The sequence below is a fragment of the Pseudoalteromonas luteoviolacea genome (genome assembly GCF_001750165.1).
GTDB lineage: Bacteria > Pseudomonadota > Gammaproteobacteria > Enterobacterales > Alteromonadaceae > Pseudoalteromonas > Pseudoalteromonas luteoviolacea_G.
Genome location: NZ_CP015411.1, coordinates 1 through 115,343, shown reverse-complemented (window position 1 = coordinate 115,343; position 115,343 = coordinate 1). Strand labels below are relative to the sequence as shown.

At 43.6% G+C, this 115,343-nt stretch carries 87 protein-coding genes, 2 tRNA genes and 6 rRNA genes (1 of these 95 running past the window's edge); 32 read left to right on the top strand and 63 right to left on the bottom strand.

The window, feature by feature from the left end; all coding sequences use genetic code 11:
- The 3 genes from fusA to S4054249_RS00450 all read right to left on the bottom strand — a co-directional run.
- Positions 1-1,070 carry the 5' portion of an elongation factor G gene (gene fusA, locus S4054249_RS00460; protein WP_046354275.1) on the bottom strand. Its footprint begins 1,018 nt before the window's first position, so only the first 1,070 of its 2,088 coding nucleotides appear in the window; the start codon lies at positions 1,068-1,070; the stop codon falls past the left edge of the window.
- A gap of 163 nt (positions 1,071-1,233) precedes the next feature.
- Complete coding sequence (locus S4054249_RS00455; protein WP_046354276.1) at positions 1,234-2,022, bottom strand: TIGR00266 family protein; 789 nt, start codon at positions 2,020-2,022, stop codon at positions 1,234-1,236.
- A 118-nt stretch (positions 2,023-2,140) separates the two neighbouring features.
- Positions 2,141-3,442: a GntP family permease gene (locus S4054249_RS00450; RefSeq protein ID WP_046354277.1), complete on the bottom strand. Its 1,302-nt coding sequence runs from the start codon at positions 3,440-3,442 to the stop codon at positions 2,141-2,143.
- A gap of 1,304 nt (positions 3,443-4,746) precedes the next feature.
- Here S4054249_RS00450 and S4054249_RS00445 point away from each other — a divergent pair.
- A complete protein-coding gene (locus S4054249_RS00445) occupies positions 4,747-6,156 on the top strand; it encodes a sensor domain-containing diguanylate cyclase (RefSeq protein ID WP_046354278.1) in 1,410 nt (469 codons plus the stop codon).
- Between the two features lie 4 nt (positions 6,157-6,160).
- Here S4054249_RS00445 and ylqF read toward each other — a convergent pair whose 3' ends face one another.
- A complete protein-coding gene (gene ylqF / locus S4054249_RS00440) occupies positions 6,161-7,105 on the bottom strand; it encodes a ribosome biogenesis GTPase YlqF (protein ID WP_046354279.1) in 945 nt (314 codons plus the stop codon).
- Between the two features lie 103 nt (positions 7,106-7,208).
- Between ylqF and S4054249_RS00435 the strand changes: the two genes are divergently transcribed.
- A complete protein-coding gene (locus S4054249_RS00435) occupies positions 7,209-7,745 on the top strand; it encodes a YaeQ family protein (protein ID WP_046354315.1) in 537 nt (178 codons plus the stop codon).
- A gap of 8 nt (positions 7,746-7,753) precedes the next feature.
- On the top strand, positions 7,754-8,359 hold the full coding sequence (locus S4054249_RS00430) for a lipase family alpha/beta hydrolase (RefSeq protein ID WP_046354280.1): 606 nt from the start codon (positions 7,754-7,756) through the stop codon (positions 8,357-8,359).
- Position 8,360: 1 nt separating this feature from the next.
- Here S4054249_RS00430 and S4054249_RS00425 read toward each other — a convergent pair whose 3' ends face one another.
- Positions 8,361-8,570, bottom strand: a complete 210-nt coding sequence (locus tag S4054249_RS00425; RefSeq protein WP_039611328.1) for a hypothetical protein — start codon at positions 8,568-8,570, stop codon at positions 8,361-8,363.
- A gap of 354 nt (positions 8,571-8,924) precedes the next feature.
- Between S4054249_RS00425 and S4054249_RS00420 the strand changes: the two genes are divergently transcribed.
- A complete protein-coding gene (locus tag S4054249_RS00420) occupies positions 8,925-9,392 on the top strand; it encodes a Dps family protein (protein WP_046354281.1) in 468 nt (155 codons plus the stop codon).
- On the opposite strand, the gene S4054249_RS00415 is transcribed toward S4054249_RS00420, so the two are convergent.
- The 9 genes from S4054249_RS00415 to S4054249_RS00380 form a co-directional block, all read right to left on the bottom strand.
- Positions 9,389-9,790: a hypothetical protein gene (locus S4054249_RS00415; protein ID WP_046354282.1), complete on the bottom strand. Its 402-nt coding sequence runs from the start codon at positions 9,788-9,790 to the stop codon at positions 9,389-9,391. The genes S4054249_RS00420 and S4054249_RS00415 overlap by 4 nt on opposite strands.
- Before the next feature lie 45 nt (positions 9,791-9,835).
- Positions 9,836-11,902, bottom strand: coding sequence for a S9 family peptidase (locus S4054249_RS00410; protein WP_046354283.1), 2,067 nt, complete (start codon positions 11,900-11,902; stop codon positions 9,836-9,838).
- 277 nt (positions 11,903-12,179) lie between these two features.
- Positions 12,180-12,791, bottom strand: a complete 612-nt coding sequence (locus S4054249_RS00405) for a hypothetical protein (RefSeq protein ID WP_155401334.1) — start codon at positions 12,789-12,791, stop codon at positions 12,180-12,182.
- Between the two features lie 90 nt (positions 12,792-12,881).
- Complete coding sequence (locus S4054249_RS26440) at positions 12,882-13,019, bottom strand: hypothetical protein (RefSeq protein ID WP_155401335.1); 138 nt, start codon at positions 13,017-13,019, stop codon at positions 12,882-12,884.
- Between the two features lie 142 nt (positions 13,020-13,161).
- Positions 13,162-16,302: an efflux RND transporter permease subunit gene (locus S4054249_RS00400; RefSeq protein WP_046354285.1), complete on the bottom strand. Its 3,141-nt coding sequence runs from the start codon at positions 16,300-16,302 to the stop codon at positions 13,162-13,164.
- 16 nt (positions 16,303-16,318) lie between these two features.
- A complete protein-coding gene (locus tag S4054249_RS00395; protein WP_046354286.1) occupies positions 16,319-17,485 on the bottom strand; it encodes an efflux RND transporter periplasmic adaptor subunit in 1,167 nt (388 codons plus the stop codon).
- Positions 17,486-17,574: 89 nt separating this feature from the next.
- A complete protein-coding gene (locus tag S4054249_RS00390; protein WP_080928263.1) occupies positions 17,575-19,974 on the bottom strand; it encodes an ABC transporter permease in 2,400 nt (799 codons plus the stop codon).
- A 22-nt stretch (positions 19,975-19,996) separates the two neighbouring features.
- Positions 19,997-20,722: an ABC transporter ATP-binding protein gene (locus S4054249_RS00385; protein ID WP_046354288.1), complete on the bottom strand. Its 726-nt coding sequence runs from the start codon at positions 20,720-20,722 to the stop codon at positions 19,997-19,999.
- An 8-nt stretch (positions 20,723-20,730) separates the two neighbouring features.
- Positions 20,731-21,984 (bottom strand): efflux RND transporter periplasmic adaptor subunit, encoded by a 1,254-nt coding sequence (locus S4054249_RS00380; RefSeq protein WP_080928264.1) that lies wholly within the window; start codon positions 21,982-21,984, stop codon positions 20,731-20,733.
- 635 nt (positions 21,985-22,619) lie between these two features.
- Here S4054249_RS00380 and S4054249_RS00375 point away from each other — a divergent pair.
- Complete coding sequence (locus tag S4054249_RS00375) at positions 22,620-24,431, top strand: PKD domain-containing protein (RefSeq protein WP_046354290.1); 1,812 nt, start codon at positions 22,620-22,622, stop codon at positions 24,429-24,431.
- A 65-nt stretch (positions 24,432-24,496) separates the two neighbouring features.
- Here S4054249_RS00375 and S4054249_RS00370 read toward each other — a convergent pair whose 3' ends face one another.
- From S4054249_RS00370 to S4054249_RS00345, 6 genes are all read right to left on the bottom strand, one after another.
- Positions 24,497-27,328, bottom strand: a complete 2,832-nt coding sequence (locus S4054249_RS00370; RefSeq protein ID WP_046354291.1) for a TolB family protein — start codon at positions 27,326-27,328, stop codon at positions 24,497-24,499.
- A 66-nt stretch (positions 27,329-27,394) separates the two neighbouring features.
- Positions 27,395-27,637: a hypothetical protein gene (locus S4054249_RS00365; protein ID WP_046354292.1), complete on the bottom strand. Its 243-nt coding sequence runs from the start codon at positions 27,635-27,637 to the stop codon at positions 27,395-27,397.
- A 94-nt stretch (positions 27,638-27,731) separates the two neighbouring features.
- Positions 27,732-29,015, bottom strand: coding sequence for a sensor histidine kinase (locus S4054249_RS00360; protein ID WP_046354293.1), 1,284 nt, complete (start codon positions 29,013-29,015; stop codon positions 27,732-27,734).
- Positions 29,005-30,387 carry a sigma-54-dependent transcriptional regulator gene (locus tag S4054249_RS00355; protein ID WP_046354294.1) on the bottom strand — a complete coding sequence of 461 codons (1,383 nt, stop codon included), beginning with the start codon at positions 30,385-30,387 and terminating at the stop codon, positions 29,005-29,007. Before S4054249_RS00355 ends, S4054249_RS00360 begins: the two co-directional genes overlap by 11 nt.
- 60 nt (positions 30,388-30,447) lie before the next feature.
- Positions 30,448-31,299 (bottom strand): D-hexose-6-phosphate mutarotase, encoded by an 852-nt coding sequence (locus S4054249_RS00350; RefSeq protein ID WP_046354295.1) that lies wholly within the window; start codon positions 31,297-31,299, stop codon positions 30,448-30,450.
- A gap of 132 nt (positions 31,300-31,431) precedes the next feature.
- Entirely contained in the window at positions 31,432-33,390 is a 1,959-nt protein-coding gene (locus S4054249_RS00345; RefSeq protein ID WP_046354296.1) for a methyl-accepting chemotaxis protein, read from the bottom strand.
- A gap of 161 nt (positions 33,391-33,551) precedes the next feature.
- Between S4054249_RS00345 and S4054249_RS00340 the strand changes: the two genes are divergently transcribed.
- The 3 genes from S4054249_RS00340 (at position 33,552) to S4054249_RS00330 (ending at position 36,982) form a co-directional block, all read left to right on the top strand.
- Entirely contained in the window at positions 33,552-34,790 is a 1,239-nt protein-coding gene (locus S4054249_RS00340) for a DUF3373 family protein (protein ID WP_046354297.1), read from the top strand.
- Positions 34,791-35,140: 350 nt separating this feature from the next.
- Positions 35,141-36,382: a hypothetical protein gene (locus S4054249_RS00335; RefSeq protein WP_046354298.1), complete on the top strand. Its 1,242-nt coding sequence runs from the start codon at positions 35,141-35,143 to the stop codon at positions 36,380-36,382.
- A gap of 210 nt (positions 36,383-36,592) precedes the next feature.
- Positions 36,593-36,982 (top strand): YbaN family protein, encoded by a 390-nt coding sequence (locus tag S4054249_RS00330; RefSeq protein ID WP_046354299.1) that lies wholly within the window; start codon positions 36,593-36,595, stop codon positions 36,980-36,982.
- 42 nt (positions 36,983-37,024) lie between these two features.
- Here S4054249_RS00330 and S4054249_RS00325 read toward each other — a convergent pair whose 3' ends face one another.
- Positions 37,025-39,265, bottom strand: coding sequence for a TonB-dependent receptor domain-containing protein (locus tag S4054249_RS00325; protein ID WP_046354300.1), 2,241 nt, complete (start codon positions 39,263-39,265; stop codon positions 37,025-37,027).
- A 216-nt stretch (positions 39,266-39,481) separates the two neighbouring features.
- On the opposite strand from S4054249_RS00325, the gene S4054249_RS00320 reads away from it, so the two are divergent.
- The 3 genes from S4054249_RS00320 (at position 39,482) to S4054249_RS00310 (ending at position 41,083) form a co-directional block, all read left to right on the top strand.
- Positions 39,482-39,922, top strand: coding sequence for a DUF4920 domain-containing protein (locus S4054249_RS00320; protein WP_052960834.1), 441 nt, complete (start codon positions 39,482-39,484; stop codon positions 39,920-39,922).
- Between the two features lie 8 nt (positions 39,923-39,930).
- The gene (locus S4054249_RS00315; protein ID WP_046354301.1) at positions 39,931-40,488 is read left to right on the top strand and encodes a PepSY-associated TM helix domain-containing protein; all 558 of its coding nucleotides are present in this window, start codon (positions 39,931-39,933) and stop codon (positions 40,486-40,488) included.
- A gap of 133 nt (positions 40,489-40,621) precedes the next feature.
- Positions 40,622-41,083, top strand: a complete 462-nt coding sequence (locus S4054249_RS00310) for a DUF1842 domain-containing protein (protein WP_080928265.1) — start codon at positions 40,622-40,624, stop codon at positions 41,081-41,083.
- Here S4054249_RS00310 and S4054249_RS00305 read toward each other — a convergent pair.
- The 5 genes from S4054249_RS00305 to S4054249_RS00285 form a co-directional block, all read right to left on the bottom strand.
- The gene (locus S4054249_RS00305; protein ID WP_052960835.1) at positions 41,073-41,492 is read right to left on the bottom strand and encodes a carboxymuconolactone decarboxylase family protein; all 420 of its coding nucleotides are present in this window, start codon (positions 41,490-41,492) and stop codon (positions 41,073-41,075) included. The two genes, S4054249_RS00310 and S4054249_RS00305, sit on opposite strands and share 11 nt — an antisense overlap.
- Before the next feature lie 98 nt (positions 41,493-41,590).
- Positions 41,591-42,082, bottom strand: a complete 492-nt coding sequence (lspA, locus tag S4054249_RS00300; RefSeq protein ID WP_046354303.1) for a signal peptidase II — start codon at positions 42,080-42,082, stop codon at positions 41,591-41,593.
- An 84-nt stretch (positions 42,083-42,166) separates the two neighbouring features.
- Positions 42,167-43,858 (bottom strand): methyl-accepting chemotaxis protein, encoded by a 1,692-nt coding sequence (locus S4054249_RS00295; protein ID WP_230851772.1) that lies wholly within the window; start codon positions 43,856-43,858, stop codon positions 42,167-42,169.
- Positions 43,859-43,899: 41 nt separating this feature from the next.
- The gene (locus tag S4054249_RS00290; RefSeq protein ID WP_046354304.1) at positions 43,900-44,316 is read right to left on the bottom strand and encodes a BLUF domain-containing protein; all 417 of its coding nucleotides are present in this window, start codon (positions 44,314-44,316) and stop codon (positions 43,900-43,902) included.
- An 86-nt stretch (positions 44,317-44,402) separates the two neighbouring features.
- Positions 44,403-46,046: a methyl-accepting chemotaxis protein gene (locus S4054249_RS00285; RefSeq protein WP_046354305.1), complete on the bottom strand. Its 1,644-nt coding sequence runs from the start codon at positions 46,044-46,046 to the stop codon at positions 44,403-44,405.
- A 220-nt stretch (positions 46,047-46,266) separates the two neighbouring features.
- On the opposite strand from S4054249_RS00285, the gene S4054249_RS00280 reads away from it, so the two are divergent.
- Both S4054249_RS00280 and S4054249_RS00275 read left to right on the top strand, forming a co-directional pair.
- Complete coding sequence (locus S4054249_RS00280; protein WP_230851771.1) at positions 46,267-48,387, top strand: TonB-dependent receptor plug domain-containing protein; 2,121 nt, start codon at positions 46,267-46,269, stop codon at positions 48,385-48,387.
- The gene (locus tag S4054249_RS00275) at positions 48,377-48,874 is read left to right on the top strand and encodes a TlpA family protein disulfide reductase (RefSeq protein WP_046354306.1); all 498 of its coding nucleotides are present in this window, start codon (positions 48,377-48,379) and stop codon (positions 48,872-48,874) included. The genes S4054249_RS00280 and S4054249_RS00275 overlap by 11 nt, the downstream gene beginning before the upstream one ends.
- Positions 48,875-48,879: 5 nt before the next feature.
- On the opposite strand, the gene S4054249_RS26435 is transcribed toward S4054249_RS00275, so the two are convergent.
- Entirely contained in the window at positions 48,880-49,050 is a 171-nt protein-coding gene (locus S4054249_RS26435) for a hypothetical protein (RefSeq protein WP_155401336.1), read from the bottom strand.
- A gap of 453 nt (positions 49,051-49,503) precedes the next feature.
- Between S4054249_RS26435 and S4054249_RS00265 the strand changes: the two genes are divergently transcribed.
- The 3 genes from S4054249_RS00265 (at position 49,504) to S4054249_RS00255 (ending at position 52,917) form a co-directional block, all read left to right on the top strand.
- A complete protein-coding gene (locus S4054249_RS00265; RefSeq protein ID WP_046354308.1) occupies positions 49,504-51,039 on the top strand; it encodes a hybrid sensor histidine kinase/response regulator in 1,536 nt (511 codons plus the stop codon).
- A gap of 11 nt (positions 51,040-51,050) precedes the next feature.
- A complete protein-coding gene (locus S4054249_RS00260) occupies positions 51,051-51,818 on the top strand; it encodes a substrate-binding periplasmic protein (RefSeq protein ID WP_046354309.1) in 768 nt (255 codons plus the stop codon).
- A 229-nt stretch (positions 51,819-52,047) separates the two neighbouring features.
- On the top strand, positions 52,048-52,917 hold the full coding sequence (locus S4054249_RS00255; RefSeq protein ID WP_046354310.1) for a DUF417 family protein: 870 nt from the start codon (positions 52,048-52,050) through the stop codon (positions 52,915-52,917).
- Here the strand turns inward: S4054249_RS00255 and S4054249_RS00250 are convergent.
- On the bottom strand, positions 52,880-54,493 hold the full coding sequence (locus S4054249_RS00250) for a CHASE domain-containing protein (protein WP_069949040.1): 1,614 nt from the start codon (positions 54,491-54,493) through the stop codon (positions 52,880-52,882). The two genes, S4054249_RS00255 and S4054249_RS00250, sit on opposite strands and share 38 nt — an antisense overlap.
- Positions 54,494-54,716: 223 nt before the next feature.
- Here S4054249_RS00250 and S4054249_RS00245 point away from each other — a divergent pair, with 223 nt between their 5' ends.
- Positions 54,717-56,114 carry a DEAD/DEAH box helicase gene (locus S4054249_RS00245; RefSeq protein ID WP_046354312.1) on the top strand — a complete coding sequence of 466 codons (1,398 nt, stop codon included), beginning with the start codon at positions 54,717-54,719 and terminating at the stop codon, positions 56,112-56,114.
- Positions 56,115-56,638: 524 nt separating this feature from the next.
- Here S4054249_RS00245 and S4054249_RS00240 read toward each other — a convergent pair.
- From S4054249_RS00240 to S4054249_RS00210, 7 genes are all read right to left on the bottom strand, one after another.
- On the bottom strand, positions 56,639-57,115 hold the full coding sequence (locus S4054249_RS00240; RefSeq protein ID WP_069953164.1) for a hypothetical protein: 477 nt from the start codon (positions 57,113-57,115) through the stop codon (positions 56,639-56,641).
- 630 nt (positions 57,116-57,745) lie between these two features.
- Positions 57,746-59,857 (bottom strand): transcriptional regulator, encoded by a 2,112-nt coding sequence (locus tag S4054249_RS00235; RefSeq protein WP_052960817.1) that lies wholly within the window; start codon positions 59,855-59,857, stop codon positions 57,746-57,748.
- Positions 59,858-60,308: 451 nt separating this feature from the next.
- Positions 60,309-61,151 (bottom strand): alpha/beta hydrolase, encoded by an 843-nt coding sequence (locus S4054249_RS00230; protein ID WP_046354118.1) that lies wholly within the window; start codon positions 61,149-61,151, stop codon positions 60,309-60,311.
- A 5-nt stretch (positions 61,152-61,156) separates the two neighbouring features.
- Positions 61,157-62,470, bottom strand: coding sequence for a M23 family metallopeptidase (locus tag S4054249_RS00225; RefSeq protein WP_052960818.1), 1,314 nt, complete (start codon positions 62,468-62,470; stop codon positions 61,157-61,159).
- Positions 62,471-62,472: 2 nt separating this feature from the next.
- Entirely contained in the window at positions 62,473-63,816 is a 1,344-nt protein-coding gene (locus S4054249_RS00220) for a M23/M56 family metallopeptidase (RefSeq protein ID WP_046354119.1), read from the bottom strand.
- Positions 63,817-63,826: 10 nt separating this feature from the next.
- A complete protein-coding gene (locus tag S4054249_RS00215) occupies positions 63,827-64,204 on the bottom strand; it encodes a BlaI/MecI/CopY family transcriptional regulator (protein WP_331245642.1) in 378 nt (125 codons plus the stop codon).
- Positions 64,205-64,303: 99 nt separating this feature from the next.
- Entirely contained in the window at positions 64,304-65,146 is an 843-nt protein-coding gene (locus S4054249_RS00210; RefSeq protein ID WP_052960819.1) for a LytTR family DNA-binding domain-containing protein, read from the bottom strand.
- A gap of 159 nt (positions 65,147-65,305) precedes the next feature.
- Between S4054249_RS00210 and S4054249_RS00205 the strand changes: the two genes are divergently transcribed.
- Both S4054249_RS00205 and S4054249_RS00200 read left to right on the top strand, forming a co-directional pair.
- Entirely contained in the window at positions 65,306-65,716 is a 411-nt protein-coding gene (locus S4054249_RS00205; RefSeq protein WP_046354120.1) for a DUF2141 domain-containing protein, read from the top strand.
- A gap of 11 nt (positions 65,717-65,727) precedes the next feature.
- Positions 65,728-67,257, top strand: a complete 1,530-nt coding sequence (locus S4054249_RS00200; RefSeq protein ID WP_046354121.1) for a carotenoid oxygenase family protein — start codon at positions 65,728-65,730, stop codon at positions 67,255-67,257.
- A gap of 409 nt (positions 67,258-67,666) precedes the next feature.
- Here S4054249_RS00200 and rrf (S4054249_RS00195) read toward each other — a convergent pair.
- The 5 genes from rrf (S4054249_RS00195) to S4054249_RS00175 form a co-directional block, all read right to left on the bottom strand.
- Positions 67,667-67,781: ribosomal RNA gene (gene rrf, locus S4054249_RS00195) — 5S ribosomal RNA — on the bottom strand.
- A gap of 117 nt (positions 67,782-67,898) precedes the next feature.
- Positions 67,899-70,780: ribosomal RNA gene (locus tag S4054249_RS00190) — 23S ribosomal RNA — on the bottom strand.
- A gap of 412 nt (positions 70,781-71,192) precedes the next feature.
- Positions 71,193-71,268, bottom strand: a tRNA-Ala gene (locus S4054249_RS00185).
- A 112-nt stretch (positions 71,269-71,380) separates the two neighbouring features.
- Positions 71,381-71,457: transfer RNA gene (locus tag S4054249_RS00180), tRNA-Ile, on the bottom strand.
- Between the two features lie 75 nt (positions 71,458-71,532).
- A 16S ribosomal RNA gene (locus S4054249_RS00175) occupies positions 71,533-73,065 on the bottom strand.
- Between the two features lie 1,017 nt (positions 73,066-74,082).
- Between S4054249_RS00175 and S4054249_RS25765 the strand changes: the two genes are divergently transcribed.
- Positions 74,083-74,310: a transposase gene (locus tag S4054249_RS25765; RefSeq protein WP_080928485.1), complete on the top strand. Its 228-nt coding sequence runs from the start codon at positions 74,083-74,085 to the stop codon at positions 74,308-74,310.
- A 599-nt stretch (positions 74,311-74,909) separates the two neighbouring features.
- On the opposite strand, the gene rrf (S4054249_RS00165) is transcribed toward S4054249_RS25765, so the two are convergent.
- The 3 genes from rrf (S4054249_RS00165) to S4054249_RS00155 all read right to left on the bottom strand — a co-directional run bounded on the left by rrf (S4054249_RS00165) (position 74,910) and on the right by S4054249_RS00155 (position 79,954).
- A 5S ribosomal RNA gene (rrf, locus tag S4054249_RS00165) occupies positions 74,910-75,024 on the bottom strand.
- A 117-nt stretch (positions 75,025-75,141) separates the two neighbouring features.
- Positions 75,142-78,023, bottom strand: a 23S ribosomal RNA gene (locus tag S4054249_RS00160).
- A gap of 398 nt (positions 78,024-78,421) precedes the next feature.
- A 16S ribosomal RNA gene (locus S4054249_RS00155) occupies positions 78,422-79,954 on the bottom strand.
- The 16S, 23S and 5S rRNA genes sit together here with 2 tRNA genes alongside, the layout of an rRNA operon.
- A gap of 538 nt (positions 79,955-80,492) precedes the next feature.
- On the opposite strand from S4054249_RS00155, the gene S4054249_RS00150 reads away from it, so the two are divergent.
- On the top strand, positions 80,493-81,026 hold the full coding sequence (locus S4054249_RS00150) for a gamma carbonic anhydrase family protein (RefSeq protein ID WP_187301395.1): 534 nt from the start codon (positions 80,493-80,495) through the stop codon (positions 81,024-81,026).
- On the opposite strand, the gene S4054249_RS00145 is transcribed toward S4054249_RS00150, so the two are convergent.
- Together S4054249_RS00145 and aroE are read right to left on the bottom strand one after the other, a co-directional pair.
- The gene (locus S4054249_RS00145) at positions 81,012-81,251 is read right to left on the bottom strand and encodes a DUF1488 domain-containing protein (protein ID WP_039611114.1); all 240 of its coding nucleotides are present in this window, start codon (positions 81,249-81,251) and stop codon (positions 81,012-81,014) included. The genes S4054249_RS00150 and S4054249_RS00145 overlap by 15 nt on opposite strands.
- A gap of 2 nt (positions 81,252-81,253) precedes the next feature.
- Positions 81,254-82,063: a shikimate dehydrogenase gene (aroE, locus tag S4054249_RS00140; protein ID WP_046357235.1), complete on the bottom strand. Its 810-nt coding sequence runs from the start codon at positions 82,061-82,063 to the stop codon at positions 81,254-81,256.
- Positions 82,064-82,089: 26 nt separating this feature from the next.
- On the opposite strand from aroE, the gene S4054249_RS00135 reads away from it, so the two are divergent.
- Together S4054249_RS00135 and S4054249_RS00130 are read left to right on the top strand one after the other, a co-directional pair.
- Positions 82,090-82,551, top strand: a complete 462-nt coding sequence (locus S4054249_RS00135; RefSeq protein ID WP_046357234.1) for a group II truncated hemoglobin — start codon at positions 82,090-82,092, stop codon at positions 82,549-82,551.
- Between the two features lie 103 nt (positions 82,552-82,654).
- The gene (locus tag S4054249_RS00130) at positions 82,655-84,262 is read left to right on the top strand and encodes a methyl-accepting chemotaxis protein (protein WP_046357233.1); all 1,608 of its coding nucleotides are present in this window, start codon (positions 82,655-82,657) and stop codon (positions 84,260-84,262) included.
- A gap of 61 nt (positions 84,263-84,323) precedes the next feature.
- Here S4054249_RS00130 and hemF read toward each other — a convergent pair whose 3' ends face one another.
- The 6 genes from hemF to S4054249_RS00100 form a co-directional block, all read right to left on the bottom strand.
- Positions 84,324-85,250 carry an oxygen-dependent coproporphyrinogen oxidase gene (gene hemF, locus S4054249_RS00125; RefSeq protein ID WP_046357232.1) on the bottom strand — a complete coding sequence of 309 codons (927 nt, stop codon included), beginning with the start codon at positions 85,248-85,250 and terminating at the stop codon, positions 84,324-84,326.
- Between the two features lie 4 nt (positions 85,251-85,254).
- Positions 85,255-85,830 (bottom strand): Sua5/YciO/YrdC/YwlC family protein, encoded by a 576-nt coding sequence (locus tag S4054249_RS00120; protein WP_046357231.1) that lies wholly within the window; start codon positions 85,828-85,830, stop codon positions 85,255-85,257.
- Entirely contained in the window at positions 85,817-86,395 is a 579-nt protein-coding gene (locus S4054249_RS00115) for a DNA topoisomerase family protein (protein ID WP_046357230.1), read from the bottom strand. The genes S4054249_RS00120 and S4054249_RS00115 overlap by 14 nt, the downstream gene beginning before the upstream one ends.
- A 169-nt stretch (positions 86,396-86,564) precedes the next feature.
- Positions 86,565-87,038, bottom strand: coding sequence for a DUF494 family protein (locus S4054249_RS00110; RefSeq protein ID WP_046357229.1), 474 nt, complete (start codon positions 87,036-87,038; stop codon positions 86,565-86,567).
- A gap of 2 nt (positions 87,039-87,040) precedes the next feature.
- Positions 87,041-88,120, bottom strand: a complete 1,080-nt coding sequence (dprA, locus tag S4054249_RS00105; RefSeq protein WP_046357228.1) for a DNA-processing protein DprA — start codon at positions 88,118-88,120, stop codon at positions 87,041-87,043.
- Positions 88,121-88,144: 24 nt separating this feature from the next.
- Entirely contained in the window at positions 88,145-89,257 is a 1,113-nt protein-coding gene (locus tag S4054249_RS00100) for a LysM peptidoglycan-binding domain-containing protein (protein ID WP_046357227.1), read from the bottom strand.
- 116 nt (positions 89,258-89,373) lie between these two features.
- On the opposite strand from S4054249_RS00100, the gene def reads away from it, so the two are divergent.
- From def to trkA, 4 genes are read left to right on the top strand one after another with little or no spacing between them, the layout of a single operon-like run.
- Positions 89,374-89,883 carry a peptide deformylase gene (def, locus tag S4054249_RS00095; protein ID WP_039611123.1) on the top strand — a complete coding sequence of 170 codons (510 nt, stop codon included), beginning with the start codon at positions 89,374-89,376 and terminating at the stop codon, positions 89,881-89,883.
- Between the two features lie 29 nt (positions 89,884-89,912).
- Positions 89,913-90,857 (top strand): methionyl-tRNA formyltransferase, encoded by a 945-nt coding sequence (gene fmt / locus S4054249_RS00090; RefSeq protein WP_046357226.1) that lies wholly within the window; start codon positions 89,913-89,915, stop codon positions 90,855-90,857.
- On the top strand, positions 90,857-92,140 hold the full coding sequence (gene rsmB / locus S4054249_RS00085) for a 16S rRNA (cytosine(967)-C(5))-methyltransferase RsmB (protein ID WP_046357225.1): 1,284 nt from the start codon (positions 90,857-90,859) through the stop codon (positions 92,138-92,140). The genes fmt and rsmB overlap by 1 nt, the downstream gene beginning before the upstream one ends.
- Before the next feature lie 18 nt (positions 92,141-92,158).
- Complete coding sequence (gene trkA / locus S4054249_RS00080; RefSeq protein ID WP_039611126.1) at positions 92,159-93,535, top strand: Trk system potassium transporter TrkA; 1,377 nt, start codon at positions 92,159-92,161, stop codon at positions 93,533-93,535.
- Positions 93,536-93,577: 42 nt separating this feature from the next.
- Here the strand turns inward: trkA and S4054249_RS00075 are convergent, their stop codons facing one another.
- From S4054249_RS00075 to S4054249_RS00055, 5 genes are all read right to left on the bottom strand, one after another.
- Complete coding sequence (locus tag S4054249_RS00075) at positions 93,578-94,255, bottom strand: flagellar brake domain-containing protein (RefSeq protein ID WP_046357224.1); 678 nt, start codon at positions 94,253-94,255, stop codon at positions 93,578-93,580.
- 242 nt (positions 94,256-94,497) lie between these two features.
- On the bottom strand, positions 94,498-95,949 hold the full coding sequence (locus S4054249_RS00070; protein WP_046357223.1) for a TrkH family potassium uptake protein: 1,452 nt from the start codon (positions 95,947-95,949) through the stop codon (positions 94,498-94,500).
- Between the two features lie 83 nt (positions 95,950-96,032).
- The gene (locus tag S4054249_RS00065; protein WP_046357222.1) at positions 96,033-96,647 is read right to left on the bottom strand and encodes a YigZ family protein; all 615 of its coding nucleotides are present in this window, start codon (positions 96,645-96,647) and stop codon (positions 96,033-96,035) included.
- Positions 96,648-96,736: 89 nt separating this feature from the next.
- A complete protein-coding gene (gene pepQ, locus S4054249_RS00060; protein WP_046357221.1) occupies positions 96,737-98,059 on the bottom strand; it encodes a Xaa-Pro dipeptidase in 1,323 nt (440 codons plus the stop codon).
- A gap of 105 nt (positions 98,060-98,164) precedes the next feature.
- Positions 98,165-100,033 carry a transglycosylase SLT domain-containing protein gene (locus S4054249_RS00055; protein WP_046357220.1) on the bottom strand — a complete coding sequence of 623 codons (1,869 nt, stop codon included), beginning with the start codon at positions 100,031-100,033 and terminating at the stop codon, positions 98,165-98,167.
- A gap of 384 nt (positions 100,034-100,417) precedes the next feature.
- Here S4054249_RS00055 and fadB point away from each other — a divergent pair, with 384 nt between their 5' ends.
- The 5 genes from fadB (at position 100,418) to S4054249_RS26425 (ending at position 105,501) form a co-directional block, all read left to right on the top strand.
- Positions 100,418-102,580, top strand: a complete 2,163-nt coding sequence (gene fadB, locus S4054249_RS00050) for a fatty acid oxidation complex subunit alpha FadB (protein ID WP_046357219.1) — start codon at positions 100,418-100,420, stop codon at positions 102,578-102,580.
- A 1-nt stretch (position 102,581) separates the two neighbouring features.
- Positions 102,582-103,748 carry an acetyl-CoA C-acyltransferase FadA gene (gene fadA, locus S4054249_RS00045; RefSeq protein WP_046357218.1) on the top strand — a complete coding sequence of 389 codons (1,167 nt, stop codon included), beginning with the start codon at positions 102,582-102,584 and terminating at the stop codon, positions 103,746-103,748.
- A 178-nt stretch (positions 103,749-103,926) separates the two neighbouring features.
- Complete coding sequence (gene tusA, locus S4054249_RS00040) at positions 103,927-104,166, top strand: sulfurtransferase TusA (RefSeq protein WP_046357217.1); 240 nt, start codon at positions 103,927-103,929, stop codon at positions 104,164-104,166.
- 187 nt (positions 104,167-104,353) lie between these two features.
- Positions 104,354-104,530, top strand: coding sequence for a hypothetical protein (locus S4054249_RS26430; protein ID WP_155401400.1), 177 nt, complete (start codon positions 104,354-104,356; stop codon positions 104,528-104,530).
- Positions 104,531-105,360: 830 nt separating this feature from the next.
- Positions 105,361-105,501 carry a hypothetical protein gene (locus S4054249_RS26425; RefSeq protein ID WP_155401399.1) on the top strand — a complete coding sequence of 47 codons (141 nt, stop codon included), beginning with the start codon at positions 105,361-105,363 and terminating at the stop codon, positions 105,499-105,501.
- A gap of 115 nt (positions 105,502-105,616) precedes the next feature.
- On the opposite strand, the gene S4054249_RS00035 is transcribed toward S4054249_RS26425, so the two are convergent.
- The 7 genes from S4054249_RS00035 to dnaA all read right to left on the bottom strand — a co-directional run bounded on the left by S4054249_RS00035 (position 105,617) and on the right by dnaA (position 115,343).
- Complete coding sequence (locus tag S4054249_RS00035) at positions 105,617-106,069, bottom strand: hypothetical protein (RefSeq protein WP_230851770.1); 453 nt, start codon at positions 106,067-106,069, stop codon at positions 105,617-105,619.
- Positions 106,070-106,134: 65 nt separating this feature from the next.
- Positions 106,135-108,204, bottom strand: coding sequence for a glycine--tRNA ligase subunit beta (gene glyS, locus S4054249_RS00030; RefSeq protein WP_046357216.1), 2,070 nt, complete (start codon positions 108,202-108,204; stop codon positions 106,135-106,137).
- Positions 108,205-108,206: 2 nt separating this feature from the next.
- On the bottom strand, positions 108,207-109,106 hold the full coding sequence (glyQ, locus tag S4054249_RS00025) for a glycine--tRNA ligase subunit alpha (RefSeq protein WP_039611136.1): 900 nt from the start codon (positions 109,104-109,106) through the stop codon (positions 108,207-108,209).
- A gap of 184 nt (positions 109,107-109,290) precedes the next feature.
- Entirely contained in the window at positions 109,291-111,708 is a 2,418-nt protein-coding gene (gene gyrB / locus S4054249_RS00020) for a DNA topoisomerase (ATP-hydrolyzing) subunit B (RefSeq protein ID WP_046357215.1), read from the bottom strand.
- Between the two features lie 12 nt (positions 111,709-111,720).
- Positions 111,721-112,809 carry a DNA replication/repair protein RecF gene (gene recF / locus S4054249_RS00015; RefSeq protein ID WP_046357214.1) on the bottom strand — a complete coding sequence of 363 codons (1,089 nt, stop codon included), beginning with the start codon at positions 112,807-112,809 and terminating at the stop codon, positions 111,721-111,723.
- A 10-nt stretch (positions 112,810-112,819) separates the two neighbouring features.
- On the bottom strand, positions 112,820-113,923 hold the full coding sequence (gene dnaN / locus S4054249_RS00010; RefSeq protein ID WP_046357213.1) for a DNA polymerase III subunit beta: 1,104 nt from the start codon (positions 113,921-113,923) through the stop codon (positions 112,820-112,822).
- A 10-nt stretch (positions 113,924-113,933) separates the two neighbouring features.
- Complete coding sequence (dnaA, locus tag S4054249_RS00005) at positions 113,934-115,343, bottom strand: chromosomal replication initiator protein DnaA (RefSeq protein ID WP_046357212.1); 1,410 nt, start codon at positions 115,341-115,343, stop codon at positions 113,934-113,936.

Here is a 115,343-nt window from a genome sequence, read left to right as displayed (position 1 = left end):
TGCATCTCAACCATACGGCCGATACGCTCAGTTTTACCAGTTGCAGAGTTAAGGATCGTGTCACCTTTCTTCATGCGACCTGCGTAGATACGGATGAACGTAAGTGCACCGAAACGGTCGTCCATGATTTTGAACGCAAGCGCTTTAAGTGGCTCTTCTGCGTCAACTGTCGCAACGTCACCAGTAGGCTCACCAGTTTCAGGATCAGTTAGAGGCTGAGGGTCAACTTCAGTTGGAGACGGTAGGTAATCAACAACTGCGTCTAGTACTAGCTGCATACCTTTGTTTTTGAATGCAGAACCACAGAAAGTTGGGAAGAAAGCAAGGTCACGTGTACCTTTACGGATACAAGCTTTGATTTGCTCTAGTGAAGGAGTTTCACCTTCCATGTATGCTTCCATTAGGTCGTCGTCTTGCTCAACAGCAGACTCAACTAGCATCTCATGGTACTCTTCAACTTTCTCAACCATGTCAGCTGGAACGTCAGTGATTTCGTAGTTTTCTGGAAGGCCAGTCTCGTCCCAGATGTATGCTTTTTTCGTTAGTACGTCAACAACACCTGTGAACTGATCTTCGATACCGATAGGAAGAGTCATAACTAGTGGGTTTGCGCCAAGTACTTTCTCTACTTGACCTACTACGCGGTAGAAGTCAGCACCCATACGGTCTAGTTTGTTTACGAAGATACAACGTGCAACTTCTGATTCGTTAGCATAACGCCAGTTAGTTTCTGACTGAGGCTCAACACCACCAGAACCACAGAATACACCGATACCGCCGTCAAGAACTTTAAGTGAACGGTATACTTCAACTGTGAAGTCAACGTGTCCAGGAGTATCGATAACGTTTAAACGGTGGCCTTTCCACTCACAAGTAACAGCTGCTGACTGGATAGTAATACCACGCTCTGCTTCCTGTTCCATGAAGTCAGTAGTTGACTCACCATCGTGTACTTCACCAGTTTTGTGAATCTTACCAGTAAGCTTAAGAATACGCTCAGTGGTCGTAGTTTTACCCGCATCAACGTGCGCGAAAATACCAATGTTTCTGTATTTCGATAAATCTGCCATTGTTTTACTCTATTTAAAGTAGAAAAATTATTCGGCGGGAGTATATCACCTCTTTAGGCGAACATCATCCTTGAAGTCGATTAAAATGCAGCCAATTTGCAATTAAAACGCATTCGCTGTGATATTGCATTGTTGAACTGCATTAAATAAGCCATTTTTAGCCTTAATCACCATCAATGATATCGCCAACACTGCCTAATACAGAGCCTTCGCCCTGCCTGCTACCGCCCTGTTTTGGTGCATGTTCAAGGACACGATCAGCTAATCTAGAGAATGGCAAGCTTTGGATCCACACCGTACCATGGCCTTTTAACGTCGCTAAAAAGAGCCCTTCACCGCCAAAAAACATACTTTTCAGGCCTTTCACTCGCTCAATATCAAATTCAATGCCTTCGCTGAACCCAACCACACAGCCGGTATCGACGCGCAGTGTTTCACCATTCAGTTGCTTTTCAACCACAGTGCCACCTGCATGGGCAAATGCCATTCCATCGCCCTGTAGATGCTCTAATATGAACCCTTCTCCACCAAAAAATCCCGCGCCGAGTTTGCGCTGAAAGGCAATATCCACTTTGGTGCCCAGTGCAGCACATAAAAATGAATCTTTCTGTAAATAAACAGATTGGCCTAATGTCGCCATATCCAACGCTAAAATAGAACCCGGAAAAGGTGCTGCAAATGCCACGCGCTTTTTACCCATGCCTTCATTGGTGAAGTGCGTCATAAACAACGACTCGCCACTAATTAAACGCTTGCCTGCGCTGAATAATTTGCCCATAAAGCCTTGTTCTACATCAGAACCGTCACCCATTTTTGCTTCAAAACTAATGCCGTCCTGCATATAGTTCATCGCGCCCGCTTCTGCGATAACCGTTTCATTGGGATCCAGTTCAATTTCAACCATCTGCATAGATTCGCCAATGATTTCGTAGTCAATTTCATGACAATGCATATTTTATTCTCCTTTTATGTGCCCAAACTGCCGTGCCTTCACAGCCCTATTTGTCTGTCAAAGTTAGTACAACGCAATGAATTTTGCATGACAACTGCGCATCCATTGATAACATCGATTAAAACCAAATAAATAACCCCAAGATCAAAGCAACTCCTAATAAAGGAACACATACCGTCAATACTGCCAATGGCCAATATGCATCATGATGTTTCTCGCCACAAATAGCCCGCACCGTTGTCACGACATAACCATTGTGTGGCAAGGTGTCCAATGCACCCGAACTAATAGCAACAACACGATGCAGCTGGTTTTCATCGACACCCAAATCTAAGTAATGAGGCGCAACCAAAGGCAATGCAATCGCTTGCCCACCAGAAGCAGACCCCGTTAATGCGGCAATGACACTCACCGCAATTGCAGCGCCAAGCAGCTCATTACCAGGGATAGAGGTCATTAAAGCCACAGCCTCTTGAAACGCTGGCGTGCCTTTTGCGACGGCACCAAAGCCGACGACCGCAGCTGTATTGCCAATAGCCACCAATGCCCCTGTTGTGCCGAGATTAATGGCCTGAGATAAACTTTTAAAGTACTTAAAATTAATGATAAAAATAGATATGACGCCACCGAGCAAGGCAACAATTAACGCACTTTGCTGAAGCTGTTCATGTAATAGGAATGACAAACTCAGCACCACGAGTAACGGCAACAGGCCTGTAATTGGGTGGGGTAAATGCCGTTTATCCTCGATAGGGTCGCCCACTCTCGCTTCAAATGACTCGCCATTATCGATGGCCTTTTTAATCATTTTAACAAGGAAAAAGTAGCCCAAAACAGCCATAAATACGGCGACAATCAAGCTTTCTTGCCACGCCGCATAAGGAGAGGTACCCAAGTATTTTATCGGGATCCAGTTTTGTATTTCAGGGGAGCCCGCCGAGGTCATGGTAAATGTCACAGAACCAAAAGCCAGTACCGCAGGGATAAAACGCCGAGGCAGATTTGCATCCTTAAATAAACTCAGCGCCATTGGATAAACGGAAAATGCCACAATAAAGACACTCACCCCACCATAAGTCAGTAAAGCGCAGGCCAATACAATGGCAAATACAGCATGTTTCATCCCTATTTTGTCGGTAATGTATCGCGCTATGGCATCGGCAGCGCCCGTATCTTCCATAAATTTACCAAACAATGACCCCAACAAAAACATAAAGAACCAAGCTTGGATAAAGCCACTGAATCCGGACATATAAATTGAAACAAAGTTACTGTCATTGATGCCATTAAATATCGCAATATCGCTGCTAAGTGCGACCAATAATGCACATAATGGCGCAGCAATAAATAGATTCATACCCCGTAAAGTCAGCCAAATCAATGCTGCCAATGCACCGATCAACCCCAATGTACTGACCATTTAACCACCTCTTTTGTTATTTTTATGTAACTGTTATACGCCGAAAAGATCAGGAAATAAAGTGCCTTAGCGCACTCAAAAATAGGGGCTAAGCAATGCCTCAGTTTACCTATGGAGTAAACACCATTAAATTAAATGAGAATTATTTGCAAATAAGTATTGACACTGAATCAAATGTTATTGATAATCAATCTCAACAAAGTAAGTGACGGTTTATTTTGTTGAAGTACTCTAATTTTGTTTCTCGACCCTGAAACACGTTGAGCGAACGTTACACGCTAGGTAATAACGTGTTGTTTTACGCCCCTAAAACAACTTGTAAAAGCCGACTATTTTACTTGCTACATTGCTCATATCAGTGACGGTAGATATGAACACAAAAGCCCGCTCGACCCGCGGGCTTTTCTATTTCTACTGCCCGCCAGTTGCTCACTTATCAAGTTGAAGATTGTCAAAAAGTCTAAACACATTCACACTTACAAATTACGCCCGCATGCAAATGAGAATTATTTTCAAAAAAGTATTGACATAGATCAAAACACAATTGATAATCAATCTCAACAAGTCGAGTAGACGGCTCAACTTGTTAAGTACGCTAAATTGTTTCAAGACCCTGAAACACGTGATGCACACGTAAAAATGCAAGGTTGCATGTGCTTTATCTTAACGCCCCTTAAATAAAGCACACTCAACCCACTTACTATTTTACTTGCTACATTGCTCATATCGGTGACGGTAGATATGATCAAAAAAGGCCCGCAATTGCGGGCTTTTTTATTGCTTTAATCCCACCCTAGCTATTCAAATTTTGAACCGTATTCCGAAAAAATGTCACCTGTGTAACCTGAGCCTATAAGCTCGAAATATTGGTGACATAAATGCGTGTAAATTCTCTTAACACTCTCCACTAAAACTAAATGAGAATTATTTTCAAATAAGTGTTGACACCAATCTAAATCTAACTGATAATCAATCTCAACAAAGACGGATTAACTCACTTTGTTGACGTACTCAGATTTTGTTTCTCGACCCAGAAACACGTGTGGCGCACGCAAACAGCTTCTGGTTGTCAGTGATGAACATTAACGCCCCTTAACGCGATTCACTAACAACCAACTTACTATTTTACTTGCTACATTGCTCATATCGGTGACGGTAGATATGAACCTAAAAGGCCCTTACAGGGCCTTTTTTATTGCCTCCAAAACATTGCGCCTCAGACATTAATTGTAATCTCGTGTAATAGTCTGCTCCTATCCCTACTGATAAAATTTTGTACCTGTTTACTCTAAGCTCACCGTGCAATGACAAAAACACGTTACCGCTACAACTTCATCTTAACGGTACTTCTTTTAACCGGCTTCATTTTTACCAGTTGGTTTAGCTTAATCATTGCTAAGCAATCTTTATTTCGCGGCATTGAAAATGACGCACTGCCACTAACTAGCCACTTAATTCATACTGATCTGCAAAAGCAGCTCCAAGCGCCTATCATTATTTCTTCTCAGATGGCCAATAATACGTTTTTACATCATTGGCTGACTGCTCCACAAAAAGACACAACATTCTTATTTGAATATCTAAGACAGACACGCAGAGATTTTGATGCGGTAACCAGTTTTCTCGCTACCAGTCATGATAAAACCTATTATCGCTATGATGGCAGTACCACCACGCTGAGCCATCAGGACACTTGGTACCAAGACACCATGGACAACGACGCGCTTTATACGCTCAATGTGGACTTGGACCCAAGAGATGATCATCAAGCGACCATCTTTGTAAATCATAAAATAATCGTAAACAATCAAGTGCAAGGAGTCACCGGCGTAGGCATTAAACTGGCTCATTTGAAACGCCTTATTGATAAGTACCAACATACTTACGACCGTAAAGTCTACTTTATTGATCATAAAGGTCGCTTGTTGTTTTATAACGATTCTACGTTTGCGGACTACTCATTGAGTGACAAATTTGGTCATCACGGCACGAGATTACTTGACAACCAAACCTATAAATTACGCTTAGAACAAGACGATAAAACACTATTTATCAACTCTCGCTATTTAGACCACTTTGGTTGGTACCTCATTGTTGAGCAATCGCTTGCTCAAGATAACTCGATATCAGAAAGCCTGTACATTAATTTGCTAATGGGTGTTGTGATCACTGGCGTCATCTTATTTAGCGCTCAGCTCACCTTTAACCACTATCAAAAGCGACTCGAAAAGATGGCGACATTTGATAAACTAACGAATACCTACAATCGACAAGCATTTGAGCCAAGGTTGCAATCTGAGCTACAAAAAGCACGCAACCAATTCAAGCCACTGGTTATGATGATGCTAGATATAGACCACTTTAAACAAGTCAATGACAAACACGGCCATCTAGTCGGTGATAAAGTACTCAAGCATGTTGCACATATTTGCAAATCAGTCGTCAAAAATCACGGTTCAGTATGTCGCTGGGGTGGTGAAGAGTTTGTGATTTTGCTTCCCAAAACAGAGCTCAATCAAGGTCATGAACTGGCAGAGCAGATCCACCAAGCGCTCAATGCCAGTAAGTGTGAAGTCAAAGTCACAGCCAGTATTGGTATTGCACAATATCATATTGATGAATCTGAGGATGGATTGTTGAAGCGCACAGACGCTGCTTTGTACAGCGCCAAAAGCACTGGGCGCAATCGCTCAGTGCTTGCAAAAGCCGCTTAATGAATTAGCGACGATTCTTTCGTGCGCGAGCACGGCGTTGACGTTTTTCTTCTTCGCGGGCAGCCTTTTTCGCTTCTGCGGCAGCACGGATCTCGGCAACCATCTGCTCTTCTTCTTCACGCATTTGCGGTGTTTCCATCGTCACATGACCAAGCACCGCATCGCGTAACTCGTTGATGAGGATCTCTGACATTTTATGGGTATCAACCTGATTACCACCGCGAATACAGCCTCGTTTGCGCCCAGCCATTTCAATAAATGTCCAATCACAATCTGGCAACTCATCAATTTTATAACGACTTTTCAGTAGCTCAGGGTAAGCCTTCAACAAATATTCAGCGGTATAACTCGCCACTTCTTCATAGTTAATGGCTGTATCCCGGATAGCCCCCGTCGCGGCTAGACGGTAGCCCGAGTTTTCATTTTCCACTTTTGGCCACAACATACCCGGTGTGTCATACAGCATGATCCCGTCTTCTAAACGAATGCGTTGCTGCGCCTTGGTCACCGCTGGCTCATTGCCTGTCTTAGCGACAATGCGGCCAGCCAGTATATTGATAAGTGTTGATTTGCCAACATTTGGAATGCCCATGATCATGGCTTTTAACTGCTTATCTTGCCCTACTTTGTGCGGCGCTAACTTTTTACACAGCGCATTAATGCGATGTACTTCAGCCGCTTTATCATGACCAAATGATAAGGTTTTTACCCCATCCTCTTGCTCAAAATACGCCATCCAAGCTTTGGTCATCTCGGGATCTGCTAAGTCCGCTTTGTTTAAGATTTTGATGACCGGCTTGTCACCGCGTAATTGCGCGACCATTGGGTTTTCACTGCTATACGGAATACGCGCATCAAGTACTTCAATAATGACATCCATCTGCGGCATGATCTCTTTGATCTCATTGCGCGCCTTATTCATATGTCCAGGAAACCATTGGATGGCCATAAAAATCTCTCCAAAACTAAAATCTGTGACTATTTTAACGTAAAACGCACCAGATAGATAAATCTTGATATACTGGGCCTTTAAAAACTCTCAGCATAATAACATGGCCCTAAAATCTACAATTCTAAAAGCACATCTCAATATCAGTGATATGGATAGGCATGTCTATACCGATAAGTCACTCACTTTGGCGCAGCACCCATCAGAGAATGAACAGCGATTGATGGTACGTCTACTTGCTTATATCTTGCAATACACTGAAGAGCTGAGCTTTACTAAAGGGCTATGTGTGGATGATGAGCCCGCTGCGTGGCAAAAAAACCTGACCGATGACATTGAGCTGTGGGTTGATGTTGGTTTACCGGATGAAAAGCGCCTGAAAAAAGCCGCAGTGCGTTCACAACAAGTGGTTTTGTACACGTATGGTGAAAACACCCAAGAGATTTGGTGGAAAAAGAATCAATCTGCTGCCAATCAATATGATAATTTAAGCGTTTACAGCCTACCTTATTCGGCCACTTCACAAATGGTGGAGCTATTTGCACGTTCAATGGATTTGACAGCGACCATCCAAGATGGCGAAATATGGCTCAGTGACTCACAGCACAGTGTGCAAATTGTGCCAACCCAGCTTAAATAAGGAAGCGTATGAATATAAAGCGGATTGTCGTCCTTCACGGACTATATATGTCAGGGTTTGTGATGCAGCCGCTTTGTACTCGGTTAGAAAAAACCGGCTGTGAAATCCTCAATTTAAGCTACAACACCTTGGCCCCCGACAGACAATCTATCTTCAAACAAATAGATGCATTTATCGCGGATAAACCAACTGCATTTGTGTGTCATTCTATGGGGGGGTTGGTCGCCAGAGATTATCTCACCCACGCCTCAGCACAGAGCCAGTATGTTGAAAAAGTCATTACTCTTGGTACACCACACAAAGGCAGTGCCATCGCAAAACATATGCATGAGAAAGGGTTTGATCGCTTATTAAAAAATAGTGTGGAATATTTACTGAGCGAGACCAATACATGGCCTTTTAATGCACGTTTATATAGCATTGCAGGCGACTTACCGATTGGGTTGATGCCATTATTGCAAAAAGGCAGCCGCTCAGACGGCACAGTGTTGCTCGATGAGACAAAACTAAAGGGCATGGCCGAGCATAAAGTGTTTCACCGCAGCCATACCACCTTAATTTATTCGCGTAGCGTGATGGACTACATCATTGACGTGATCAGTCGCGATAAGTAGATTATTTATCTGCCTTTTGCGCGACTTTATATGCGACCAAAGCAATGATCCCGGTTATTAAAGGCACTGGTGCCGCCAGATACCCAAAACTGTCCGAATTTGCATAGCTAGCTCCCGCTAAATGTCCCACTAGCCCGACCACAAAAGCCACCAGCGCAATGACAACAACGGTAATTTCACCTTTATGCTGTGATTCTGTTTTACCTTTCATAGAGCTCTCCTTAAAAATGAGCGCCCTAGAAATGGCCTAAAAAAATAAAACAGGGCGCTTTGCCTTTTTATTATGGCCTTGTTGGCGGTATAAAAATTGACCTAAATCAAGCTGAAAAACCGCTTTATACATACACCTATTCACATTTGCGATGGATCAACAAAGCGCTGACTTTTTAGTCAAAGTGGCAAGCTTTAAGCAAGTACTAACAACTTTTTCGATGGCTATAATCGCTTTTAGTCGTTGGCCTTTCCCGCCTCCATCCGCCACACTGTACAACATACAAAGTCACACAGTGACAAGCATTTAAACACGCCGCATCTACTGCGGAAAAACATCATAAGGTAGCGAACAATGACAAATAGCATAGGGTTAGACAAACAGAAAAGTGAGCAACTGGTTGCAGCATTAAACGTACTTTTAAGTAGCTACCAGATCCAATATATGAATGCGCGCAGCTTCCACTGGAACATCAAAGGTAGAGAGTTTTTTGAACTACACGTTAAATTTGAAGAAATCTACAATCAGCTATTGCTCAAAGTGGACGAGTTAGCAGAGCGTATCTTAACCATTGAAGGCATTCCTCTACACGCCTTTAGTGATTACCTAAACGCCAGTGAAATTGCCGAAGCGAAAGATATTCAAAATGGTCCTGAGGCAGTCGCTACACTGCTTGCTGGCTTCACTCAGCTGATCAAGTCGCAACGTACCATATTGGCACAAGCTGCCGATGCCGAGGACGAAGGCACTGCGTCTTTAATGGGGGATTACATCACCGAGCAAGAAAAGTTAGTCTGGATGCTCAAGGCTTATTTAGGTTAAACCAACCAAGGAGCTGCTCCTCGGTAGCTCGGATGTTGGCTGAGATACGCTGCCACATCAAGGTACAACTGTACCTTGATGTCACTGCCTGTCCATAACTCACAAATGAATTTACGGGTTAAGGCATCAATACCAATGTAATCAATTTCACGGTAACCACGCTGCTCCATGTCTTTACAATATGCTTTGAGTGCTGCAATGCTATCTGCAGTGGTCATTTCAAATTCACTGAGATTAACCACTGCACAGCGCAATTGGCCAGGCTGATAGTCTTGCCAACGCTTACGCGCTTCTTGCACCAATGCAGTGACGCCCTCACTATTAAATGCACCCACTAAGTTTACAAAAACGGTTGGTGGCGCGATGTCTATTTGCCACTGTCCGCGCACTGAAAACATACCGCTCTCCTAAAATCAAATGAGCGATGTAAATCGCCCAGTCAGTTAGTCAGCCTGTTGTGGTAACACAGAGATAAAAAAGGCCATCTCCAGCGCTTTTTCATGTAAGCTCTTAAATCTGCCTGACGCACCACCGTGTCCAGAATCCATGTCGGTTTTAAACATTAGCACATTGTCGTCAGTTTTAAGTGCTCTGAGCTTAGCAACCCACTTCATCGGCTCCCAATATTGTACTTGTGAGTCATGTAAACCTGTGGTCACCAATGTATTAGGATAGCCCTTAGCCGCTAAATTGTCATAAGGCGAATAGGACAAAATGCTCTCATAATCAGCCAAATGATTTGGATTACCCCACTCATCATACTCATTGGTTGTTAAAGGAATAGATTCATCCAACATCGTGGTCAGCACATCTAAAAATGGCACATGACACCCAATGCCTAAATACAGCTCAGGCGCTTGGTTCATCACAGCCCCCATTAAGAGACCACCCGCACTACCACCGGATGCAAAGATTTTATCCGCCGCGCCGTATTGTTGATCGACTAATGCACGGGTCACATCTACAAAGTCGTTGAAACTATTCTCTTTATGGGCTTTCTTACCGTTTTCGTACCAGTGACGGCCCAGCATCTCCGAACCCCGAATATGCGCGATAACATAAACAAACCCTCTGTCCAACAAGCTCAAGGTCGAGCTGGAAAAAGTGGGATCAACCGTATAACCATAAGCCCCATAGCCATATTGCAATAACGGATTGGTCCCATCTTTATTGAATAATGACTTTCGATAAACAACAGAGACAGGGACTTTCTCGCCATCACGAGCAGTGATGTGTAAGCGCTCAGAAGCATAGTCTTGAGGCTGGAAATCCCCCAGTACTTTAACTTGCTTTTTCAATGTTTTTTGGCCGGTAGCCAAATCACATTCGTAGACACTACTTGGTGTTGTCAAACTTGAATAGGTAATGCGTACAGAGGTTGATTCTGGCTCTGGGTTATAGCCAACCCCTGCAAAATAACATGCATCATCAAAGCCTAGCTGGTAACTTTCACCTGCATAATCATGAATGACAAAACGAATTTGTCCCATTTCACGCTCTGTGATCACAAAGTGCGAGTCAAACAACTCAAGTCCTTCTAGCAAAACATGTTCACGGTGCGCGATGATCTCTTCCCACTGGCTAGGGTCATTAACAACATCTAATCCAGCTCGCACCATGCGAAAGTTTTTAGCATCACTATTAGTTAATAAATAATAATACTCGCCAAACTTATCAAGACCATATTCATGCCCTTCTTGACGCGCTAATAAACGCTTAAAATCGCCCATAGGCTGATCCGCATCTAAACAAAGTACATCACTTGTCTCAGTCGCAGATAAATAAATGTAGATCTGGCTTTCATCTCGGCTTTTACCAAGACCCATATAATATTGGCGATCCTGCTCTTCATATACCAAGACATCGTCACTTTGCGATGTACCAAGCACATGTCGGTATACTTGGAATCCTAGCAAGGTTTGCAAATCTTTTTTAACATAAAAGACGGTGCGATTATCGTTCGCCCAAACCACTTCACCTTCGGTTTCAACCAAACAATCCTCGAGCATTTGGCCGGTATTCAAATCTTTAAACTTGATCGTGTAAATACGACGACCATCTGTATCCTCACTGTATGCAAGGAGGTTATCATCTGGACTGACGGCTAAATCCGCTAGCTCATAAAACTCAAATGCTTTGGCTAACTCATTCACGTCCAACAACAGCTGTTTATCATCCATTGCTTCATTCAATGCACGATAATGACGACCATATTCTTCATCACCGCTGACCTCATTGGTATACCAATAGCGACCATCTTTAACTGGTACTGAAGAGTCATCTTTGACAATACGCCCTTTCATTTCTTCAAATAACGTTTCCTGCAGCGCTTTATGTGGTTGCATAAGTGCTTCACAGTAATCATTTTCTGCTTTTAAATGGGCTAATACTTCGTCATTTTGACGCTTATCATCACGCATCCAGTAATAGTTATCTGTCCTTTGATGCCCATGTATTTCCATCACATGAGGTACTTTTTTTGCCACTGGCGGTGTAAGCGCTTTGGTCATATAGTTGTTCCTGATTTGTTATTGTTCATCCAGTCTAACATAGCTCTAGGTGAGGTACAGCTTTGTGCCATTACTTGCGCAGGTAGATAACCATGGCATCGCACACACACGTTATTTCGATGAATTTTTAAGATTGATACAGAATAAGACGAACTTGCAAAGTGTTACTTTATAACTTTAAGAGTCAAAACGGAATAGGCGCTAAGCTTGCGCAACAAAAACAAAAAAGCCCAGCACAGGGCTGGGCATTTAATCATTAGCAAGTCAGTCTCAAAGCTCACTGATTAAAGTAGCAAGTTAACCGTTTTACCTTCCAATCACCTGAGCCTGTATAAGTTGGTATACATTTAAATTCAAGCGCGTTCATGTAATCTTCTACACTGCGCTCCCTGTGGCGATATTCAGGGTTATTTCCACCCACGCCCGACCCATCACCGATCGGGATTGAGACAAGTATTTTGCCTTCCATAAGCTCTTCAAAAACCACATCTGGTTGAGAGTCACAACCATATTTCGCAACTTTGCACACGGCCAAAGGTCTTCTTTTTCCATCAATTAGTGCTGTAAAAACCATATACATACTTAGGCTATTATTTTTCGTTGCACTTTTGCCTTTTAAATAATCAGCAACGACGCCCACTACCGTTGAACCCGCTTCAGTCATCATAGAATTGGCAAATATTTCGCCTTTAGTCGGTGTATTAATAGTCTGTCTTTGCAGTCTATAACCACTTCTAAGCACATTTTCACTCACTGTGCTTTGTTCGGTAAAAGGCTCAATCACGTGTGAAATACAATCTGCACCTGGCGCAATACAAGAGTCAAGTGGCACATAAACATACTTATAAAAGCGACCGTACTTTAGCGCCGTCACAAAGTCATCCATCATATTTGCTTGAATTGAATCCGATGCACAACGTGTGTAATTTTGACCACAAACAGCTGAAAATACGACACGATGAACTTCTGAATGAGTTGTTTAACTTTGAAAATTAACCATGACTTCAACGCCTTGTGAGTCGAAGTATATCGCTTTTGAATCAATTGCGTGTGCATTGCCGATGAAGCATACAAAGACCTTCATGACCATGTAAAATTTAAATAATATCGATTTCAAGATTATCTCCTTATCAATAGAAATCCCCAAAATATTACCACAAGAAAACACAAGGCGAATCTTTTTCAACCAAAATGGGAACAAAATTCACACACAAACAAAAAGCCCAGCACAAGGCTGGGCTTTAATAGGTGATACAAATTTAGACAACTGACTGGTGAGAGTCTTTCTTGAAACTTTTTCTCAACTTACCAAGTTTCGGGAAAGTTTGTTGAATATCCACCAGAATAATGTACAAACAAGGCACAAGTATCAAGGTGATCAAGGTTGCAAACAATACCGCAAAACCAAGTGAAATCGCCATTGGGATAACAAATTTAGCTTGTAAGCTGGTCTCAAAGATAATCGGGGTGACACCCGCAAACGTCGTAATCGATGTCAATGTAATTGCTCTAAAGCGTGCGCAGCCCGCTTCGATTACCGCATCTTTGAGCCTAACCCCTTCTTTACGTACTTGGTTGACATAATCGGTCATCACCAAAGAGTCATTGATAACGACGCCAGCTGCGGCAATTAAACCAAAGGTCGACATCATGCTCATGTCTAAGCCATTTAACCAGTGCCCCCACACAGCACCTATCAAGCTAAATGGGATAACAGACATAATAATCAGCGGCTGTGAATAACTTTTCAGTGGCACTGCCAGCAAGATGTACACAATCATCATACCCGCAGCAAAGAACATGATCTGTTCATTGGCTTGCGCTTGCGTTTCTTCAATCGAGCCCCCAAGCTCAGTTTTCACGTCTGGGAACTGCTCAAACAACTTAGGCAGCAGGTTTTCTTTAATGTTGTCTACAACAGCTGAGGGTTCAATTACCTGCTCATCAATGCTGCCATACACATAGACAGTACGGTAGCCACCTTCACGACGGATATAACTCACACCAGGCTTCTCTGTAAACTCCACCACATCACCCAGTACCACTTCACGACCATCCGGTGTTTTGATCAGTGCATATTTCAGCGACGCCACCGCTTCTCTATCCAGTTTTGGATAACGCACCATCACACGTATTTCCTCACCATCACGGATCAGACGCTGCGCCTCACCACCATAGAAACTATCACCGATTTGATTCGCCACATCAGCCAAGTTCAAGCCTAAGTCGTAAGCAACCGGCTTCAGCGACAGCTGCACTTCTTTACTCGGCGGGTCTATGGTTGAACTGATATCAAACAAGCCTTTTTCTTGTTGTAACATAGAAATAAAATGTCTACCCGCAGCATTGAGCGTATCAATATCTGGTCCATAAATCAGATAGCCAAACTCACCATCGCCATTGCCTGGGTCATTGACATCATCAATGACAAGTAACGATTTAACACCGGGAATTGTTGGCATGGCTTCACGCCAACGACGGGACAATTCAAAAGCATCAAATGGACGTATATCTTCATCAACCAGCACGGCGAGCACATTACCTTCACTGCGGCCTTCATTCCATACCAAGATGTCTTTTACCATCTTTTGACCATGCTCGCGCTCAATGTCTTTATCCACGCTCAGCATCATACTTTCGATTTGCTGCAGTGCCGCCATCGTTTGCTCATCAGACACATTATCATTGAGCATGACTTTCACTTGAGGGAAGTCATGTGGCACTTTCGGTAACGGGATAAAACGCACTTGATTCGAGGTGATCAAAGACATACTGACAAGGAATATGGCAATAAAACCAAAGAATACCGCCCAGCGCCATTCCACCGCTTTTTCAACAAAATTACGATAAGGTCCATTCACAAATGCAAAGAAGTGCTTGTTAAACTTAGCACGTCGGCTGTTTTCACGCAGCGGCTTAAATTTAGTATGGCCTATGTGTGCCGGTAATATCCATTTTGACTCAATTAAGCTGAATATCAAACACAGTATCACCACGATGGAAATCGATTTGAAGAAAGCACCTTGCGGCCCACTGGACATGATCATCGGGGCAAATACCGCCATGGTTGTCAACACGCCAAACGTGGCGGGAGTCGCAACGCGTTTAGCACCACGCACAACACTGTCAACACTTGGACCACTGCGTTCAACTTCTGTGTAGGCAGCCTCCCCTATGACGATGGCATCATCAACCACAATCCCCAGTACCATAATGAATGCGAATAAGGACACAATGTTAATGCTCACACCAAATGCTGGCATCAGCATAATGGCGCCTAGGAAACATACAGGTAAACCAACCATCACCCATAGAGCCAGCTTAAAGCGCAAGAAAATAGACAACATGATGGCCACTAACAGCGCACCTTGCAGCATGTTCTTTTTCATCATTTCAAGACGTGCATCGAGGTAGTAAGTCATGTCAACGATAGGTGTAAGTGATACGCCTGCCGGCAGTGTTTTGTTCTTTTCCTCAATATAGGCGTGGACGGTTTTAGCAACAGGGATCATGTTTTGGTCTTTGGTTGCTTTTACTGATAAAAACGCTGCATTGATGCCGTTTTGTTTAAAGTAAAACTCCCCCTCAACAAACTCATCTTTGATCACCGCAATATCTTGTAAATACACCTTCGCGCCGTTATCACCCACTTTTACTGGAATACGCTTAAATTCATCGCCACGATATTTTTGATTTTCAACACGTACTGAAATAATACCGGCATCCGTACGAACTTCACCAGCAGACATATTCGCTGAATAACGACGAATTGCATTGCTCACATCATTAATTGTAAGACCATATCGACGTAACGTGTCAGGGTCAATTTCAATGGCAATTTCATACGCTGGTGTACTGCGCTCAACCAGCGATACATTGGAAAGCTGTAACAGTTCATCTTCAACTTCTTTGGCTAGCGGTTTAAGATCCTTTAATGGAATATCCGCCGCCAACGCCATTTGGATCACGTCTTGGCGAAATTCGACTTGCTGAACTCGAATAGGCTCCATGGCCGCTGGAAAGGTTGCAATCCCATCGACTCGTGTTCGTACCTTTTCAACCACCTCACTTAAATCGGCACTGGTGTCTATTTCTAGCTGCACACTGCCGCTACCGCGCCGTGCTCGATAAACCCCTTTGTCGATTTCTGTTACATCCTTCAAAGACTCTTCTATCTTTATAAGGATGCTTTCTTCGATCTCCTGCGGCGAGGCACCGGGATAACTTGCATTAATGCTGACAAAGTTTAGCTCTATACTGGGAAACATTTGTCGCTGAATCGTTAAATAGCTCACAACGCCCATGATTAAGATAAATATCATCATCAAGTTTGCAGCGACGGGGTTATTCGCAAAATAGGCAATTAGCCCTTTTTGGGAAGTTCTTATTTGCTCACTCATAGTTCATTCCCTGCTGTTACAGCTTTTCCACGTTGTCAGACTCTGTATCCGTTTCTTTCGAGCCTGCAACTTTAACAGCCATACCACGCTGAGGATATTCAGGTAGTGTCACAACGACTTTGTCATTGTTAGACAGCCCTTCGCCCACTAAGTAATACGTCCCTTCTTCACGGATCACTTGCACAGGACGCGGCTCTAATTGTGCTTCTTCATTCAATAACCAAACAGTTTGGTTATTCACTAATTCTTGTGGAAGACGATAGATTTGACGTAACGTCTTACCCTTAAACTGAACCTGTACGTAAGTACCAAATTTCACTTTCGGCTTACTGCTCGTCAAGCCGTATGGATCTTCAATACGCACCACTAAACTGCTCATACGTGTTTGCTGATCAACGACACCAAGATCGCGGTGAATATAGGCTTCACGAGTAAAGCCGTTAACCCCTTTTTGCGTCAAGGTCGCTTTCACACCCGACACTTGCTCAGGTAAAAAGATTGAGTCAAACCCCGCAATCGGGATCACCACTTCAGCTTGTTCAATGTTGTTTAATTGCGCCACCGGACTACCCGTGCTCACAAATTGACCCAAGCCCACGTCTCTCGATACGATTAACGCATTAAAAGGAGCAACGACATCACAATTATCTAAGTCACGCTGCGCTCTTTTTAAAGCCGCTTTTGCTGATTTAACTGCAGCGTGTGCACTCATCAGCTGAGGTTTTCGCAAGAATAAATCGGTGTGTTTTTTGTTAGGAAAGCGCTTTGCTTCGTCCGCAGCGACATCTGCCAGCGCTTGTTCTTCAATTAGCTTGGCCTGCGCACTTGATAGTGACGCTTCAGCCTGCAATACCGCCGCTTCATAGTTGTCTTTTTCAATGCGTAGTAACACGTCTCCTTTACTCACCACCCCACCAGTAACAAACTTAGGGTGCCAGTATTCAATTTCACCAGAAACTTGCACCGATAGCATCGTTTGATCAAGTGGTCTCACCTCACCATAGCTATTGATTACCACCTGATGATCTTGCGCTTCAAGCGCTTCGACTTCTACAATGGGACGCGTGTCTACGACATCAGAATCATCATCGTTTTTGGCTACGGCATTTATGCCCATAAACCCAATGATACCTATGCCCAACGCGGCGAAGGGCAATATCCATTTCAGTATTCTTGCTTGCATGACTGTACCTATTGATAATTTCCTAGCGCTATAGTAACAAGATTTACCCTCCCAAGGGTGTGACATTTGTAAGAATCTGTTACAACCTCTCAATATTTTTTCAACTGCCCTCTAAGATGATAAAAATCTATAGTAAACAAGGTAATAAATACGATAAAAGCCGAAAAAACAAAACTGTAAAACAAAGCCGACGTCACCATAGGCAATATGCTCGCCAGTCCAAGCGTTACACATGTTGCAATCAATAACGCGATGAGAAAATGTACCAAACGTGCGCGCATTTGCTCTAATATTAACTGCCAACGTGTTGCACCGACTTGCTGTTTTATCAACAATACTGGTTGCTGAATGAAGGCCAAATTGGCCAATAAACCATAGAGTCCAACCAGCACTTGTAAGATCATTAAAAAGCTTAGTCCAATTCCACTGTAAAAGCTCAGTACGGCCGATTGGTTAAGATTGGACAAATGGCGCGCCAAGTCATGAACCTCTCTAATACTTTGTGTATTCACACGCTGCTGCAGTGCCTGTGTCAACTCATACTTCGTCATAGATTGATTTGGCATGAACTTAACCACCATGTTCCCCTCAAAAAAATCATGTGGATAATATACAGTTGCAGGTGCGCCATGAGTATAACTGTAGATGTCTTCTACAATGCCCAGCAACTTCATTGGCTGCTCACCACGACCATATAAGTTATTCCCAATATCATTGGCATTCACGCCTAATAGCTTGGCAGCTGCCTGATTAATGATGACCGATTGACGTGTGTCAGTTTCTATATGAGTAAAAGCTTTACCCGCCACAAACTGTAACCCGAGTAATGAAAAATATCCCTCTCCGACTAGCTGTGAATGCATTGTCACCTGTTTTCTTATATCGGGGTATTTACTGATTTGTGCCAAGTAGCTTGTATCTAACGGATTGAGACTGGTGAGCGCAACTGCCGATATTTTAGGATGCGCTAATAAAGCTTGTACATTTGATAAATACATCTGTTTACGTGCCGCAACGGCCGCTTCGTTCCTGTCCCATGACATCTGATGGCGCACAATAAACATGGTATCTTGTGGCTCAATACCTGAGGAGGTGGTTATCTTAGAACCAAAGTAATTGGCTGACCATATACCAATACACAGCACAACCAGTCCAATACAAAGCTGCGTCACCAACGTCCCAACACTCAGCCAGTGCGGAAGTTGCTTAGCCTGACCTTTACCTGCCGCCTGTAAACTTTGATATAAACTATCAAAAGATAATTGTTTAAAGCCAAAGCCAGCAAAACACCATGCCAGTAACAGTGAGAACCCCATCACTAATGCATAATGGAAAGCATTCAATTGCAACCAATCGATATGCGCAATGGATTTTTGACCGAAATGCGCAATCGCCAGTACGCCAATCTCGGCAAGGGCGATGGCACATATTGCGGCCACTGAGAATATCACCCCCAACTGCCAATAGTGTGCAGTGCGCAATGTCGCCAACGGTGCTCCAAGCGTGGCTTTAAGAACTAACTGTGCGTGCTGTGTTTTAATCTCTAGCAAATAAAACATCAATAAATTAATCAAGGTAATACATAGAAATGCCACAGCACACAGCAACAGCCAAATACTTGATGCTTGCAACCTACCTTTGAGCTTCTGCTCTAAGGGAATATAGTCAAAGCGCAACTGGTTATTCACGGCATTACCATTAGCAACTAACCCAGCACGAAACTCAGTATTCAAATGTCCTGTGATATCAGCCGTCACAGCCGGACGGTTCAATTGCTCGACAGTACGACCAACCACAAAAGTGTTGTAGCGCACCGAAATATGCTCAAGTGCCATTGCTTGACCATCGATGACATGATTAAAAGCAACATAAACATCAGTGTCGCGATTTGGTAAATATAACTGGGGCTCTGTTTTCGAGCATGCGACAACCCCAACCACTTGAAAAGTTTGTTGGTCCAATTGCAAACTGTACACTGAGTTGCCACTTTGCCTGAGCACTTGTGGCATATGACGCTTCGCAAAGCACTCGCTGATAACCGCCTCGTGACGGACTGTACCATCTGACTGAGGCGCCTCAAAGTAACGGCCTTGTATGAGAGATTGCCCGAATAAAGTGAAGAACTCAGGCTTCGTATACGTTACGTTGAGCTTAGGTTGTCTCACATGATCCCTATACAGTGCGTCACCATAATAAACGGGGGCAGCCAGAGATAAAGCTGAGTCATGCGTCGCAATGTACTGGGCCGCGACATTTGATAGCGCATTATCCATCACACGATTTCCTGTATGATCAACCATGCTGCCACGTAACCACACGAGTTGTTCATCATTGGCATAGGGCAAAGGTGCATAGGCATGCCACACAAGCACACTCACGATTGCACCACCAGCCAAAGCACAGGCCAATAATCCTACAAATATGACGGTAAATCTTACTTTACTCAATAACTCAACAATAGCACTGATGTTTTCCTTCCACATCATCATAATCACCTAATTAGATCCACGGTTATAAAGGCCCATAAAGAGAAGTTGGCGTAGATGATGGCCTATTTATCATTGTGAGTAATTCACCATCGAATAACTGCACACGACGCGACGCCATATCTGCATAACGCGGGTCGTGGGTCACCATACATATCGTTGTGCCTTGTTGGTGTAGGTCATTGATCAACCTCATAACAGCATCGCCGCTTTTAGAGTCCAAGTTGCCAGTCGCTTCATCCACAAGCAAAATGCTTGGCTGAGTAACCAGAGCTCTGGCAATGGCAACCCGTTGCTGCTGTCCACCCGATAACTGACTCGGATGATGCTCACTACGATGGGACAAGCCCACTTGCTCTAAACATAACTGCACCCGATGCCGAGCCTCTTTGACTGTTACCTTAGGAGTGCGATAACGCAGTGGCAAAGCGACATTGTCATAAACAGACAGTGAATCAACCAAATTAAAAGACTGAAAAATAAAACCTATATGCATATTTCTCAGCTTAGCGGCTTGATCAAACGTTAAATTGTCTACTTGCTGGCCTGCTAATAAATAACGCCCCGATGTGGCAGGCTCCAATAATCCCATCAGAGATAATAATGTAGATTTACCACACCCTGACGGGCCGGATATAGAGACAAACTCACCTTGCTCTATTGTCATTGAAATATTTCTTAATGCATGCGTTTGAAAATCAGCCGTGGTGAACACTTTACCAACCTCTTGCATTTCAATAATGTTCTGCATGTTTGCTCCTAATGAATAACCACAACCTGTTTGTTTCGTGCATAATCGCTAAGGTCAGAAATAACCACCGCGTCACCTGCTTTTAAGCCTCTTATTATCTCGCTATATTGACCACTTTGACGACCTAATTGCACAGGCACCCGCTCAGTCTGGCCATTGTTATCAACTCGATACAAAAAGAGAGTCTGTTCGCCAGATCCAGTGAGCGGCGTGCGAACATAATGAGTATTGTCTATGGTATCGGTAATAATTGATGCGGTAACACTCTGCTTTGGCCGTAGATCCATATCACCAAGCGCCGGTAAACTGACTTCTACGTTGACACTATGGTTAATCACAACAGGATCGATACGTATCACTTCCCCCTGCAAAACCTCCTGACCTGCAAATACATTCACGGCTTGCCCAACTTTTACAAGCCCGACTTGTGACTGGCTGACCTGCAGCTGTGCGACTAAAGCTCGTCTATCTCCAATCGTCGCGACATGGGCCCCAGCTAAAATACGTGCGCCTAGCTCAAGAGGGAGTGACTCAAGCACCCCATAATCCGATGCACTCACCTCAAGCTGCTCAATTTTAGTGTGCATCGCATCCAACTCTTGCTCAGTTAAAGTCACACGCTTTTTCATCACAGTCAGCGCACTTTGGTGTAATTGCTGTAACTGGGCAGTGCGGGTTTTTGCATGGTTTATCTGGCCGGTTAAACTTTCCACTTGAGCCTGTGTTTCAAAAAAGGATAACTCAGAAATAATCCCCTGATTAGCCAACTCTTTTTGTGCTTGATGACGAAAAGACAATGTGGCCAATTGACCTTCAAGATCACTGATTATCGAGCGTTCAACCAGTACTTCACGCTGCTGTCTCAAATTTAACTGGAGCAATTCGGCTTGCGCTTCTGCCAAACTTTGTTTGATGCGCTTATATTCCAACTCTAAATCAACATTCTCTAGGCGTAATATTGTCGCTCCGGGTTCAATGGTACTACCAAGCTTGTAATGAATGTCTTTCACAACCCCTGCGCTGACTGATGTAATGATCTGTTGTTGCGCACTGGCTAATGTGCCAAAAGCATCAACTTGGATCGTTAAAGTGCCTTTTTTAACATGTTCAATCATCACTGCATGTCTTTCTAAATACACTGGCTTTTCGGTAATAAAGAACCAATATATCAAAGCTATGCCTGCGATAAATAGCAACATCCATAACCATTTATGACGTTTCGGCCCGAAAGTAGAAGTATTCTGCGGTACGCTTATATCCATGTATGTCTTCTTATCATTAAACTGTCTCTACTGAGATACTCACTGTGTTACTTGTATTGCGAAAAACATACCAGAATAAAAAACACTATTTATCATGTAGTTAAAACAATTACGTCTGTCATATTGACCAGAAACGCACACATACCGTTTCGATTCCGGAATCGACATATGGCTATTTATACTATGATGAAATGCTGACCATAAGACTGGCTCATGGGTAAAAAGTCACAATGATTACACACTGGTCAGTGTCCAGATCTGTTGCTCTAAGCTGATTAATTGAAATTTATAGGCTCAAAGCCATGGACCGCTAGGTATACGCCATAAAAACATAAAAAAGCCATATAAGTCATATCATTAAATAACATGGCAGCGCCCAATTCAGTTTGTATTGGTACACATGAAGCTTGCTAATACAACGCTTGAAAATCTAGTGTGGGTGGCGGGTCATCACAATATAGATACAGTTCTGTTATGCCTATTTATTTGAAATTACAGTAAACCCTAATTGAAAGACCCAAAAATAAACACAATAAAAATATTTAATTATCATTTCCTTTACAATTGCGAATTATAAGATTACCTTGTTTGTTGTTGTTTAAATATTACTCAACACAAACTAACAAGGAACATAAATGAAAACTCGTTATCTATTATCTGCACTAGGACTGGCTTCTGCGAGCTGTTTTGCACAAACAACCGCGCTTACTGAAGCGCAAATGATGCAATACACCAGCAAAGCCAGTATGGCTACGATTGGTAAACGCGCCGAGTTAAACTTGGTGATCCAGCCTCAAGCAATGTCAACAATGACAGCTGACAGTGTCACGCAAACCATCAACCAAACAGTTACTCACCCGAACGCAAGCTACATCAAGCTACACTTTAAAAATATTAATTTAGCTGGCGGTGGTAAATTAGTAGTGCGTTCAGAAGATGGCAGCGAACGCTATGAATACACTGAAAACAACATGCGCGCAGCGACCTTGAGTCAAACCGACGACGGCGTCACCAGCTTCTCTGCCATGTCTATTTCTGCCGAAACGGCAGTGGTAGAGTACACACCTGGCAGCCAAGTAACAACAACTCACAATGCCATCATCGACTACTACGACCATGGCACAGAAAATGAACCACAACTTACACCTGCAACGGACATCGGTATTAGCTCAACCTGCGGCGCAATGGAAAGAAAAGATGTGCAATGCTGGGCTAATAGTCACCCAACAGAGTTTGAACGCAGCCGTCCTGTAGCACGCTTACTTATGAATGGTAGCGGACTATGTACAGGTTGGCGTGTTGGTCCAGATAACCGTATGTTTACTAACAACCATTGTGTTGAGAGTGCATCAGAGCTAAGCAATACGGAAGTGTGGTTTAACTATCAGCATACGTCATGTAATGGTTCAGTCAAAGAGACTGTAGTTAAAGTCACTGGTAAAGATTTCCTCTCCACAGACTATACGCTAGATTATACCTTGTTCACTATCAACGACTTTGCTAAAGCACAGCCATTCGGCTACTTTGGCTTGGATGTTCGTGACGCAACGCAAGGTGAGCGTATCTATATCCCGCAGCACGGCTCAGGCAATCCAAAAGAATTATCTATTGAGTCGGATCGCGACACAGATGGGTTATGTTCAGTCAACAACGCAAACGCCAATGGACGTGGTACTGGTACTGACTTAGGTTACTATTGTGACACCATTGGTGGCTCATCTGGCTCACCAGTACTTGCAGCAGCAACTAACAAAGTGATCGCATTACATCACCTTGGTGGCTGCCACAACAAAGGGGCTAAAGTCAGTCTGATCTGGCCAAAAGTCGCCAGTCACTTCAACAACCAAATTCCTGACGGTGATAACAATAGTGATCCTATGCCAGTCGCTCAGTTCACTGCTGACTGCACAGCATTAAGCTGTACCTTTGATGGCAGCGCGTCAAGTTCACCTAATGGCGCAATTAGCCAATATGAATGGAGCTACGGTGATGCATCGAGCAATGGCTTTGGTGCCAACGTCACGCATGACTATACAGCATATGGCCAGTACACTGTGTCACTAACCGTCACGGATACAACAGGCGCATCAGCTACAACGACTAAACAAGTACAGTTGACAGACCCAAGTACAGATCCAGCCAAATTGATTAATGGCGTTGCAAAAGAAGGGTTAAGTGGCGATAGATTAGCAACTGCATTTTATTATTTAGACTTACCAGCAGGTGCTTCCAATGTACAAGTGAGCATTTCTGGTGGCTCAGGGGACGCTGACTTATATGTCAGAAAAGGCAGCAAACCAACGACGTCTACTTATGACTGTCGCCCATATAGATGGGGTAACAATGAGTCTTGTAACATCACAAGTGGTGCTGGCAAGCACTGGGTTATGCTTCGAGGTTACAGCGCGTACGCAAATGTGAAGCTTGTGGCAACTTATACCGAATAAAATTATATCAAACCAACCAATTACACAAGGCGAGTATCTACTCGCCTTTTTATTTAACACACAGCTTACCAAGGGTGCCATAGCCCCAGCCAGGCGCGCCACTCGGTGTGATGTTGCTCGGCAGATAAACGCGAAATACCAATATCAAAACGCATATTTGAAATCCCTGCGGGGGCATATTTGGCTGCGCTACCTAAGACACGTTGACTAAGTGCAACCTGCCATTTTACACCCCAACTTTTAACAGCCCGTTCGCTATCAAGATTGTGCTGTGCAAAATATAAACGCGGTCTCCCTTCACGCCAACTGGTCGCAAATTCATACCCTAAATAGTGATTGCCGGAGTCAAACCAAAACGGTAGATCAGCAATATGCTGCTGGCTAGCACCTACATCGGTATACAGGCTATTGGTCGCAAACCCGCCTATGCTAAATGTGTGATGCGGTCGATAACGGTTTGTCACATTGAGATAAAACGGCCAGTCCCAAAGTGTTGCTGCCGTATTCAGTGTCATCTCGTGACCTGTATTATCACCCCACACTTTAGCACCATCTAACGCAAGGTTAAGGGCAAATGGCTGCTGATTATGATGAAAAGACACCGTATTTCCTAACCAGTAACTGTATGCTGTATCTTGGTATTGACGATGTTCTATGTAATTGCCGACATAAGGACGCCAGCGCCACTTTTGCCATTGAAATGCCAAGGACATATCCACCGTATTTGACCACAGATCATGCTCACCTTGCACCTCAGATACCACACTCTGTGCTGTTGCATCAAACGTATGCAACTTAAACTGATTGCGCAGTGTCATGTCACCACGTCGATATGCAAAATCAAAATAACCACCTTGCAGCACATCATCAAACAATGATGTACTCACGCCCACTTGCCAACTTTTTTGCTTGAGTACATCAGCACCCGCAATAGCAAAGCTCACCACTTGCGTACTCGCTGAGGCACCTTGTACTGAAAACGCCAATGACCAGTCCTGCGGCGTAGATACATATTGTTGTGCCAACCAAGGTGATGACAAGGCGGGTGTCGGCTCAGTGTTTTTAAACTGCGTTGCAACGACGGAGTGAGGTTTTTTCAAAGTCATTTGTTGTGTTTTAAGCACATCAATATCAGGTAAAGCACTCAATTTTGAACCATAGGGTGTGCTTTCTACAAACCACAACTGCGCATTAAACTCACCGGCGAGCTCCTCAACAACGTGCCCACTTAAACTCAGTTGCGCCAATTGTTCGCGCTTTAAGTCATAGTGATAAATACCTAAAGCACCTTGGACCCCTGCAATAAAATACAACCCTGTCCCTTCCTTATTCCAACGTGGCGAAGTCACATATTGGGCTTTATCCGGTAAAGGGATGGCCATATGACTGGCATTCAATGCCTCCAACTCAGCAACATATAATCGCCACAGACCTGCTTGATTCGTTTTCAAATAGGCCAATTGCGACCCATTTGGGCTGATCACTGGATAATCATAAACTGTACTTAGCGTTCGCGATGACAATGGCGTCATATGTTGGTCTTGTAATGAAAACTGTATTAGCTGCGAGTAACCATGCTCGACACGTTCAGCAATAACCGTTAAATCGTCCAATAGAGCGTAACGGCGTATTCCAAAGCTATTAGATACAGACTTCACCTCATCGGCCTCAACCTGCCACTCAAATAGCGCATTTTCCCAACCATATGGTACTTTTTGTCGTCCGACAAAATAAATGGTGTCTTCATCCCGCCACTGTGGGTGGTAAATCCCAGAAAAATTGACAGATGCTAAAGACGCGAGCTTTTCATGCACAAATGAGTCAGGTCGTTTGTCCGGTATGTCACTTGGATCAGCCTTTATTATCGCAGCTTGGCGCTGCTCAAATTGGCTAATAGCTTGATGATTTATTTCACTTTTATATACAGTTAATGTCACTTTCCCTGCTTGACTTGACTCAACCACCAGAAATTTTCGCTGCTCAGGAGAAAACTGCATATCGCGCGCAGCAAAACCAAATTGCATCACTTCTTGACTCACAGCCGGCGTACTTTGGGGTGCCGCTGCCATGGCTTGATAGGTGTATTGGGCAATGAAACGGCGATATAGCTGCATCGCTGGTTTACCAAAGGCACCTTGAAATGCGATGTCGAAATCACGCCCTTCGACTGCATTAACGCGCGTCCAAACCGCATCGAGAGTCGCTTCACCATACTCGTGTTCTAGCCAAGCAAGAAAGCGCGCGCCAAGTAGATATGCCATAGCACTAGCTCGATAGCTGCCATCCCCATCACTGAGCGCATGATAAGGCAATAAAGCGCCTTGACGAGCATATTCACGCAATAACGCTTCACTATAGTTATCATACAAACGTCCCTTGCCTGTCAGCTTAGACTCTTGCAGTGTGGCATACCCTTCTGCTACCCACCTCGGCAAAACAGCACTTGCCAAATCGTAGCTGTCACTGAAATCTCGAAGCCGCTGCTTCAGACCATGACGACTTGGTTGTGACAGATGTACGAGGTGAATATACTCATGTAAAACCAATAACTTCAGCCAGCTAGGGCTATGAGCAATTGCAGTATCAGATTGCGGTGGCGTAGTATACAAAGCCATAAAAGGGCTGTCCGAACTTGGCAGCGCAAAGCCATTAGGTAGATTATAGGGATCGATGACAATGGCATCGACCACCACATCCAATGCTCGGTTTTGCTCTTCCAGAACACGCTGCCTGACCGCTTCAAGCTCAATGGCTGCTGCGCTCGCCCAAGCATGGTATTGTGGTAGATAATGCACCCGAAAATGCGGACTGTGAATAGACTGCCAGCTCTGTGCTTGCGCCAATTTAGGTACACAACACACAAGCAGTATTAAAACAATGAATATCCTACTGCACATCAAAAATCCTTGGTACAACCCTACTATTTAGTAGACCTTATGCCAATTTTAGGCATCAAGGAAGGATTAATCGTTGCGTGTCATCGCACCCAGTGAAGTAAATAAGGTTAAAATCGCGCCGACAACAATAAATGCGACCATAGAAAATAATGCGCTGAGTCCCAAAGTAAATTTTGCTGTCGCCATAGCAGCTGCAACTGCCCAAACACTCACGCGGCTCAGCCAACGTTTAGTATGAATAGGTAATTGGATATGCTTTATGGCAAACGTCATAACAAGAAAAGCGATAAACGGATATAACACCAACACAATACACTCCTCAGTCAAGTCAAATTCAGCAACGTCCCATTAGACTGTCACTGACTCTTTATAGGTGTTAATTATATGGTAATGATAATTATTATCAACTAGGTAGGGTGATTTTTACTTCTGCGCCCTGTAAACCATTGCTTACTATCATACTGCCGTCATGCTGCTCAACAATACGTCGACTGAGTGTCAAGCCGATCCCTTGACCCGCCTGTTTAGTCGAATAAAACGGTGTCATCACATTGTCTAAATTTGCAAATCCACCGCCTTGATCTGCGATAGTTATTACCACATGCCCCGCTTGATAATGTGCACCGAGGTTAATTACTTTTCCTTTTGGCGTATGGCTCAAATTTGCTTCAGCAGCATTTTTCAATAAGTTAATTAACACTTGTTCCAACAGCTGAGGGTCGCACAAACACTCACTGACCCTGCACTCTAGCTGTATAGTCTGATCATCATACATTTCCCCTATCAACGCTTTGACAGATATCAATAAGTCAAGGAGTTCTACTCTGTGGCAGTAGAGCTCTAGGGGTTTGGACAACTCACTAAATCGGGCGACAAATTGCTGTAAATGCTGACACCTTTGCTCAATAACACACAGTGCATGTTCATCTCTTGGTGCACTCACTTTACTTTGTAGTGTCTGGGCCAACGAACTCACTGGTGTCAGCGTATTATGGATCTCATGACTGATAACACGAATTAATTGCTGCCACGCAGCCAGTTCTTGATGACGAAGTGCACGACGAATGTCTGTCGCAATAACCAAGCTATACCGCTTGCCTTGCTCGAAAAACTCACTGCTCGCCAATGACCATTGTGTATTTAAAAGATGATCAGAGAATTGCCACTGCCCTCCGGCTTCAATCAGGCCTAATGTTTCAGCTTCGCGGCCCCGCTCTCCTTGCCATGGTCTTTGATAAATTAAACTAAATGCTGGGTTCGCATAATTGAGTTTACTGCCCTCATCAAACACCCAGATGGGGCTAGATAGCTTATCTATCAACTGATAAATAATCAACATATGACTGTTATACAGCGACTTTTGTTGATGCATCCCCTCACTCAAGGTCACCAATTCACGCTCAAAACGTGCAATGTGGCCATCTTGGAAGTGGGGCGTTATTTGAAAAGTGAAGTCTGCCTGCTGCATGGCTTCGAGTTGAATGCTGGCACGTTTGAAAATACCAACTAAACGAGACAACATGTGATGCGAGGCCCATTGCAACCCGATAAATAATACAATGGCAATGAGTACAACCAACCAAATAGACACTGACAATGCCAAGCCAATAACAACACATAACGCACTGATCACACCATTGAGCAGCCACAGGTATAGTTTAAGCGTGCGCTCAAAGTTACGCGTCATGCTTTAAGCCATATTTATCTAATCGACGATACAAAGAAGATTTTGTGAGGCCCAGCTTTTGTGCAGCTAGACTTATCACACCTCCCTCTTGTGTCATTACATCCATAATCATACGTTTTTCCATCTCAGCCAACGTCCCCGTTGTTTCAGATAATGTATTCGGTGTCGCATCGTCAGGTATGGATGGCCTCGCTAATCTTAACTGGCAATCTTGTAACTCAATTTGACTGCCTTCGCTCATCAATAATGCACGCTCCATCACATGACTAAGCTCGCGAATATTACCCGGCCATGGGTACGTTTGTAACGTACGGATCACTTTATCATCCATCGACTTGGTCGCCATCCCATAACGCGTTGCATGCTTAGCAAGTAAATAGGATGCTAAAGGGATAATATCAGCTTGGCGCTCGCGCAAAGGTGGCAGCTCAAACACAAAAGTATTCATACGATAAAATAAATCTTGTCGAAAAGTGCCCTGTGCCACACACGCTGGCAGATCGGCATTAGTCGCACAAATTAACCGAATATCACTGCGTATAGTTTTACTGCTACCTAACACCTCATACTCTCCAGTTTCTAATACACGCAACAGCTTCGCCTGTAGCGGCATAGAGAGAGTGGCAATTTCATCCATAAACAGCGTACCGCCTGAAGCCATAGTGAAGCGACCTTCTCGACTTTGCTTGGCATCTGTGAAAGCACCTTTCACATGACCAAACAGCTCACTTTCAAATAATGATTCAGATAGTGCCCCCATATTTACGCTCACTAGAGGCCCTGTAGCTCGCGAAGAGTGTTGATGTAACCACGATACTAAGTGGCTTTTGCCCACTCCACTTTCGCCGCACAATAAAATAGCGGCGTTTGATTGTGCGAGCCGTGATAGCTTGCGCTCCAGCGTCTGCATAGACGCAGATTGCCAAACAAACTCAATATCTGTTTCCAGCTCTGGTTGCAGTGTTTGGTTTAACTGAGTTTGTTGTTTTTTTTGTAAGGCGAGTTGCTGCTGAATTGAAACCAGTAATGCGGCATTTTGCCATGGCTTTTCGATAAAATCGCTGGCACCAAGTTGTAGTGCTTTAACTGCCAGTTTAACGCTACCCCATCCTGTTATACATAACACAGCTGGCGCCCCCTGCTGTGCTTGCAACCAAGTTAAAAAGTCTAAGCCCTCTTGCCCGGAGGTGGTGTCTCTCGCAAAGTTCATATCAAGTAAAATGATATCGAAAGATGTGACACTCAGTAGCTGCTTTGCCGTACTGGGGGAGTCAGCTTCAATAACTTCAAAGCCTTGGTCTTCCAAAAAGTAAGCAGCGCTCAATCGTACTTCGACATTATCGTCAACAATCAAAATGCGGGGCAAAGGCATAGGTGTATCCTAACAGTATTTTTCCGTTAGGATACGATAAATCAAGGCAGGAGGAAAAGCTTAACGCCAGCGGATAGTCGTTGCCAATGTATGACTTTGGCCTGGCTCCACAGTCGCAATATCTTCAAGCACATTAGCGGCTTCTAAGCACAACATGCCTAAGTACTCTTCATTTTGGAAATTACTCAAACGTTTTGATTTTTCAATCCACGGATTCCACAGCACACATGATGATGAGTTTTCGCGGCCAACCTCAATGATACCCTCCGGTGTATGAATGCTTTGTACCGGTGCTGCCTGCGTATAAACCATGTCCGTTTCACGCGCAAAACTCACCTTTTCTGATTGCTCAAATGGGCCCTCGCCAAATTCGATGTATTTGGCACCTTGCAACCCATCAACCGTCGTGTTTTTAATGTCTGAAGTAGGAAAATATGTATGAAGCGCTTGTGTCAGTGAGAACGGGGCTTCGCCCAAGTTGGTGTTCGTCAATCTAACCTCTAGCTGCTCGGTCAAAATGAACTCAACTTCCAGTTTAGATTCATGTGGCCAAAATTGTTTGTCTACTTGCATCATAGGCAATGACAGCGAAATACGCACAGCGTCTGGGGTTTCAGTCACCCGCTCAGCACGCCAAACAATTTTTCGTGCAAAACCGTGTGCTGGCCAATCTGCATTTTCATGCACACCAAACCATGGCCAACAAATGGGGATCCCACCGCGTACCGATTTACCTTCTTGATAATCTTCATCCGCCGATACCCACATTAGGTCACTTTTACCTGTTGGGATAAACTCTGTAATTTGCGCGCCTTGCAGAAAAATTTTCGCCTGACATAGAGGACTCTTCACATCAAAATACTCAAGTCCAGTGTCTGTTCTTGCTAATTTAACTGAGTCGGAAAATTCCATGCTCCACCTTTAATTTTAGTTCAACTGCCCTTACATTACCGAGCCGTCTGCACAGAGTAAACCTGATTTGCACAGTATGAATGATCTTCAACAAATTAGTTCAAAATAACAGCACCTTAGAGTTTTCATAGGCTAAACTTTAAACTTGCCAACCAACTCTGTCAGCTGCTTAGACAAACCGGTCATTTTATCTCCGTTGTCACAGGTATCGCTGGCTATCATAGAGACACTGTCAGCCGCATTTTTAATTTCAACCACATTACGATTGATATCTTCAGCCACATGTTGCTGCTCTTCTGCAGCCGTTGCGATTTGCGTATTAAGATCACTGATATTCTGAATCGACTGAGTAATTTCAATAAATTGATTCTGCGCAGAGTGAGTAAGCTCTACGGTTTTCTCCGTTCTTTCTAGACTATTGGTCATATCTGTAGATACGCCCTCAGTCATCTTACGCAACTTATCTAATTGAGATGCTATTTCTTCCGTCGACTCCGATGTGCGCTGCGACAAAGCACGCACTTCATCTGCAACAACAGCAAAACCACGACCATGCTCCCCAGCCCGAGCGGCCTCTATCGCCGCATTCAGTGCCAGTAAATTAGTTTGCTCAGCAATGCCGCGGATAACACTCAAAATTGACATGATATTTTCACTCTCACTGTCGAGCTTAGTGATGTCAGAAGTCGCCCGATTGATGACACCAGACAACTCAGCAACGCTGTCTACCGTCTCGGTGATCACCGTTTGACCTAGCTCAGAGGCTTGCTGAGTTTGAGCCGCAAGCTCCGCAGCATTCGCACAACTTGATGCCACTTCATTGGCTGTGGCGGCCATTTCATTGATGGCTGTTGCCGCCATCTCCAACGATTGCTGTTGCGCACTGGTGGAGCCTGTCAACTCATCCGCCTGCCCTGCCGTAGTCAATGCCGTATGATTCACCTGCTGCGCACAGTGATTAATCTGCTGCACCAGCTGCGCTATTAAGTGTAAGAACTGATTAAAGCTCTCAGCAAGCTTACCCGTTTCATCTTTGGTGGTGACTTCCAACCGTTGAGTCAAGTCACCTCCGCCTTGAGAAATGGCGGTCAAACCATCACTGACATTGACAATTGGGCCGGACAGCAATTTCGCGATATAAGATGCCATAACAATAAAAATAGCCACCAAAACGCAGCTGATCACCAACACTGTGAGCTTCATTTGATTGGCTTTGCTCATGACCTCTTGCTGCTCCACAAAGGCGATAAATTTCCAACCAAGGGTCTTAGATGTATAAATGTTGGAGAAAAAATCAACACCATCTATGGTAATTTCAAACAGGCCGTCTGGACTGCGATTCAACTCTGTGTACAAACCATTTTCAACTTCATCAATGTGCTTAAAAGTGTATTCTGGATGTTTGGCATTGACCAAAATAGTGCCACTGGCTTCTTCCAGCATTAAATAGCCTGTTTCGCCCAAGCGAATGCTCTTGATGATATCTGTTAGCCCTTTGAGCGACACATCCATGCCTTGTACACCAATAAATTGTCCGCCCGATTTTACTGCTTTAGTAGTGGAAATAATCGCCGTATCATCTGGCTCCCAGTAATAGGCATCTGTCAAACCTGTTTGACCATTCTTTTCTTTTCCGGTTTTATACCAAGGGCGTACGCGCGGATCATAATTCGCACTGACCTGACCTTTAGGCCATTGAATATAGCCACCTTCAGAGTTGCCGAAGTAAATGTAGGAAATACCAGGATGGGAGGTACCAAATTGCTGATACAACTCAAACATGCGCTGCTCCACCTCTGTCCCTGAGTCCGGCGTCATTTGCTCGGCAGTGCTGTTATCTATGTAAACTGACACCTGACTGCGCCCATTGAGCACATCTGGATGATTGGCCAAATAGGTCACATTTTTCGCTACCTCCTCGAAAAACATACTGATGCCATTATCGATTTGCTGTGCTTCTCGACTGCTCATTTCAACAAATTTATCTACCGCAAGCTGTCTTGTTTGAGTAATGATAATGACCGCGATAATTAATAGTGGCACCACAATAGCGGCGATGAATGCAAGGCGTAGTTTTTGTGAGATTGTCATAGCGAAACTTCCTGTGGGCATTCAAAAAATATAGTTCTAGATCTTCAACTATACAAAAAGATTGAAAAATTTCTTCCATCAACCGAGGGTTGTTGATGGACAGCCACAAATACTCAGCTACGCTTTATGACAGATACGCCTGCTTCTAAGGATAAACCCCTATGCCGCGCACAGAACGCAAATACCTTGGCGCCACCCTGTTGTTTTTAACCTTATCTTCACCCGCTTTTGCAAATGACGCTGAGCTTGCCGAGTTAAAACAGCAACTCCAAAAATTACAGAAGAAAATAGAGAAGCTGGAAGCTGAGCAAAAACGTAAAACCAAAGTCGACAAATCAGCCCCCAGCATTAAAGTGGGTGGAGCGGTCAGAACCACCCTCAGTCACACATCCTATGATGATGATAATAAAAACCGCGGTGGGGATTTTGAACTCGATGTATTTAGGCTAAATTTTTCCGGCAATATCGGTGGTTTTGGTTTAAATGCCGAGTGGCGTTACTTTGACTATATGACCGCGGTAAAGTATGCGTACTTATATTACGATTTTGCCAAAGACTGGCAAGCACAAGTCGGCATGACCAAAGTGCCGTTTGGCAATTGGCCATATAATTCTCACAGCTGGTTTTTTGGTACTACTTATTATGTTGGGTTAGAAGACGACCACGACATGGGCATTTTATTTAAGCGCAAACTGGCAGACAATTGGCAGCTCGATTTAGGTTTTTTTAAAAATGATGAATTGGGCGGCGTAGACGGTTACGTTGAATCACGTAGCGATCGTTACTCATATGACATTGTTGGTGCGCGTCCTCAAGCAGAAGGCATTTATGATGACCCTACTCAACCGTTGGGTGAATACAATACGTTCTCTGGTCGCTATGGCTATCATTTCAAGCACAAGGGCGGTACAACCGAGTTCGGCGTTTCAGGTTTAATGGGCGATCTGCACAATGGCATTGAAAAAGCGGGCGAGTACCAAGCATGGGCTGTGCATTTGAATGCCAATATTGGCAAATGGAATGTACAGCTACAGCATGGTGAATATGATTATGATATCGCGGGCATAGATAGAATCGCCGTTGGCGCATATGCTTTTTATGACTCAATCGCAGCACAAGCAACCCTGTCTAACTTTAATGTTGCCTATAACATGAAGGTCAAATTAGGACCCATCAATGCGCTACAATTTTATAATGATTTTGGCATCATTTACGATAAATCAGATAACAGCAACGATACATGGATGAACGTAACGGGTGTCTCTATGTCAGCAGGTGCATTTTTCTCCTATTTAGATTTTGTCAATGCGAAAAATCAACCTTTCGTTGGTGGCTCCATTGCTGGCGACAGTGATGATACACAAAGACGCTTCAATCTCAATTTTGGCTACTACTTTTAAAACCGCCTCTTTAAATACGGCCAAATAATGGTATTTGGCCGAAAAAAGTAATAAAAGTAGAATTTTTTTATAGAAAAAAGTATGTCTCAGGCACTGTTGACCATTTATTTACAGCCAAAAAACTAAATCACTGATTATAAAAAACAATCATGTAATCCCACCCAGATATAAACTGACTTTTGACTAACAAAATGTACGCACTCTTCTGACAAAACTCATTCCTTTTCACCACAGCGATACAAACCAATTACAAACCATAAAAAATTGCAATTTTCCCTAATTTGCACACATAAATATTGTGCGTTAGTCTTGCGCCTTTGTTAATTTTCACCCCTTGGATATTCTAATCAATGTCAAGAAGTACTCGACAGGCATTAGCCTTAAGTGCCGCACTTTTAGCGACTACGCCACACGTTTTTTCAGCCGATAATGAGCTTAGCGAGTTGAAACAACAGCTCGAAAAATTAGAGCAAAAAATTCAACAATTAGAAGCTAAACAAACCACTGGAAATGTTGAGGAAGACAACGCAGAGTCAGGTATTAAAGTCGGTGGTGCGATACGTGTAAACTACTCCACAAACTCATACGATGAAGACACTAAAAACCGAGGTGGAGACTTAGATTTTGACGTATTTCGCTTTAACTTCTCTGGTGAAATTGCTGATATTGGCCTAAATGCCGAGATCCGCTTTTTTGATTATATGACTGCGGTTAAATACGCCTACCTTGATTACGACATCACATCACAATGGCAAGCACAGTTAGGTTTAACGCAAGTGCCTTTTGGTAATGACCCATATAACTCACATAGCTTTTTCATGAGTCCAAATTATTACCTTGGGCTGGAAGACGATTATGACATGGGCTTGGTGATGCGCAGAAAAGTGGCTGATAACTGGCAGCTAGACCTAGGCTTTTTCAAAAATGATGAGCTCGGTGGCATCGATGGCTATGTTGAAGACCGCAAAGACCGATATTCTATCGACATCGTTGGTATTCGCGCCGATGACGAAGGTATTTACGATGAACCCATCTCTAAACTTGGAGAGCACAATACGTTTGTTGCGCGTTATGCGTATCACGTAGATCATCATTCAGGCTCTACCGCGATTGGCGTATCTGCATTATCTGGTGGTCTGCATGATGGCAACTACAGCGCAGGGGATTATCACGCATGGGCGTTCCATATCAACAGTAATATTGGTAACTGGAACCTGCAATTCCAGCACAGCCAATACGATTATCAAATCGATGCCAGTCAGCGTATCGCCATCGCAGCCAATGCCACTTACGACACTATGCCAGCACAAGCAACATCAACCAGTGCGAATGTTGCTTATAACTTATCGGTAAACTACGGCCCAATCACGCACCTGCAACTGTACAATGATTTTGGCACCATCTATAACAAATCGGATGATTCTGCTAATTCGTGGATGAACGTCACTGGCGTGGCAGTCACAGCCGGCCCTATCTTTTCATACATTGATTTAGTGCACGCAAAGAACCAACCGTTTGTTGGAGGCACACTATCAGGGCAAAGTGATGATGTAGAGCGACGCTTTAATATCAACATCGGTTACTACTTCTAATTTCACATCAAAGGCCATGAAAATACACACTATTTTCATGGTCTTTCCACATTAACTCTCCCCTTATTTTGCATAATTTACTGTATTTTTCGTCTATAATGGAAAAGCATCTGCTGTTAAAATACCGTCTGTGCACTCACATATCATTACCAATCACACTTGCGTAGTCGCTAATTAAGCGACACTGGCAAAAAGGAGAAACAGCTCATTATGAAAAAGCTTTTTAATCGCTGTTTCTGGCTTCATGCTGCTGGGATTATTTTTGTTGGTCTTGGTTTTATTGGTATGGCGCTCCCCGTGATGCCCACCACTATTTTTTTCATTTTGGCATTGGCATGCTTCTCTCGCTCTTCGCCTAAGTTTGAACACTGGCTGCTTACCCACCCCAAATTTGGCCCTTCACTGGTTGCTTGGCGAGAATATCAAGTGGTACCACCTAAAGGGAAATGGGGCGCAGGACTAGGCATGTTAATTGGATATATTATTTTGTGCTTCACTGCAGCACCTTGGTACGTACTGGTATTGGTCGCGGTGATTGAAATTGCAGTACTGGCTTATGTAGTCACTCGCCCCTCTCACCCTCCCGCGAGCACAAACTAACGCAATCTGATCAGGCTCACCTAAAGTAAGCCTGCCATTCATCTAAAAAGTATAACTAAGCGTCAATTTATAGTTTCTACCCAATTCACTCGGATCGCTCGCTTCACCAGCTGGCGCTCTCACATAACGCTCATCGGTGACATTATCAATGCCTACACGTACCACTAAATCAGATAAACTGCCAGAGCCCTGATATTTGGTTGTCAAATTATAAACTTGGTATGATCCAGTACCATAACCTCGCTCAAGATAGTCTTCTGTTAAGCGAGTTTGAGCACGGTACGCCAGCATCTGTACACCAATATCAACATTCTCCAACACTGAGTACTGTAGATTTAAATTGAGCTTATCCGCAGGGGCTTCAGAGTAGGGCTGTTTATTGGTTTCAATTGTCCCTAAAAAGAAATTAGGCACGCCATAAGCATCCATATCAATGGCTGAGTATCCAAGATAACCGCTTAATTTACCCAATTCATAATGCATTTCGACTTCCCATCCACGGCTCACTAATTTACCGATGTTTTTGGCACTATAGTCCCGATGGGTTGCAACAGGTATACCATTGGCAGGCTCAGGTCCAGGTGCACCGGGCTGCTTTACCCCTTGCGTATCCAGGTAATACATAAATGGTACATTATCGATAAAGTTTTTGATATTGTTATCGAAATAAAGGGCCTTGAGCTCAAACTTATCTCCCCAGCTCATCTCATCTAGAAAGATGCCAAATCCGCCTTCTAGGTTTTCAGACTCCTCTGGTTTTAGATCAGGTTGAGGTTCGTTGTAGCAAAACTTGCCACCAATATGGCAACGCCATTCACGCTTTTTATACAGCTCTTGAACACTGGGGGCACGAAATGCTTCAGCGTATTTAATATACAAGTTAAAGTAGTCAGTGACTTTAAGTGTCACTCCCAGCTCACTCGATAGCGCATCATCATCATGGTCATCATATTGGGTATACACATCACTACTGCGCTTATAGCCATCATAACGCAGACCCGCTGTTATCAATATATCGTCATCTACCAAAGATACTTGGTCGATCACCGATAAAGAAATATTGTGGGCATCACTTTCACCGTATTCAGATGTTCTGACCTGATTTTCATCAAACTCAGACTGATCAAACTGTTCAAAATCATAGTTCAATTCAACGGCAATCTGATGGTCAAATGATACACTTAAGTCAAACAAGTTAGCCAATCGGACACCATAGCGTTTGGTATTACCAAATTTACTTCCGGAAAAATCGATTTGTTGCCCGCGACGAACGATATAGCCTAGGGTATAGTCATCATAAGACTTATCTGAATACACCAATTGCGCATCAAAATCGATATAAGGGTTATCTGGCTGATACACATAAGTAGATGCAATCTCTAAATAATCATTACTGAAATTTTTTGACAGTGTCGGATACATCAAGCCCAAACGTGCACTTAAGTTATAGGGCTGATCATTGGAGCGCGTTTTAGACCAGTCAATCTTACTTTGTATGCTATGAACTTTGTCGATAAACCAAGTGTTTTTTAATGCGATATTTTGTCGCTCTGAATCATTTTTTATTTTATCTAGCTTTGCAGCATCCGCGATTGGCTGCTCCTCACTGTCTAGCCCTGTGCTCCCTACGACATCAATATCAGAATACCGAACGGTACTGAGGTGTAATACCGTATCCATATCTTCAGATAGTGCAAACAAGGAACCCGTTAATTGCGTGCTATCGCCATTGCTTTGATGCGTTGCAGTGACATGAGAGCCAAACCCATAGTCACCGTTTAAATAATCACTGGCATCTTTGGTCGTTAAACGAATACTTCCCCCAACCGCGCCCGAGCCCACCGTTAGCGAGTCAGCACCACGTAATACTTGAACTTGCTTTAATTGACTTGGGTCAACGCCTAAACTATTGATCGAAGTAAGGTTACTACCACCATCAGATTCCATTTTTCGCTTAACATTATCCACAGAGATATGGATCCGTTCACCATAAAGGCCACGGATACTGGGCTGTGCCGCCAAAGGTGCCGCACTACCTGTTAATTCAACCCCTGGGATCTCACGTAGTATTTGCGTCAACTCTGCTTGTTGACGACGGGCCATGGCCTCACTATCCAAAACCGTCACAGATCCTGCTGCATCTTTGTTAATCACTGACAATTTATGTCCGTGGACTTCTATTACATCTTCAATATTGCTGGGCTTCACGGCGTTCGCAAACACCTCCGCAGTGCCTAACGCACACAATAAACCCAAAGAAAGCGCCGAGCGTGTAAATTTCATGTCCTTATACACCTTAAATGATAATAATAATGAATCGCATTTGAAATGCGCGGGTAGAATAATTAAACTAAGCGCTTAAAGCAATAACCAAATAACTAAAAGTTATAAATAAATCGGTACTATTTACCTAGGAAAATAGCGTGAGCAATATTCCAACGCCGTCAATTTTGTCGTAACGTATTGTTCTAACGAATACATTCACACTAAGGAAAAGATATGAAAACAATTGTGACTCCCATATTGATGATCGGCGCGTTGGTGTTGAGCCAAACAACAATTGCTAAAACGTACAATGGTGGTGCTGATATGAGCAAGTTGCTCCCCATATCAACACTCTTAAATAACGCACAAAAATACACGACTGAACCTGTGACGATTAAGGGAACTGTGACACGTGTATGCCAAAAACGCGGTTGTTGGATGCAATTGGCCAGTGACAAAAAGTTTCAGACTTTACGCGTCAAAGTGCGTGATGGCGATATGGTTTTTCCCATGACTGCGCAGGGAAAAACCGCATTTGCTACTGGCACGTTAAAAATACATCCCCTCACTCTGGAACAAACTAATCAACGACGTAAAGCACAAAAGTTAGAGCCTGTAGATACCGCACAAGTATTGCATCTTTTTGCGCCAGTCGCTGTGACCATTAAAGACTAAATAACACCATGTCTTGGTTTAAACTCAATCGCAGCCTGCATAGAGACATCGGCTATTTTTGTATTGGCATGACCTTGGTGTTTGCTATTTCAGGCATTGCGCTCAACCATATTCATCAGTTTAATTCTAATTATCAGGTTACCCGCACCAGCCATACAATAACGCTCTCTGGATTAGATATAGAAACCGACCACTTTGAGGCAACACTGCTAGCGACACTGCAGTTAGAAGATAAAGTAAAAGCGCGCTTCTGGCAGGACCAAACAACTTACAAGTTGTTTTTAGAGGAGGATACAACGCTCTACTTATATCCCGAACAAAATGAAGTGTTAGTTGAGCAAGTGGAACCACGGTTTTTACTGCGACAACTTAACTTTCTCCATCTCAATGAAGCCCGTGCAGCATGGATGTGGTTTTCTGATTTTTATGCCATATTACTCATTTATTTAGCCGTGTCTGCGTTGTTCATGGTCAAAGGAAAGCGCGGCGTTTTAGGCCCAAGAGGACTGTTGGTCTTGGCTGGCTTTGCTGCACCAGCAGCTTTTATTATATTTTACTCACACTAAGTAAGTAATCACATACAAAATTCATATCTGTAATGCACTGTAATGGCAAGCTGGCATAGAGTGACTAAATTGAAAGCACACTACTGCAAAATCTACAGTAGTGTGCTTGAACTTTCGCTCGGTAAACACAGGTATGCAAATGACACAATGTGGTATCAACGGATTATTTCTCATTAATTACTTAATTGGCCTCGAAACGCATAAGCCCCAATGCGAAGTGTCACTGCTGGTTTATACACCTGACAAAACTCTATCAGGACGCGCAAAAATGTTTTTCTCTCAGTACAGCGATAGTGCACTTATGTTTCATCTTAATGGTGAATTTCATTACCGATACATCTCTGGGACCAAACATATTGCCGTCAACCTATTAGGTCAGCACGCTCACGCAAGTTCACACCACCAAAACGCAGCCTATCACTACTTGAAACTGGATCTACTGCTCAATCCACATTGGCACACAGGGTACGCAGAGTTGTATTATCGAGATCTTTGCGAGGGTACTTGGGAACATACAAAACAGTTGAACGTAACACAAACACACAACAACCGTATTTCCGAGCTATCACAGCTTGCCTTGCAAGTTAAAAATTAAACCCGATGGCAATACGGTTCCAGTTATTAATCTGTAACGCCAAGCCTATCACAGCTAATTGCTGTGCTTTATTTAATGGTCGTTGCGACTTCGCCTCCATTTCAAACGGCAAAGACTTAGTGACGGCGGTGGTTAGCTGTAAGGCAGCCTGATCAAAAGGGGTAAGTAAAGACAGCTCTGATCCAGTCAGCGCTGCATTCATTTGCTCAAACACTTCGTCTGCAACGCTATTTTTCAAAGCCTCTGCATGCATTCGTTGGCAATACTGGCAGCCATTGATTTGCGATACATAAAGGCGAATTAAATGCACGGTGGCGTCAGGGATAAGCAACTCACCAGACTCACCCAAGGTCGCCAATGCAGATGGTATAAATGGATAATGTGTAAAAAGTTCGTTTTGAGATACCATAAATTGCTCCTGTTTATTTGATATGCAGGAGTTTACGCCTATTAAACACAGTAAAATTGGATATTTACGACATACTCACACCCATAGTTATACATACCTTATTTATGCTGTGCCGACTGAAAAGGCGTACACGCAATGATCATGATAGCCCCTAGCAAAATAACGATATCAGCAACATTAAATACCCCAGTACGCACAGTACCGATCCCAAGGTTAATAAAATCAATCACTGCGCCTTGATTAAAAATACGATCGAGTAAGTTCCCCAAGCCACCAGCAAATATCAAAGTAAGGGAGGTAAGCTGGAGTTTTGATAAATCGTGACTTTTAATCATATAGCCCAGCAAAGCCAACAATAAAAAACCAATGACCCCAACAAATAATACCAACCGCTGAATAGGTGATAACTCTGCACCCAAAGATAAAAACACGCCTAGGTTTTCGGTATACCCTATACGCACTATATCCCCTAAATAGCTGGTCATTTGCCATGCCACTAAACTATCGCTTGCCCACCATTTTGTGCCCTGATCTAGTATCAAGCAAATAAGGCATACCAATAAAATATGCCCCGTCTTGTTGTCATTCATTGTCTTGCTCCCGCGCTGCGAATTCTCACTATAAAAAGCAGTTAGTGAACATAAAATGACAACTCGATAAAATATCCTAACCAACTAGGTCACAAAACGATTAAAGTTGGTGTGTAAATCAATAATACGTTTGGCAATATTATGATTTGCATCTGCGGTTTCACTCGCTCCTTGCGCAGTCTCCTTCGCTAGATCATTAATATTATTTATATTTTTATCAATATCTACAGCAACCATTGACTGCTCTTCGGTTGCGGTGGCGATTTGTGCATTTAAGTCGTTAATTTGCTCTATCGATTCAGACGCTTCATCGAGCATTTGTTGCGTTTTCTCACTTTTTTCATAGCAGTTATAGGCACTTGCTTTGCCTTTTTCCATACTGCTCACCACTTTGTTTGCTTCAGTTTTTAAGCGATCTAACAAGTCTTGAATGTCTGCTGTCGATGACTGAGTGCGCGTGGCAAGCGTGCGTACTTCATCAGCAACTACTGCAAACCCTCGTCCACTTTCACCTGCCCTTGCCGCTTCAATGGCGGCATTCAGTGCCAACAAATTCGTTTGCTCAGAGATACTTTGAATCGCTTCCAGTACTGAGCTGATATTGTTGGTCTCTTCCACCAGTTCGCCAATTTCATCCGATGCGAGGTTAAGCTCTGAGACTAAGTTTTCTATAATTTGATTGGTTTGCGTTGCGATGCTTTTTCCTGAGTTCACTTTTTCGCGCACCTTTGCTGTGGCCTCAGCCGCGTGCGCCGTGCTTTTTGACATATCTTGGGTAGTCGTGGTCATTTCATACACAGCCGAAGCCACCATCTCCGTTTGATTCTTCTGCTCTGTTACACTTTGCTCTGTTTGACGCATCACATTCATAGCCAATTCTGAAGAGCTGCCTAAACTTTTTACCACGTCATTAGTGCTTTGAATGGTAGCACGCAGCCCAGAGACAAATTTATTGAACTCTTTAGCCATTGTACCCGTTTCATCCTTTGCAGATTCATCCAACATCACGGTTAAATCACCATCACCACTGGCGATCGATTTGAGCCTGACAATCAATTTTTCGATAGGCTGCGTGATAGAACGACCAATAAACAGTGCTACGATGATAGCAATCACCACAGCCACTATCGCAGTCACGGAGATAAGCTTGATTGCTAAAATTTCATCATGCTCAGCTTGGCGCGTTGCTTTTTGTGTGAACGCTTGAACATCAGCAAGGAGGGCAATTAATTCGCCTTTTAATTGATCCTCCTCCTGTTCAATGAGCTTCACTTGCGACATCAACTCAATGAGTGGTTTTTGTGATAACTGCCCCAAAAGCGTATTAATATCAAGGCGTGCCTGTGCATAATGCTTGCTTATCACATCCAGCTCTTGCTGCACCTGCTTGAACTTTTTCGCCGCTTCTTGAGAATGCGCCAGAGTAATAGCTTCTGTCGCGAAAGCTCGAGTGTCTTTAATTTCTTTACCCACTTTATCCACAGATGTAATGAGTTTTTGCTCAAGCTGACGCACTTTAGTATCGTAATCAACGTGGCCACTATCAGACAGTGATTTATACAGCAGCATCCGTTCAAGTAAGATAGCCTGTTCCAATTGATGCTCTGTGATTTGGGTAAGAAAATTATTGAGTGGAATATCCTCTTCCGCAATATCAATCAACTCATAGCCTATTTTGGCCATTTGCACCAATGCGATGGTACTCACTAACAGTAGCATCACCAGCTGAATACCACTCATTAAATAGATCCGGTGTGCAATCTTTAGTTGATTCATAATCAACACCTTCTGGTTTAGTTATTGCAATTTCAGCTATCTCAACACTGTCTAAAATAGTGCAAAAGCTGAATAGAAAATTCTGGGTTCTGTTTTAAATAGTCAAAACCATCTGCTTGATTCAAAAACTCCGACAACCCTTCTTGCTCCACGATGTCGCATGTGTCTAATCGCTTAAACCCCATTTGCCACTGTGCAAACATGCGTTTTTCTACCGTTTGCTCATGTAACTTATTGATCCTTTCATGACGGGGGTCTTGGCAAATACATGAATATAAATCCTGAACAGCATGCACTTCACCTTCAAGCAGTTGGATAAACGTACCTTTACCATCGTATAAAAGAAGCCCCGTGATCCCATTCATGGTGTTCCGAGCTCTAAAGCTCGTCATCATTTTTAACAGTTCAGACTCATCCAATCGATTTTTAGCCTTACTGATATATACCAGTTGAAACATTGTCGTTTGCTTCTCCACCCTTTATGCAAATATGATCGATAAATAAAACAGCCCTTCCCCGTTCAACGCACATCATACTGTCGATGCTAACGCACTTTAAAAAAGCTAATTGCGCTGCGCATACCTGCGGACAATGCATCTAGCTTTTGCGTCGCATCTCGATTGGTTTCTGTGACTTCAATTGCGTTATCTGACATCGAAGCAATCGAATTCATCGCCTCAGACACCTCAGAAATTGCCCCCACTTGATCTGCACTGGCTTGTACGACCTCTCTCACCCGCTGCAACGAGTCGCTGGCTTGGGCATCAATGCTTTGCAGTAGCTCTGTTGCTTCTTGAATAAGCGCTTTACCATTTTCTACTTGAGGCTGAGTTTGCTCCATAGCCTCTACGGAAGCCGAAGTCTCTTTTTGAATTTCGCCAATCATGGCTTCTATTTGTGCTGTCGCTTCGCCTGTACGCTTCGCAAGCTGCCTCACCTCGTCAGCTACGACGGCAAAGCCACGCCCAGACTCACCTGCACGAGCTGCTTCAATCGCCGCATTCAATGCCAGTAAGTTGGTTTGCTCTGATATGCCACTAATGACATTGGCAATCCCACCGATTTGCTCAGTATTGGCCTCTAACTTTTTAATCTGTGCGACTGTGCCATTGACTGTCTCAGCAATACGTACAATTTCTGCAGCGCTGGCGGCAATGGCATCGCGACCTTTATCGGCAAACTCAACCGTAGACTCAGAGTTCTCCTCGGTTCTGGCTGTTAGTTCACTGACATGATCAATACTGCTGCGTAGGTGATCCAATCGCACCACAGTCTGCTGTGTTAAAGAAGCCTGTTGCTGTGCTGCTGCATAAATATCATCTGAGCCTGATGACACCACCTTCGCTTGCTCAGCCAAATCAGTCGATCCTCCCACTATCTTGGAGACAATTTCAGTGAGCTGTAATTTCATATCAAATAATTTGGACAACATGCTATTGGGATAATCAGTGGACACACTCTGCGTGAGATCCCCTTGTGAAATGGCTGACAAAGCCTTTTCAGCTTGGCGCACTTCCCCGCCAAGGGCTTCACGAATGCTCTTCGCAATCATCAATCCTATAAAGACGCTTACCGCAATAGCCAGCAAGGTTGCGCCTACCATAAACTGACCAAACCCACCCGCGACCGCTCGCGCCTCAGGTGTAGCAATTTGGTTTGCTTCTTCTTGATAGTCGATGAATTCATTGATCCGCGCCAGCCAGGTCATAAAAGCAGGTCGAGCTTGTGTAAGCACCGCCTCATCAACGTTTTCGCCAGCCCGCTTTTTCTCAATAATCGTTGCCACCAAAGGCCGTGTGGTGACTTTAATGTCTTCAATACTTTTTAAAATACGTCTTTCATTATCATTAAACGGCACACCTTTGGATTTCATTTGTGCCATGCTGTTTTCAGCTTCAATGTAAAAGCGCTCTAATTCAGCAATCTCACCTTCAAACTGGCGCAGCTCACTGTCAGAACGCGCGATCGCCACATCCCGAATAGCAATCGCTGTGTCGTGCACACTGCCTCTAAAGTTAATCGCATATCGTTGCTTCACCGAATTGACATCCGTCATTTGAGCCAAGGTGTCATCTATAAAGTTAACGTCTTTAATGCCTATCCCTGTTAATATGATCATCAAACACAAAATAGCGCCGTACCCGACAGAAAGTCGCTGTCGTATCGTTAATCCCGCTAAAAAGTTCATTTATTCACCTTTTTGTCACTTCCGCTTAGTAAATTTAGGGCCTAATTTAGTCCTGCGCCAATTTCAGCCCTGTAAAAGATTAGCTTTTATTTGTTTTTACTGAGAAATAGACCCTATCAGGCGCTTTCTGGTTACAAGGATAAAAAATAAATTATTACTTGCACTCGAGGTACATAAACACTTAATATTAATGATAATCATTATCATACAAATAAACATCGTGAATTATCTAACTCCTTCATTAGTAACTAGTCTGCTTTTTAGCTCTGCGGGCGCATTCGCAACTACTTCAACTTCAGATAAAACAGCGCTTGAACATATTGAAGTGCAAGGTGTGCAATCTCGGCTGCAAGCGCGTGGAATTTTAAAAGACAGTATCGCAAGAACAGAGCTGATAGATGCCGAGCAATTAAAAAATATGCAGGCTGCCAACTTAACAGAAGCGATAGATAAAGCACTTGGGATCCGCGTCTCCAATGAATGCTCAATGTGTGGCGCGAAACGCATCATGATCAACGGAATGAAAGGGGAACACACCAATGTATTGATCGACGGCGTACCCATGCACACCATGTTATCTGGGTTTTATGGTATGGATAGCATTGCAACATCTGGCATTGGCACCATAGAAATTGCGCGCGGTGCAGGAGCATCCTTGACCGCGCCCGAAGCCATAGGCGGGACTGTCAATTTAGTGTCACAAAAGCCAACTAAAAATGCTGCTGAACTAGACATGGCGATGGGAAATCATGGATATAGAAAAATATCCATGCTCGCTATGGGCGTCAGTGAAGATGAACACAGCAGTATCAGTGCCATTGCGCAACAAGACAGTCGTGATCAATTTGACGGCGACCACAATGGCGTCAGTGAATCACCTCTGTTAGACAATCAATCCATTGCTATCACTCTTACCCATGATTTATCACTCGATACGACTATCAAAGCGCGCTATGGCCGCAGTAACTCTGAAGTATTTGGCGGCCCTCTACTGGGCGATACTACCAGCTCAATAGCCGAGACATTGGCCAGTGTAAGTCGAGGAGAAGCTGAGCATTTGTTCGTTGATAACCAAGTCGATGGTCGTTATGTCGGTCATCCTTGGGAAACGGCAGAGTGGGTCGATACACAAAGAGAAGAGTGGTTAGTGTCACTGCTACACAGTGTGAATGACAAGCTCACTGTCGATATCAGTTATGCCAATGTTGATCATATTCAAGATTCTTTCTATGAAAGCATTGATTACTTTGCGCAAGATGACATGCAATTTATCAGTGCCAAACTCTATTATGCACTGAATGACCAACACCTTATCACCTTGGGTGTGGACCATCGTGATGAGCAAATGCGCAGTCACAGCGCAGCTCTGGCTGACAATCTACTCTATATGTCTGACAGCTTTGATTACACCGTATCAGGTTTGTATATTCAGGAAACCTATACCCCATCCATTGATTTTGAACTGGCCTTGGCAGTACGCTTCGATCGCATCACCGCAGATTTTATCGCTAATCGAGTAACTGATAACGAAATAGATGAAACCTTGGTGTCTCCTCGCCTTGACATGCGCTGGTTTCACCACGAAAACTGGACATCACGGTTCTCTGTAGGCCAAGGCTACCGTGCACCCTTGTCTTTTTTCGAGAGCGATCATGGGATATTAGATGCTGAAAAAGGTTACCTAGTCGATGTGCATGATGTCGAACGCTCTGTCGGATACAACTATTCACTTAACCACAGTGCGGACAAACTCAATGCCACTTTATCACTGGCCTATACGCAAATCGACAACCTTGCCACGCTGTATCACAACGAAACTGGTACGCCTGTACTAGGCCAATTATCTGAACAAGCTGATGTGTTGGCTTGGGATCTTGCCTTAAACTATCAACTAATAGAGCAACTTCAGCTTGGTGCCAGTATTGAGACTTACAGATACAATAATGAATTTAAGTCCTCCTTGGGCATAGCGCCCACTGAAAAGCGCGCCAGTATCAATCTAGAATTTGTGCAAGCGGAATGGACAGTCACTGCGAATTACCTATTTATACCTAGCCGAGACTTGAGTGATTATGGCTATGAGGGTTTCAATGATATGCAGGCACAACAACCTAAAGCCACCGAAGTCTCTAGTTATGGGCTCTTAGATTTTAAAGTCACCTATAAACTGACCAGTGATATTAAGCTATATGCAGGTATGAACAATGCGCTAGATTATAATCAGGCGGCTGATGAAGAGTCTCCATTGTTGTTTGACAACGAAGGCGGGTATGACGTCACCTATATTTATGCACCTCTAAGAGGCAGACAAGCATACCTTGGCTTTGACTATGACTTTTAAACCAGCCTCAATACTTTGGTTTTTACTTGCAGCGCCTTTTGGCGCTGCGGCAATAAGCCCTTTCTACCAATTAAAGCTCACACCTATCACAGCAAATGCGCCAAGCGACTTATCCGCCTACCGAGGTCAAGTACTCATAGTCATGCTCGTACAACCGGATTGCAGCTGGTGTAAAAAACAACACAAACTACTTACACGCCTCGCGGAACAACAACCGAACCCTTGCCAAGATCTGGCCGTAATGATGATGGCAACAGGAGGCGGCAGACATACTCTAAAAAGAGCGATGAATCGCTATCAAAGTCACTTCCCCATCACCACCTTGCCCAATAAGTTGGCGCAGTCATTGACCGTAAAAAGCGCACCGCAGCTGTTTATATTAGATAGTGAGGGAGCATTAGTAACTTATCATATTGGCTTTATGCCGGAACATGCTTTACGAAGTGCTTTGAATGGGTTGATGACAAAAGCGCACTGTGAGGCGTAGCTGGGTTAGTTCGCTTTACCCAGCCAGTTTAAAAAGCCTTTTGCATCGGCAGTGTTGGCAAAGTCGATATAACTTAGGCCTGATTGATGCTTTACTGCCATACGACATTTATGCATAGAAATTGATTGGACCGGTAACGTGATCGCCACCTGCTGTCCTTGGTATAAGTAAGACATAATAAAACGCTCATTTTTAATATTTAATATCTCTACGTGCACAAAGCACAAAGAGATTTATTTACATGATGCCTTATTAAGGTCTGCTGAATAGTGCCCACACACAGTGGCAACATTTATAACCATGTAATGACATGGTCGTACAATTGATAATTTCAAGACAGACGCATTAAGGCGCTAACTTTAAAACTATGACTGACTGGATCAAGGTAAGACATATTACTGCTTATTTTTTCGAGTTTCATAAGCAAGTTGGTCAGCATACTTTAATTATAGAAACTGTACAAGAGAAAAATTAAACTTATATGTCAATTTTGCATAATTAACTTTGCAATAGACAGTGTCCATGCAAAATTCAACTAAGTTGACCTCTATGCTGTACAGAAAACCTGCACTCATATTTGTAATGACTATACTTAAGACTGCTACCAGCCTAATTTTGGAGGACACTTTGTGCACAGACTGGAACAGGAACTGTACGCGAAGCTAAAAGAACATCCTGAGATATTCGACTTTGTGATTGAATCATCTTTAGATGGACTATGGTATTGGGACCTTGAGAACCCAGATCAAGAATGGATGAGTCCAAAGTTATGGCAAACACTGGGTTATGATCCAAATAATAAAAAACACGAAGTCAGCGAGTGGCATAAGATCATCAACCAAGACGACCTTAAGCTAGCCCTTGATAACTTCGAAAAGCATAAAGCTGATCCAAGCCACCCATATGACCAAGTTGTACGCTATACCCATGCAACTGGCAAAACAATCTGGATACGTTGCAAAGGACTGATCCTAAGAAATGATGATGGCCATCCTGAGAGAATGATAGGCTCACATATTGATATCACTGAATTCAAAGAAAGTGAGCGGCGTGCCATAGAAGCCCTCGAGGCCAGAGAGCAATTTTTTGCTCGGATGTCTCATGAAATCCGCACCCCACTATTCGGTATCCTCGGCATTGCAGGTACCCTAAAAAATGCGGTTGGCAATGAAAAAATAGCACAAGATATCAGTACAATACTGAGCTGTGGCGAGCAGCTACAATCATTGCTCAACGACATTCTCACTCTAGCAAAACTCGATGCTGAAAAGCTCTCCACCAGCATCGAAAAAGTTGCTTTAGATAATGTGTTCAGCCACATCCACGAGCTGTATGATGCTGCAGCCACAGAAAAAGAGCTCGACCTCAATGTCGATACTCACAATATTAAACACGTCTATGTGAAAACCGATAAAGTACGGCTGACACAAGTGCTTAGTAACTTAGTCAGTAATGCCATCAAATATACAAAAACAGGGTCAGTGACCGTTAAAGCACTATTGCAAAACCAAACATGCACCCTCTCTGTCATCGATACCGGGGTAGGTATTAAAGATGTCGACGCGATTTTTCAAGCTTATACGCAAGAAGATAACTCTTACGAAGGCATGGTCAGCGGCAGCGGATTAGGGCTAGAAGTCGTTTCACAACTGTGTGAATTACTCGACTACCAACTTAAGTTCGAATCAGAGCTTGGGGTCGGGACACAAGTTTCTATTTCTATGCCTGCAGATAAAATAAAGCCGCAAAGTGAAGAGCCTGAATCTGTAGCGCCAAAGCTGAACATCCCCACAATCGATCGCGTTTTAGTGGTGGATGATAATGCACTGAATTTGGTGATCACCAATAAAATGCTCAATACCTTTTGCAGCACAATAGAACAAGCATCTGACGGCTATGAAGCACTGCAAGTGATTAATAGCTCACCTCCATTTGATTTGATCCTGCTAGATATCAACATGCCTAAAATGAATGGCTATGAGGTGCTGGCCTTGCTCACTACCATGTCAATGTCTGAGTCTACCCGCATCATTATGCTCTCAGCCGATGCTTATGAAGCAACCCAGCAAAAATGCCTTGAACTTGGGGCGGATGGGTACCTAACCAAGCCATTTACTCAACAAGAGTTGATCGAAGCACTCTCATCCACTAATACTGAGACATAACTTTTTCGCCTATGCAGCCACTTAAGTATTTACTATTTGCCCTTGTGATCTCAACCCTGACCTACTTTTTAGGCAGTCACTCAGCTCGAGCACAAACCCTGACAATTACCATTGGTGAATACCCACCTTACTCGGGTAAAAACTTGATTGAACAAGGGCTTGTACCACAGATCATACGTAAAGCATTTGCAGAAAAAGATATTCAGATAAAGTTTGTCTTCATGCCTTGGGCACGCAGCTTTAAAGAGTCTGAAAAAATAAACTATGACGCGTCCGCTTTTTGGTTTTGCACAGAGAAAAGGCAACAAGACTATTTTTGTAGTACCGCATTATATGAGGAAACAGCGGTGTTTTTTTACAATAAAAGTAACCCTGTGCCACCTTGGCGTACCTTACAAGAATTAGATAAATACCGCATAGGTGCGACGCGAGGTTATAGTTATACTCAAGAGTTTTGGCAATTGGCGAAAACAGGCTCACTAGATATCAACGTCATGACCCGAGATGAACAAAACTTATCTATGCTCATCAAAGGCAGAATTGATCTCTTTCCGATGGGCTTACTTCCTGCTAGGTACCTATTAGACCAAAAGTATCCGCAGGAAAAACATCAACTCAGCTACCATACGACACCTTTAATGACCGGCACGCTACATCTGTTATTTCCAAAAAACAAAGAGGACTCAATCGCGCTACTCAAGGTCTTTAATGATGGCATGCAAAAGATCATGCACAGTGGTGAATATCAAGCTATCTTGTCCAAAAGTCAGAGTCGCTAGCATATGTATACGACGGCAGCCACAACTCCCCTTCGCTAGATTACAACCAAAGGTACCTAAAATTCAGCCTCACAATGCGCACAGTACACAGTAACCCACAGATAAAAAATAACTTTTTAAGAAAAAAGGCATAATTAACAATCAAATTCATGAAGCAATATCATGTGATTTGAAATATATAGTTAAGCTGTGCGGTCTATAGAGGTAATTATTTTTATTGGAAATTCAAATGCAACATAAAATACTGATAAATTTGGTGACCGGATTATTGGCATTTAGCCTTTTTGTTTTCGGGTTATCCATGATGCTGGGTGGCAATGATCGATATGTACACACAATACTGCAGTTTTATGCCCTTGATACCGCCATATCACAAATGCTTGCAGCTCAACTACTCGGCGGGGTAATTGTCATTATTAGCGCGTTATTGGTTTATCAGCAACCAACATCAAAAAAAGCGGCTCTAATCGGTGTTAGCACCTTTGCAACGCTCTTTTTAATCACTTTATTGGGAGAGGCTCGCTGGATAAATTCGTTAGGTGGCTTTCCGGTGATCGGTTCTGGGCAAGGCATCATTAAGTACTTTGCGTTGTTGCCCATTGTGATGTATCTATTTTTGCGTGATAAATTCACGGCATATCAGCATCAATGGCTCAATTTTTTCCCTGTTGCGCTGGTATTGATATGGATAGGCAGTATGAAATTCTTCGAGTTTGAAGCCAAGGGCATCGAAATGCTGTTAATTCACTCACCTCTGATGTCATGGATGTATGACCTACTGTCTCTGCAAATGGCGTCAAATTTAATTGGCATATACGACTTATTCTTTGCTGGCCTTTTAGCATTCGCAATTGCGCATCAAAGTTTACTTTTACTCAGAGCAGCTGTTTTTGGGTGTGGTGCCGTATTTATCGTCACGCAAACTTTTTTATTTACAACACCAGACGCGCTCAGCGCAACCACACTATTGACGGGAACAGGGCAGTTTATTATTAAAGATATTTGGTTTATCTGTAACTTATTAATAATCACTTGGCTTATGCATAACCAGCAATCTAATCCTAATCAGCCACACTCGTCGGTACCTGCGGCTGTTTAACTTTTACCAAATCTATGACATGTGCACAGTTGCGGCCAGCTTCTTTGGCCGCATACATTGCTCTGTCCGCATGATTCAGCAATATCTCTTCACTTTCATGTGTTTCTGGACGCATCACAGCTCCCCCGACACTCACTGACACAAACTTAGATACTTGTGAACCTTCATGATGAATTCTCAATTCCTGAACAGTTGAAAGACAATGTTCACAAAACAAATCTATATGCTCTGTATCCGGCAGAATAAATACAAACTCCTCCCCCCCGATACGCGCAAACACGTCGCAAGAGCGTTTTGCTAAATCGTTTAATGCTTGTGCTACACGATGAAGGCACTCATCCCCCATAACATGCCCATATCGATCGTTATACTCTTTAAAATAATCTATATCCACGACTAACAAACTGATAGGGCTAGCAATGCGCACAGCACGGCGCCACTCCTTTTGCAACTGCAAATCAAAATAGCGACGATTTGAAACCTGAGTTAACCCATCTACTTGAGTTAAAACCAGTAAGCGCTCATTGGCTTTATCCAATTCATGTGTTTTTGCTCTTACGGCTTGTGCGATGGCAACCTGTTTACGATAAAGTAAGCGAACATAAAGCAAGGTGAGTATTGTAGACAAAACGCCAATGATTAATACAATCAAAGGCATCGAAGAAGTGCGACTTTGAATAAACTGCGCTGTCGGTACCGCACTGATCCGCCAATCTCTACCCCAAACCTCAACCCAAATCGATTGCGGCGAAAATGACGAAGTCATATTGCCATGGCGATGTAATACATGCACGGTCGAAGGATCAGTCATATCTTCAATTAAAAATTCAATATCTCCTTCATTTTTCCCCAACTTTGATAGCATGATAAGCGCTTGCACTTTAAATACACCGACCACAAAACCAAGAATATGCTCTCTTTTTTCCAGCACAGTCACTGGCTGATCTTGATACACTGGGCGCATAGCTAAAAATGCATTTTGCTCTTTTGGGTCTTGAACAAGTTTAATGCTCGAAGTGGCTAATGGTAAAGCTAAGTCTCTTGATGCCTGAATGATTGATTGCCGACGAGTGTCGGACAGAAGGTCAAAGCCAAGTGCAATTTCATTGCCATATATTGGTTCTACAAACTGGACAGGGTAGTACTCTTTTCGTTCAGCAGCTCTTTTCATCACCCCAGAGGGCTGACGCTCTGTGATAGAAAAGTGCGTATAATTTCTAAGGCCTTGTTGCTCGAATTGCGCTCTGTCTGAGTGGAATACTCTTGGCGCCCACTCTAAAGCTTGGATCCCTACATGCGTGGTGAGTAACTTTGCGGACACTTTTCTAAAAAGTGGTTTGTTTGCTGATGGCTGTGTTTCAAATAATATGGCTAAACTATGCAATGTTGCCAAACGGCTCAATACACTTTGTTTGAATGAATCAACACGCAATACATATTCACTTCTAAACTCTTGCGATATTAAACGTTGCTGATCAAAGTGCAGCACGTATGCCGATACCAAAGTAAAACCAAACCCAAATATGACCACCAGCCCCTGTAGCAACTTAGCATAATGACGATGAGTTAAATCCATATTTGCGCCCCGCATCCCTGACTCAACAAAGTATAGATAAGCCAGTTAAAATCGCTACATTTAAAATAAAGATTTATCATGACACGTCGCTAAGCGTAAGCACAATTCATTCGGCAGATACTCGCATCTCTGCTATTATCGCTAACTTGCGGTACCACTATCGCTCACCATAAGATTAAAGCAAAGGCCGAGCTGTATTTTGGCCAAACAGAAGAGAACTTGCATGAATTTTTCCCAACTTGGGCTATCTCAAGTACTGTTAGATACACTCCAATCTAAAGGTTATCAATCACCTACACCAATACAACAGCAAGCGATCCCCGCAGTACTTGCTGGCGAGGATGTGATGGCGGCGGCGCAAACAGGTACAGGTAAAACAGCGGCGTTTACCTTGCCGCTCATCGAACAGCTACTAACCACCCAACAACCTCACGCCAATCAAGCTCGAGTTTTAGTCTTAGCGCCTACACGGGAACTGGCGATACAAATATCTGAAAGCGTCGAAACATACAGCAAAGGTACCCGTCTTCGTAGCACAGTTGTATATGGTGGAGTGAAAATAAACCCACAAATGATGCGCCTGAGAAAAGGGGTCGATATCTTAATCGCCACACCAGGTCGTTTACTCGATTTATATCAGCAAAATGCCGTTAAATTTAATGAGCTCAGCGCTTTAGTTTTAGATGAAGCCGACCGTATGCTCGACATGGGCTTTATTCATGACCTAAAGAAAATAATTAGCCTATTGCCACATAAACGCCAAAACCTACTTTTTTCTGCGACTTTCTCAGATCCAATTAGAGCACTGGCAAAAACGTTGTTTTCAGCACCTGTCGAGATTTCTGTTGCCGCCGAAAATACCGCAGCTAAATCAGTCATTCAAAGTGCATATGCACTGGATAAACCACAAAAAAATAAGCTGCTTAGTCATTTAATTTTAAATAAAAAATGGCAACAAGTACTGGTTTTTTGTCGAACCAAACATGGGGCAAATCGACTGGTTACTTATTTAGAGAAAAACCATATCAGTGCAGCAGCAATACATGGCAATAAATCTCAAGGGGCGAGAGTTAAAGCGCTTAATGGCTTCAAAAATGGCGAAATAAATGTGTTAGTTGCAACTGACATCGTGGCTCGCGGCCTTGATATTAGTGAGCTGCCCTATGTTGTAAATTATGATCTGCCCAATACCTATGAAGATTATGTTCATCGTATTGGACGAACTGGCCGAGCAGGAAGCGAAGGCATAGCCGTATCATTTGTAACCGCAGCAGATGCCGATGACCTCTATGGTATCGAGCGCTTTATCGGTGCATTGATCCCTCGAGCAGAAGAACCTGGTTTTATCGCACAAAACCCAGTTCCAGAGAAGGAACTCGATACACGTCCATTGAAACCGAAAAAACCGAAAAAGCCAAAAAAGAAAAAACCTGCTCCAGAGGAATCCGGGAAAACGGCTAATACTTCTAAAAAACCTGTGTCAACGGCAAACAAGAGCCAAACGAGGAATAGAAAGCCACAACAAAATAAAAAGCAGGGTCACCAAAATAACGCCATCTCTAAAGAGAGTAAGCGCACCTCAACACAAAGAAACCGCCCAAAAAATAAAACCAATCAATAATGCCTATCTATATACGCTGAGTGAATGCTCAGCGTTTTCATCAGGAGCTAGCATACAACACGATAAGCTGTCTGCCTTAGCAACAACAATGAAAAAACCAGGACTCTGCGTCCTCAATTATTGTTTGTGCCTACGTGATATTAATGATGCTCATCATCCATCAAACATGAGGGGGGGATCAGAACTTAAGAAAGTTTGGCATAAATGCATTGCCACAACAGGGCTTATTGCTGGAAAAAGAATAAAAGCCAGTACCGCGCTCCTTGCGGTCATATGACAACGACCCATTACAGTCTCTTTTGCATATGTGGCAACCTTCCTTGAAATTAGCAAACATCCCCAGATTCAACTCTCAGTAACACCAATTTAAACTTGGCCTTACTACTTTTCCCCTACATGGGAGGGAAATATACTTTTCTCGTATTTATAGCTGGCTTATTCTTTTATTTATATTCACTTACGAGGAATTCGTGCATCCTAGCTGACTCACTGCATCCTAGCTGACTCACTGCATCCTAGCTGACTCACTGCATCCTGGCTGATTCCTGCATCCTGGCTGATTCCTGCATCCTGGCTGATTCCTGCATCCTGGCTGATTCCTGCATCCTGGCTGATTCCTGCATCCTGGCTGATTCCTGCATCCTGGCTGATTCCTGCATCCTGGCTGATTCCTGCATCCTGGCTGATTCCTGCATCCTGGCTGATTCCTGCATCCTGGCTGATTCCTGCATCCTGGCTGATTCCTGCATCCTGGCTGATTCCTGCATCCTGGCTGATTCCTGCATCCTGGCTGATTCCTGCATCCTGGCTGATTCCTGCATCCTGGCTGATTCCTGCATCCTGGCTGATTCCTGCATCCTGGCTGATTCCTGCATCCTGGCTGATTCCTGCATCCTGGCTGATTCCTGCATCCTGGCTGATTCCTGCATCCTGGCTGATTCCTGCATCCTGGCTGATTCCTGCATCCTGGCTGATTCCTGCATCCTGGCTGATTCCTGCATCCTGGCTGATTCCTGCATCCTGGCTGACTCACTGCGTCCTAGCTGATTACTAACTCAATCTGACTCACACAAAACTCCATCAAATCCATCTAGGTCTAGCGATTCATCCTCCAAATTACTTTTGCGTCCATACAAAAAATGGAGGTGAATCACACTACCAAGTGCCCACTCCTTGCTGCGGCTCTCAAGTTATAAAAATGTGTATCAAACACCAACAACTAAATGATTACTTTTTTATAACTTAAAAAGTAAGCAATAGAATCAATAATTTAAAAAATTAAAAATACAAAAAATTTAAATGTAGAGTTTTATACAAAAACATTGGCGCTGTAAATTAAGGCATTTTTTGCGTGGGGGGCATTGTATATATCGGGTTCAGTGCAAACTTAAAGCTGAAGTGATTATGACTGAACCCAAATGGAGCTTATGGAGTGTGACTATCTACTGCTTTTCTCAGGGTCCGATGGGTCATAGCAGTCTCGAAATACACTACAATATTCAGGCTCCGACGGACTAGTTGCATATATAGGTACAGACATTAGCGCGAGAAGCACAGCTAAGCTAAGAAGTTTATTAATTTTCATTATTTTTCTCATATTTTTATGTGTTTATGGGTAAGAAGTAAGAGCATTATTTAAAGTACAGCTGCTGTATTGCAGAGTCATTTATTTGCACTGATAAATATACGATGTGGCTACCTTGTGGATTTACAGAGATCCTTGGGTACAAACTAAAAAACATATCCTCAATCACGGTGTGTTCCCGAGTTTCCAAATCAATGTGATGTACATAGCTCTTTAAATAGTCAAAATCAGACCATATGATGCCATTTTGCTTTACATGCCATCGAGCAATTGACTCAAAGTTAATGGGATAGCCTAGCGGCTCAATGATCTCTAGATCAGGGGTTAAAAGGTATAAGTCTCCATCATCGTTTGCTGCAACAAAGCCATTTTTGGTGGGCCTGATAGACTTAAAATTACGCAAAAACACTTCTTTGGTAGCGCTTTCAATATCATACTTCTGAATTTCCCACTCACCACCAACCTTTACACCAAACAATACAGATTTATCATTTTGATAAAACACACCATCACTTGATGAACTCGAATCAGCCGTAAAGTACTCTAACCGTCTATTTTTCAGGGATAATATCGCGAGACGGTGTTTTTCTTTTACTAATAATTGCTCATTAGTGCTCGCAACAGCCAATAGTTCTAATATATCTTTCGTCTCAAAATACGTGGTGAGTTGGTCATTTTTAATATTAAAATGGCCCACATGATTCACATCATTTTTTCTAAACCTAACCCATCTCATTTTGTCATCGGTGGGATCGAACATCATAGAAGTCACTTCAGGCAGAGTATTGATCACCCTACTTACCTCGCTCGTATTCGTCAGAGCACGCTCAATGTACAACCGATCGGCACGTTCTTTAGATCTTCGTATCGCTACAACATCACCAACTTGAGAAGCAGCTATGTCCCATATTAATGAGCCTGGATTATCACGCACCTGTTTACTTTCACCAGTCCTAGCATTGATTATATGAAGCCCATCATTATCTAGCAGCAGTATGTTATTGTTACTGAGCCATACAGCGCGCACAGCCAACCCATTTTTAGTACTCAACACTTTATCTAACTGCGTGTCGAAATCATGTACAACAAGAGATGACTTCCCAGATTGTAGTAGTAATTTTATTAACTTGGTTTTGTCTGGAGAAACGCTACTGGTGATAATATGTTCATCACTATTTGTCGGAGTGAAAAGCCTCGTCAACTCAAGAGATTCAAGATCTAATGCGTAAAGCATCATGGCAGATCCGGCATCATACCGAATTTTTATTAACACTTCAGATTGCGTCCTGCCAACTATGGCATCACTAACCCAGTATTTATCCTTGAGCAATGTCACCATTGCACTTTCAGGCTCAGATACTGTCAGTGGCAATAGCTTTAATGATGAGGCACCTAAGACTAAATCGCTAAATACCAGCACCTTATCATTCTGTGCGAAGCTGGGAAAACGTGCATTGGTGGCTTTGGTTGTTAGTTTGCGAGTAGTCCCTTCTTGCTTATCGAAAATATAAACTTGATGCGATTCATTCTCGGCGTGTCGACCTGTGAAAGCAACAAATCGACCATCCGATGACAAGGCTATCTCTTTTTTTTCACCATTAAATTCGGTGAGCGACTCTTCACCCGTAAATTGAGAACCATCATTTAAATTAATATTTAAACTGAGTAGGCAAATTATGAAAAGTATAAACGCGCCCGCTCCCCACCTAATCATACTATGCCGTTTTTTGTGTAAGAACTTTACTTCGGGTTTTGTCGTTTCTAATGATTCACTGTGTTGAACGGGGGGATCTACAGGATCGGCTGCTGCTGGATTTGTCGTTGAGCAATCGATAATATTGCTATCACAAACGAGTTTATAACCTCGCTTTGCAACTGACTTGATGTATTTAGGGTTATTTAAATCATCATCTTTTAAGATTACGCGTAGTTTTTTTACCGTGCCTCTCACAGCTGTGTCAGTTACAACACGATCTGTCCAAACTTGTGAATGTAATTCTTCGACTGTTACATAGCGGCCACGACAATCATGGAGATATAATAATAACTCCATAACTTTAGGTTCTATCGAGATTTCTTCACCGTCGAAAAAGAGCAAACCTTGCCCTAAATCAATCACAAAATCACCCAGTGAAGCTTTAATACTATCCTTTTGCAACCAACTATTCCCAACTAAAGTTTTACGTACAAGATGGATTAAAAACCAGCACCAATAATGCTAAATATGTAAATATTTATAAAAACTACGGCCTAGTTAGTGTATCAAGGAAATCCTTGATAATTCAACCTAAACAATGCATCCTCAAGTTGAAAATCTCTTTATAAATATATAGTTATATTAATAGTCATTTATACTAGCAAACCAAAAACATATAAATTAGTACTTAATAAACATTCACTTAAGATATTTTTTAGTGAGTGATACGCATTAAAATTATAAAATTTCAAAATAGATTTTTATTGACACTTTTTCACAATCCAACCTTAACTAAATCATCACTTCGTGTGATTACAACTAAATTACATGCAAAAAAAAGGGACAATACAGAGAGGATGATGAGAAAATAAAGCGCTCATTATCTTGAGCGCTATCTACTACGACACTATCTTTATTTGCCGTAAATATCTATCAACCCTTCAGTGAGCAGTAAAGCAAATACGCTAAAGTGGGAGGCATTTGAGATAACTTTGTAGCCATAGTCAAAATTTTGATACTGACGCTTATCTAATATATCAACAAACGCTTTTAGATCTGTAACCATCGCTCCCTCATTACCACCTATATAATAGCGAGCGATTGCAGGTAGAGACTCATTATGTTCTGCATAGTGTCTTTCCATTTCAAATATAACTCGATTGTCATACCAAAAGGATGGGCTGCCTAATATATAGGATTCAAATAAGCTAGGTTGATGTAAAAGAATATAGGTGCCTAGCAACCCGCCATATGAATGACCGACAAACGTTTTCCGAGATTCATCGACACGAAATGAGCGAATTATCAAAGGGAGTACTTGCTTATCTATAAACTTCACATAGCGATTAGCCTGTCCAGATACTTGTTGAGCCTCCTTAGAGTGCCCACCCGTTTCATCAGGTGCAAACGTAGGAGTATAATCACGGGTCCTGCTTAACAGAGGATTTGTACCCTGCGAATATGAAATACCTACGACAATCACTTCTTCAATATCGCGACCTTCAATTAAATGCAAAATCCCACTCGCTGTGGCTATGGAATAACTCGTATCATTGATTAACACAAGTGGATAAGTGCGCTTTGATTTGTTATAGCCCTTTGGTAGTCGTACATACAGTTCATAATTTTGTAGATTAAATTTGGATGTAATTTTTAGTGTTTGAGTATTGTGAATAGTAAACCGATCGCTTGCATAAGCTTGTGTTAACAATATTGACGATATAAAACTCAGAACAACAAATAACCACTTATACATTCTTGCTAATTCTCCTTTAGAACATGATTTAAAGCTAATTTAGATTGGTACGAGATCGTGCTACTTTTTAATTGCGCTTCAACACGTGCCACAGTTTGTAAAAACGCCGTCAAGTTAGGACCTGAGAGTGGCTCCGAATCAAAATTAGATGTGTTAAGCGTTAATGGGTTAATAGCACGGCCATTTTTATGTAATTCATAATGTAAGTGAGGTGCCTGTGATAATCCTGTGCTACCAAGGTAACCAATGACATCTCCTTGGCTAACCAGTTGGCCTGATTTAATACCTTTAGCAAAACTTTGCAAATGGGCATATAAGGATCGATAACCATTGGCGTGCTCAATCAACACTCGATTGCCAAAACTTCCGCCCCAATTTGCTTTGATCACTTTCCCATCACCTGCCGCAAAAATGGGAGTACCAACCGCAGCACCAAAATCTAACCCTTTATGAAGTCTTGTATATCCTAATATTGGGTGTTTTCTATGGCCAAATCTTGATGAAAGCCGAGCTCCATTCAGTGGTGTTTTTAATAAGAAGTTCTGCACCGAGCGGCCATCTGCATAATAAAATTGGCCTTGAGACTGCAGGTCCTCTTCATAGTAATATAGAACATGTTCGCGACCCGACACCGTCAGCTTTATAAACGCAACGTCATGATTGGCACTTTTTTTCGATAGTGGGTTTAACTCATGCAATTCAGTGGATTGATAAAGTACTTCAAATACATCCGTATCTTGAAGTGCTCTTTGAAAGTCCACTCGATGAGACAGCACAGTAATGGCTTTTTGAATAACTTCTACCTCTACTCCCACATCAACCGCACTGCTATATAAACTGCGACCGACAATGCCTTTGACATGCTTATTTACCAATTCAGTTTCTAAAGTAGATTCAGTTATCTTCCAACGGCCTTCCTCTAAAGTCGCCGTAACAATCGTAGCGAAGCGCACACCGATTGAAAGTGCGACGAGTGCCCCTCGCTCATCTTGTGTCACTTGAATAGCTTTTCCTGTCGCCAGCTTATTCAGATCCAACCAAGGTTTCATATTGTGCACTAGCGCTACTCCCTGAGCAGCACTTACTCCAAAACGACGCAATACCCCGAGCAAACTCTCTCCCGCAGCTAGTTTTATCGTTTCGCGTGCCGTTTGCGCAGGCTCATGTTGCACAACCTCATTTGGTCTGGTGTGCACCTCTTCGACGACTACTCGCTGTGGATCTCCAACGCGTTCTGACACAGTCTCACTTACTTTTTCTGAGGTGCAAGCCCCCCCTACAACTAAGGCTGCAGTAATCAATATGCTATTTTTTATCATAGTTATTTTAGTTCTAGAATAGCCAACGGATTTATCCGCTGCTCCTGATGTAACAGTTCGAAGTGTAAATGTGCTCCAGTCACACGCCCCGTAGCGCCTAAAGTACCTAACGGACTTCCAGCTTTGACCTGCACGCCTTGTTCAACTGTGATCGTATCTAAGTGTGCGTATAAGCTTTGGTAACCATTTTTATGTTGTACAAGGACGACATTGCCTAAATTAGCAGATAGAGTAGTCGCATCTGCAATAACAACAATACCACTAGAGACCGCTTTGACTGGTGTACCAACAGGCGCAACTAAATCAATACCACCATGGGACTTGGAATGTCGAAACTCAGAGATATGACCATAATAAGAGCTGATCCGAAAATCAGTAAGCGGGTTCTGCCACTGCTCAGTTGCTGAGTATAATGCTGGCGCCGCTTTTATATTTACAATGCCCAATACAATCGAAACAAATAATAAAGTCGCAATGAGGTATACAGGCTTATTCGTTTGTGGCTGAATGATCTCCTGAAGCCTCAGTTTGTAGTCCTCTAAACTCAACGCGTCTGAAGAAAAGTTTGCGGTACTAGGCACCGTATTAGCAGCAATTGAACGCTTTAATACCGCCATCAGGGTTGTTGCATAGTGCTTTTTATTTATGTCATAACCCCTGAGCGTTTTCAAATCACAACGTAATTCCATGGCATGAATAAAGCCTTTTTCCATCTGCTTAATAAATGGGTTAAACCAAAATACACACCCTAATATGCTCCAAATTAATAGTGCAATGTGATCTTTATGCTGTATGTGCGTCACTTCATGGCACACTAAAGTATTCTGTTGTTCAGCGCTGAGCTGCGAAAAATAGCTCGGCAGCACAATTTTGCTATTACTCAGCCCAAATACAAAAGGAGAGCAGGTTATGGGTATTTGTACACAAGGTACCTTTGACATTGAATGTGCAAATGGCTCTGACGTAATTAATAAGCGCCGCATACTCAACCAACTCCTACAAAGGCCGTTTAGCCTTAGCATAGCTATAACCAAATAAACAGCAAAAATAATGTAAAGCAGCACATCAACGGAAAGCGGTATATTTTGCACAGACAACTGGCCAACCTGATGCTGTTTTTGTTCAATGTACCCACCAAATTCAAGCAGCACTTTTGGCACTTTTCCAATCTCAGAGCTTGAGCCCACTGGTAAAATAGGCAATACAGATAACCCCAATATCACCCACCATATTGTCGGTGTAGCTGGGTATTTTACGACTATATACTTACCAATATTAAGCAATAAACAGCTCGTCAATAGCCACAAAGCTAACATCATGAGCGGGCTGATTAGTGACCAATCCATGTTATTGTACCTATTCCTTATCTTGCTTATTCAGCTCTTCAAGTAATGACTCGAGTTCATCTAGTTCATCTTCTTGAATTAAACGACTGTCTGCAAACATTGCGACTGGCAACGGCCCATCCAATTCAAAAACTGACTTCGCAAACTCTTGTGCACACGCCGCCAGCGTTGGCATTTTATCTACTTCAGCAGTGAATATTTTTTTATTGCCTTGCTCGCCCACACTCAGTAAGCCTTTGTCAGCCATGCGCTCAAGCGTCTTTCGAGTAGACGAATAACTCCATGCAAATTCAGCTTCAATAGCATCATGGATCTCTCTGGCAGATCTCGGCTCTTTTTGCCAAAGCAATTTTAATATAACTAACTCTGTGTTATTTGGTTTCAACATATACCCCTCCTGTGACATATGTCGCACTTTAACACGCAACAAGGTGCGACACAAGTCGCACCTTGTTCGAAAAAGGAGTTTAATTGTCAGAACAGTCTGTTAAGATATATTGAGTTTATCTTTTGTTTGACTCAGAAATGTTTGTGAAACTGGGACTTCCAGGCCATTACTCATTAGTAAAATAAGCCGACGCCCTTCGCGCTTTGTTGCAGCCACTGCATTGGTAGAGACCCACCAAGAGCGGTGAGTCTGAAAACCGGGGTAACCATCCAATTGCTTAAGTGCATCTTTAAACCGCATTAAAAGCATATGACCCCCTTTGTCTGTGTGTACTTGCAGGTAATGATCATCCATTTGTAAACAGATGAGCTCCCCGCGTTTTTCAATAGGCAATTTGCTTATAAAGTCCATCAACATTTTCTGCTGTAATATCGTCGTTTCTGGTTGATCTAACTCTAAACGCTGTTGCTGATAAGTGATAACAGCGTTTTGCGCCACCACATAAGTCTTTGTCACGCTAATTAAGGTGATCACCCCACCGATAAACAAACAAGCCATAGTAGAAAAAGGAACTTTATCCCAATAATCTGATGACAATGAAAAAAACAGGTTAATGATAAATGGTGTGATAAGCCCCATAATTAAACTGGCACATAAAATTGACACCACCAAAGAGAGAACATTCTTCGCCTTCAAATTAGGTGCGATACTCGACAGCGCCGCTCTACCCAAAGTCAATGCAGGAGCATAAACCAGGTAACCACACATACAAATGGTTACCCAAAAGCCCAATGCATACACAAAACTTATGTTATCCATCCCAAAGGGTTTTAAAAAAGCCAGAAAGCATGCGAATAACAAAACAATAGTGCTATCAGAAGCAATATTACGAATTGTCCACCTTGAGCTTTCATCATGATTTTTATAGTTATTTTTTTTCATTTCACGATTCGCCAAAAAAGTATCTACTGAATAAGTCTAATCTACGAAGTACCTGCCTCATCCACGAAACTCATATTGTTCGCGGATAAAATCCATTCTATCGTTTTTATCAATCAGCGCAAATAAACACAGATAAAACAGATAGATAAGGAAGGATATATGAAGCCTCTAATCTCAACACTGGCACTATTGTGCACACCAGTCATGGCCAACCATCTCGAATTACAAATCAATAATGTCAGCAATGAATCAGGAAAAGTGTATATAGAATTGTTTAAAGGTGCACAGAACTATAAATCAGGTAAAAGTTATATCCAAAATATCATTCCTGCTAAAGCAGGTACGATAAAGACTAATTTCTCAGGCATAGAAAGTGGGGAGTACGTCATTCGTTTCTTTCATGACGGTAATGGTAATGCACAATTAGATACGAACTTCTTTGGTATTCCAACAGAAGGGGTTGGCTTTTCAAATAACGCAACTATGCAATTTGGACCACCAAAGTATCAAGACATGGCCATTACCATCAACAATGGCAACAACCTAGAAATCACCAGTATCAGCTACTAAGGGAGCACATTATGGACCGTCGGCAATTACTTAAAGGCATGCTTGCAGCTCCGATTGCACATGCGGCTATCTCAGCCCCTAGTCTCGCTGCTATGCAAGGCAGTGTATCTCACTTTGACCCGCTAAAGGTAAATAAGCAACGCTTTCTAGCTGCATTGGAGAAATATCCAGACTTAATAGGTGTACGTGGTACTGACTCTGACTTTTCACCTAATCAACTGAAAATAGAGGGCCAATTGCCAAAAGATCTGACAGGCTGCTTTTATCGAAACGGTCCAGCTCGGCACCAAAGAGCAGAGCAAAGGTATACCCACTTATTTGAAGGTGATGGCATGATCCATCAGTTTCAATTTGCAGAAGGAAAAGTACATCACCAAGGTAAGTTTACACAAACCAGTAAGTTTATAACTGAAGAGAAAGCCGGAAAATTTTTATTTTCTGGCCCCGATAGTAAACTGCCGAACAGCCTTGCAATCAACAACCCGGACTCAATTAATACAGCCAATACAAATGTGCTGCCAGTTAACGGGGAATTATGGGCGCTGTGGGAAGCCGGTTCAGCAACTGCAATTGATGGGAGCACACTGCAAACTAAAGGACTTATTAACCTCGGTGAAGGCACGCAGCATCAAAACAGTTTGAAAGGCTTGCCCTTCTCAGCGCACCCGAAAGTGGAGGCGGATGGTACGATATGGAATTTTGGCTATGCACTAAGTGGTCATATAGTTTTATACCAGCTCAATAGCCAGGGCAAACTGGAAAATGTAGGAATGGTAAATAGCGGGTTTACTGGAGGAATGGTGCATGACTTCTTAATTACTGAAAAGCATATTCTCCTTTTATTACCTTCACTAAAAAGAGATAGAACGATAGCAGGACAATTTTCATCTATTCAATTTGCACCAAAGCAGGCAATGGAAGTGCTCCTTATCAGTAAAAGTACTTTGAAGGTCGTAAAACAATATAGCTTGGATCCTGGGTTTGTTTTTCATTTTGGCAATGCATGGGAAGATAGCAATGGCAACATCTCATTTGATGCAAGCTTATATCCTAATGGGGATGTGCTGAATCAAATGACCTCGATGATGCAAGGAGAACGTAATATACCGATATCACCTGCAAAGACAGTCGTATTTAGCTTATTACGAAATGGCAAAGTGAGCTCATACACCATCGATGGCATCAGTGAATTTCCTCGTATATATAATGCATTAACCGGTAAAAGGAATCGTGATTTATTTACTTTGTCATCCATAGAAAGCGACGTTTGGAGCGACAGCGTTAGGAGAATCAATTTGGACAATGATAGTCTGGATATTTTCACTTACGGTAAGGACTATCTAGTAGAAGAGCATGTATTAGTGAATACTAAAGGAAATACCAAAGGTGATTATTTAATAGGTACTGCGCTACATATTCCAACAAAACGTACTTGCCTAAATATATTCAACGCACAAAACCTATCAGCTGGACCAGTTTGCAGGGCTTGGTTACCCTACGCTATTCCGTTAGGGTTTCATGGAAACTTCTTAGCAAGTTGATTAACAAGCAAAAGGTTAGGACAGCGAACACAGTGAGTACGCTCTTTTTGCGCAAGGTGATTATCGTGCGAAAGGTTTATGACACAGCGCGCAGCGCTGCCATTCTTTTCGCGCAAGGTGAAATGAACCATTTTAACCGCTGCTGAGAAACTGAATTTCAAAGGAGTAAAGGGTTAAAGCGGTGAAGGTTGCTCCCTTCACCTTACGCTATCGTATAAAAGGTTAGCGACAGCGAACGAAGTGAGTACGCTCTTTTTGCGCAAGGTGATTATCGTGCAAAAGGTTAGCGACAGCGAACGCAGTGAGAGCGCTCTTTTTGCGCAAGGTGAAATAAGCCGTTTTAGCTGTTGACGAGGGACTTAAACGCAAAAAACCCGCTGCATTTCTGCAACGGGTTTCTTTAATTGGGCCCTGGCAATGTCCTACTTTCACATGGGAAACCCCACACTATCATCGGCGCTATTTCGTTTCACTACTGAGTTCGGCATGGGGTCAGGTGGTTCCAAAATGCTATGTTTACCAGGAAATTCTGTGTGCAAGATGTTTAAAACACCTTACTAAAATCTGGAAGCGTAATTAAATTCTTATCGTCTACTTTCTATTCTTAACTTCTAACAAGCTTAAAACCACTTTGGCGTTGTATGGTTAAGCCTCACGGGTAATTAGTACGAGTTAGCTCAATGCCTCACAGCACTTCCACATCTCGCCTATCAACGTTGTAGTCTTCAACGGCCCTTCAGTTAACTCTAAGTTAAAGTGAGAACTCATCTCGAGGCTCGCTTCCCGCTTAGATGCTTTCAGCGGTTATCGATTCCGAACGTAGCTACCGGGCAATGCTATTGGCATAACAACCCGAACACCAGCGGTTCGTCCACTCCGGTCCTCTCGTACTAGGAGCAGCCCCTCTCAATTCTCAAACGCCCACGGCAGATAGGGACCGAACTGTCTCACGACGTTCTAAACCCAGCTCGCGTACCACTTTAAATGGCGAACAGCCATACCCTTGGGACCGACTTCAGCCCCAGGATGTGATGAGCCGACATCGAGGTGCCAAACACCGCCGTCGATATGAACTCTTGGGCGGTATCAGCCTGTTATCCCCGGAGTACCTTTTATCCGTTGAGCGATGGCCCTTCCATTCAGAACCACCGGATCACTATGACCTACTTTCGTACCTGCTCGACGTGTCTGTCTCGCAGTTAAGCTGGCTTCTACCATTACACTAACCGTACGATGTCCGACCGTACTTAGCCAACCTTCGTGCTCCTCCGTTACTCTTTGGGAGGAGACCGCCCCAGTCAAACTACCCACCAGGCACTGTCCTCAATCCCGATTAGGGACCTAAGTTAGAACATCAACACTACAAGGGTGGTATTTCAAGGTCGGCTCCACACAATCTAGCGACTGTGCTTCAAAGCCTCCCACCTATCCTACACATGTAGGGTCAATGTTCAGTGCCAAGCTGTAGTAAAGGTTCACGGGGTCTTTCCGTCTAGCCGCGGGTACACAGCATCTTCACTGCGATTTCAATTTCACTGAGTCTCGGGTGGAGACAGCGTGGCCATGGTTACACCATTCGTGCAGGTCGGAACTTACCCGACAAGGAATTTCGCTACCTTAGGACCGTTATAGTTACGGCCGCCGTTTACCGGGGCTTCGATCAAGAGCTTCGACAAAAGTCTAACCCCATCAATTAACCTTCCGGCACCGGGCAGGTGTCACACCGTATACGTCATCTTACGATTTTGCACAGTGCTGTGTTTTTAATAAACAGTCCCAGCCACCTGGTCACTGCGGCTCTCGTTTGCTTATGGAGCAAGTCCTTCACAAACAAGAGCGTACCTTCTCCCGAAGTTACGGTACAATTTTGCCTAGTTCCTTCACCCGAGTTCTCTCAAGCGCCTTAGTATTCTCTACCTGACCACCTGTGTCGGTTTAGGGTACGATTCGATATAAACTGAAGCTTAGAGGCTTTTCCTGGAAGTAGGGCATCAACAACTTCACCACCGTAGTGGCTCGTCTCGACTCTCAGCCTTAGCGACCCGGATTTTCCTAAGTCACCAGCCTACAGCCTTTCACATGGACAACCAACGCCATGCTTGCCTAGCCTGCTCCGTCCCCCCATCGCATTTATACCAAGTACGGGAATATTAACCCGTTTCCCATCGACTACGCTCTTCAGCCTCGCCTTAGGGGTCGACTCACCCTACCCTGATTAACATGGGATAGGAACCCTTGGTCTTCCGGCGTGCGGGTTTTTCACCCGCATTATCGTTACTCATGTCAGCATTCGCACTTCTGATATGTCCAGCATGCCTCCCGGCACACCTTCAGCCACTTACAGAACGCTCCCCTACCCCGCGAACAAAGTTCGCAGCCGTAGCTTCGGTGGTATGTTTAGCCCCGTTACATCTTCCGCGCAGGCCGACTCGACTAGTGAGCTATTACGCTTTCTTTAAAGGATGGCTGCTTCTAAGCCAACCTCCTAGCTGTTTTAGCCTTCCCACATCGTTTCCCACTTAACATACACTTTGGGACCTTAGCTGACGGTCTGGGTTGTTTCCCTCTCCACGATGGACGTTAGCACCCACCGTGTGTCTCCCGGATATTACTTTACGGTATTCGGAGTTTGCAAAGGGTTGGTAAGTCGGGATGACCCCCTAGCCTTAACAGTGCTCTACCCCCGTAAGTATTCGTCCGAGGCTCTACCTAAATAGATTTCGGGGAGAACCAGCTATCTCCCGGTTTGATTAGCCTTTCACTCCTAGCCACAGGTCATCCCCTAACTTTTCAACGTTAGTGGGTTCGGTCCTCCAGTCAGTGTTACCTGACCTTCAACCTGCCCATGGCTAGATCACCGGGTTTCGGGTCTATACCCTGCAACTTAAGCGCCCAGTTAAGACTCGCTTTCGCTACGGCTCCCCTAAATGGTTAACCTTGCTACAGAATATAAGTCGCTGACCCATTATACAAAAGGTACGCAGTCACCCTCGAGGGGCTCCTACTGCTTGTACGTACACGGTTTCAGGTTCTATTTCACTCCCCTCACAGGGGTTCTTTTCGCCTTTCCCTCACGGTACTGGTTCACTATCGGTCAGTTGGGAGTATTTAGCCTTGGAGGATGGTCCCCCCATATTCAGTCAAAGTTTCACGTGCTCCGACCTACTCGATTTCACTTCAGATAAATTTTCGTGTACGGGACTGTCACCCTGTGTCGTCCAACTTTCCAGAAGGTTCCACTAATTACACTGAAGCTTAAGGGCTAATCCGATTTCGCTCGCCGCTACTTTCGGAATCTCGGTTGATTTCTTTTCCTCGGGGTACTTAGATGTTTCAGTTCTCCCGGTTTGCCTCTTACAGCTATGTATTCACTGTAAGATACCGCTGTGCGGTGGGTTTCCCCATTCGGAAATCTAAGTCTCAAGTGCCTCTTACTGGCTTGACTTAGCTTATCGCAAGTTAGTACGTCCTTCATCGCCTCCAACTGCCAAGGCATCCACCGTGTACGCTTAGTCACTTAACCATACAACCCAAAGTAGTTTCGTCGTTCTTTATCCTGAATGCTTCATTGCCATCAGATATTGCTTGGTCACATAGACGAGCTATGCTCCCGGCGACAATATCTTCGGCGGCTTCGCCTCAGAATAAATAACTTTGAACCTACGGCATATTTCAGCCAGTTGTAAGTCAAAGACAGTTTTAACTTCGCCAGAAGTTAAGTAATACTAAAGTAGACGCTAATTAATCAACTAAATGATTAATCGGCATTTTCTTTCGAAAACTCTGAATAACAATTGCTTGTTATTCGAGAATTTAATTATCAGCTTTCCAAATTTTTAAAGAGCAAGAGAATAACTTCTCAGAGTTAAAAACTCTCAGTTTATTTAAACTGAAAACTAAGTAAGAGTGTTTATCTTTAAGAAGTGGTAGTAAAGTGGTGGAGCTAAGCAGGATCGAACTGCTGACCTCCTGCGTGCAAGGCAGGCGCTCTCCCAGCTGAGCTATAGCCCCACATTACTAGGAATACATTGTTTGTTTACACTTCTTTTTGAGGCAAGGCTTTAAGCGAGGACGTTTAGTGTTTTCTAAACGACGAGCTTAAAAACGCAGCATCGGAAAGAAGTGGTGGGTCTGAGTAGACTTGAACTACCGACCTCACGCTTATCAGGCGTGCGCTCTAACCAGCTGAGCTACAGACCCAAACAATGTTGTGTTCTCTAATTCTAATCAACAATCATCTGTGTGGACACTTCGAACAAATCTGTTCTAAATCGTTAAGGAGGTGATCCAGCCCCAGGTTCCCCTAGGGCTACCTTGTTACGACTTCACCCCAGTCATGAATCACTCCGTGGTAAGCGCCCCCCCGAAGGTTAAGCTACCTACTTCTGGAGCAACCCACTCCCATGGTGTGACGGGCGGTGTGTACAAGGCCCGGGAACGTATTCACCGCGGCATTCTGATCCGCGATTACTAGCGATTCCGACTTCATGGAGTCGAGTTGCAGACTCCAATCCGGACTACGACAGACTTTAAGTGATTCGCTTACTTTCGCAAGTTCGCAGCACTCTGTATCTGCCATTGTAGCACGTGTGTAGCCCTACACGTAAGGGCCATGATGACTTGACGTCGTCCCCACCTTCCTCCGGTTTATCACCGGCAGTCTCCTTAGAGTTCCCGACCGAATCGCTGGCAACTAAGGATAGGGGTTGCGCTCGTTGCGGGACTTAACCCAACATCTCACAACACGAGCTGACGACAGCCATGCAGCACCTGTATCAGAGCTCCCGAAGGCACCAAACCATCTCTGGTAAGTTCTCTGTATGTCAAGTGTAGGTAAGGTTCTTCGCGTTGCATCGAATTAAACCACATGCTCCACCGCTTGTGCGGGCCCCCGTCAATTCATTTGAGTTTTAACCTTGCGGCCGTACTCCCCAGGCGGTCTACTTAATGCGTTAGCTTTGGAAAAGTTGTCCGAAGACCCCAGCTCCTAGTAGACATCGTTTACGGCGTGGACTACCAGGGTATCTAATCCTGTTTGCTCCCCACGCTTTCGTACATGAGCGTCAGTGTTGACCCAGGTGGCTGCCTTCGCCATCGGTATTCCTTCAGATCTCTACGCATTTCACCGCTACACCTGAAATTCTACCACCCTCTATCACACTCTAGTTTGCCAGTTCGAAATGCAGTTCCCAGGTTGAGCCCGGGGCTTTCACATCTCGCTTAACAAACCGCCTGCGTACGCTTTACGCCCAGTAATTCCGATTAACGCTCGCACCCTCCGTATTACCGCGGCTGCTGGCACGGAGTTAGCCGGTGCTTCTTCTGTAAGTAACGTCACAGCTAGCAGGTATTAACTACTAACCTTTCCTCCTTACTGAAAGTGCTTTACAACCCGAAGGCCTTCTTCACACACGCGGCATGGCTGCATCAGGCTTGCGCCCATTGTGCAATATTCCCCACTGCTGCCTCCCGTAGGAGTCTGGACCGTGTCTCAGTTCCAGTGTGGCTGATCATCCTCTCAAACCAGCTAGGGATCGTCGCCTTGGTAAGCCATTACCTTACCAACTAGCTAATCCCACTTGGGCCGATCATAAGGCGAGAGCCGAAGCCCCCTTTGGTCCGTAGACATTATGCGGTATTAGCCATCGTTTCCAATGGTTGTCCCCCACCTTACGGCACGTTCCCAAGCATTACTCACCCGTCCGCCGCTCGTCATCTTCTAGCAAGCTAGAAATGTTACCGCTCGACTTGCATGTGTTAGGCCTGCCGCCAGCGTTCAATCTGAGCCATGATCAAACTCTTCAATTAAAAGTTTTTTGGTACCAAGTACCTGACTCAATGAATACTGATTGATAATTTCTTATAAAAGAAATAAATCGAATTGACTGTTATAGTCACTCAGTAAAATTGAGATTCTAATTCTTTTGCTCCTGAATCAAGAGCTGTTAGAACTCAATCTGTACGAGTGCCCACACAGATGATTGCTTCATATTTTTAAAGAACAGTGTAACTAACCCTTGGTTAGTTACCGCAGCGTTGCTGCGAAGTGGAGCGCCATATTAACCGCTTCACTTTTAAAGTCAACTAGAAAATTTAATTTATTTTTAATTAAGCTTTCAGTTTGGCTTTAACCTTTACTTTGGTTTGCGTTTTCTCTCGCAGCCCGCCGTGTCAGTGGATGCGCATTATAGGGGACTAAGATAATTGTGCAAGTATTTTTTAAAGAAAACTTATAAAAAAATTGCATTCGTTTAAATCCCAATCAAAACAGCCTGTTTTTGTATAATAAGTAATCCAATTATACTCTTTTTCAAAGAATAGGTATTAAGTCTATTTAGCTATAGAGAACCGATACATTTTTGCAAGTACTGCAACAGAGGTAAAATTAGCAAAGTATAGGTCGCATGAACTCCATGTGATTGTGCTCGGTCTTGCAAAAAATATCATTCAAGTCACAAAGGCCTCTAAACATAGCAAAGTTGTTTTTAATACAGCACAATTCCCATCCAAAGTGTACCAAATGATTGCTAACTTCCCTCCTAGCATATGGGTATGGAGGAATACCCCTTAAGCATGTTAAGCCCTATATAAGCAAACAAAAAACAGATGCCAATGATGCTATCGGAATTTCGATTGCTGCCATGTAACTTTTCTCTGGTAAAAAATATCGAGCAGCAGATTCTTCAAACGCTCATTGTAAGTTGTAAATCTTTAGATAAACAGCCTGCACAGCTAGGTAATCATATTAGGAGCTTATTTCATGATTACTCGCTCTAAGAAAGCATTGAAAGAGGCTTTGACTAAAAACTATGATTTACCAAAGTTATGATTTCACTTAATGAAGTTGATGCTTTAGGTGCAGCTGGGCTAATTGCCAGTTTGAGTCAAACGAAGCATTTTAAAAATGGCCGATGTGCCTCAGTATATTTAGGCGTTACCCCAAAACAATTTAGCAGTGGTGGTAAAACCGTGATGCTGGGGATTGATAAATGTACTGCACATAAACAGCTAAAGTCCTGTTTATTTTTGGGGGGCGCTGTCATACATTTCTAATCTACCGGAAAAGCCCAAGGCTTTGAAAGAGCAATGGCTCTTGAGGTTAGTTGCTCGTTCTGGTGTAAAGCGAGCTTGTATTGCGCAGGTGAATAAAAATATCAGAACTGCTTGGGCAATGTTAAAACAAGGTACGAATGACCAACCCGTTATGATTTAAAAAATATCTTAAAAAAAGTTCGACAACAATGTAATTAAAACGGTAAGACCAACCTTCTGAAAACCTGTTTCAACTTGAAGTGGTAATACACTAACGAAACGTTTAGGGAAGAAGGTGCGCCGCATAAATTAAAGGTTAGAGAGTAGCGCTCTCAAAAGAAACCTCATATACGCAAGCATCTTTAATTTTAAAAAACATGTTGTCAATCAAGTGGAGTCCATATACCAGTTCAGGACGACATAGTGAAAAAGGTGAATGACAACGAACGAAGTGAGAGCGCTCTTTTTGCGCAAGGTGATTATCGTGCAAAAGGTTAGCGACAGCGAACGCAGTGAGAGCGCTCTTGTTGCGCAAGGTGAAATAAGCCGTTTTAGCTGTTGACGAGGGACTTAAACGCAAAAAACCCGCTACATTTCTGCAACGGGTTTCTTTAATTGGGCCCTGGCAATGTCCTACTTTCACATGGGAAACCCCACACTATCATCGGCGCTATTTCGTTTCACTACTGAGTTCGGCATGGGGTCAGGTGGTTCCAAAATGCTATGTTTACCAGGAAATTCTGTGTGCAAGATGTTTAAAACACCTTACTAAAATCTGGAAGCGTAATTAAATTCTTATCGTCTACTTTCTATTCTTAACTTCTAACAAGCTTAAAACCACTTTGGCGTTGTATGGTTAAGCCTCACGGGTAATTAGTACGAGTTAGCTCAATGCCTCACAGCACTTCCACATCTCGCCTATCAACGTTGTAGTCTTCAACGGCCCTTCAGTTAACTCTAAGTTAAAGTGAGAACTCATCTCGAGGCTCGCTTCCCGCTTAGATGCTTTCAGCGGTTATCGATTCCGAACGTAGCTACCGGGCAATGCTATTGGCATAACAACCCGAACACCAGCGGTTCGTCCACTCCGGTCCTCTCGTACTAGGAGCAGCCCCTCTCAATTCTCAAACGCCCACGGCAGATAGGGACCGAACTGTCTCACGACGTTCTAAACCCAGCTCGCGTACCACTTTAAATGGCGAACAGCCATACCCTTGGGACCGACTTCAGCCCCAGGATGTGATGAGCCGACATCGAGGTGCCAAACACCGCCGTCGATATGAACTCTTGGGCGGTATCAGCCTGTTATCCCCGGAGTACCTTTTATCCGTTGAGCGATGGCCCTTCCATTCAGAACCACCGGATCACTATGACCTACTTTCGTACCTGCTCGACGTGTCTGTCTCGCAGTTAAGCTGGCTTCTACCATTACACTAACCGTACGATGTCCGACCGTACTTAGCCAACCTTCGTGCTCCTCCGTTACTCTTTGGGAGGAGACCGCCCCAGTCAAACTACCCACCAGGCACTGTCCTCAATCCCGATTAGGGACCTAAGTTAGAACATCAACACTACAAGGGTGGTATTTCAAGGTCGGCTCCACACAATCTAGCGACTGTGCTTCAAAGCCTCCCACCTATCCTACACATGTAGGGTCAATGTTCAGTGCCAAGCTGTAGTAAAGGTTCACGGGGTCTTTCCGTCTAGCCGCGGGTACACAGCATCTTCACTGCGATTTCAATTTCACTGAGTCTCGGGTGGAGACAGCGTGGCCATGGTTACACCATTCGTGCAGGTCGGAACTTACCCGACAAGGAATTTCGCTACCTTAGGACCGTTATAGTTACGGCCGCCGTTTACCGGGGCTTCGATCAAGAGCTTCGACAAAAGTCTAACCCCATCAATTAACCTTCCGGCACCGGGCAGGTGTCACACCGTATACGTCATCTTACGATTTTGCACAGTGCTGTGTTTTTAATAAACAGTCCCAGCCACCTGGTCACTGCGGCTCTCGTTTGCTTATGGAGCAAGTCCTTCACAAACAAGAGCGTACCTTCTCCCGAAGTTACGGTACAATTTTGCCTAGTTCCTTCACCCGAGTTCTCTCAAGCGCCTTAGTATTCTCTACCTGACCACCTGTGTCGGTTTAGGGTACGATTCGATATAAACTGAAGCTTAGAGGCTTTTCCTGGAAGTAGGGCATCAACAACTTCACCACCGTAGTGGCTCGTCTCGACTCTCAGCCTTAGCGACCCGGATTTTCCTAAGTCACCAGCCTACAGCCTTTCACATGGACAACCAACGCCATGCTTGCCTAGCCTGCTCCGTCCCCCCATCGCATTTATACCAAGTACGGGAATATTAACCCGTTTCCCATCGACTACGCTCTTCAGCCTCGCCTTAGGGGTCGACTCACCCTACCCTGATTAACATGGGATAGGAACCCTTGGTCTTCCGGCGTGCGGGTTTTTCACCCGCATTATCGTTACTCATGTCAGCATTCGCACTTCTGATACGTCCAGCAAACCTTACAGTTCACCTTCAGCCGCTTACAGAACGCTCCCCTACCCCGCATACAAAGTATGCAGCCGTAGCTTCGGTGGTATGTTTAGCCCCGTTACATCTTCCGCGCAGGCCGACTCGACTAGTGAGCTATTACGCTTTCTTTAAAGGATGGCTGCTTCTAAGCCAACCTCCTAGCTGTTTTAGCCTTCCCACATCGTTTCCCACTTAACATACACTTTGGGACCTTAGCTGACGGTCTGGGTTGTTTCCCTCTCCACGATGGACGTTAGCACCCACCGTGTGTCTCCCGGATATTACTTTACGGTATTCGGAGTTTGCAAAGGGTTGGTAAGTCGGGATGACCCCCTAGCCTTAACAGTGCTCTACCCCCGTAAGTATTCGTCCGAGGCTCTACCTAAATAGATTTCGGGGAGAACCAGCTATCTCCCGGTTTGATTAGCCTTTCACTCCTAGCCACAGGTCATCCCCTAACTTTTCAACGTTAGTGGGTTCGGTCCTCCAGTCAGTGTTACCTGACCTTCAACCTGCCCATGGCTAGATCACCGGGTTTCGGGTCTATACCCTGCAACTTAAGCGCCCAGTTAAGACTCGCTTTCGCTACGGCTCCCCTAAATGGTTAACCTTGCTACAGAATATAAGTCGCTGACCCATTATACAAAAGGTACGCAGTCACCCTCGAGGGGCTCCTACTGCTTGTACGTACACGGTTTCAGGTTCTATTTCACTCCCCTCACAGGGGTTCTTTTCGCCTTTCCCTCACGGTACTGGTTCACTATCGGTCAGTTGGGAGTATTTAGCCTTGGAGGATGGTCCCCCCATATTCAGTCAAAGTTTCACGTGCTCCGACCTACTCGATTTCACTTCAGATAAATTTTCGTGTACGGGACTGTCACCCTGTGTCGTCCAACTTTCCAGAAGGTTCCACTAATTACACTGAAGCTTAAGGGCTAATCCGATTTCGCTCGCCGCTACTTTCGGAATCTCGGTTGATTTCTTTTCCTCGGGGTACTTAGATGTTTCAGTTCTCCCGGTTTGCCTCTTACAGCTATGTATTCACTGTAAGATACCGCTGTGCGGTGGGTTTCCCCATTCGGAAATCTAAGTCTCAAGTGCCTCTTACTGGCTTGACTTAGCTTATCGCAAGTTAGTACGTCCTTCATCGCCTCCAACTGCCAAGGCATCCACCGTGTACGCTTAGTCACTTAACCATACAACCCAAAATGGTTTTACTTGGTCTTTGTCATTTATTCTGCCTTGCTTTCATAATTTACTTGGTCACATAGCACGCTATGCTCCCTTCGATAAATTACTCGGCGGCGTTGCCTAAATAACAAATCCTCGTCGTAAAATAGTGCATTACTACACTAGTTGTACGCTAAAGACAGTTTTAACTTCGCCAGAAGTTAAGTAATACTAAAGTAGACGCTAATTAATCAATTAAATGATTAATCGGCATTTTCTTTCGAAAACTCTGAATAACAATTACTTGTTATTCGAGAATTTAATTATCAGCTTTCCAAATTTTTAAAGAGCAATATTAATTAGCTTTAAAAGCTAACTAACAATCATCTGTGTGGACACTTCGAACAAATTTGTTCTAAATCGTTAAGGAGGTGATCCAGCCCCAGGTTCCCCTAGGGCTACCTTGTTACGACTTCACCCCAGTCATGAATCACTCCGTGGTAAGCGCCCCCCCGAAGGTTAAGCTACCTACTTCTGGAGCAACCCACTCCCATGGTGTGACGGGCGGTGTGTACAAGGCCCGGGAACGTATTCACCGCGGCATTCTGATCCGCGATTACTAGCGATTCCGACTTCATGGAGTCGAGTTGCAGACTCCAATCCGGACTACGACAGACTTTAAGTGATTCGCTTACTTTCGCAAGTTCGCAGCACTCTGTATCTGCCATTGTAGCACGTGTGTAGCCCTACACGTAAGGGCCATGATGACTTGACGTCGTCCCCACCTTCCTCCGGTTTATCACCGGCAGTCTCCTTAGAGTTCCCGACCGAATCGCTGGCAACTAAGGATAGGGGTTGCGCTCGTTGCGGGACTTAACCCAACATCTCACAACACGAGCTGACGACAGCCATGCAGCACCTGTATCAGAGTTCCCGAAGGCACCAAACCATCTCTGGTAAGTTCTCTGTATGTCAAGTGTAGGTAAGGTTCTTCGCGTTGCATCGAATTAAACCACATGCTCCACCGCTTGTGCGGGCCCCCGTCAATTCATTTGAGTTTTAACCTTGCGGCCGTACTCCCCAGGCGGTCTACTTAATGCGTTAGCTTTGGAAAAGTTGTCCGAAGACCCCAGCTCCTAGTAGACATCGTTTACGGCGTGGACTACCAGGGTATCTAATCCTGTTTGCTCCCCACGCTTTCGTACATGAGCGTCAGTGTTGACCCAGGTGGCTGCCTTCGCCATCGGTATTCCTTCAGATCTCTACGCATTTCACCGCTACACCTGAAATTCTACCACCCTCTATCACACTCTAGTTTGCCAGTTCGAAATGCAGTTCCCAGGTTGAGCCCGGGGCTTTCACATCTCGCTTAACAAACCGCCTGCGTACGCTTTACGCCCAGTAATTCCGATTAACGCTCGCACCCTCCGTATTACCGCGGCTGCTGGCACGGAGTTAGCCGGTGCTTCTTCTGTAAGTAACGTCACAGCTAGCAGGTATTAACTACTAACCTTTCCTCCTTACTGAAAGTGCTTTACAACCCGAAGGCCTTCTTCACACACGCGGCATGGCTGCATCAGGCTTGCGCCCATTGTGCAATATTCCCCACTGCTGCCTCCCGTAGGAGTCTGGACCGTGTCTCAGTTCCAGTGTGGCTGATCATCCTCTCAAACCAGCTAGGGATCGTCGCCTTGGTAAGCCATTACCTTACCAACTAGCTAATCCCACTTGGGCCGATCATAAGGCGAGAGCCGAAGCCCCCTTTGGTCCGTAGACATTATGCGGTATTAGCCATCGTTTCCAATGGTTGTCCCCCACCTTACGGCACGTTCCCAAGCATTACTCACCCGTCCGCCGCTCGTCATCTTCTAGCAAGCTAGAAATGTTACCGCTCGACTTGCATGTGTTAGGCCTGCCGCCAGCGTTCAATCTGAGCCATGATCAAACTCTTCAATTAAAAGTTTTTGAAACCGAAGTTTCGTGCTCAATGAATTCTGTATAAATTGACTATATAGTCACTCATAAGAAATTGAGACTCTAATTCTTTTGCTCCTGAATCAAGAGCTGTTAGAACTCAATCTGTACGAGTGCCCACACAGATGATTGCTTCATATTTTTAAAGAACAGTGTAACTAACTCTTGGTTAGTTACCGCAGCGTTGCTGCGAAGTGGAGCGCCATATTAACCGCTTCACTTTTAAAGTCAACTAGAAAATTTAATTTTTTAATTAAGCTTTCAGTTTGGCTTTACCCTGCACTTTGCTTCTTGCTTTTCAGCATGTTGCTCCGTGTCAGTGGGTGCGCATTATAGGGAGCTGAGGAAATTGTGCAAGCACTTTTTAAAGAAAACTTATAAAAACACATCTCTCGTGCAATTTTTGAACTAAACACACTAAAAATGTATATTAAGTATTCGTTTGTAGGTTTTTATCCCCCCTGTAGAGATTTAAATCATTAAACTCTACACTAGTGCTATCTTCTTTTTAGAGCCTTAAAATCATGTTAAGAACGTATAAAGGTATCGCCCCTAAGTTATCAGAAGGGGTATATGTAGATGAAAGCGCAGTTTTGGTTGGCGATATTAGTATTGGCAAGCATAGCAGTGTGTGGCCATTAGTGGCCGCACGTGGCGATGTCAATTATATTACCATTGGTGAACGCACCAATGTTCAAGATGGCAGCGTTTTACATTTAACACGTAAAAGTCAAACAAACCCTGAAGGTTACCCTTTGATCATCGGTGATGATGTGACTGTTGGCCATAAAGTTATGCTGCACGGCTGTAAACTAGGTAATCGCATCTTGGTCGGTATGGGTGCGATTGTCATGGACAATGTCACCGTTGAAGATGATGTCATTATTGGTGGCGGTGCGCTAGTCCCTCCTAATAAAACACTGGAATCTGGCTATTTATATGTTGGCAGTCCCGTCAAGCAAGCTCGCAAGTTAACAAACCAAGAGCTCGCTTTTTTAAAAGTCTCCGCGCAAAATTACGTAGAGCTTAAAGATGAGTATTTAGAGGAAAGTTAACTCTATTTCACCTGATGCCGAATAGCTTTCATCTTCTATGAGCTCTTCGGCTTGCATTTCATAATCAAACTGATGATTTCTAAAATGCACCAATGGTTCTTCTAACGTTGCAGGTACCGCAATCACACATGGCACTATCATGCCAGAAACCATGGCAGTAAAAACTAATCGACTAAGTGCAGCGTCAAAGTGAATATCATCATTAAATAAGACCGCTTGATTCATTATTATTTTACCCTTTCCAATACCGCTTCAATATTTGGAGATTTACCTCGCCACACAGTGTACGCTTCAGCAGCTTGCCCAACTAACATACCAATACCGTCAATCAGCTGACAATTTGAATTGTGTGTCGCTATCCAGTTTAAAAAACTCGTCTGCGTATCGCTATAAAACATATCGTAGCCCCAGCTTGTCTGAGCCACAACATTACTTGCAATATTCGGTATGTCACCGGTGACGCTCGAGGATGTCGAATTTATCACACCTGTGTAAGGTAAATGTGGGATTTCATTGAGTGCCACAGCTGTGACTTCACCATAAGGGGCAAACAGCTTCGCCAGTTGTTGAGCTTTTGACACCGTACGATTTGCTACTACGATGTATTTAACGCCAGCCTGTAATAATGGGTATATACACCCTCTTGCTGCACCACCAGCGCCCAAGAGCAAAATGACAGCATCTTGTAATTGCACTTGATGTCTCAGTAAATCAGATACTAGGCCAGCACCATCAGTATTATCACCTAATACTGTTCCATCATCTTGCCGCTTTAATGTATTAACAGCGCCAGCCAATTTTGCCCGCTCAGTTAACAGATCAGCATAATTAAATGCTTCTTCCTTGAACGGTAAAGTGACATTCGCTCCAAGTCCGCCATCTGCAAAGAACGCATTGATACTACTGACAAAGCCATCTACCGGCGCCAATATAGCGGTATAGTCAATCTGCTCATTAAGTTCAGATGCAAATTGCGCATGAATCTCTGGCGATTTAGAATGCTTTATCGGGTTACCAAAAACCGCGTATTTATCCATTTTTAGCCTAACAATAGTGATAGTGAATGAAGCAGTTAATAAAACGTATCTTTAATAAAGATGCAAGTGAAGATCCTAAGACATCGCAAAATCATCATGCACCTAACCCCGAACGCACGCCCTATGAATTAATTGGCGGAGACAAAGGAGCGCTCGCTTTAGCTAATCGCTTTTATGATGTCATGGAGAGTGACCCCTATGCCAAACCACTTTACGATATGCATCCGCTGCCTCTTGATAGGATCCGACAGGTATTTTTTGAATTCTTGTCTGGTTGGTTGGGCGGACCTGACTTATTTGTCGAAAAGTATGGCCATCCGCGCCTCAGAATGCGCCACATGCCGTTTACTATCAACCAAGACCTACGTGACCAATGGATGTATTGCATGGATAAAGCATTAGATGCAGAGATTGATAACCCACTACTGCGTGAGGGCTTAAGAAAGTCGCTTGCACAATTAGCAACACACATGATTAACCAAGACTAGCGTGCTATTTGTAATTTAACATTAGCGAAGTCACTTTTGCGCTGAGTCAAATAGTACGGGTTTATTCACACGCATAATGGATGCTTAATTTCTTTTAGGTGCGATGCGTGTGAAGTCTATTCAACATAAAATATATGCCCTGCTTGCTATTACTGGTGTGTTGGTACTCATAGCCAGTATCCTAAGCAATAGTAGTCAGCAAAAAAACCTCGCCGAGCAAACTGTCGAAACCAATATTCGGTTGCTGGCCGATAATTACTTCGATTCTATCAATACTATGATGCTCACCGGCACTATGTCTAATCGGCATATTCTCGGGGAAAAGCTCCGTAACCATGACAATATTGAAGATGCTCACATCGTGCGTGGAGAGCAAGTCAATAAGCTTTATGGCCAAGGAAATCCAAACGAATATCCACAAACGGATGCTGAGCATGCAGCCCTCAAAGGTGAAGAACTATTAGTCATCGAGCAAAGCGGTGATAAACGGGTAATGACTTACCTAAAGCCCATGGTTGCCAGTGCTGATTACAAAGGCACAAATTGCTTAGGTTGCCATCAAGCGCTAGAAGGTGACGTGTTAGGTGCGGTCAAAATCAGCTACTCTCTGAGCGATATTGATAATACTGTCGATACAAATACCGTTTTTAGTACTGCACTGCTAAGTACTATCTTTGCCACTGCATTCATCATTTTAGGTATCTTGTTCCGCAAATTGTTTATCGTTCGCCTAAAGCGGCTTGGCAAAACCATGCGCCTTGCTACCTCAAACCAAGATTTAAGTTTACGTATCGATGATGACATCGACGATGAGCTAGGTCGACTTGCTACTAACTTCAACAAAATGATGGCTGCCTTTAAAGAGAGCATTGCCGAAGTGTCCCGTTCATCAAAAATTTTGATCCATTCAGCAGAGCATATATACACCGCAGCTGAAACCACGGAAGAAGCGATACAAGCACAAAAACAAGGAACAGATTCGGTCGCCGCAGCAATCAATCAACTGGAAAGCTCATCGAGTGAAGTAAAAAACACCACCCACTTTGCCTCTGAAAAGTCAGACAGTAGTAATCACCTTGCTGAGCAAAGCATGTCGATTGCCCACACCACAGAGCAAAGCATCAACCAATTAGCCGATGATATTCGAGATGCTGCTAATCAAGTCAGCCAATTGCAAACACAAACATTGGCCGTTGGCAAAGTGCTAGAGGTGATAAGCAGTATCGCAGAGCAAACGAATTTGCTCGCGCTGAACGCTGCTATAGAAGCCGCACGCGCAGGAGAAGCTGGCAGAGGGTTTGCAGTGGTTGCCGATGAAGTGAGAACTCTGGCAACCCGTACTCATGACTCAACCGATGAGATACGCCGCACCATAGATAAGTTACAACAAGAAGCACAGCAGACCGTCGGCGCAATGACGGCTTCCTGCGCAGAGGCAGATGATCGCGCACAGCAAGTGCAACAGGTTGCTCAAGCGCTAAAGGATATTTCATCTCAAATGCATGAGATCAATGCGCTCAATGTGCAAATCGCCGATGCCACGGAGCAACAAAATCAGGCTGCTGAAGAGATAAACCAAAGTGTTGTCGCCATTCGGGATAATGCCGAACAATCTTTGGAAGATGCCCATGGTAGTAAACGAGTCAGTGAAGAACTACTCGAGTTAGCCCGCTCTTTGGACGAACAAGTGCGAGGATTCAAATTAGACTAACCTTCAAAAAAGGAGCATCACGCTCCTTTTTTAATACTCAATCTTTAATAGCTCAACTAATTTATGAGAGCGAGTCTATATTCAACCAATCTTGTGGTTTTAAATAATGTTCATATAACTTAGTTTCGTTTGACCCCGCCTCTGGGGTGAAATCATATTCCCATCTTGCTAAGGGCGGCATTGACATCAAGATGGACTCCGTACGACCACCACTTTGCAAGCCAAATAATGTGCCTCTGTCCCAAACTAAGTTAAATTCAACATAGCGCCCACGACGGTAGAGCTGAAATTCGCGCTCTTGCTCAGTCACAGGGGAAGCCTTTCTGCGTTCCATGATGGGAATATAAGCGGGTAAAAAACCTTCACCAACAGCTTTCATAAAGGCAAAACTCTTATCAAAGCCCCACTCGTTCAGATCATCAAAAAACAAGCCACCCACACCTCGGGTTTCATCTCGATGCTTTAAGTAAAAATAATCATCACACCACTTTTTATAACGCGGGTACACGTCATCACCAAATGGGTCACATAGGTCTTTTGCAACTTGATGCCAGTGCTTAACATCTTCCAAATGCGGATAAAACGGCGTTAAATCAAAACCACCACCAAACCACCAAATCGGTTCTTCACCTTCTTTTTCAGCAATGAAAAAACGCACATTCGCATGACTGGTGGGTATATGTGGGTTTTTTGGGTGAATAACCAAAGAAACGCCACAGGCATGGAAGCTTCGCCCTGCTAATTCAGGTCGATGCGCTGTAGCAGATGCAGGCATAGACGCGCCAAAAACATGAGAGTAATTTACCCCACCTTGTTCAATGACGTCTCCCCCTCTAAGTACTCGTGTTCGACCACCACCGCCTTCTACACGCTCCCACTTATCTTCCACAAATTTGCCGCTGCCGTCAGCTTTTTCTAGACCAGCACAAATAGCATCTTGCAGTTGCAACAAGAATTCCTTGACCGTTTCTAAGTTCACTTTGCTCACGCGCTTAGCTCCTAAATACTTTACCTGTCATAGCATCACGAATTTGACTCGGTGCAGTACGGCCGCCGAGCGCTCCCTCTTGATAAAAGCCAACACGTTCATTAAACATAGCTTTTGCTTCATCTATGGTCATTGCAGGTTCTTCACCACTAAAGTTTGCACTGGTAGATACAAGCGGTTTTCCAAAATCCTGACACAATTGCTTAACGACGGGGTGATCGGTCACACGAACAGCAATGCTTGTATGTTCACCCGTTAGCCATTTAGGTGTCGTCGATTTAGCAGGCAGAACCCACGTGACAGGCCCTGGCCAAGCAGAAAAAATCTCTGCACGTTTATCCATCGGAATTTTTGCATCATCGACATATGCTAAACATTGAGCAAAATTATCAGCAATTAGGATAAGGCCTTTTTCAATAGGACGCTCCTTTAATGCTAACAGTTTATGCACTGCACTTTCGCTATCCGGATCACACCCCAAACCAAAAATGGCCTCGGTGGGATAACAGATCAGCTCACCTTGCTGCAATGCTTCAATCGCCGACTGCGGCTTAGCTGTTTGATTTTCATTGTGACTCATAGGGATCCTCAATCATATGCTGACAAGCTTTTTGCGGGCATTGTAACATAGCTTTTCCAGCCCGCTTTTTTTGCACCATTACAGGCCAATCACATTGCTCACACTGATGTGCGACGGGATACTGGTTCAAACTATATTTGCATTTAGGATAAGCATCACACGCATAAAAAAACTTGCCGTACTTGTTCTGTCTTTTCTGTAAATGCCCTTTATTGCACTTAGGGCACTGAGGAAGCGAATCAGCTTGTTCCTCTTCTTCATGCACAATGAAGTCACATTCTGGGTAACCTGTACACCCAATAAACATGCCGTATCGACCATTCCTGATCACCAATGCTCGACCACACTCTGGACAAGGTGCATCATCTAGCACTTTGATTTCGTTACTCTCATGATGAGCAAACGCACGCATATAATCGCATGTTGGGTAATTGGCACAACCGAGAAATGCCCCATTTTTGGAGTGTTTGACCACCAGCTCTGAACCACATTTAGGACAGATCTCATACTCTTTCTCTAATGCATGTTTGTCTGCATTAAAAAGAGAGTGATCAATTTTACTCATTTTTCTTACCTTCACTGTGCATGCTTTGCGCTATTTTACTGCGTGTATCAATATAAGGACAATAAAATTACACTTATATTAGTCGCTATGAGCACATTTGACAGATTTAAAAAGCTGGGGACATGAATTTGCAACGGCACTTTGATAGTTCAAATATGCCGTAAACAGTTTAGTGTAGTAACCCTGATGGTTGCTCGAAGATTAAGTCTTCCATTTGTGCATAAGCATGCTCTTTTCCAGGTACGTTAAATAGCACCATTAAAATCACCCATTTTAAATCATCTAAACAGATAGATGATTTTTCGAGTGCCAACATACGGTCAACGACCATTTCTCTGGTCGTACTATCAACTACGCCTATTTGCTCAACAAACATTAAAAAACCACGGCATTCTACATCGAGCACTCGGCATTCTTCAGTCGTATAGATGCGTATCGCTGAGTCTGGCTTTGCGTTTAGGTAAGGAAATTCGTCACTGTGTTGAAGATCTGCTAATTGCTCCAACCAATCGAGCGCTTTATAAATCTCAGCTTGGTCAAAGCCCGCACCGACAAGTTCGTCTGTTAATTGATTTTGCTCTACGAAGATATCCGCTTCGCTGTGAATATAATTTTCAAATAAATACATCAGGATATCAAACATGTTTAACCCCTCGCTAATTTGATGTAGCCGTTTAATACACGTTCTACTTTGTCTTCAAGCTCTAAGTCCAATAATCTCGCAAGTACTTGCTCTACTGGCCACTGGGTCCTCTGCGCTAAGGTATCGACGTCAGTTACCTCATAGCCGAGATTTTGCAAAATGGGGCAAGTCTCCTGTTTTTTCTCACTTTCTATAATATATAGACTGTTTTCGGGTAAAAAGCTCACCTCTTCGATAATATCGCTGACATTTTCAGTCAGCTTCGCACCTTGCTTTATTAAAAAGTGACACCCTTCAGATAAACTATGACGAATTGAGCCTGGGATCGCAAATACCTCCTTATTTTGCTCAATGGCATATCGCGCAGTAACCAATGAACCGCTTTTAATCTCGGCTTCAACCAATAGCACGCCCAAAGAAAGCCCTGATATGATTCGATTGCGTCTGGGGAAATTAGTTCCGTGAGGCTTTGTCCCAGGTAAAAACTCGCTAACAATAAGTCCGTGCTCGACAATACGCCAATACAACTCATCGTGACGCTTAGGATAAATAACATCTGCACCAGTACCCAGTACCGCAATCGTTTTATGAGTGCTGTTTAGTGCCCCGTTATGTGCCGCACCATCTATACCTCTTGCCATACCGGAAGTGATAACAAAATGAGCGTCGCCTAATTGTTTTGCAAAGTCATAGCTAATGTCCATACCCATACGCGATGCACTTCGGCTGCCAACAATGGCAATTTGCTTCTGATGCAATAAAGCACTGTCTCCGCGACAAAACAGTAACCATGGCGGGCTGCAAATATGCGTCAATGAATCTGGATAGTGGGTATCGAAGTAATGAATGATTTGAATATTTAATGCCGCACATTGCGCTAAAATACGATCGACTTTAAACCAATCGATACGATGTATTTGCTGCGCCACATTTTCATTTAGCCCTAACTGGCAAAGTGCTGATTTAGAAAGTGAAAAAATATCAGACACATTGATTTTGTATGTGAGCGCGGTAATAGTACTCACACCAATACCATGGCACAAATATAAGGCCACCGCATCTCTCAATGATAAATGTTCCATGCTCCCTCCTTGAGCAATATCGATTTAATTGGTTACGCTGTCTCCCACCTGAATAGGCTGTGTTGTCTTCATCACCATTGCATAACTTATATTGTCATAGACTTTAAATAGCATTAGTTCGCCCACTTTTTCGCTGGGCATATGCCAAACAGTGCTGTCCTCACTGTTTTCCTCACCAAACCAAGACCCAATGTCCCCAATTAATTTATCAAGGCTACTCGAGTCTTCGAGGTACTTAGGCGTGCCATTACGTTCAACCACAGTCGGAGACTGGCGCAAAATATCTAATACGCTTCCCTCAACCAATTGCTGTTCACTGCCAACATTAAGTACCACGACCGATAAAGGGCCAAATTCACTATGTTTATTGCTGCTGGCGATAATTGCACCTTCGACAGGTTGACTGGGCTTACTCATTTTAAAAGTAGCTTTAAGATCCTGCCCTTGAGGAAGTGGCATCAGAAAGTCGCCCGCTTTTATCTCGCGCTTAACTGCCTCAACTTTTACCGTGCTGGGTATCCCATCCTCAATATTCCCTGACTTTAAAGCCCGAGCTGTGCCAACTAAAACGGTTTCATAAGCCAAAGTGCGCGATCCATCTTTGTATGCATCGCCCTGACGGTAAATGCCATAATTACCGCCTTGTAACAAATTACCCTTCACATACAATAAATGACCGGTAATGCTCATTTTAAAGTTTTTATCAGAGCCAAGTACAATTGGGAATTCCGCCAAATCATCTTTATCAAGCGCTTGGTCATAGCTTAAATACGGCTCTAAAACAGATAAAGGAAGCGTTGGTATTGCAGTGCCCTTCTCTGCAATGATACGCACATGCGGGGATAGTTTTCTTACCCCCTTATCAATTATTAATATCGGATTACCATTTTCGTCCAAACCCAAAGATAAAATATCACCGGGGTAAATCAAATGCGGATTATCAATTTGTGGATTTTTCTGCCATAACTGACGCCACTTCCATGGGCTACGTAAATATAAACTCGAAATGTCCCACAGCGTGTCGCCTTTTTTCACTACATAGCGCTTAGGTGCGTCTGATTTAACCGTTAATGTGTCGGCAATAGCAGGGGAAACCGCGGCGGCGGCCATGATCAAGGCTGCAATTTGAGATTTCATTCCGAATTCCTTGAGTTATTTTTAGATATTATCCACCAAAACCTGTTAAAGGGGAACGTGAATGGCTAAAATAAGACCATACATTACCCCATTTATAACGACTGTAAAAGGTATCTATGGCAAAGTTAGAAGTGCTTAAATTTCCCGATGAGCGTTTGCGTACAGTGGCAAAGCCTGTGGAAGAAGTAAATGATGAAATCCGTCAAATCGTTAAAGACATGCTAGAAACCATGTATGACGAAAACGGTGTTGGTTTAGCTGCAACGCAAGTTGATATTCATCAGCGCATTGTCGTCATTGATGTGTCAGAAGAGCGCAACGAGCCATACGTTTTAATAAACCCAGAAATCATCTCATCAGAAGGCACTATGGTTTGCGAGGAAGGCTGTTTATCAGTGCCTTACTCTTATGCAAAAGTAGATCGCGCGGAAAAAGTCACCGTAAAGGCACTTAACGAACATGGTGAAGAGTACCAATTCGATGCACAAGAACTGCTGTCTAATTGCGTGCAACATGAGCTAGACCACCTTGCTGGCAAGCTGTTTATTGATTACTTGTCGCCACTAAAGCGCCAACGCATCAAGAAGAAAATTGAAAAAGAAGCACGCCTAGCGGCAAAAGCATAATCAAATTTATTTAATTGGATAATTTATTCGTGAGTAACCCTTTGCGTATAGTATTTGCGGGCACGCCAGATTTTGCTGCACGCCACCTTCAAGCATTGCTCGACTCCCATCATGACGTGGTCGCAGTGTACAGCACACCAGACAAACCAGCTGGTCGCGGAAAAAAACTAAAAGCCAGTGAAGTGAAAACACTTGCTTTAGAACATGACCTGCCAGTTATCCAGCCAGCCTCCTTAAAAAGCGACGAAGCGGCTCAACAACTGGCTGCGTTAAATGCTGATGTGATGGTCGTGGTTGCCTATGGGCTTTTACTACCAAAAGCCATATTGGAGACGCCTAAACTTGGCTGCCTTAACGTGCACGGTTCAATCTTACCTCGTTGGCGTGGCGCAGCCCCCATTCAACGTGCTATTTGGGCTGGAGATAAAGAAACCGGCGTGACCATCATGCAAATGGATGAAGGCTTGGATACAGGTGATATGCTACATATCGCCACGTGCCCGATAGACGCTCACGAAACCAGTGCAAGTCTATATGCCAAGCTTGCTGAGTTGGGGCCCTCGGCCTTGGTAGAGACTTTAGACGCGCTTGGTGCAGGAAATATCACGCCAGAAGTTCAGGATGACGCATCTTCGAACTATGCTAAAAAGTTGTCTAAACAAGAAGCCGATATCGACTGGACAATGGACGCAGAACAAATTGAGCGCAATATCAGAGCATTCAACCCCTGGCCAATGTGCTTTACGCAGATGCAATCGCAGACAGTAAAAATTTGGCAGGCAAGCGTCATCGATCAACAAGGCGAAGCTGGCACCGTGCTCAGCGCAGATAAGCAAGGCATTGTCGTTGCTTGTGGCACCCATGCTTTACAAATTACCCAACTTCAACCTCAAGGCAAAAAGCCAATGTCGGCTCAAGACTTTTTAAATGGCCGTGCTGAGTGGGTTACACCAGGTAATAAGGTAGGTGCCTAATGGCCAATGTACGCGCACTAGCAGCACAAACGCTATTTCAAGTGGTCGATAAAGGACAATCGCTCACAGCACAGCTACCTTATGCAAGCCAAAAACTGCCACCTAAGGACCGCGCACTATTACAACAAATGTGTTATGGCGTTTTGCGCTATTTGCCCAGTCTTGAAAATTATTGCCAGCAATTACTAGAGCAACCGCTGCGAGGAAAACGCCGCGTATTCCAGTTTTTGCTCTATGTCGGTATTTATCAGCTTCAGCATATGCGCGTACCCGCTCATGCAGCTGTCGCCGAAACGGTAAATGCACTCAAACCACTCGGTGCGCCTGGAATGAAAGGCTTAGTCAATGCGGTTTTGCGTAACTTTCAACGCCAACAGACAACGCTTGAGCAAAGTGCCAATGAAATCATGGTATGTCAGTACAATCACCCGAGTTGGTTTATCAAAAAACTGCAGGCTGCCTACCCAGACACTTGGACTGAGATCCTTGAGGAAAACCAGCGACAAGCCCCCATGTGGCTGCGTGTAAATCAGCGCCAAGCGAGTACGAGTCAATATGCAGAGCAACTCGATAACGCTGATATTGCTTACACTATAGACCCACAATACGAAGACGGTATTTTACTGACCCGTCCAGTAGATGTGGCGAAACTACCAGGTTTTACTTCTGGTGCAAGTTCAGTGCAAGATGCCGCAGCGCAGATGGCGGCTCGTTTATTATCACCACAAGATGGTGACAATATTCTAGATGCATGTGCGGCACCGGGTGGAAAAACGTGTCATATATTAGAAATTGCAGACGCTCAGGTTACTGCATTAGATGCTGACGAGAAACGCTTAGAACGTGTCACGGAAAATCTTACCCGCTTATCGTTGACGGCCCAGTGTGTACATGGACTCGCGGATGAGCCGGATAACTGGTGGCAAGACGAGCAATTTGATCGTATTCTGTTAGACGTACCTTGTTCTGCAACTGGTGTGATCCGTCGCCATCCAGATATTAAGTGGCTACGACGCGCTGCAGACATTGACGAGCTAGCGAAATTACAAGCAAAGATACTCGATAATATCTGGCCATTGCTAAAATCAGGCGGTACCTTGGTATATGCAACCTGTTCTGTATTGCCTGAGGAGAACCACCAGCAGATCAATGCATTTTTATCACGTACAGAGGACGCAAAGCACATTGCATTGCATGTCGATGACAAGGTTGCACAGCCCGGCTTACAATTACTGCCAGGCACCACGGATGGCTTCTATTACGCCAAGTTGCAAAAACTCTAAACGTTGTAAGTTTAAGCTATGAAAATCATTATTTTAGGCGCAGGACAAGTTGGCGGTACACTTGCAGAAAACCTAGTTGGTGAGCAAAACGAAATTACCGTCGTCGATATCGACGGTGAACGCTTACGTGAATTACAGGATAAATACGATCTGCAAGGCGTCAATGGCCATAGTGCACACCCAGAAGTACTCAGACAAGCGGGGGCCGAAGATGCCGATATGATCATTGCGGTCACCAGCTCAGATGAAGTCAATATGGTTGCATGCCAAGTCGCCTATAGTATTTTCAATACACCAACCAAAATTGCTCGGATCCGCTCCGAGCAATATTTAGATTACCGTGAAAAGTTATTTCACAACGACGACTTACCAGTTGACCATTACATTGCGCCAGAGCAATTGGTGACAAAATATATTCGTCGCCTAATTGATTATCCAGGTGCGCTACAAGTACTGCAATTTGCAGATGGTATGCTGTCATTGGTCGCAGTAAAAGCGTACTACGGTGGTTTATTGGTTGGCTATGCACTGTCAGCACTCAAAGAGCACATTCCTAATGTTGATACTCGAGTCGCGGCGATTTATCGCCAAGGTAAAGCCATCAAGCCCTTAGGAACGACCGTCATAGAAGCGGACGATGAGGTTTTTTTCATCGCAGCGACGAAACACATTCGTGCCGTCATGAACGAGCTTCAAAAGCTAGAGCAGTCGTATAAAAAAATCATGATAGCGGGTGGCGGTAACATCGGTGCAGGCCTGGCCCGCTCGTTAGAAAAAAACCACAGTGTGAAGCTCATCGAACGCAATCACAGCCGCGCATCTCAGCTCTCTGAAATGCTCGATAATACGGTCGTTTTTTGTGGTGATGCGTCTGATCAAGAATTATTATCAGAAGAGCATATCGAACAAGTAGATGTATTTATTGCCGTCACCAATGACGATGAGGCTAACATCATGGCTGCTATGTTGGCCAAACGTATGGGTGCGCAAAAAACCATGGTACTTATCCAGCGCAGCGCTTATGTAGACCTTGTGCAAGGCGGCGAAATTGATATTGCTATTTCGCCGCAACAAGCCACCATTTCAGCCCTGCTCACCCATGTCCGCCGTGGTGATATCGTTAATGTTTATTCATTACGAAAAGGTGCGGCGGAGGCGATTGAGGCTGTTGCACATGGTGATGAAAACACCTCTAAAGTCGTTGGGCGAGCAATCCGCGATATTAAGTTGCCACATGGCACAACGATTGGCGCGATTGTGAGGGACTCTGAAGTATTGATCGCCCATGATCATACGGTGATTGAATCGGGTGACCACGTGATCATGTTCTTAATCGACAAGAAGCAAATAGGTGTGGTTGAGAAATTATTCCAGGTCAGTGCCTTGTTCGTATAACATCAAGTCGAGATGGCCTATGCCATCTCCCTCTATACAGTGCTACTCACTGCCCAGTACAGAAATATCAATTAAGTAATCTTTGAGTATCGCCTGAACTTGTTCATTTTGGCTGTCTAAGTGAATACCCAGTGACACAATATCTTCTTGGTTTTCTTTCACTCTACATACCTTACCAACAAGCGTGAGCTTTTTCGCATCTTTGCCTTCGATGAGAATCTCACAAGATAATTCTTTTAACTCTTCTGGCAAGTGGGTTTTCTGTACGTCAAACATCAGACCGGCCAGGGAAATATCTTTAATGACGCCGACTTCACTTTTTCCTTCCACACTCAAAACAGCAGGGATAAGCGTAGGAATACGTGTCTGAGCACGTAACTTGTATGTCTGAACCTCATTAGGATAATAAAGATAAATGAGTCTGGCTGGGTGTGTCGTCACTGATTTAATGGTTTCTTTGAAAGCGATAATTTGCCCATCACCTTCCTCAGGTAAAGCACGTACAATCACCTCTGTGCCTTCTTTGACATAATCCATAGCCGCACCCAAACGTTGATGGCTGGGATGGTTCAAAATAATAAATTGGTTCTCAAGCGCACCCACAAATTCAGTTTTGATCCGCTTGCGATTGGCTGGCAGTACAATCTCCATATCGACAATACTTCCCGCTCGCATCTGTAATACCTGCAAACGATTTTCTGCCAACTCTTGTATAGTCATGCTAAATACCCCTAACTATTGCGCTGTGTATTTTTGCAGTATGGCACCAGTTTGTGACGCCATCGCATAATTACTATGAATTATCGTCTAGATAGAGAAAAACTTTAACTTTTACGCGGGATTTCACACTTGATGATGGGTTTAAAAACCCATCATCAGACTTTTGGAGGGAATGTAAATTAAGCTGGCACTGTCAGTAGTATTGTTCAAGCGTCCATGTCTAACTACCTAAATTTGAAAGACTAGCCTCGCCAAAATGTCGGCGTAAATAATACCAATAAGGTGAATATTTCTAAGCGACCAAATACCATCGCCAGTGTCAAAATCCACTTAGCAGTATCGGTGATGTCACCATAATGTGCTGCTACATCTCCCAAGCCAGGGCCAAGGTTATTCAAACACGCCGCCGTCGCAGAAAATGCCGTGATATTATCGAGGCCAGTACCAAGAAGTGCGATCATAATAATCACAAAAACCAACGCATAGGCAGAAAAGAACCCCCATACCGCTTCAACGACCTTGTCTGGTAGCGCTTTTCTACCCAGTTTAATCGAGTAGATGGCTCTTGGGTGGACCAAACGATTCAGCTCTCTTATCCCTTGCAAGTACAGCAAAAAAACCCGAACAACCTTCATGCCTCCACCCGTGGAACCAGCACACCCACCAATAAAACTGGAAAAAATCAGTAAAATAGGCAAAAACAGCGGCCAAGCCGAAAAGCTATCTGTCGCAAACCCCGCTGTTGTACTGATTGAGACCGCTTGAAATAAAGCATGATCTAGCGTCTCATCTCCATCACCATACACTTCATTTGAAGACAACACTGCGAAGCAAATCACCACCAGTGCTAATTGAATGAACAGGAAAACTTTAAACTCAGGGTCACGTAAGTAAGCTCGAACACTGCGACTTGCCACTGCCGCATAATGAAGTGAAAAATTAACCGCCGCAATAAGCAAAAACACCACACAGATAAAGTTAATCATGGGACTGTCAAAGTGGCCAATTGACGCGTCATAAGTAGAAAAACCACCTATCGCAATGGTCGCAAAGGCATGACAAATAGCATCAAACCAGCCCATGCCAGCAAACTTGTATGCCAATGTACACGCTGCGGTCAATGCCACATAAATGTACCAAAGGTGCTTTGCCGTATCTGCAATACGCGGAGTCATTTTCGAATCTTTCACCGGCCCCGGTGTCTCTGCACGATACAGCTGCATACCACCAACGCCAAGCATGGGCAGCACAGCTACCGCAAGTACAATGATCCCCATGCCACCGAGCCACTGTAGCTGCTGACGATAAAAGAGCACTGACTTAGGTAAATATTCAATCCCAGTTAATACCGTTGCACCTGTGGTTGTCAGGCCTGAAAACGCTTCAAATACCGCATCAGCAAAAGAGAGATTTGGTTCATCGAGGAAAATCAATGGGACAGATGCAAATGACCCCAGTACTAACCAAAATAACACCACGATCAAAAACCCTTCTCGGGCTTTGAGTTCACCGCGTTCTTTTCGGTTTGGGTAATAGGCCATCAGACCAATTAAGACACTAAAGATAAAAGCCAAAACAAAGGGCACACCACCACCATCTTTGTAGATCAAAGACACTAGTGCAGGCGGCACCATAGTCAAACTAAACAGTGCGACGAGTTGGCCAAGAATTTTTATAATGGTACGAAATTGCATAACGCAGATCGCTTGTTGTTATGATTAAACTTGATTGTCTAATACACTTAGACGTTAGTAAACCTCAGAACCCCACAAAGCAATTACTTTTGTAGTTTCATTGTCACACTGCCGTGAGTCAAATCAAATATTGACTGAATGGCAAGTTTAGCTTCTCGGGCATCAATCTCTATTTGCCAGCCAATATTAGCTGTAAACGTATGCTGAATACTCAGCACCTGATACTGACTTGCTAAATGCTGCTCAATGACCCCTTGCAGCGCATAATCGGACTCACCTATGAGTATTGCTGCCGGTACTTTCACCGCCGTCGTCAGCACATTCAAGGCATTATTCAACGTGCCACCATAAGCACGTACTAAGCCCCCGGTTCCAAGCTTAATCCCCCCGAAATAACGTGTCGTCACCGCGGTAATTTCACCAATACCAGAGCCCATTAAGACATTTAACATGGGTTTACCAGCTGTGCCATTTGGCTCACCATCATCAGAAAAACCTAAGATATGACTGCCTCCAGGTGCACCGGCCACATGTGCCCAACAATTGTGACGCGCATCGGGATAAGCTTCATTAATATTGCGAATAAAAGCTTTTGCATCGTCCACTGTAGGGGTATGAGCAACATGCACCAAAAACGTACTTTTTTTGATTTCTTCGTGGTGTGAAATGGTTTCAGTTGGGATTTTATATTCTGACATAAAATACTTTCTAGCAAAAAAGGAGCCTTTCGACTCCTTTTATTAAAACACGCAGAGCCGCACTTAACCTGTACGGCCACATCTGCATATTAATCTAAGTTGAGGCCGCGTGTCATATTTTCTAGGCGATCTTCGTGAACAATGATGTTGTCTTCAATACGGATCCCGCCATACGGCTTAAACTGGTCAACCTTATCCCAATTGATATGCTGCGCATGTTCTCCTTTCGCTAAATCGCCAAGGAGCGAATCAATGAAATATAAACCAGGCTCAATCGTAAATACCTGCCCGGCTTCTATACGTCGTGTACAACGTAAGAACGGATGACCTTCAGGTGGAGCCTGATGGGTACCTTGCTCATCAGCCATAAAGCCGCCCATGTCATGTACCTGCAAGCCAATATGATGGCCCAACCCATGTGGGAAGAATGTAGATGAGATACCCTTCTCTACAATCTCATCAGCACCTAAATTCACCACTTTAAAATCAGACAGAATTTGCGCCATACGACGATGACAATCAATATGTAAATCACCGTATAGTTTGCCTGGCTCAAGTGCATTGCCAAGCGCAATTTGATGCTGGTTTAACGCATCTACCATTTCTGCAAATTGCCCTTGCTTTGCAAAGTCATAGGTGCGCGTGATGTCTGATGCATAACCATTGAAGTTGGCACCTGCATCAATTAAGAATGAGAGATGCTTGCTCGGAGCCTGACGTTCAAAATGCGTGTAGTGCAAAATCGCACAGTGCTGATTAAGCGCCACGATATTGCCATAAGGCGTATCATTTTCCATATGTGCAGTCGCATTCAAATACGCCTGCTGAATAGAGAACTCAGATCCACCAGCATAAAACTCATCTCTCGCTGCTTGGTGGCCAAGTACTGCAATACGGTTAGCTTCACGCAGACAGGTCAGCTCATATTGTGTTTTGTAGGCGCGATGATAATGCAGATAGTTCATCACAGGCTCTGGGTTCATTTGACCAAAACCAAGCGCCTGCGCGACCTCTAGGTATTCACCGATGTAGGCAAACTTCTCTTTGTCGTAAGGTAGCAGTTTTTCAACCTGCTCAGGGTGAACTAGCAACGTAATATCGAAATGCTGCGCCCAAAAATCGTTTGGTTCATCAGGGACTTTGTGCCAAAAATCCACAGGGCGATAAAAAATCAGTTTGGGCTTATCTGTGCCATTGACCACTAACCAACAGTGTGGATTATCGATGACCGGTAACCAAGCTTTAAACTGCGGGTTCACCTTGAATGGATAATACATATCATCCAAAAACTGACGTTTGGCTTGGCCGGAATGAATGACTAAGCCATCTAGGCCTTCGCGATCAACGATGGCTTTAGTACGCGCCTGAAGCGTCGTGATATGCTCTGCATACAAATTTGCTAATGTGTCCACAGTGTACCCATATTAATTCTGTTCAATTATGCTTGAGTCTAACATAGCACTGTCTCAAAAACGATGCCATGCCAACTCCTAGAAACGACTAATCAAGCATGAAGCTTAACGATTGCCGCCTATACTCATATCCAAGATCCCTGCCAACACATTACCCTCTCGGCCAAGCTTGGTATGATAGACCTGCCGATACGCCATCACATTTTTCACATAGTCCCGAGTTTCTCGATATGGAATAAGCTCAATCCATAATTCAGCAGGCATGGCTTCATCCGGTACCCAGCGTTTCACTCTGTGATAACCCGCGTTATAAGAAGCGGTCGCCAATATTTCATTGCCCTTCGTTTTACGCTTTAAATACTCCAAATAATCCGTCCCAAGACGGATATTAATAGACGGTGTCATCAACTGCTTCTTAGAGACACGCTTTTTCGCCACGTAACGGGCTGTGCTCGGCAGCATCTGCATCAAGCCATAAGCATCAGCGGAGGATCTCGCATCCGGCGCAAAACTACTTTCACGACGTGCTACCGCATAACTCCAAGCGAGATCAACCCGATTTCGCTCACTATAACGCTCAAACAAACTGTCAAACGCCATCGGGAAACGTAAATCGACATAGTTCCATGCTTTAATCTGCGCTAGGGTGTAAATGGTGCTGTCATACCAGTCTAATTCTGCGGCCAATATCGATGCAGCAAGCTTTTCTTCCGTACTGGAGGTGTTAGTTAAATAGTTCCACTCTCTGCGAGCATGCGTAAAACGCTCTAACTCATACAATGCTTTTGCCCGTTTAAAACCGGGCGCTTGTGACACACTGGCTAAGGTTTGTTCATTGACATCTAACGACTGTGCATTCATTGATGGCGGCAAGTTAAGTCGCGCAGCTGCCAGAAAACCATAATAATCTCGCTTATTGGCCAGTGACTGCCAAAGTGATGTCGCTTTGGCCGACTCTCCACGTTTAAAATAGCTATAACCGAGCCAATAAGTTTGTCCATTACTCAAGTTTTCCATACCAGTAAACAGTGCTGCTATCCCTTCCCAATCTTGCTCTTTGAGCATATTACTCATCAGCCATTGACGGAGCTTCACATCTTGCAATTCAGCAGGTACTTTATTTAACCAAAAGCGCGCTTGTTCGTGGCCTTTTGATGCCAACGCCAAGGCAAAGCGATAAGCCACACTGTCTTTTTGTGCTTGGCTAAATTCAAACATTCGTTGCAGTTTATCCCATGCCCTCAGCGCCAGCTTCGGATCTCGCCAAATAAGTCGTCTGACGCCATACACTGCAATTTCACTTTCTTTTTGGCTGCGTTGTTTATAGCGATATAACCCTGCTGACGCACTTGGGTTTCTGCGAACCGCCACATATAAATCAGCAAGATACGCTTCATTACTTGGCAATAAGGTTTTTAAGTACTTAATTAACGAGGTTTGCCCGCCCTGCGCGGCTTTGGTTATGCGCTGCCAAATTAACGCCTGTGAACGATAACCTGCTTTTTGCCACTGTGAAAATAGCTTGTCACACGCTTTAGGTTGTGATTTACCCACCACCCATAAGGGTTCCACTTGATCCAAAATGGCTTTTTTGGGTGCACCTAAATCCAATTGAAATTGTAAATACGTACAGTTGAGTTCAGCGTTTTTTGTTTCTTGAAAATGATTAATAAATAAGGCTTTTTTGCCCCGTTTTTTTAAATAATTCAGCCAACTTTTGCGCACAGGCCAATCTAGTGGCGTGTGGTCATAAACCGATAAAAACTGACTAATTTCTGTCTGATATTTTAATTTAGGATGACGTTTATAAAACGTCATCTCGACATAAGGCTTCAATGGATGGTCAAGCTCATCCAATGCCTGTTTAAATTTATTGTAATTTCCAGACCAAGCAATACGCTCAGCCTGAATAAAATCTTGATGGGGTTTTTGTGCATACCCGTGGGTACTTAACAAAGTGAAAAAAGCGCACATACCCGTACTAAAAAACCGAGAGATCCGTAATTTCATGGTGACCTATACTTTACATAAATGCGTTGTATATCTAGACCCAGCCTATTTTTAAAATCATGATTTAAAGACAATGGCTGAGTACTCTCCTTAATTTAACTGCTTCAAAACAGTCACGAACAGCACGTCTGCCCTGCCCATAATCAAGTTATGCATGATTGAAGGTTTAAATAAACTGAATGCGCAAACCTTAAAACACCTTAGTTCAATCTATGCACTTAGCCACCTTAACATCCCAATTTATGCTTTACAGTAAATCTGCGGTAAATTTTTCATTGCAATTTTCATTTAAAGACGCCACACTGAGTTAAATGACAACTCATCGTACCAGTGTCACGGAGAACAAGTATGTTAATCAAAAGCGAGTCCTTTGTAGTTGATTTTTGCAAAGGCAATATTGCTGAGTTTAAGTTTTGTCTGCCCGGTTCGGTCAACAAGCTCTCTCAACAAACCCTGCAAGACTGTGCCAAAGCACTAGCTGAACTCAGCGCACGTGATGATGTAAAAGGCCTAATTTTTACCAGTGATAAAGACCACTTTATCGTTGGTGCCGATATTTTCGAATTCTTACCCACTTTTGATCGCCCAGAGCAAGAACTTGTAAGCTGGATCAAAGATGCCACTGACGTCTTCGATGCGATTGAAGATTTACCTTTCCCAACCCTATCAGCCATCAATGGCTTAGCGCTTGGTGGTGGATGTGAGTGGGTACTTGCTACTGACTACCGTATTGCAACGCCAAATGCCAAAATCGGTTTACCTGAGGTCAAACTTGGGATCATGCCAGGGTTTGGTGGCACAGTGAGACTGCCACGCGTGATTGGTGCAGATAATGCCATGACTTGGATTTCAACTGGTCAGGAAAACCGTGCACCAGACGCCTTTAAAGTCGGCGCATTAGATGCGGTCGTTGCTGCCGATAAGTTGATGGATGCCGCAATTAAAACACTCGAGCAAGCCATTGATGGAAAGCTCGATTGGCAAGCTAAACGCCAACTTAAACTTGAGCCTTTAAAGATGAATCGTGTCGAGCAAGGCATGAGCTTTGCAATGGCAGAAGGCATGGTTATGGCGAAAACCAAAGGCCATTACCCTGCACCAGTGATGGCAGTCAAAACCATCAAAGCCGCCGCTAACCATACGCGAGCAGAGGCAATGGCAATCGAAAATGCTAATTTTGCCAAACTAGCCAAAACAGCAGAAGCGGCGGCACAAACCGGCATATTCCTAGCTGATCAATACATTAAAGGTGTCGCAAAAAAACAGGCGAAAGCTAGCCAACTTGATATTCAGCAAGCGGCAGTGCTCGGCGCTGGCATCATGGGCGGTGGTATTGCCTATCAGTCAGCCTATAAAGGTACGCCGATTGTCATGAAAGACATCAACCAAGCTGCGCTTGATTTAGGCATGGGCGAAGCGGCTGGCCTACTAGGTAAAAAAGTAAAACGCGGCCACATGAAAACAGAAAAAATGGTCGCTACGCTTGGTAAAATCAAACCAACACTCAACGAGCGTGATTTAGAAAACTCAGACATCGTTGTTGAAGCAGTTGTCGAAAACCCACAAATCAAAAAAGCTGTACTGGCTGATTTAGAAACGCAATTACCAAAAGGCACTGTGCTGACGTCAAATACCTCTACTATCCGTATTGATGAACTGGCGACTGCGCTTGAAAACCCAGAATATTTCTGTGGTATGCATTTCTTTAACCCAGTACCCAAGATGCCATTGGTTGAAATCATTCGTGGTGAAAAAACCTCAGATGAAACAGTATCAGCTGTTGTTGACTACGCATTGAAACTCGGGAAATCACCAATTGTTGTGAATGACTGCCCAGGCTTTTTCGTAAACCGCGTATTATTCCCTTACTTTGCAGGCTTCAGTAAGCTCGTTGTTGAAGGGGCTGACTTTAGTCAAATAGACAAAGTGATGGAAAATGTATTTGGTTGGCCTATGGGTCCAGCTTACCTTCTTGATGTCGTTGGTATCGACACGGCAAATCACTGTACAGGTGTAATGGCAGAGGGCTTCCCAACTCGTATGGCACGTCAAGACAAAGATCCGGTCGCCTTATTGGCCAATGCTGAACGTTTTGGTCAAAAGAATCAAAAAGGGTTTTACCAGTATGCGCCTGATAGAAAAGGCCGTTTGAAAAAGAGCAAAGATCCTGAGTCATTGACGCTATTGAGTCAAATTTGTAATGACACACAGCAGTTTGACAAGCAAACCATTATTGAGCGCTGCATGATCCCTATGATCAATGAAGTACTGCTTTGTTTGCAAGAAGGTATAGTGGCTTCACCTCAAGAAGCTGATATGGCATTAATTTACGGTATTGGCTTCCCTCCATTCAGAGGTGGCGCTTTCCGTTACTTAGATCAAATTGGTTTAAGTGAATTTGTTGCTATGGCGGATAAGTATGCTGACTTAGGTGAAATCTACCAAGTTTCTGATCAAACACGCGCTTGGGCAGCAGAAGGTAAAGTGTTCTATCAAGTGGAGGGCCAGTAAAATGGAACATGCAGTTATCGTAGATTGTCTTCGTACCCCTATGGGTCGTTCTAAAGGCGGCGTATTTAAGCATCGCCGCGCAGAGGATCTCAGCGCACACCTAATGAAAGGACTACTTGACCGTAATCCACAAGTTGCCCCAGAGTCCATTGATGATATTTATTGGGGCTGTGTGCAACAAACACTAGAACAAGGGTTTAACGTTGCACGTAACGCGGCGCTTCTAGCTGGTATACCGCACTCAGTGCCTGCTGTTACCGTAAACAGGTTATGTGGTTCATCAATGCAAGCACTGCATGATGCAGCGCGCGCTATCATGACCGGTGCAGGCGATACCTACCTTATTGGTGGTGTTGAGCATATGGGTCATGTCCCTATGACGCATGGCGTAGACTTTCACCCAGGCCTTTCAACTTCGGTAGCACAAGCAGCTGGCGTTATGGGCTTAACCGCAGAGTATCTTGCTACGCTTCATGGTATTAATCGTGAACAACAAGATGCATTCGCTGTGCGATCACATCAACGTGCTCATGCAGCCAGTGTTGAAGGCCGCTTTGCAAAAGAAATCTTACCGACCGAAGGGCATGACGAACACGGCATTCCAGTGTTAGTGGAACACGATGAGGTGATCCGCCCAGAAACTAGTCTTGAAGGTCTAAGTCAATTACGCCCAGTGTTTAATCCAGCAAGTGGCACTGTGACTGCCGGTACTTCATCGGCGTTGTCCGATGGTGCTTCAGCAATGTTGGTCATGAGTGAAAGTAAAGCCCAATCACTTGGCCTACCGATCAGAGCGCGCATCAAATCAATGGCGGTTGCAGGTTGCGATCCGTCCATCATGGGTTATGGACCGGTGCCAGCCAGCCAAAAAGCGCTTAAACAAGCTGGTATAAACGTTGACGATCTCGATGTCGTTGAATTAAATGAAGCGTTCGCAGCGCAATCACTCCCAGTGATGAAAGACCTCGGGTTATTAGAAGTCGCGGACGAAAAAGTAAATTTAAATGGCGGTGCGATTGCACTCGGTCACCCTCTGGGCTGCTCTGGCTCGAGGATCAGTACGTCACTTATTCATATTATGGAAGAAAAAGATGCCAAATATGGCTTAGCCACCATGTGTATCGGTTTAGGCCAAGGCATTGCTACCGTATTTGAACGCGTGAATTAGCACGCTTGTTGTCATAACCAATTTCAACTTGGTAACCAAGGCAAAATCACAGAAAGTGGCTTTGCCTTTTTTGTTGTCTCATTTATCAAAATAATCCCCAATAATTTGACTCAACCGCTTTAAATATTCATGTGTACCACGTTAGAATAAATGCTTTGAAATTAGCCAGAGGCGCTTTATGAACTTTGACAATACCGACCATACCTTAGATGCTATCGGGCTGCGTTGTCCAGAGCCAGTTATGATGATTCGAGGAATGGTGAGAAAAATGAACCATGGAGAGACATTATTGATATTGGCTGACGATCCTTCAACGACCCGAGATATTCCCAGTTTTTGTGAATTTATGGATCACACCCTAGTAGCAAAAGAGATTGACTCATCACCTTATCGATACTTGTTAAAAAAGGGAAAATAACTATATAGCTTAATCAAACCCATCGCACCTCTACAATTAATGTTGCATTTATTTCCCTTTGTATTCTTTAAATTTTATATACCTTGATATTTTTCATACATACACGCAGTATTAAAAGGGAACTGTGACTATATAGAGTAGGCACTTGAATAAAACATAACAGATAATAATAATAAGGATATCTACCATGAAAAAACTTTCCATTACTAAAAAAAAGCTAATAAAACTTACTGGAAACACGCTTAATCAACAAGCGACGAAAAATGTTTATGGAGGTGGTGATAACGATGGTGAAAACAGCAAAAATTCTTGGTGCAGCGGCCCTGCTTTAACCAGAGAAAACCAAATCATCAACAATAATTAGTATTATAGATTTCAATACTTTTAACTCTAGAATGAGCTTAAGACATGACCTTTTCGGAATTTACATTAAGTAAAATGTAAATTCCGATGATGGCCACTACTCCTCTAAAGAGGCTAAGAAAACTTCCCAGTCTTCGATGCTCAGTAATATATCAAACCAGCCCCACTCTCAGCTTTTTACAATCAACACTTGACGTGTTTAAATATAATTATCATCGAACTTTATTCTTAACCAGCCTTTCCTATCAGATAAAAGCTAACGTAATTATGTACCGTATTGCAAGCTACAAGCTTAGGTTATCTAATAAGGCTCAACCATCAAATTTATCATCTTAGATATACCCTTAGTTCCATTTTTCATCGGCAATTTTAAATTCACACACTTTACCGGAACTCATAAAGCACATACTCACACTCTAAATACAGCCACCTAAACAGGTACTGGCTTGCTCTATAAAGTGCAGTATTTAATAAATCCTGTCGTACTGAAATATCCGTTGTATTTAAGAATATGAATTTATGGTTCACGCATTCATTGCTAGAGAAACCGCGCAAACACCCTATCACTATTTAATTTAAAAAGGTCAATAAACCCTAGGCAGAGACAGAGACAAGTGCAGCAACAACATCACCTTTTAACAAAACCGGTTTCTCAACGCTTAAAATTTCATAACACTGTCGCACATCTACCTAACTTAGACTTACAGGTTTGTACCTTCAGCAAACATAACAATGTAAGCACCCTCAACCACAGAATATTCAATGAATTATTTTATGAAGTAATCAGGTAGTTTAAAAAATAGGTAAACAACAAAGTAAAAGGAAAGAGATATGAAATTACAGCTAAAAACAAAAAAAATTAAAAACCTAGACCTTCAAGCTATCAAACCAGCCCAAACGAATGCAGTAGCAGGCGGTAGAGCCAGTGTTAACGTTTGTGCGTCTCGCGATTACCCTTGTAAACCTGAATAATAGTAAAGGTTAGCAACACGGCAAGTGCTAAAACTTGCCGTTTAACTTGCGGTTGCACTGCGATGCACACCTACAATTAGCCTCGACCTTTTGTATAACAGCACTGTGTTATTTTTTAGTCTCTTTGAATTAATACGACAGGCTTATGCGGCGCCCTATAATCTAGTGTAATGCGATACCACCCTTTTTTATCTGGCGTAAAACTAAAGTAATTATAAATAGTATTACAATCGGCCGGCTGCGGTTGTCCAAGTTTCACTAAACTTTGGTAGCGATAACCACAGTTATATCCCTGACTCCATGCTTCATCCGCAATTTTAAATTCATATACTTTGCCAGGGCTCATAAACCGAGCACGAACCGTATATGTGCCATTCCCTTGAGGCTTAAGCTGGTATATCTCTTCGGCATCCCATAAACTAAAGTCACCACGCAGATACAAAGCTCGATCAATCACTTTCGCTTCCAGTTGGCTCACATCATTACCCGTTTGATCTCCCACCTGTGGAGAAGCACAACCAGCAAGCCCTAGTAATATTAAGATGGATAACGCGATTTTGTTTTGCACTTGTCTCACCTTTTTTATCAATAAAAAAGCCAGCATCATAGCTGGCTTCACAGATTATTTTAATCTTAGTTTTGTAAAACTGAGATATCCGCCGTATTTAAAAACAAGCGGCTGAGCTGGCTCAATAATGCCAGGCGGTTATTCTTAACCGCTTCATCATCTGCCATCACCATCACATTATCGAAGAAATTATCAACCGCTTCACGTAGGCTTGCCAAACGCGTCAATGCTTGTTGATAGTCGCCTTGTGCATACACAGGAGTAAGCTCTTCAGTCAATGCCGCAACTTGCTCGGCCAGCTGTTTCTCAGCATCTTCAATTAGTAACTCAGTCGACACTGCTGCATCGCTGGTTACATTGTTCTTCGCCAAGATATTATTTACACGCTTGTTAGCTGCTGCAAGTGCTTCGGCTTCATCCAATGTACGGAAGTGGCTAACTGCTTTCACACGACGATCGAAATCAACAGGTTGTGCTGGACGACGTGCCAATACCGCTTGGATCACATCAACGCTTATCCCTTCGTCTTGATACCAAGCGCGGAAACGGCCCAGCATAAACTCAAACACATCATCTGCGACCTTGTCATTTGTCAGCTTGTCGCCAAACAGAGTTTGTGCCTTTGCAACAATGTCTAAAATGTCTAACTGAAGTTCTTTCTCAACCATGATACGTAACGCACCAATGGCAGCACGACGCAGGGCAAATGGGTCTTTATCACCTTTTGGAATTTGGCCAATACCAAAAATCCCCACTAGCGTGTCAAACTTATCAGCCAATGCAACGGCAAAACTAATTGGGTTTGACGGTAATGCATCACCTGCAAAGCGCGGCATATATTGCTCGTTTTGTGCAACTGCAACCTCTTCCGCTTCACCATCAATGCGTGCATAGTGCATACCCATTACACCCTGAACATCAGTAAACTCCATCACCATTTCAGTCATTAAGTCTGTTTTGCTCAGAAGGCCAGCACGTTCTGCCAACGCTTTATCAGCTCCAAGTTGTTCAGCAATATACCCTGCCAATGCAGCAATTCGCTCTGACTTGTCTTTCAGTGTGCCCAGCTGTTTTTGGAATAATACGCTACCTAGCGACTCTAAACGACTTTCCAGTGTTTTCTTCTTATCCGTTTCAAAGAAGAACTGTGCATCTGCCAAACGCGGACGAACCACTTTTTCATTACCTGAGATAACCACACTTGGATCTTTACTTTCAATATTAGATACAAATAAGAACTTATTAATGAGCTCGCCTTTGTCATTCAATAACGGAAAGTATTTCTGATCATCTTTCATCGTATAGATGAGCGCTTCGTCTGGCACAGATAAAAATGCTTCATCGAATGATGCCGTTAGTGTGACTGGCCACTCAACTAATGATGTTACTTCTTCAAGTAAGTCTTCATCCATCGCCACAACAGCACCCAACTTTGCAGCTTCAGTTTCAATCTGAGCACGGATCTGTGCTTTACGCACATCGTAATCAGCAATGACATACGCTTGCTTTAAGGTATCAAAAATTTCATCCGCATGGGCTAAAGTCGTGCGTGCTGGGTGATGAAAACGGTGACCCTGAAGTTCATTGCTGATCTGTTTGCCTAGTACTTCGCCTTTGATGATCTCATTACCTAGTAATGCAGCAACTGTGTGCACAGGGCGAATAAATTGTGTCTTATTCGCACCCCAGCGCATTGGCTTAGGAATAGGTAATTTAGCCAAGGTTTTTGCAATTACATCACTTAACAGCTCAGTTGCCTGTTGGCCTTTCACTGTCGCTTTGTGAAGTAACCAAGCGCCCTTTTCAGTTTCTAACTTGTCAGCGTCGCTAACATCAATGCCGCAACCGCGTGCCCAACCTTGTGCAGCTTTAGTCGGGTTACCCTCAGCATCAAATGCCGCTTTAATCGCTGGGCCTCGTTTTTCAACAACTTTGTCTTGCTGCTGAGTCTCAAGTTGCTTTACCTGAATACCTAAACGACGAGGCGATGCATACCAACTCACACCTTGATGCGCAAGCTCTAGCGCTTCTAATTCCGCCACGGTGTTTTGAGCAAATGCTTCAGCCAACTTGCGCAGTGCTTTGGGTGGTAATTCTTCAGTACCAATTTCTACTAATAAATTTTCAGTTGTCATGATCAGTCCTTACAAAGCGGGAATCCAAGTGCTTCACGCGCTTCAAAATAAGCTTGTGCACACGCTTTTGATAGTGCTCTTACACGCAAGATATAACGCTGACGCTCTGTCACAGAAATAGCGTGACGCGCATCTAATAAATTGAATGCATGAGATGCTTTCATTACTTGCTCATAAGCTGGTAATGGTAAGCCCGCTTCGATTAACTTTTGGCTTTCTTTCTCGCACTGATCGAACTGGTTAAACAACGCATCAACGTCAGCATGCTCAAAGTTGTAAGTCGATTGCTCGATTTCATTTTGCATGAACACGTCACCATAAGTCACACGACCCATTGGACCATCTGTCCATACTAAGTCATAGATGCTATCCACACCTTGTATATACATGGCTAAACGCTCTAAACCATAAGTAATTTCACCCGTTACCGGAGAACACTCGATACCACCGACTTGCTGGAAGTAAGTGAACTGGGTTACTTCCATGCCGTTTAGCCATACTTCCCAACCTAGACCCCAAGCACCTAACGTGGGTGACTCCCAGTTATCTTCAACAAAACGCACTTCATGCGTTAAGGTATCAATACCGAGTGCTTCTAATGAACCAAGGTAAAGCTCTTGGATATTATCCGGAGATGGCTTAAGTACGACCTGGAATTGATAATAGTGTTGTAGACGGTTCGGGTTTTCACCATAACGGCCATCTGTTGGTCTACGACATGGCTGAACATATGCGCTCGACATAGGCTCAGGACCAATTGATTTCAAGAAAGTCATCGGGTGGAATGTGCCCGCACCAACTTCCATATCTAGTGGTTGTGCAATTACACAGCCTTGCTGTGCCCAATAGTCCTGTAAAGCCAGGATCAACCCTTGAAAGGTTTTGATATCATATTTTTGCATAGTTGGCTTTTATATTTATTTGGTACATGGGACTCAAATTAGCGGCAAATCAAATAGCGCAAAATTGAGTTTTAATGATTGAAAATTATGCTCAGTATACCGTGTGCAGTGCACAGAATTAAGCGTTAAAACGAAAAAAAGGAGGGTTTCCCCTCCTTTTTTATGGATTTGCTATGAGGCAGTCTTATACGTCTAAGTTAACTACTCTTAGTGCATTCTGCTCAATGAAGTCACGGCGAGGTTCAACTTGATCACCCATCAAAGTAGCGAATAGCTGATCTGCGGCAATCGCATCTTCGATAGTCACACGTAACATGCGACGTGCGTCAGGATCCATGGTTGTTTCCCACAACTGGTCTGGATTCATCTCACCTAATCCTTTATAACGTTGTGTATACAAGCCACGCTTAGATTCATTGATTAGCCAATCAAGGGCTTCAACGAAACTGCTAACAGACTGAGTCTTCTCACCGCGTTGGATATAGCCACCTTCCTCGATGATATGTGCAATTTGCTTACCTGTGTTTGCAATCCGCGCATAATCTTTAGAAGTAATAAAGTCATAACTTAGCGTGTGTGCTTTATCAACACCGTGCTGACGAATATTCACCACTGGATAATACATGTGACGTTCATCATCATAACTCACTGCTGCTGAGAAAATTGTTGCGTCATCGTCATGCTTAATAAGATCAGCAACAAGGGCTTCACTCCAAGCAGATACTTTTGCTTCATCACTTAAATCTGCTTCAGTCAGCTCTGGCTGGTAGACAAGACGATTCATAATGGAAGCGGGGTATTTACGTTGTAGACGTCCAATTACATCAACCGTCTTTTGATAATCATGTACCAAGTTCTCTAAACGATTACCTTCAATAGCAGCAGCCCCTTCGTTTGAATAAAGTGCTGCGCCATCAAGCGCTAATGTTGTTAGGTACTCAGTCAATGCATGATCATCTTTAATATAACGCTCTTGCTTGCCTTTTTTCACTTTATACAATGGTGGCTGAGCAATATATACATAACCACGTTCAATGATTTCTGGCATTTGACGATAGAAGAAGGTCAATAGCAGCGTACGAATGTGTGAACCATCCACGTCCGCATCGGTCATGATAATGATGCTGTGATAACGAAGCTTCTCTGGGTCATATTCATCGCGACCAATGCCACAGCCAAGCGCAGTAATCAGTGTTGCAACTTCTTGTGAAGACAACATTTTATCAAAACGTGCTTTTTCAACGTTTAAGATCTTACCTTTCAGCGGTAATATCGCTTGGTTCTTACGATTACGACCTTGCTTAGCAGAACCACCTGCCGAGTCACCCTCCACTATATACAGTTCAGATAACCCAGGGTCTTTTTCTTGGCAGTCAGCCAATTTACCTGGTAAACCAGCAAGATCCATAACTCCTTTACGACGTGTCATCTCTCTTGCTTTACGCGCAGCTTCACGTGCTCTTGCAGCATCAACAATCTTATTCACGACTGTTTTAGCATCTTGCGGGTTTTCAAGTAAGAACTCATTCAGCTTTTCAGCCATGGCTTGCTCTACAGCGCCTTTCACTTCACTTGAAACTAGCTTATCTTTAGTCTGAGACGAGAACTTCGGATCCGGTACTTTCACACTGACAACCGCAGTTAGACCTTCACGTGCATCATCACCTGTTGCACTGGTCTTATTCTTCTTATTAAAGCCCTCTTTTTCCATATACGTGTTAAGTGTTCTTGTTAACGCCGCACGGAATCCAGCAAGGTGAGTACCACCATCTCGCTGTGGAATATTATTCGTGAAACAATAGATGTTCTCTTGGAAACCATCATTCCACTGCATAGAGACTTCAACACTGATGCCGTCTTCACGTTCAGTGGTAAAGTGGAAAACATGCTGATGTACAGGTGTTTTTTTACGGTTAAGATATTCAACAAACGCTTGGATACCACCTTCATATTTGAAGTGGTCATTTTTATTTTCTTCGCGCTCATCTGTTAGGATAATACTTACCCCAGAGTTGAGGAAAGACAGCTCTCGAAGACGTTTTGCAAGAATATCGTAATGGAAGTTTATATCTGAGAAAGTTTCAGGACTTGGCCAAAACCTCAGTTCAGTACCTGTTGACTCAGCTTCACCAATAACAGCCAGTGGTGCATCTGGCACACCCATAGTGTACTTTTGTTGATGCACTTCGCCATCTCGGCGGATAGTTAATTGTAGTTTTTCAGAAAGTGCATTAACAACAGAAACACCTACACCGTGTAGACCCCCAGATACTTTATATGAGTTATCATCAAACTTACCACCAGCGTGTAGTACAGTCATGATTACTTCAGCAGCAGATACGCCTTCTTCTGGGTGAATCGAGGTTGGTATACCACGACCATTGTCGCGTACAGAAACAGAACCATCAGTATGTATTGTCACGAATATATCGTCACAGTATCCAGCTAATGCTTCATCAATTGAGTTATCAACAACTTCGAAGACCATGTGATGTAATCCAGTTCCATCATCAGTGTCGCCGATATACATTCCTGGACGCTTTCTTACTGCATCCAATCCCTTCAGTACTTTAATACTGGATGAATCATAATTATCAGACATGGTTAATTCCAATTAATTTGTTATTAAACGACCATGTTCCACGTGGAACATCTCAATATCTTTATCGAGTAGTTCCACAACAGGCGTTAAACTGTCTGAACTGATTGCTGAGATAAACAGTTGTGAGTCGCAAATAGTAAGTAGTTTTGCTACACACCCTAGAGTCTCAGAACTCAATTCAGATGGTAAATCATCGATTAGCAAAATAGACTGTTTTTCAGTCTCTTGTTCAATCAAGTTGTTCTGTGTAATCTTGAGCGCATAAAGTAACAGCTTAAGCTGGCCTCTGGACATAATTCCTTCAACATTATGACCATGCACTTTAAAATTAAAGTCTGCTTTATGAGGGCCTCGGCTTGTATAACCGAGTTTTAAATCTCGCTCAAGCTGTGTTTGAAGGACGTCACTTAGTTCCCCTTTCCAACCCGCATCGTAGCGAGTTTCAAGGCCTTCAAAAACAGAGCTAATCCCCCCTATCTTATCAAAAAAATAGCCTTCAAACCTACTTATATACGCTTTTCGATAGATATTTATTTGTTCAGCTAATTCAACAAATTGTTTGTCCCAAAACTTTATCTGCTCAATGCAATTTGCAGGCTTAGTTTTCAATAATGCATTGCGCTGCTTAAGGACTTTATTGAAGCTTTTCCAAACATCAAAAAATAAATGTTCCACGTGGAACACCCCAAGATCAAGGAACTTTCTTCTCTCTTTCGGACCGCCGAAAAACAATTCGTAGCTTTCTGGTGTTATGACTTGAACAGGTAGAATTTGTGCAAGTTCAGCAATTCGCCGACTTGCTTGTCCTTGAATACGAAGCTGAGTATCTCCACTTTGATCTTTGCTAATTCCAATTGGTATAGACAAGTTATGTAGTTGTTTTTTCCCATGAACAATACATTTAACTTGGCTACTACGGATCATTAGCTTGTGTTTATTCGTTCGAAAAGAGCGACCGCTAGATAGGAAATAAATGGCTTCAAGCAAGCTAGTTTTACCACTACCGTTTTGGCCTAAAATCAAATTAAGATCTTTTGAGGGGGAAAGAGAAATCGCCTCAATGTTTCGAAAGTCATTAAGGCTTATATGTGTCAAACTCATTGAGCGCCCTCTACAGGCGCATTGGCATTACAACGTACATTGCATCATCCTCGCCACTGCCTTCGATCAAGGCACTGCTATTTGAATCAGCTAAAGTAAATTGTACGTCCTCTGTTTTTAGCGTGTTTAACACATCTAGCAAGTATGAAACATTAAAACCGACTTCAAGGTCATCTCCTTGATAGTTTACTTCTACTGTTTCTTCGGCTTGCTCTTGTTCTGGGTTATTCGCACTGATCTTCAAAATGCCGCTGCTCAGATTAAGTCTAACACCACGAAACTTTTCATTTGATAAAATCGATACACGCTGAAATGCACTGCGTAACCATTCACGGTTGGCCGTTACCAATTTATCACCACCACGAGGTAAAACACGGCGGTAATCTGGAAAACGTCCATCAACCAACTTACTCGTAAAAATAACTTCTTGATCAATAATTCGGAAATGATTTGCACCAAATTGTATAGTCAACTCTTCATCATCTGCAGGAAGAAGGCGCATTATTTCTAACACCCCTTTGCGTGGGATGATCAATTGTCTTTGTGCACCAAGAGACTGCTCAAGTTGTTTTTGTGCAATCGCTAGCCTGTGACCATCAGTCGCCACAGTTTTGATTTCGTTACCATCCACTTCAAATGACATTCCATTTAAATAGTAACGTACATCTTGGTTAGCCATCGAAAAATGTGTTGCTTCGAGTAACTTACGTAGCTCTAAACGTGTTAGCTTAAATTCGACTTCACCTTGCCACTCTTCCAAATTAGGAAAATCTTCAGCGGCTAATGTTGTCAAAGAAAAGCGACTTTTCCCACTGGTCAGTAAAACTTGATGCTCTTGTGTACTGAAATGTAAATCTGAATTATCAGGCAGACTCTTACAGATATCTAACAACTTCTTGGCTGGCAATGTAAGCTTGGTATCTGCGGTCTCATTATCAAGTGTAATAGACGCAACTAACTCTATTTCTAAGTCAGTTCCCGTCATTGACAGTACACCATTTTTTACTTCTAAATGTACATTCGACAAAATAGGAAGTGTGTGTTTGCGCTCTATTGCACCTGACACTTGCATTAACGGCTTTAAAAACTGTTCTCTTACTATCGTTATTTGCATCACTTAACCCTTAAGATGACAATGTTCTGATCAAGTTTTGATAATCTTCTTTTACTTCGTGACTTTCTTCACGAAGCTCTTTTACTTTACGACATGCGTGTAATACGGTTGTGTGGTCTCTACCACCAAATGCATCACCAATTTCAGGCAAACTATGATTTGTCAGTTCTTTTGACAATGCCATAGCCACTTGTCGTGGACGAGCAACAGAACGGCTACGTCGCTTTGATAACAAATCAGACACGCGAATACGATAATACTCAGCAACAGTTCTTTGAATATTATCAATCGTTACTAACTTATCCTGCAATGCTAATAAATCACGTAAAGCTTCTTTCACAAATTCAATCGATATTGGACGCCCAGTGAAATTAGCATTCGCTATGACACGGTTTAACGCCCCTTCCAATTCACGGACATTTGAGCGCAATTTCTTAGCAATAAAAAAAGCTACCTCATGTGGTAGGTTAATGTTACTTTGCTGTGCCTTCTTCATTAAAATTGCAACACGCGTTTCTAGCTCAGGCGGCTCAATCGCAATCGTTAATCCCCAACCAAATCTAGATTTCAGTCTGTCTTCTACCCCTTCAATTTCTTTAGGGTAGCGATCCGACGTCAAGATAATTTGTTGATTGCCCTCTAGCAGTGCATTAAAGGTGTGGAAGAACTCTTCTTGCGATCGCTCTTTATTGGCAAAAAATTGGATGTCATCAATCATCAATGCATCTACACTACGGTAATAGCGCTTGAAGTCTTCAATGGCATTATTCTGCAAAGCTTTCACCATATCTTGAACAAAACGCTCTGAATGCATATACACAATTTTTGCATCTGGCTTTTTATCAATGATGCCATTACCCACGGCATGTAACAGGTGTGTTTTACCTAAGCCAGTACCACCATAAATAAATACTGGATTAAACGCAGAACCAGGGTTATCTGCAACTTGTGTAGCAGCTGCCTTTGCTAATTGGTTTGACTTACCTTCGACAAAATTGTCAAAAGTATAATTTTCTTTAATATTAGATTTAACGCTAGATTTCGGAGCTGGCTCAACCTTTACATCATTCACTGGCGCCTGCATCTGGCTTTTAGCTGATGTTTGTGACGAGCTAGGTGCACTGAAATCATCAGCTGGTGTGCCCGCTGAAACTTGAGGTTGAACTTGCGCCATCGGCTTACTACCGACATCAAAACGTAACTCTGGCGCTTCATCGCCACAGATTTCGATCAGTAGTTCATTAATTCGATTTAAGTACTTTTCTCGAACCCAATCTAACACAAAACGATTAGGTGCATAGATGGTTAAAGTATCTTCGGTACTTTCTGCTTGTAGTGGCCTAACCCACATATTGAACTGCTGCGACGGCAATTCATCTTGCAAAACATATAAACAACTTTGCCAAACCGACAGATACAC

Bases quoted from the DNA above. Each gene is read 5' to 3' on its own strand.
- S4054249_RS00455 (WP_046354276.1), bottom strand. From the start codon at position 2,022: ATGCATTGTCATGAAATTGACTACGAAATCATTGGCGAATCTATGCAG.
- S4054249_RS00450 (WP_046354277.1), bottom strand. From the start codon at position 3,442: ATGGTCAGTACATTGGGGTTGATCGGTGCATTGGCAGCATTGATTTGG.
- S4054249_RS00445 (WP_046354278.1), top strand. From the start codon at position 4,747: ATGACAAAAACACGTTACCGCTACAACTTCATCTTAACGGTACTTCTT.
- ylqF (WP_046354279.1), bottom strand. From the start codon at position 7,105: ATGGCCATCCAATGGTTTCCTGGACATATGAATAAGGCGCGCAATGAG.
- S4054249_RS00435 (WP_046354315.1), top strand. From the start codon at position 7,209: ATGGCCCTAAAATCTACAATTCTAAAAGCACATCTCAATATCAGTGAT.
- S4054249_RS00430 (WP_046354280.1), top strand. From the start codon at position 7,754: ATGAATATAAAGCGGATTGTCGTCCTTCACGGACTATATATGTCAGGG.
- S4054249_RS00425 (WP_039611328.1), bottom strand. From the start codon at position 8,570: ATGAAAGGTAAAACAGAATCACAGCATAAAGGTGAAATTACCGTTGTT.
- S4054249_RS00420 (WP_046354281.1), top strand. From the start codon at position 8,925: ATGACAAATAGCATAGGGTTAGACAAACAGAAAAGTGAGCAACTGGTT.
- S4054249_RS00415 (WP_046354282.1), bottom strand. From the start codon at position 9,790: ATGTTTTCAGTGCGCGGACAGTGGCAAATAGACATCGCGCCACCAACC.
- S4054249_RS00410 (WP_046354283.1), bottom strand. From the start codon at position 11,902: ATGACCAAAGCGCTTACACCGCCAGTGGCAAAAAAAGTACCTCATGTG.
- S4054249_RS00405 (WP_155401334.1), bottom strand. From the start codon at position 12,791: ATGATGGATGACTTTGTGACGGCGCTAAAGTACGGTCGCTTTTATAAG.
- S4054249_RS00400 (WP_046354285.1), bottom strand. From the start codon at position 16,302: ATGAGTGAGCAAATAAGAACTTCCCAAAAAGGGCTAATTGCCTATTTT.
- S4054249_RS00395 (WP_046354286.1), bottom strand. From the start codon at position 17,485: ATGCAAGCAAGAATACTGAAATGGATATTGCCCTTCGCCGCGTTGGGC.
- S4054249_RS00390 (WP_080928263.1), bottom strand. From the start codon at position 19,974: ATGATGATGTGGAAGGAAAACATCAGTGCTATTGTTGAGTTATTGAGT.
- S4054249_RS00385 (WP_046354288.1), bottom strand. From the start codon at position 20,722: ATGCAGAACATTATTGAAATGCAAGAGGTTGGTAAAGTGTTCACCACG.
- S4054249_RS00380 (WP_080928264.1), bottom strand. From the start codon at position 21,984: ATGGATATAAGCGTACCGCAGAATACTTCTACTTTCGGGCCGAAACGT.
- S4054249_RS00375 (WP_046354290.1), top strand. From the start codon at position 22,620: ATGAAAACTCGTTATCTATTATCTGCACTAGGACTGGCTTCTGCGAGC.
- S4054249_RS00370 (WP_046354291.1), bottom strand. From the start codon at position 27,328: ATGTGCAGTAGGATATTCATTGTTTTAATACTGCTTGTGTGTTGTGTA.
- S4054249_RS00360 (WP_046354293.1), bottom strand. From the start codon at position 29,015: ATGACGCGTAACTTTGAGCGCACGCTTAAACTATACCTGTGGCTGCTC.
- S4054249_RS00355 (WP_046354294.1), bottom strand. From the start codon at position 30,387: ATGCCTTTGCCCCGCATTTTGATTGTTGACGATAATGTCGAAGTACGA.
- S4054249_RS00350 (WP_046354295.1), bottom strand. From the start codon at position 31,299: ATGGAATTTTCCGACTCAGTTAAATTAGCAAGAACAGACACTGGACTT.
- S4054249_RS00345 (WP_046354296.1), bottom strand. From the start codon at position 33,390: ATGACAATCTCACAAAAACTACGCCTTGCATTCATCGCCGCTATTGTG.
- S4054249_RS00340 (WP_046354297.1), top strand. From the start codon at position 33,552: ATGCCGCGCACAGAACGCAAATACCTTGGCGCCACCCTGTTGTTTTTA.
- S4054249_RS00335 (WP_046354298.1), top strand. From the start codon at position 35,141: ATGTCAAGAAGTACTCGACAGGCATTAGCCTTAAGTGCCGCACTTTTA.
- S4054249_RS00330 (WP_046354299.1), top strand. From the start codon at position 36,593: ATGAAAAAGCTTTTTAATCGCTGTTTCTGGCTTCATGCTGCTGGGATT.
- S4054249_RS00325 (WP_046354300.1), bottom strand. From the start codon at position 39,265: ATGAAATTTACACGCTCGGCGCTTTCTTTGGGTTTATTGTGTGCGTTA.
- S4054249_RS00320 (WP_052960834.1), top strand. From the start codon at position 39,482: ATGAAAACAATTGTGACTCCCATATTGATGATCGGCGCGTTGGTGTTG.
- S4054249_RS00315 (WP_046354301.1), top strand. From the start codon at position 39,931: ATGTCTTGGTTTAAACTCAATCGCAGCCTGCATAGAGACATCGGCTAT.
- S4054249_RS00310 (WP_080928265.1), top strand. From the start codon at position 40,622: ATGCAAATGACACAATGTGGTATCAACGGATTATTTCTCATTAATTAC.
- S4054249_RS00305 (WP_052960835.1), bottom strand. From the start codon at position 41,492: ATGGTATCTCAAAACGAACTTTTTACACATTATCCATTTATACCATCT.
- lspA (WP_046354303.1), bottom strand. From the start codon at position 42,082: ATGAATGACAACAAGACGGGGCATATTTTATTGGTATGCCTTATTTGC.
- S4054249_RS00295 (WP_230851772.1), bottom strand. From the start codon at position 43,858: ATGAATCAACTAAAGATTGCACACCGGATCTATTTAATGAGTGGTATT.
- S4054249_RS00290 (WP_046354304.1), bottom strand. From the start codon at position 44,316: ATGTTTCAACTGGTATATATCAGTAAGGCTAAAAATCGATTGGATGAG.
- S4054249_RS00285 (WP_046354305.1), bottom strand. From the start codon at position 46,046: ATGAACTTTTTAGCGGGATTAACGATACGACAGCGACTTTCTGTCGGG.
- S4054249_RS00275 (WP_046354306.1), top strand. From the start codon at position 48,377: ATGACTTTTAAACCAGCCTCAATACTTTGGTTTTTACTTGCAGCGCCT.
- S4054249_RS26435 (WP_155401336.1), bottom strand. From the start codon at position 49,050: ATGTCTTACTTATACCAAGGACAGCAGGTGGCGATCACGTTACCGGTC.
- S4054249_RS00260 (WP_046354309.1), top strand. From the start codon at position 51,051: ATGCAGCCACTTAAGTATTTACTATTTGCCCTTGTGATCTCAACCCTG.
- S4054249_RS00255 (WP_046354310.1), top strand. From the start codon at position 52,048: ATGCAACATAAAATACTGATAAATTTGGTGACCGGATTATTGGCATTT.
- S4054249_RS00250 (WP_069949040.1), bottom strand. From the start codon at position 54,493: ATGGATTTAACTCATCGTCATTATGCTAAGTTGCTACAGGGGCTGGTG.
- S4054249_RS00245 (WP_046354312.1), top strand. From the start codon at position 54,717: ATGAATTTTTCCCAACTTGGGCTATCTCAAGTACTGTTAGATACACTC.
- S4054249_RS00240 (WP_069953164.1), bottom strand. From the start codon at position 57,115: ATGCAGGAATCAGCCAGGATGCAGGAATCAGCCAGGATGCAGGAATCA.
- S4054249_RS00230 (WP_046354118.1), bottom strand. From the start codon at position 61,151: ATGTATAAGTGGTTATTTGTTGTTCTGAGTTTTATATCGTCAATATTG.
- S4054249_RS00225 (WP_052960818.1), bottom strand. From the start codon at position 62,470: ATGATAAAAAATAGCATATTGATTACTGCAGCCTTAGTTGTAGGGGGG.
- S4054249_RS00220 (WP_046354119.1), bottom strand. From the start codon at position 63,816: ATGGATTGGTCACTAATCAGCCCGCTCATGATGTTAGCTTTGTGGCTA.
- S4054249_RS00215 (WP_331245642.1), bottom strand. From the start codon at position 64,204: ATGTTGAAACCAAATAACACAGAGTTAGTTATATTAAAATTGCTTTGG.
- S4054249_RS00210 (WP_052960819.1), bottom strand. From the start codon at position 65,146: ATGAAAAAAAATAACTATAAAAATCATGATGAAAGCTCAAGGTGGACA.
- S4054249_RS00205 (WP_046354120.1), top strand. From the start codon at position 65,306: ATGAAGCCTCTAATCTCAACACTGGCACTATTGTGCACACCAGTCATG.
- S4054249_RS00200 (WP_046354121.1), top strand. From the start codon at position 65,728: ATGGACCGTCGGCAATTACTTAAAGGCATGCTTGCAGCTCCGATTGCA.
- S4054249_RS25765 (WP_080928485.1), top strand. From the start codon at position 74,083: ATGATTTCACTTAATGAAGTTGATGCTTTAGGTGCAGCTGGGCTAATT.
- S4054249_RS00145 (WP_039611114.1), bottom strand. From the start codon at position 81,251: ATGAATCAAGCGGTCTTATTTAATGATGATATTCACTTTGACGCTGCA.
- aroE (WP_046357235.1), bottom strand. From the start codon at position 82,063: ATGGATAAATACGCGGTTTTTGGTAACCCGATAAAGCATTCTAAATCG.
- S4054249_RS00135 (WP_046357234.1), top strand. From the start codon at position 82,090: ATGAAGCAGTTAATAAAACGTATCTTTAATAAAGATGCAAGTGAAGAT.
- S4054249_RS00130 (WP_046357233.1), top strand. From the start codon at position 82,655: ATGCGTGTGAAGTCTATTCAACATAAAATATATGCCCTGCTTGCTATT.
- S4054249_RS00120 (WP_046357231.1), bottom strand. From the start codon at position 85,830: ATGAGTCACAATGAAAATCAAACAGCTAAGCCGCAGTCGGCGATTGAA.
- S4054249_RS00115 (WP_046357230.1), bottom strand. From the start codon at position 86,395: ATGAGTAAAATTGATCACTCTCTTTTTAATGCAGACAAACATGCATTA.
- S4054249_RS00110 (WP_046357229.1), bottom strand. From the start codon at position 87,038: ATGTTTGATATCCTGATGTATTTATTTGAAAATTATATTCACAGCGAA.
- dprA (WP_046357228.1), bottom strand. From the start codon at position 88,120: ATGGAACATTTATCATTGAGAGATGCGGTGGCCTTATATTTGTGCCAT.
- S4054249_RS00100 (WP_046357227.1), bottom strand. From the start codon at position 89,257: ATGAAATCTCAAATTGCAGCCTTGATCATGGCCGCCGCCGCGGTTTCC.
- def (WP_039611123.1), top strand. From the start codon at position 89,374: ATGGCAAAGTTAGAAGTGCTTAAATTTCCCGATGAGCGTTTGCGTACA.
- rsmB (WP_046357225.1), top strand. From the start codon at position 90,857: ATGGCCAATGTACGCGCACTAGCAGCACAAACGCTATTTCAAGTGGTC.
- trkA (WP_039611126.1), top strand. From the start codon at position 92,159: ATGAAAATCATTATTTTAGGCGCAGGACAAGTTGGCGGTACACTTGCA.
- S4054249_RS00075 (WP_046357224.1), bottom strand. From the start codon at position 94,255: ATGACTATACAAGAGTTGGCAGAAAATCGTTTGCAGGTATTACAGATG.
- S4054249_RS00070 (WP_046357223.1), bottom strand. From the start codon at position 95,949: ATGCAATTTCGTACCATTATAAAAATTCTTGGCCAACTCGTCGCACTG.
- S4054249_RS00065 (WP_046357222.1), bottom strand. From the start codon at position 96,647: ATGTCAGAATATAAAATCCCAACTGAAACCATTTCACACCACGAAGAA.
- S4054249_RS00055 (WP_046357220.1), bottom strand. From the start codon at position 100,033: ATGTGCGCTTTTTTCACTTTGTTAAGTACCCACGGGTATGCACAAAAA.
- fadB (WP_046357219.1), top strand. From the start codon at position 100,418: ATGTTAATCAAAAGCGAGTCCTTTGTAGTTGATTTTTGCAAAGGCAAT.
- fadA (WP_046357218.1), top strand. From the start codon at position 102,582: ATGGAACATGCAGTTATCGTAGATTGTCTTCGTACCCCTATGGGTCGT.
- tusA (WP_046357217.1), top strand. From the start codon at position 103,927: ATGAACTTTGACAATACCGACCATACCTTAGATGCTATCGGGCTGCGT.
- S4054249_RS26430 (WP_155401400.1), top strand. From the start codon at position 104,354: ATGAAAAAACTTTCCATTACTAAAAAAAAGCTAATAAAACTTACTGGA.
- S4054249_RS26425 (WP_155401399.1), top strand. From the start codon at position 105,361: ATGAAATTACAGCTAAAAACAAAAAAAATTAAAAACCTAGACCTTCAA.
- glyS (WP_046357216.1), bottom strand. From the start codon at position 108,204: ATGACAACTGAAAATTTATTAGTAGAAATTGGTACTGAAGAATTACCA.
- glyQ (WP_039611136.1), bottom strand. From the start codon at position 109,106: ATGCAAAAATATGATATCAAAACCTTTCAAGGGTTGATCCTGGCTTTA.
- gyrB (WP_046357215.1), bottom strand. From the start codon at position 111,708: ATGTCTGATAATTATGATTCATCCAGTATTAAAGTACTGAAGGGATTG.
- recF (WP_046357214.1), bottom strand. From the start codon at position 112,809: ATGAGTTTGACACATATAAGCCTTAATGACTTTCGAAACATTGAGGCG.
- dnaN (WP_046357213.1), bottom strand. From the start codon at position 113,923: ATGCAAATAACGATAGTAAGAGAACAGTTTTTAAAGCCGTTAATGCAA.